92 protein-coding genes and 1 pseudogene (1 of these 93 only partly in view) are annotated in these 115343 nt (G+C 71.8%); 47 read left to right on the plus strand and 46 right to left on the minus strand.

Annotated features, from left to right (window positions below; translation table 11 throughout):
• Window positions 1-127: 127 nt before the first annotated feature.
• The 3 genes from ACFZB3_RS03510 to ACFZB3_RS03520 all read right to left on the minus strand — a co-directional run bounded on the left by ACFZB3_RS03510 (window position 128) and on the right by ACFZB3_RS03520 (window position 5578).
• Window positions 128-1840, minus strand: coding sequence for a carbohydrate binding domain-containing protein (locus ACFZB3_RS03510; RefSeq protein WP_391368933.1), 1713 nt, complete (start codon window positions 1838-1840; stop codon window positions 128-130).
• A 219-nt stretch (window positions 1841-2059) separates the two neighbouring features.
• Window positions 2060-4024 (minus strand): LamG-like jellyroll fold domain-containing protein, encoded by a 1965-nt coding sequence (locus tag ACFZB3_RS03515; RefSeq protein WP_391368936.1) that lies wholly within the window; start codon window positions 4022-4024, stop codon window positions 2060-2062.
• 318 nt (window positions 4025-4342) lie between these two features.
• Window positions 4343-5578 (minus strand): MFS transporter, encoded by a 1236-nt coding sequence (locus ACFZB3_RS03520; protein ID WP_391368939.1) that lies wholly within the window; start codon window positions 5576-5578, stop codon window positions 4343-4345.
• Between the two features lie 939 nt (window positions 5579-6517).
• Between ACFZB3_RS03520 and fusA the strand changes: the two genes are divergently transcribed.
• From fusA to ACFZB3_RS03560, 8 genes are all read left to right on the plus strand, one after another.
• Window positions 6518-8632 carry an elongation factor G gene (gene fusA / locus ACFZB3_RS03525; RefSeq protein WP_391368941.1) on the plus strand — a complete coding sequence of 705 codons (2115 nt, stop codon included), beginning with the start codon at window positions 6518-6520 and terminating at the stop codon, window positions 8630-8632.
• Between the two features lie 496 nt (window positions 8633-9128).
• A complete protein-coding gene (locus tag ACFZB3_RS03530) occupies window positions 9129-10445 on the plus strand; it encodes an extracellular solute-binding protein (RefSeq protein WP_391368944.1) in 1317 nt (438 codons plus the stop codon).
• A 5-nt stretch (window positions 10446-10450) separates the two neighbouring features.
• On the plus strand, window positions 10451-11443 hold the full coding sequence (locus ACFZB3_RS03535) for an ABC transporter permease subunit (protein ID WP_391368947.1): 993 nt from the start codon (window positions 10451-10453) through the stop codon (window positions 11441-11443).
• 7 nt (window positions 11444-11450) lie between these two features.
• Complete coding sequence (locus ACFZB3_RS03540; protein ID WP_391369742.1) at window positions 11451-12290, plus strand: ABC transporter permease subunit; 840 nt, start codon at window positions 11451-11453, stop codon at window positions 12288-12290.
• A 38-nt stretch (window positions 12291-12328) separates the two neighbouring features.
• Window positions 12329-13687 (plus strand): GH1 family beta-glucosidase, encoded by a 1359-nt coding sequence (locus ACFZB3_RS03545; RefSeq protein ID WP_391368950.1) that lies wholly within the window; start codon window positions 12329-12331, stop codon window positions 13685-13687.
• A gap of 155 nt (window positions 13688-13842) precedes the next feature.
• Window positions 13843-15717 carry a discoidin domain-containing protein gene (locus ACFZB3_RS03550; RefSeq protein ID WP_391368952.1) on the plus strand — a complete coding sequence of 625 codons (1875 nt, stop codon included), beginning with the start codon at window positions 13843-13845 and terminating at the stop codon, window positions 15715-15717.
• A gap of 135 nt (window positions 15718-15852) precedes the next feature.
• On the plus strand, window positions 15853-16515 hold the full coding sequence (locus ACFZB3_RS03555; RefSeq protein ID WP_391368955.1) for a hypothetical protein: 663 nt from the start codon (window positions 15853-15855) through the stop codon (window positions 16513-16515).
• A 60-nt stretch (window positions 16516-16575) separates the two neighbouring features.
• Window positions 16576-17319, plus strand: coding sequence for a DUF1775 domain-containing protein (locus ACFZB3_RS03560; protein ID WP_391369745.1), 744 nt, complete (start codon window positions 16576-16578; stop codon window positions 17317-17319).
• 72 nt (window positions 17320-17391) lie between these two features.
• On the opposite strand, the gene ACFZB3_RS03565 is transcribed toward ACFZB3_RS03560, so the two are convergent.
• Window positions 17392-18198: a CDP-alcohol phosphatidyltransferase family protein gene (locus ACFZB3_RS03565; RefSeq protein WP_391368958.1), complete on the minus strand. Its 807-nt coding sequence runs from the start codon at window positions 18196-18198 to the stop codon at window positions 17392-17394.
• A 121-nt stretch (window positions 18199-18319) separates the two neighbouring features.
• Here ACFZB3_RS03565 and ACFZB3_RS03570 point away from each other — a divergent pair, with 121 nt between their 5' ends.
• From ACFZB3_RS03570 to ACFZB3_RS03590, 5 genes and pseudogenes are all read left to right on the plus strand, one after another.
• On the plus strand, window positions 18320-19303 hold the full coding sequence (locus ACFZB3_RS03570) for a dehydrogenase (protein ID WP_391368960.1): 984 nt from the start codon (window positions 18320-18322) through the stop codon (window positions 19301-19303).
• Between the two features lie 160 nt (window positions 19304-19463).
• Window positions 19464-19862: a 6-carboxytetrahydropterin synthase gene (locus ACFZB3_RS03575; protein WP_391368963.1), complete on the plus strand. Its 399-nt coding sequence runs from the start codon at window positions 19464-19466 to the stop codon at window positions 19860-19862.
• Between the two features lie 5 nt (window positions 19863-19867).
• Window positions 19868-21061, plus strand: a complete 1194-nt coding sequence (locus ACFZB3_RS03580) for a glycosyltransferase (RefSeq protein WP_391369748.1) — start codon at window positions 19868-19870, stop codon at window positions 21059-21061.
• Window positions 21058-22080: a trans-aconitate methyltransferase gene (locus tag ACFZB3_RS03585; RefSeq protein ID WP_391368966.1), complete on the plus strand. Its 1023-nt coding sequence runs from the start codon at window positions 21058-21060 to the stop codon at window positions 22078-22080. Before ACFZB3_RS03580 ends, ACFZB3_RS03585 begins: the two co-directional genes overlap by 4 nt.
• Before the next feature lie 119 nt (window positions 22081-22199).
• A pseudogene (locus ACFZB3_RS03590) lies at window positions 22200-22958 on the plus strand (YbhN family protein); the annotation flags it as partial.
• Between the two features lie 98 nt (window positions 22959-23056).
• Here ACFZB3_RS03590 and ACFZB3_RS03595 read toward each other — a convergent pair.
• The gene (locus tag ACFZB3_RS03595; RefSeq protein ID WP_391368968.1) at window positions 23057-23815 is read right to left on the minus strand and encodes a creatininase family protein; all 759 of its coding nucleotides are present in this window, start codon (window positions 23813-23815) and stop codon (window positions 23057-23059) included.
• Between the two features lie 38 nt (window positions 23816-23853).
• Between ACFZB3_RS03595 and ribA the strand changes: the two genes are divergently transcribed.
• A complete protein-coding gene (gene ribA / locus ACFZB3_RS03600; protein ID WP_391368971.1) occupies window positions 23854-24513 on the plus strand; it encodes a GTP cyclohydrolase II in 660 nt (219 codons plus the stop codon).
• A 55-nt stretch (window positions 24514-24568) separates the two neighbouring features.
• On the plus strand, window positions 24569-25714 hold the full coding sequence (locus tag ACFZB3_RS03605; protein ID WP_391368974.1) for an FAD-dependent oxidoreductase: 1146 nt from the start codon (window positions 24569-24571) through the stop codon (window positions 25712-25714).
• Between the two features lie 7 nt (window positions 25715-25721).
• On the opposite strand, the gene ACFZB3_RS03610 is transcribed toward ACFZB3_RS03605, so the two are convergent.
• The 3 genes from ACFZB3_RS03610 to ACFZB3_RS03620 are packed head-to-tail and all read right to left on the minus strand — an operon-like array spanning window position 25722 to window position 28905.
• Window positions 25722-26945: a serine hydrolase gene (locus tag ACFZB3_RS03610; RefSeq protein ID WP_391368977.1), complete on the minus strand. Its 1224-nt coding sequence runs from the start codon at window positions 26943-26945 to the stop codon at window positions 25722-25724.
• A gap of 47 nt (window positions 26946-26992) precedes the next feature.
• Complete coding sequence (locus ACFZB3_RS03615) at window positions 26993-28333, minus strand: MFS transporter (protein ID WP_391368980.1); 1341 nt, start codon at window positions 28331-28333, stop codon at window positions 26993-26995.
• A complete protein-coding gene (locus ACFZB3_RS03620) occupies window positions 28330-28905 on the minus strand; it encodes a WHG domain-containing protein (RefSeq protein ID WP_391368983.1) in 576 nt (191 codons plus the stop codon). Before ACFZB3_RS03620 ends, ACFZB3_RS03615 begins: the two co-directional genes overlap by 4 nt.
• A gap of 87 nt (window positions 28906-28992) precedes the next feature.
• Here ACFZB3_RS03620 and ACFZB3_RS03625 point away from each other — a divergent pair, with 87 nt between their 5' ends.
• The 3 genes from ACFZB3_RS03625 (at window position 28993) to ACFZB3_RS03635 (ending at window position 30386) form a co-directional block, all read left to right on the plus strand.
• On the plus strand, window positions 28993-29418 hold the full coding sequence (locus ACFZB3_RS03625) for a TIGR03618 family F420-dependent PPOX class oxidoreductase (RefSeq protein ID WP_391368986.1): 426 nt from the start codon (window positions 28993-28995) through the stop codon (window positions 29416-29418).
• Window positions 29419-29550: 132 nt separating this feature from the next.
• Complete coding sequence (locus ACFZB3_RS03630; RefSeq protein ID WP_391368989.1) at window positions 29551-29961, plus strand: VOC family protein; 411 nt, start codon at window positions 29551-29553, stop codon at window positions 29959-29961.
• 83 nt (window positions 29962-30044) lie between these two features.
• Window positions 30045-30386 carry a VOC family protein gene (locus tag ACFZB3_RS03635; protein ID WP_391368992.1) on the plus strand — a complete coding sequence of 114 codons (342 nt, stop codon included), beginning with the start codon at window positions 30045-30047 and terminating at the stop codon, window positions 30384-30386.
• On the opposite strand, the gene ACFZB3_RS03640 is transcribed toward ACFZB3_RS03635, so the two are convergent.
• From ACFZB3_RS03640 to ACFZB3_RS03650, 3 genes are all read right to left on the minus strand, one after another.
• Complete coding sequence (locus tag ACFZB3_RS03640; protein ID WP_391368995.1) at window positions 30283-31497, minus strand: glycosyltransferase; 1215 nt, start codon at window positions 31495-31497, stop codon at window positions 30283-30285. The two genes, ACFZB3_RS03635 and ACFZB3_RS03640, sit on opposite strands and share 104 nt — an antisense overlap.
• 75 nt (window positions 31498-31572) lie before the next feature.
• On the minus strand, window positions 31573-32895 hold the full coding sequence (locus tag ACFZB3_RS03645; protein WP_391368998.1) for a nucleotide sugar dehydrogenase: 1323 nt from the start codon (window positions 32893-32895) through the stop codon (window positions 31573-31575).
• Window positions 32896-32984: 89 nt separating this feature from the next.
• Window positions 32985-34460 (minus strand): glycosyltransferase, encoded by a 1476-nt coding sequence (locus ACFZB3_RS03650; protein ID WP_391369001.1) that lies wholly within the window; start codon window positions 34458-34460, stop codon window positions 32985-32987.
• 38 nt (window positions 34461-34498) lie between these two features.
• Between ACFZB3_RS03650 and wecB the strand changes: the two genes are divergently transcribed.
• From wecB to ACFZB3_RS03670, 4 genes are read left to right on the plus strand one after another with little or no spacing between them, the layout of a single operon-like run.
• Window positions 34499-35608, plus strand: coding sequence for a non-hydrolyzing UDP-N-acetylglucosamine 2-epimerase (gene wecB / locus ACFZB3_RS03655; RefSeq protein ID WP_391369004.1), 1110 nt, complete (start codon window positions 34499-34501; stop codon window positions 35606-35608).
• Window positions 35605-36255, plus strand: coding sequence for a methyltransferase domain-containing protein (locus tag ACFZB3_RS03660; RefSeq protein WP_391369007.1), 651 nt, complete (start codon window positions 35605-35607; stop codon window positions 36253-36255). The genes wecB and ACFZB3_RS03660 overlap by 4 nt, the downstream gene beginning before the upstream one ends.
• Complete coding sequence (locus ACFZB3_RS03665) at window positions 36255-38072, plus strand: hypothetical protein (RefSeq protein ID WP_391369010.1); 1818 nt, start codon at window positions 36255-36257, stop codon at window positions 38070-38072. Before ACFZB3_RS03660 ends, ACFZB3_RS03665 begins: the two co-directional genes overlap by 1 nt.
• Entirely contained in the window at window positions 38069-40255 is a 2187-nt protein-coding gene (locus tag ACFZB3_RS03670; protein WP_391369013.1) for a glycosyltransferase family 1 protein, read from the plus strand. Before ACFZB3_RS03665 ends, ACFZB3_RS03670 begins: the two co-directional genes overlap by 4 nt.
• 94 nt (window positions 40256-40349) lie before the next feature.
• Here the strand turns inward: ACFZB3_RS03670 and ACFZB3_RS03675 are convergent, their stop codons facing one another.
• The 3 genes from ACFZB3_RS03675 to ACFZB3_RS03685 form a co-directional block, all read right to left on the minus strand.
• Window positions 40350-41351 carry a fatty acid desaturase gene (locus ACFZB3_RS03675; protein ID WP_391369016.1) on the minus strand — a complete coding sequence of 334 codons (1002 nt, stop codon included), beginning with the start codon at window positions 41349-41351 and terminating at the stop codon, window positions 40350-40352.
• 200 nt (window positions 41352-41551) lie between these two features.
• Entirely contained in the window at window positions 41552-42913 is a 1362-nt protein-coding gene (locus ACFZB3_RS03680) for an MFS transporter (RefSeq protein WP_391369019.1), read from the minus strand.
• Between the two features lie 231 nt (window positions 42914-43144).
• Entirely contained in the window at window positions 43145-43810 is a 666-nt protein-coding gene (locus ACFZB3_RS03685; RefSeq protein ID WP_391369022.1) for a TetR family transcriptional regulator, read from the minus strand.
• Between the two features lie 173 nt (window positions 43811-43983).
• On the opposite strand from ACFZB3_RS03685, the gene ACFZB3_RS03690 reads away from it, so the two are divergent.
• The 3 genes from ACFZB3_RS03690 to ACFZB3_RS03700 all read left to right on the plus strand — a co-directional run bounded on the left by ACFZB3_RS03690 (window position 43984) and on the right by ACFZB3_RS03700 (window position 48772).
• Window positions 43984-44865: a shikimate dehydrogenase gene (locus ACFZB3_RS03690; RefSeq protein ID WP_391369025.1), complete on the plus strand. Its 882-nt coding sequence runs from the start codon at window positions 43984-43986 to the stop codon at window positions 44863-44865.
• Between the two features lie 78 nt (window positions 44866-44943).
• Window positions 44944-46725 (plus strand): TIM barrel protein, encoded by a 1782-nt coding sequence (locus tag ACFZB3_RS03695; protein ID WP_391369028.1) that lies wholly within the window; start codon window positions 44944-44946, stop codon window positions 46723-46725.
• A 175-nt stretch (window positions 46726-46900) separates the two neighbouring features.
• Window positions 46901-48772 (plus strand): glycosyltransferase family 39 protein, encoded by a 1872-nt coding sequence (locus ACFZB3_RS03700; protein WP_391369031.1) that lies wholly within the window; start codon window positions 46901-46903, stop codon window positions 48770-48772.
• A 25-nt stretch (window positions 48773-48797) separates the two neighbouring features.
• On the opposite strand, the gene ACFZB3_RS03705 is transcribed toward ACFZB3_RS03700, so the two are convergent.
• The 13 genes from ACFZB3_RS03705 to tkt all read right to left on the minus strand — a co-directional run bounded on the left by ACFZB3_RS03705 (window position 48798) and on the right by tkt (window position 67313).
• The gene (locus ACFZB3_RS03705; RefSeq protein WP_391369034.1) at window positions 48798-51665 is read right to left on the minus strand and encodes a glycoside hydrolase family 2 TIM barrel-domain containing protein; all 2868 of its coding nucleotides are present in this window, start codon (window positions 51663-51665) and stop codon (window positions 48798-48800) included.
• A 58-nt stretch (window positions 51666-51723) separates the two neighbouring features.
• On the minus strand, window positions 51724-52590 hold the full coding sequence (locus ACFZB3_RS03710; protein WP_391369037.1) for an ABC transporter permease subunit: 867 nt from the start codon (window positions 52588-52590) through the stop codon (window positions 51724-51726).
• Window positions 52587-53555: an ABC transporter permease subunit gene (locus ACFZB3_RS03715; protein ID WP_391369040.1), complete on the minus strand. Its 969-nt coding sequence runs from the start codon at window positions 53553-53555 to the stop codon at window positions 52587-52589. Before ACFZB3_RS03715 ends, ACFZB3_RS03710 begins: the two co-directional genes overlap by 4 nt.
• Window positions 53556-53575: 20 nt before the next feature.
• A complete protein-coding gene (locus tag ACFZB3_RS03720; RefSeq protein ID WP_391369043.1) occupies window positions 53576-54841 on the minus strand; it encodes an extracellular solute-binding protein in 1266 nt (421 codons plus the stop codon).
• 249 nt (window positions 54842-55090) lie between these two features.
• Window positions 55091-56947, minus strand: coding sequence for a glycoside hydrolase (locus tag ACFZB3_RS03725; protein ID WP_391369046.1), 1857 nt, complete (start codon window positions 56945-56947; stop codon window positions 55091-55093).
• Window positions 56948-56958: 11 nt separating this feature from the next.
• A complete protein-coding gene (locus ACFZB3_RS03730; RefSeq protein ID WP_391369049.1) occupies window positions 56959-58203 on the minus strand; it encodes an ROK family protein in 1245 nt (414 codons plus the stop codon).
• Between the two features lie 217 nt (window positions 58204-58420).
• The gene (locus ACFZB3_RS03735; protein ID WP_391369052.1) at window positions 58421-59014 is read right to left on the minus strand and encodes a histidine phosphatase family protein; all 594 of its coding nucleotides are present in this window, start codon (window positions 59012-59014) and stop codon (window positions 58421-58423) included.
• 7 nt (window positions 59015-59021) lie between these two features.
• A complete protein-coding gene (gene gnd, locus ACFZB3_RS03740) occupies window positions 59022-59897 on the minus strand; it encodes a phosphogluconate dehydrogenase (NAD(+)-dependent, decarboxylating) (protein ID WP_391369750.1) in 876 nt (291 codons plus the stop codon).
• Window positions 59898-59902: 5 nt separating this feature from the next.
• Complete coding sequence (gene pgi / locus ACFZB3_RS03745) at window positions 59903-61543, minus strand: glucose-6-phosphate isomerase (RefSeq protein ID WP_391369054.1); 1641 nt, start codon at window positions 61541-61543, stop codon at window positions 59903-59905.
• Window positions 61536-62471 carry a glucose-6-phosphate dehydrogenase assembly protein OpcA gene (gene opcA / locus ACFZB3_RS03750; protein WP_391369057.1) on the minus strand — a complete coding sequence of 312 codons (936 nt, stop codon included), beginning with the start codon at window positions 62469-62471 and terminating at the stop codon, window positions 61536-61538. Before opcA ends, pgi begins: the two co-directional genes overlap by 8 nt.
• Window positions 62468-64036: a glucose-6-phosphate dehydrogenase gene (gene zwf / locus ACFZB3_RS03755; protein WP_391369060.1), complete on the minus strand. Its 1569-nt coding sequence runs from the start codon at window positions 64034-64036 to the stop codon at window positions 62468-62470. The genes opcA and zwf overlap by 4 nt, the downstream gene beginning before the upstream one ends.
• Window positions 64036-65178: a transaldolase gene (tal, locus tag ACFZB3_RS03760; protein ID WP_391369063.1), complete on the minus strand. Its 1143-nt coding sequence runs from the start codon at window positions 65176-65178 to the stop codon at window positions 64036-64038. Before tal ends, zwf begins: the two co-directional genes overlap by 1 nt.
• 32 nt (window positions 65179-65210) lie before the next feature.
• Window positions 65211-67313, minus strand: coding sequence for a transketolase (gene tkt, locus ACFZB3_RS03765; RefSeq protein ID WP_391369065.1), 2103 nt, complete (start codon window positions 67311-67313; stop codon window positions 65211-65213).
• A gap of 145 nt (window positions 67314-67458) precedes the next feature.
• Here tkt and ACFZB3_RS03770 point away from each other — a divergent pair, with 145 nt between their 5' ends.
• Window positions 67459-68355, plus strand: a complete 897-nt coding sequence (locus ACFZB3_RS03770; protein ID WP_391369068.1) for a helix-turn-helix domain-containing protein — start codon at window positions 67459-67461, stop codon at window positions 68353-68355.
• Between the two features lie 83 nt (window positions 68356-68438).
• Here ACFZB3_RS03770 and ACFZB3_RS03775 read toward each other — a convergent pair whose 3' ends face one another.
• Both ACFZB3_RS03775 and ACFZB3_RS03780 read right to left on the minus strand, forming a co-directional pair.
• Window positions 68439-69848 carry a carbohydrate-binding protein gene (locus ACFZB3_RS03775; protein WP_391369070.1) on the minus strand — a complete coding sequence of 470 codons (1410 nt, stop codon included), beginning with the start codon at window positions 69846-69848 and terminating at the stop codon, window positions 68439-68441.
• 187 nt (window positions 69849-70035) lie between these two features.
• Window positions 70036-71283 (minus strand): Ig-like domain-containing protein, encoded by a 1248-nt coding sequence (locus ACFZB3_RS03780; RefSeq protein ID WP_391369073.1) that lies wholly within the window; start codon window positions 71281-71283, stop codon window positions 70036-70038.
• 318 nt (window positions 71284-71601) lie between these two features.
• Here ACFZB3_RS03780 and ACFZB3_RS03785 point away from each other — a divergent pair, with 318 nt between their 5' ends.
• Window positions 71602-74271 (plus strand): FAD/NAD(P)-binding protein, encoded by a 2670-nt coding sequence (locus ACFZB3_RS03785; protein WP_391369075.1) that lies wholly within the window; start codon window positions 71602-71604, stop codon window positions 74269-74271.
• A gap of 107 nt (window positions 74272-74378) precedes the next feature.
• On the opposite strand, the gene ACFZB3_RS03790 is transcribed toward ACFZB3_RS03785, so the two are convergent.
• From ACFZB3_RS03790 to ACFZB3_RS03805, 4 genes are all read right to left on the minus strand, one after another.
• On the minus strand, window positions 74379-74813 hold the full coding sequence (locus tag ACFZB3_RS03790) for an SMR family transporter (protein ID WP_391369077.1): 435 nt from the start codon (window positions 74811-74813) through the stop codon (window positions 74379-74381).
• Window positions 74814-74865: 52 nt separating this feature from the next.
• The gene (locus ACFZB3_RS03795) at window positions 74866-75186 is read right to left on the minus strand and encodes an SMR family transporter (protein ID WP_351716761.1); all 321 of its coding nucleotides are present in this window, start codon (window positions 75184-75186) and stop codon (window positions 74866-74868) included.
• A gap of 133 nt (window positions 75187-75319) precedes the next feature.
• The gene (locus ACFZB3_RS03800) at window positions 75320-75976 is read right to left on the minus strand and encodes a DsbA family protein (protein ID WP_391369079.1); all 657 of its coding nucleotides are present in this window, start codon (window positions 75974-75976) and stop codon (window positions 75320-75322) included.
• A complete protein-coding gene (locus ACFZB3_RS03805) occupies window positions 75973-76461 on the minus strand; it encodes a deaminase (RefSeq protein WP_391369082.1) in 489 nt (162 codons plus the stop codon). The genes ACFZB3_RS03800 and ACFZB3_RS03805 overlap by 4 nt, the downstream gene beginning before the upstream one ends.
• Before the next feature lie 218 nt (window positions 76462-76679).
• On the opposite strand from ACFZB3_RS03805, the gene ACFZB3_RS03810 reads away from it, so the two are divergent.
• From ACFZB3_RS03810 to ACFZB3_RS03850, 9 genes are all read left to right on the plus strand, one after another.
• On the plus strand, window positions 76680-77129 hold the full coding sequence (locus tag ACFZB3_RS03810; RefSeq protein WP_391369085.1) for a MarR family transcriptional regulator: 450 nt from the start codon (window positions 76680-76682) through the stop codon (window positions 77127-77129).
• 446 nt (window positions 77130-77575) lie between these two features.
• On the plus strand, window positions 77576-79054 hold the full coding sequence (locus tag ACFZB3_RS03815; RefSeq protein ID WP_391369088.1) for an AMP-binding protein: 1479 nt from the start codon (window positions 77576-77578) through the stop codon (window positions 79052-79054).
• On the plus strand, window positions 79051-79308 hold the full coding sequence (locus ACFZB3_RS03820; protein WP_391369091.1) for an acyl carrier protein: 258 nt from the start codon (window positions 79051-79053) through the stop codon (window positions 79306-79308). The genes ACFZB3_RS03815 and ACFZB3_RS03820 overlap by 4 nt, the downstream gene beginning before the upstream one ends.
• Window positions 79309-79403: 95 nt before the next feature.
• Complete coding sequence (locus ACFZB3_RS03825; protein ID WP_391369094.1) at window positions 79404-79778, plus strand: ectoine synthase; 375 nt, start codon at window positions 79404-79406, stop codon at window positions 79776-79778.
• Between the two features lie 82 nt (window positions 79779-79860).
• On the plus strand, window positions 79861-81039 hold the full coding sequence (locus ACFZB3_RS03830; protein WP_391369097.1) for an acyl-CoA dehydrogenase family protein: 1179 nt from the start codon (window positions 79861-79863) through the stop codon (window positions 81037-81039).
• Between the two features lie 25 nt (window positions 81040-81064).
• Entirely contained in the window at window positions 81065-81751 is a 687-nt protein-coding gene (locus ACFZB3_RS03835; RefSeq protein ID WP_391369099.1) for a transglutaminase domain-containing protein, read from the plus strand.
• Window positions 81752-81806: 55 nt separating this feature from the next.
• Complete coding sequence (locus ACFZB3_RS03840) at window positions 81807-82616, plus strand: maleate cis-trans isomerase (RefSeq protein WP_391369102.1); 810 nt, start codon at window positions 81807-81809, stop codon at window positions 82614-82616.
• Window positions 82613-82849: a DUF6253 family protein gene (locus tag ACFZB3_RS03845; protein ID WP_391369105.1), complete on the plus strand. Its 237-nt coding sequence runs from the start codon at window positions 82613-82615 to the stop codon at window positions 82847-82849. The genes ACFZB3_RS03840 and ACFZB3_RS03845 overlap by 4 nt, the downstream gene beginning before the upstream one ends.
• Window positions 82850-83025: 176 nt before the next feature.
• On the plus strand, window positions 83026-84816 hold the full coding sequence (locus ACFZB3_RS03850) for a sulfatase-like hydrolase/transferase (protein ID WP_391369108.1): 1791 nt from the start codon (window positions 83026-83028) through the stop codon (window positions 84814-84816).
• On the opposite strand, the gene ACFZB3_RS03855 is transcribed toward ACFZB3_RS03850, so the two are convergent.
• Genes ACFZB3_RS03855 through ACFZB3_RS03865 form a run of 3 tightly spaced genes read right to left on the minus strand, consistent with a single transcriptional unit; the run spans window position 84809 to window position 87348 of the window.
• Complete coding sequence (locus tag ACFZB3_RS03855) at window positions 84809-86149, minus strand: lanthionine synthetase LanC family protein (protein WP_391369111.1); 1341 nt, start codon at window positions 86147-86149, stop codon at window positions 84809-84811. The two genes, ACFZB3_RS03850 and ACFZB3_RS03855, sit on opposite strands and share 8 nt — an antisense overlap.
• A 9-nt stretch (window positions 86150-86158) precedes the next feature.
• Window positions 86159-86932, minus strand: coding sequence for an IclR family transcriptional regulator C-terminal domain-containing protein (locus ACFZB3_RS03860; protein WP_391369113.1), 774 nt, complete (start codon window positions 86930-86932; stop codon window positions 86159-86161).
• Entirely contained in the window at window positions 86929-87348 is a 420-nt protein-coding gene (locus tag ACFZB3_RS03865; RefSeq protein ID WP_391369752.1) for a MarR family transcriptional regulator, read from the minus strand. The genes ACFZB3_RS03860 and ACFZB3_RS03865 overlap by 4 nt, the downstream gene beginning before the upstream one ends.
• 230 nt (window positions 87349-87578) lie before the next feature.
• On the opposite strand from ACFZB3_RS03865, the gene ACFZB3_RS03870 reads away from it, so the two are divergent.
• Genes ACFZB3_RS03870 through ACFZB3_RS03885 form a run of 4 tightly spaced genes read left to right on the plus strand, consistent with a single transcriptional unit; the run spans window position 87579 to window position 91360 of the window.
• On the plus strand, window positions 87579-88496 hold the full coding sequence (locus ACFZB3_RS03870; protein ID WP_391369116.1) for an SDR family oxidoreductase: 918 nt from the start codon (window positions 87579-87581) through the stop codon (window positions 88494-88496).
• The gene (locus tag ACFZB3_RS03875) at window positions 88496-89371 is read left to right on the plus strand and encodes an amidohydrolase family protein (protein WP_391369118.1); all 876 of its coding nucleotides are present in this window, start codon (window positions 88496-88498) and stop codon (window positions 89369-89371) included. Before ACFZB3_RS03870 ends, ACFZB3_RS03875 begins: the two co-directional genes overlap by 1 nt.
• Window positions 89372-89381: 10 nt before the next feature.
• The gene (locus ACFZB3_RS03880) at window positions 89382-90908 is read left to right on the plus strand and encodes a long-chain-fatty-acid--CoA ligase (RefSeq protein ID WP_391369121.1); all 1527 of its coding nucleotides are present in this window, start codon (window positions 89382-89384) and stop codon (window positions 90906-90908) included.
• Window positions 90905-91360, plus strand: a complete 456-nt coding sequence (locus ACFZB3_RS03885; protein ID WP_391369123.1) for a MaoC/PaaZ C-terminal domain-containing protein — start codon at window positions 90905-90907, stop codon at window positions 91358-91360. The genes ACFZB3_RS03880 and ACFZB3_RS03885 overlap by 4 nt, the downstream gene beginning before the upstream one ends.
• 76 nt (window positions 91361-91436) lie before the next feature.
• On the opposite strand, the gene ACFZB3_RS03890 is transcribed toward ACFZB3_RS03885, so the two are convergent.
• The 8 genes from ACFZB3_RS03890 to ACFZB3_RS03925 all read right to left on the minus strand — a co-directional run bounded on the left by ACFZB3_RS03890 (window position 91437) and on the right by ACFZB3_RS03925 (window position 103319).
• A complete protein-coding gene (locus ACFZB3_RS03890) occupies window positions 91437-93104 on the minus strand; it encodes a PHP domain-containing protein (protein ID WP_391369126.1) in 1668 nt (555 codons plus the stop codon).
• 23 nt (window positions 93105-93127) lie between these two features.
• On the minus strand, window positions 93128-94963 hold the full coding sequence (locus tag ACFZB3_RS03895) for a LamG-like jellyroll fold domain-containing protein (RefSeq protein WP_391369129.1): 1836 nt from the start codon (window positions 94961-94963) through the stop codon (window positions 93128-93130).
• A gap of 89 nt (window positions 94964-95052) precedes the next feature.
• The gene (locus ACFZB3_RS03900) at window positions 95053-98010 is read right to left on the minus strand and encodes a glycoside hydrolase family 2 TIM barrel-domain containing protein (RefSeq protein ID WP_391369132.1); all 2958 of its coding nucleotides are present in this window, start codon (window positions 98008-98010) and stop codon (window positions 95053-95055) included.
• 11 nt (window positions 98011-98021) lie between these two features.
• Window positions 98022-98942, minus strand: coding sequence for an alkaline phosphatase family protein (locus ACFZB3_RS03905; protein ID WP_391369135.1), 921 nt, complete (start codon window positions 98940-98942; stop codon window positions 98022-98024).
• Between the two features lie 31 nt (window positions 98943-98973).
• On the minus strand, window positions 98974-99759 hold the full coding sequence (locus tag ACFZB3_RS03910) for an ABC transporter permease subunit (RefSeq protein WP_391369755.1): 786 nt from the start codon (window positions 99757-99759) through the stop codon (window positions 98974-98976).
• Between the two features lie 107 nt (window positions 99760-99866).
• Window positions 99867-100844 (minus strand): ABC transporter permease subunit, encoded by a 978-nt coding sequence (locus ACFZB3_RS03915; RefSeq protein ID WP_391369758.1) that lies wholly within the window; start codon window positions 100842-100844, stop codon window positions 99867-99869.
• 34 nt (window positions 100845-100878) lie between these two features.
• Complete coding sequence (locus ACFZB3_RS03920; protein WP_391369138.1) at window positions 100879-102156, minus strand: extracellular solute-binding protein; 1278 nt, start codon at window positions 102154-102156, stop codon at window positions 100879-100881.
• A 143-nt stretch (window positions 102157-102299) separates the two neighbouring features.
• Complete coding sequence (locus ACFZB3_RS03925) at window positions 102300-103319, minus strand: PfkB family carbohydrate kinase (protein WP_391369141.1); 1020 nt, start codon at window positions 103317-103319, stop codon at window positions 102300-102302.
• A 146-nt stretch (window positions 103320-103465) separates the two neighbouring features.
• Between ACFZB3_RS03925 and ACFZB3_RS03930 the strand changes: the two genes are divergently transcribed.
• The 5 genes from ACFZB3_RS03930 (at window position 103466) to ACFZB3_RS03950 (ending at window position 110977) form a co-directional block, all read left to right on the plus strand.
• On the plus strand, window positions 103466-104230 hold the full coding sequence (locus ACFZB3_RS03930; RefSeq protein ID WP_391369143.1) for a DeoR family transcriptional regulator: 765 nt from the start codon (window positions 103466-103468) through the stop codon (window positions 104228-104230).
• The gene (locus ACFZB3_RS03935; protein ID WP_391369146.1) at window positions 104227-105564 is read left to right on the plus strand and encodes a 6-phospho-beta-glucosidase; all 1338 of its coding nucleotides are present in this window, start codon (window positions 104227-104229) and stop codon (window positions 105562-105564) included. The genes ACFZB3_RS03930 and ACFZB3_RS03935 overlap by 4 nt, the downstream gene beginning before the upstream one ends.
• Before the next feature lie 46 nt (window positions 105565-105610).
• Window positions 105611-108655 (plus strand): glycoside hydrolase family 38 C-terminal domain-containing protein, encoded by a 3045-nt coding sequence (locus ACFZB3_RS03940; protein WP_391369149.1) that lies wholly within the window; start codon window positions 105611-105613, stop codon window positions 108653-108655.
• 4 nt (window positions 108656-108659) lie between these two features.
• Window positions 108660-109910 (plus strand): alpha-L-fucosidase, encoded by a 1251-nt coding sequence (locus ACFZB3_RS03945; RefSeq protein ID WP_391369152.1) that lies wholly within the window; start codon window positions 108660-108662, stop codon window positions 109908-109910.
• A 191-nt stretch (window positions 109911-110101) separates the two neighbouring features.
• Window positions 110102-110977, plus strand: a complete 876-nt coding sequence (locus ACFZB3_RS03950; protein WP_391369155.1) for a sulfotransferase — start codon at window positions 110102-110104, stop codon at window positions 110975-110977.
• A gap of 40 nt (window positions 110978-111017) precedes the next feature.
• On the opposite strand, the gene ACFZB3_RS03955 is transcribed toward ACFZB3_RS03950, so the two are convergent.
• Window positions 111018-112697: a carbohydrate binding domain-containing protein gene (locus ACFZB3_RS03955; RefSeq protein WP_391369158.1), complete on the minus strand. Its 1680-nt coding sequence runs from the start codon at window positions 112695-112697 to the stop codon at window positions 111018-111020.
• Window positions 112698-112888: 191 nt separating this feature from the next.
• On the minus strand, window positions 112889-114010 hold the full coding sequence (locus ACFZB3_RS03960) for an ATP-grasp domain-containing protein (protein ID WP_391369161.1): 1122 nt from the start codon (window positions 114008-114010) through the stop codon (window positions 112889-112891).
• A gap of 322 nt (window positions 114011-114332) precedes the next feature.
• Here ACFZB3_RS03960 and ACFZB3_RS03965 point away from each other — a divergent pair, with 322 nt between their 5' ends.
• Window positions 114333-115238: a metallophosphoesterase gene (locus ACFZB3_RS03965; RefSeq protein WP_391369164.1), complete on the plus strand. Its 906-nt coding sequence runs from the start codon at window positions 114333-114335 to the stop codon at window positions 115236-115238.
• On the plus strand, window positions 115186-115343 hold the 5' portion of the coding sequence (locus ACFZB3_RS03970; protein WP_391369167.1) for a 4'-phosphopantetheinyl transferase superfamily protein. Its footprint extends 523 nt past the window's final position; 158 of the gene's 681 nt are visible here — the first part of the coding sequence; its start codon is at window positions 115186-115188; its stop codon lies beyond the right edge, outside the window. The genes ACFZB3_RS03965 and ACFZB3_RS03970 overlap by 53 nt, the downstream gene beginning before the upstream one ends.

Genomic DNA, 115343 nt, shown 5'->3' on the forward strand with positions numbered 1-115343 from the left:
CGCCGCGCCCCCCCCCCGCGGCTGCCCCCCGGGGGGCCCCTTTCGGCCGGTCCGGGGCCCGGGGGGGGGGGCCGGGCCCCCGGGGCCCCCCCGGGGCCACCCGGCCCCCTCACCGTCGTGCCTGCGCTCAGCTCAGGGTGAAGTCGTCCGCGTCGACATTGGACTGGCCGTACCAGCCGTGCACGTAGACGGTGACCGCTCCGCTGCTGCCGGTGGTGAAGCTGACCGTGAGCTGGTTCCAGCTGCTGCTGTTGGACCAGGTGCTCGCGGTGGCGCCGCCGCTCACCCCGATGTAGGCGTACGGGCCCTGCACCCAGGCGGTGAGGGTGTAGGTGTGGTTGGCGGACAGGGTCACGCTCTGGTCGCACTCGCCGGTGCTGCTGGAACTCGGCGTGACCTGGAGGCTGTGGCTGCCGCTGTGGACCGGGCCGGAGACCACCGCGCTGCCGCCCGTGCAGGTCCAGGGGCTCAGACTGCCGGTCTCGAAGCCCGCGTTGGTCAGCGAGCCGCCGCCGCCCCCGCCCCCGCCGCCGGAGGAGGTGACCGTCAGCGAGTAGGTCGCGGTGTGGCTGCCGCTCGCGGCCGTGCCGGTGACCGTGATCGGGTAGGTGCCCGCGGCCACGGACGAGCCGACCGTCGCCGTCAGCGTCGAACTGCCGCCGGACGTCACGGAGGTGGGACTGAAGGAGACGCTGACGCCGGAGGGCGCGCCGGAGGCGGAGAGGCTGACGGACTCGGCGCTGCCGGAGGTGACGGCCGTGCCGACGGTCGCGGTCGCCGAACCGCCCTGGGCGACCGAGGCGGAAGCCGGCGACAGGGACAGCGAGAAGTCCGTGGTGGTGCCTCCGCCGCCACCGCCCGTGCTGCCCTCGTAGGGCACGAACGCGTCGGTGAACGCGAGCGAGTTCTGGCTGATCTCACTGCACGTGGACAGCGAGTTGGCGCTGCCGCTGCACGGCTGGTCCCGGTTGGCAGACCAGAACGACAGCCGCCCGACGCCGTTCTGCGCGGCGAAGGACTCCACCGTCTGGGCGTCCGCGAGCGTGAAGGTGGACCCGTCGTCGTTCTTGCCGATCATCGGGGTGATGCCGAGGTTGGCGTAGGTGTAGGAGGAGTCGACGGACTGCATCTGCGCCAGCGTGGCCTTGGCCGCGGAGACCGCGGCCTGGCCCATCTCGGTGCCGGTGCCCGCGTAGTAGTCCATGGCCATGACGTTGACCACGTCGATCTTGATGCCCGCGGTCTTCGCGGCCTTGAGGATGTTGACGCCGTCGCCGGTCAGTCCGCTGGTCAGCACCGGCAGGGTCATGGAGAACTGCAGGTTCGGGTTGGACGCCTTGAGGTCCTTCATCGCCTGCATCTGGCGGGCCGCGGCCGCGGTGTCCGCGATGGCGGCGCCCTCGACGTCGAAGTCGAGCTGGGTGACGCCGTAGTCGTTGATGATGGCCTGGTACCCGGCGTCGATGCTGCTCTGGGTCGAGCAGGTCCAGGCGAGCGGCTCACCGCTCGCCCCGCCGGAGGAGATGATGACGGAGGCGCCCTCGGACTTCGCCCTGGCGATCTCGGGGTCGGTGTACGAGTCGTTGCCTATGGGGAGCGTGTCGCCCCAGATCTGGGTGCAGCCCTCGCCGAGTACGAAGGCCGCCGTGTAGGCCTTGAGCCCGTGTCCCGTGATGGCGGTGTCGAGCAGTCCTTCCTGACCGTTCGACATGTCGACGTAGGGAGCCACGGAGTAGACGCTGCTCCCCGCGGCGCTGCCGGCGGGGGCCAGCGCGACGGTGACGCCGGTGGCCGCGAGTGCGAGCGCACACGCGGAGGCCGCAAATCTTGCCAGGTGCATGACAGTGGCCCTTTCGGGATGCCCATCGAGGGCGGAGTGGTGGGGGGGTGGGCCGGGATTTGGTACATACCAAAGCGCCGACGGGGCCCCTCAGTCAAGAGGACTAGACCAACTCCATACCATTCACGAACGGTATCGCCGCCGGGCGCCCCCGCACCGCCTCCTCGCCGGGGCCGTCTCCCGTCCCCGGCGAACGCCGCCGGGGACGGGAGACCCGGCTCACCGCGCCGTCAGGAACTCGCCCGCGCCCAGCGGGCGGTTCACGATCCGGATGTCACCGACGCTGCCGTGGAACACCATGTCGACGGCGCCCGCGTACTCGTGTCCGCCCACCAGCCACGGCAGCCCGAGCGAGGTGAGGCCGGCCGACAGCCGGTTCGGGTTGTCGACGACCGGGGCGCCCTCGACGTACAGCCGGGTGCGGCGGCCGTCGTTGACCACCGCCAGGTGCCACCACCTGAGCTCCACCAGGCCGTGCCCCCAGTTGGTGGTCGGGTAGGTGTCGTTGAGCGGGTAGTGGTTGAACTGCGGCTCGCGGCCGTTGTTCGAGATGGAGAGCTGGAGCACCGGTTCGCCCGGGTCGGTGTTCCTGCCGTGCTTTCCGGCGTCCCCGGCCGAGCCGCGGCGGCTGAGTACCGACGCCCAGCCGTTGTTCCCGGCGTCCCAGTCCAGCGGCAGCATCACGAACGTCTCGATGGTGTAGCCGGACTCGAACGTCTCGCCGTTCAGCGGGGCCCGCGCCCCGGTGGTCAGGTACGAGCCGTGCAGCGGGTTGCGGCCGCCGCCGAACTTCAGGCTGGCGTGCGCGGGCTGGTCGGGGTGGTGGTCGGCGGACCAGGTGAGTGCGTCGGCCGCGGTGCCCGGCAGGGTCACCACCGTCAGGTCGTTGCCCCTGCCGGACAGGTCGCGGACGGTGTCGCCCGCGGTGAGCGCGGTGCCGGGCGCGCCCTGCCCGTCGAAGCGCCAGTACGCCAGCGTGCCCTTCACCAGCTCCCGGGCGGCCGGCCGGGCGGGCCGGGCCGGCACCGGGGCGAAGCCGGAGAAGCGCCGCTCGAAGTCGATCGGCACCGAGAAGGAGTCCACCGGACCGGTGATCCGGGCGTGTTCGGCCGCCAGCGGGGAACGGGACTCCGGCTCCTGGTCCAGGATCCACGGGTTGACCGTCTCCACGTCGATCGTGTTGCGGGCCAGGTCGAAGTGGTACAGCCGGATCATGCCGCCACCGCCGAAGTAGCGGTTCTGGTAGTTGGTGATGTGCAGGTGCACATCATTGCCCGCGGCGTTCTTCGCGGTGGTCCGCGCGGGCGGCCAGTAGTGGCCGTTGAGGGTGAGGAAGATCTGGTCGTTGCCGTCGATCAGCCGGTCCCAGACCGTCCGGCCGTAGGCCGAGAGCACGGCGTTGTCCTCGGGGTCGCCGGACTCGTACGGGAAAACGTTGTCATCGTAGTCGGAGTAGACGAGGTCGTGCGTCGTGAGGATCACCGGCAGCTCCGGGTGGGCCTTGACGACGCCCTCGGCCCACGCGAAACCCTGCTCGCTGGTCCGCCAGTCCAGGGCGAGCAGCAGCCAGGAGCGGCCGGCGGCCCGGAAGATGTGCGCGGTGTTGTAGCCGGTCGGGTCGGCCCCGGCGAACGTCTTCGCGTGCGCGAACCGCTGCGGGCCCATGGTCCGCAGGTACGCGGTGTCGCCGCGGCTGTCGTCGCCGCTCACGTCGTGGTTGCCGGCCAGCACGCTGTACGCGGCACCGTGCCTGTCCAGCAGCGCGAAGGCCTTGTCGACCTGCTGGAACGAGGACGGGTCCGCGTCCTGGGTCAGGTCGCCGAGGTGCGCCATGAACACGATGTTGTCGCCGTTGCCGCCGTCCGCGTCCCCGCTGTTCTCGACGACGTAGCGGAACGACGCCTCCTGCGGGGTCCGGTTGACGCTGTCCTGGCTGCCCCAGTACAGGAACTGGGTGTCCGGCATGACCGCGAGGGTGAACCGCAGGGCGGTCGGATCAGGTCTCCAGGTGCCGGTCCGGGCGCCGCCGGTGGCCTCCGCGGCGGCCGCGGGCGGCGCGCCGAGCACGGCCGCGCCGGCTCCGCCGGCCGCCGCGCCCGCACCGGCCAGCGCCGTGCTGCGGAGAAAACCACGACGGTTCTGCCCGCTGCTCTCCTGTGCCGGGGTGTCGTCTCGATGGGACATGGGCCCGCCTTTCCGGTGCCGATGGCTCAAACGGCGACGACGCTACCGAGCAGGGCTCCCGGCGGGGCGGCCAAGAGGTGACAGGCGAAGAGCGGCCGTCTGTCCGGGACCTGAATCACCGTCCGCCCAGGTGCGGCACACCGCCGGGAACCCCGTGACCAACGGCACCGGCACCGGCACCGGCACCGGCATCGGTACCGGTACCGGTACCGGCTTCAGGGTCGGGCTCGGGCTCGGCGGGCGCCGCGTTCCGGTGTGAAGTGGCCGGTCAGGCGCGTGCCATGGGGCGCGCTACTTTCCGACCAGCCGGTCGGTCGCTCAGGCGGAGGACTCCGTCACGGTGGATGCGCCCCGACGGACGACGACCAGGGCGGCCAGCACCATGGCGACCAGCGGGATGACACCCGAGACGATCACCTGGCCCCGGCTGGAGACCAGGCTGTTCGGGGTGCCCAGCAGATAGCCGAGGCCGATGCAGCTGCGGGAGAGCGCCTGGAAGCAGGCCCAGGCGCTGCCGTGCACCTCGGCCGGCACGTGCGAGTGCACCGCGTTGCGCAGGCCGACGTTGCACGCGCCGTTGCCGAAGCCTCCCGCGAGGAACAGCGGGAAAATCGCCCAGGCGACCGGGATCAGGCCGGCGAGGAGCAGGCCGAGGCCGATCCCGGAGACGCCGCCGAGGATCAGCAGGGTGTGCCGGTCCGACCACCCGGCGCGGCCCGCGAACAGCGCGCCCGGGATCGAGCCCAGCGCCCAGGTGGCCAGGAAGAGACCGAAGACGGTGTCGTTGCCGTCGGCCACACCGCGCAGGTAGTAGACGCCCGCGACGCTCTCGATGCTGGTCGCCAGCATCGCCGCCGCGAGCGCCGGCATCAGCGTGCCCACCACCGGCGCGTCCCGCAGCGCCCGGTAGCCGTCCGCGAGCCTGGTGGCGGGACGGCGGCCGATCGCCACGTCCACGGTGCTCGGCACCGCCAGCGTGGTGCAGCCCGCGAGGACCAGGAAGGAGACCGCGTCCGTGGCGAGCAGTGCGCGGGTTCCCCACAGGGAGCTCAGGAAGCCGGCCAGGGGCGGCCCGATCAGGCCGGCCACGGAGAGGCCCGCGGTGAGCACGCTGTTCGCCCGGCCGGTGTACTTCTCGCCCGCCACGACCGGCAGCATCTTGAAGCCGGCGGCCACCGAGGCCACTCCGGCCAGGGCCGACAGCGCGATCAGCGCCACCCGTACGTGGAACCCGCCGACCGCGGTGGCCGCACCGAGGGACAGCGCCTGGACCAGCAGGGCCCAGCGGCACACCGCACGCGCGCTGAAACGGTCCACCACCGTGCCGATCAAGGGTGCCGCGAGCACCGTGGGGATGAGCTCGGCGAGCATCACCTCGGTCACCCCGAAGCGGATGCCGCCGTCCGCGGCGTGCAGCACCAGTCCCAGGGAGGCGAGCGTGTCACCGAGACGGGAGAAGAGCGTTCCCGCGATGAGCACCTGCGCGGCGACCGGCATCGCGGTCGCGCGGCGCAGCGCGGCGAACGGTGTTCTCCGCGTCTTTTCCGTGTCCAATCGAGTCCTGTCCGTTCACTTGCCGGGCCCATTCGGTCTGCTCGCGCATCAGATTAGGCCTGCTCGTGAACTGCTGGAGCGTTCACCGGCCACCGGGAAGGGCCCCTTCCCGGCCATTGTGCGCCCCGCCCGAACCCGGGGCGGGGTTCCAATTTCTCAGCCATGAACAGCACTTCACCAAAATTCCACACATGTTCCACATCAACTCCGGCTGGGCCGGCACAGCCGGAGGGGTTCGGCGCATCACCCGGGACGATGTGCATCCGGGGCGTTCCGGACGTCCTTTCCCGGGGCGGTGGCGTCGGAGCGGGAGATGGGCGTGGCGATGTCCGGCTGGGGGCCGTAAAGCCTGCTTTTCGGCCAATCGCTGGAGTTGCGGCGGTCTCGGCCGGTGAACCGTTCCCACCCGGCCGCGCCGATCCGGAATGGGCCTCCCGGGTCCGCCGAGTTATCGATGCCGTCCGGATGAATGACCGGAAAATGCCGGGACAACGTCGCTCCCCATTCCCTGCCGACCGGAGAAAAGGGAACGAACCGGCATCTCGGGATGGTGTGGCCCCCCGCCCGGTCGAAAACCGCGTGCCCCACCCCGTACGCCCTGCCTACACTCACCCCGTATACGCACCGTAGCCGGAGAAGCCGGCTGCGGCGCTTTGCCGCGACGAGTTCGGACGAAAGAGGGGAGAGAGCCATGCGCGACCGTACGGCCGCCGCCTCTCCCCGTTCCCGCTACGAGGTGATCCTCGTGTCCCCGTCTCTCCGGTGCCCGCCGCGCGGCCGGTACCGGACTCCGTGACGCGCGACTGATCCCTCAACCACCGGCATATGCCCGCACATTGACATGCCGTCAGCCGCGCTTGGCGAACTTCGCCGCACGGGAAATTGCGCCGCCCATTCCAGGCCCCCCGTCGGGGAACCGCTTTCGAAAGGCACCGGGCCATGCGCGCCGAACTCCGCACGAACTCCGTCAATCCCCTTGCCACCGTTCGCAACCTGGGCATCCTCGCCCACGTCGACGCCGGAAAGACCACCGTCACCGAACGCATCCTCTTCGCCGCCGGCACCATTCACAAACGCGGCGAGGTCCATGACGGCACCACCGTCACCGATTTCGACCCCCAGGAACGCGACCGCGGCATCACCATCTTCGCCGCGGCCGTCAGCTGCGCCTGGGACGGCCACCGCATCAACCTCATCGACACCCCCGGCCACGTCGACTTCGCCGACGAGGTCGAACGCTCCCTGCGCGTCCTCGACGGCGCGATCGCCGTGTTCGACGCCGTCGCCGGCGTGGAGCCGCAGAGCGAGTCGGTGTGGCGGCAGGCCGACCGGCACGGCGTCCCCAGGATCGCCTTCGTCAACAAGCTGGACCGGGCGGGCGCCGACCTCGACAGCGCCGTCGAGTCGATCCGCGCCCGGCTGCACCCGGCCCCGCTCGTCGTCCAGCTGCCCATCGGCACGGAGGGCGGCTTCACGGGCGTGGTCGACCTCGTGCGCATGCGGGCGCTGGTCTGGGCGGACGACGGCGGTACGGCGACGGAGGGACCCGTTCCGCAGGAGCTGCGGGAGGCGGCGGAGCGGCGCCGGCACCTGCTGGAGGAGGCGGTGGCCGCGCTGCACCCGGGCGCGTTGGACGAGTTCTGCGCGCCGCCCGGCCGGCTGTCCACCGCCACCCTGGCCGGCGCGCTGCGCGACCTCACCCTGAGCGGCGACGGCGTCGTCGTCCTGTGCGGCTCCGCCTACCGCAACCGCGGCATCGAACCGCTCCTCGACGCGGCCGTGGCCTACCTGCCCGCGCCGCTCGACGTCCCCGCCGTGCGCGGTACCCACCGGGGCGCCGAGCAGCGGCGCGCCGCCGACCCCGAGGGGCCGTTCGCCGCGCTCGCGTTCAAGGTGACCGCGACCGCCACCGGGCGCCTCACCCACGTCCGGGTCTACTCCGGCACGATCGAGAAAGGAGACACCGTGTGGGACCCGGCGGCCCGCCGCACCGAACGCGTCGCCCGCATCGTCCGCGTCATGGCCGACCGGCACGAGCCCCTCGACCGGGCGGTGGCCGGTGACATCGTCGCCGTCGCCGGGCTGAAGTCGGCCCGCCCCGGCGCCACGCTGTGCGCTCCGGACGCCCCGCTGCTCCTGGAACCGGCGGCCGTCGCGGAACCGGTGGTCTCGGTCGCCGTCGAGGCGCGCCGCCGCACCGACACCGAACGGCTGGCCCGGGCGCTGGCCCGGCTGGCCGAGGAGGACCCCTCGCTGGTGGTGCGCACCGACGCCGAGACCGGGCAGACCGTGCTGTCCGGGATGGGGGAACTGCATCTGGAGGTCGCGGTGGAGAAGATCCGCAGGGACGGCGGCCCCGAGGTCACGGTGGGCCGGCCGCGGGTCGCCCTCCGGGAGACCGTGGCCCGCGGGGTGACCGGCTTCGTCCACCGGCACGTCCACCAGACCGGCGGGGCCGGGCAGTTCGCCCATGTCGTCCTGGACGTCGAGCCCCTCGGGTACGAGGACGGGCGCGAGAGCGGCCACGACGGCGGGCGCGAGGCCGGCCCCGGGGCCGGCTTCGAGTTCCGTTCGACGGTCGTCGGCGGCCGGGTGCCGCAGGAGTACGTCCGCGCGGTCGAGGCCGGCTGCCGGGACGCCCTCGCCGAGGGCCCCCTCGGCGGGCATCCGGTCACCGGGCTGCGGGTCACCCTGACCGACGGCTCGACGCATGTGAAGGACTCCTCCGACACGGCGTTCCGCACGGCGGGCAGGCTCGGCCTCCGGGAGGCCCTGCGGGCCTGCGCGATGACGCTCCTGGAGCCGGTCGCCGAGGTGACGGTCACCGTGCCCGAGGACGCGGTGGGCGGCGTGCTCGGCGACCTGGCCGCCCGGCGCGGCCGGGTCACCGGTTCCGCGGCGCGGGGCGGCTCGGCGGTGCTGACCGCCACCGTGCCGCTGGCCGAGCTCTTCGGCTACGCGACCCGGCTGCGCGGCCGCACCCGGGGCCGCGGCACCTTCACCACCCGCCCGTCGGGCCACGCCCCGGCGCCGGCCGGGGCCACGGCCCGGTGACACCGGTGCGGTGACGTCGGTGCGTGCGGTGGCACCGGTGCGGGGGCCAGGGGCGACTTCCCCGGCCTCCGTACCTCGCCCCCCCCTCCGTACCTCGCCCCCCCTCCGTACCTCGCCCCTCCGTACCTCGCCCCCCCCCGCACCTCGCCCCCCCTCCGTACCTCGCCCCCGCCCCCGGCAACCGCTCGTCGAAACACAACCGTTGTGGAACGGCATCCGGCCCCTCTCCGCGCAGGTCACCCGGCTTCGGCCCAGGTCATGCCGTCGGGCGTGGGCGTAGCATCGCTCCGGAACCGGCTGTTCCCCGGCCCGCCTGCACGGATACCCGTGCCGGATCCCTTGACGAGCTACCGTTCGGGGGATTAACTCACGTCCTAAATTAAGCCATGAGGGGCTTCGGAAGCCGAACGTCGGTCCAGGCGTCCGCACTCGCGGGCGCCGGCCGTCGCGAAGCCCTCTCGGGGTTCTCGACTCCCGGAAAGGCACAGCTGGAGCCATGCGCAGCATCCGAGCCGCGGCCGTAGGCGCCGTCACCATGTCTCTCGCCCTCGCGGCCACGGCCTGCGGTGGCGGTTCGTCCACCGGCGGCGGGTCCAACGACTCCCCGAAGACGCTCACCTACTGGGCCTCCAACCAGGGCGCCAGCATCGAGGTCGACAAGCAGGTGCTCCAGCCGGAGCTCGACAAGTTCCAGAAGCAGACCGGCATCAAGGTCAAGCTGGAGGTCGTGCCCTGGTCGGACCTGCTCAACCGGATCCTCACCGCGACCACCTCCGGCCAGGGCCCCGACGTGCTGAACATCGGCAACACCTGGAGCGCCTCGCTGCAGGCGACCGGCGCGCTGCTGCCCTGGGACGCCAAGAACTTCGGCAAGATCGGCGGCAAGGACCGCTTCGTCGACTCCGCGCTCGGCTCCACGGGCGCCGAGGGCAAGGACCCGGCGGCCGTACCGCTGTACTCGATGGCGTACGCGCTCTACTACAACAAGAAGATCTTCGCCGACGCCGGCATCGCCAAGCCCCCGGCCACCTGGGACGAGCTGATCGCCGACGGCAAGAAGATATCGGCTAAGGGCAAGTCGGTCCTCGGCGCCGAGGGCGGCAACGTCTCGGAGAACATCCACCACGTCTTCGTCTTCGCCAAGCAGCACGGCGCCGACTTCTTCACCGCCGACGGCAAGCCGGACTTCACCAACGACAACATCGTCGCCGCGGTGAAGCAGTACGTCGACCTGATGGCCAAGGACAAGGTCATCCCGACCGGTGACGCCGAGTACGCGCAGAACCAGTCGGTCAGCGACTTCGCCAAGGGCAAGCAGGCCATGCTGCTGTGGCAGTCGGCCTCCTCCAACCTCAAGTCGCAGGGCATGAGCGACAGCGACTACGGCATCGCCCCGGTGCCCGTGCAGTCCGGCACCCCCGGCACCGGCACCCAGGTCAACTCGATGGTCGCCGGCATCAACCTGGCGGTCTTCAAGAACACCAAGAACCTCGACGGCGCCACCAAGTTCGTGAAGTTCATGACCAGCGACGACGAGCAGAAGATCCTCAACACCGCCTACAGCTCCATCCCGCCGGTCAAGACCGCCCAGGAGGACGCGGCCTTCAACACCCCGGCCAACTCCGTCCTGAAGAACACCCTCGCCACCAGCGCCGCGGCCCTGCCGCAGGTGGCCGCGGAGTCGCAGTTCGAGACCACGGTCGGTACGGCGGTGAAGAACCTGTTCGCCGACGCCGCCGCCGGCCGCGCCATCACCACCGACTCCGTCAAGGCCGAGCTGGAGAAGGCCCAGCAGCAGATGCCGGCGGCCTGAACGAGATGACGACCACCACCACCGCTGTGCAAGAACCGGCGCGGGTGAACTCCCCCGGGGCGGCGGGCGGCTCGGGCCGCCGCCCCGGGCGGATCCGCCGGATCGGACTGCCCTACCTGCTCCTCCTGCCCGCCCTGCTGCTCGAACTCCTCGTGCACCTCATCCCGATGGTCATCGGCGTCGTGATGAGCTTCAAGGAGCTCACCCAGTTCTACATCCGCGACTGGACCACCGCGCCCTGGGCAGGGTTCGACAACTACAAGCTGTCGGTCGAGTTCAACGCCCCGATCGGCAAAGCCCTGTTGCACTCCTTCTTCGTGACCGTCAGCTTCACCCTCCTCTCGGTCGGCCTGTGCTGGCTGATCGGCACCGCGGCCGCGGTCTTCATGCAGGACAACTTCAGGGGCCGCGGCCTGCTGCGCACCCTGTTCCTGGTGCCGTACGCGCTGCCGGTCTACGCGGCCGTCATCACCTGGGTGTTCATGTTCCAGCACGACAACGGCCTGGTGAACCACGTCCTGCACGACCAGCTGCACCTCACCGACAAGCCGTCCTTCTGGCTGATCGGCGACAACAGCTTCTACGCCCTGCTGATCGTGTCGGTGTGGAAGGGCTGGCCGTTCGCCTTCCTGATCGTGATGGCCGGCCTCCAGAACATCCCGCGGGAGCTGTACGAGGCGGCCGCCCTGGACGGCGCCGGCATGTGGCAGCAGATCCGCCGGATCACCCTGCCGTCGCTGCGCCCGGTCAACCAGGTGCTGGTCCTGGTCCTGTTCCTGTGGACGTTCAACGACTTCAACACGCCCTACGTGCTGTTCGGGAAGTCCGCGCCGGAGGCCGCCGACCTCATCTCGGTCCACATCTACCAGGCCTCCTTCGTCACCTGGAACTTCGGCACCGGCTCGGCCATGTCCGTGCTCCTGCTGCTCTTCCTGCTGGTGGTGACCGGCGTGTACCTGGTGTTCACCTCGCGCGGACGGAGGACCTCGGATGTCTAGCTCGCCCATGGCCCCGCCGCGGTCCTTCCTCTGGTCCCGGCGGATCTTCCTCACGCTGCTCACCGGGTTCGTGCTGATCCCCGTGTACGTGATGGTCTCCAGCTCGCTCAAGCCCCTCGCGGACGTCACCGGCAAGTTCCGCTGGCTGCCGAGCGGGCTGACCATCCGCCCGTACATCGACATCTGGTCGACGATCCCGCTCGCCCGGTACTTCGTGAACTCGCTGATCGTGTCGGTCGCGGCGACCGTCTGCTCGGTCGTGGTCGCGGTGTTCGCCGCCTACGCGGTCAGCCGCTACGAGTTCCGCGGCAAGCGCGTCTTCACGGTCACCGTGCTGTCCACGCAGATGTTCCCGGGCATCCTCTTCCTGCTTCCGCTGTTCCTGCTGTACGTCAACATCGGCAACGCCACCGGCATCGCCCTGTTCGGCTCCCGCGGCGGCCTGATCCTCACCTACCTGACGTTCTCGCTGCCGTTCTCGATCTGGATGCTGATCGGGTACTTCGACTCGGTGCCGCGGGACCTGGACGAGGCGGCGCTGGTGGACGGCTGCGGACCGCTCGGCGCGCTGCTGCGGATCGTCGTACCCGCCGCGATCCCCGGCATCGTCGCGGTCGCCGTCTACGCCTTCATGACCGCCTGGGGCGAGGTGCTCTTCGCGTCGGTGATGACCAACGACACCACCCGCACCCTGGCCGTCGGCCTCCAGGGCTACTCCACGCTCAACAACGTGTACTGGAACCAGATCATGGCCGCCTCGCTCGTGGTCAGCGTGCCCGTCGTGGCCGGGTTCCTGCTCCTCCAGCGCTACCTCGTCGCCGGGCTGACCGCCGGCGCCGTCAAGTGAACCCCCCTCATGACAAGCCCAGTTCCGAAGGGAATTTCGTGACCATCGACCTCGCCGCCCTCCCGCACGACTTCCTGTGGGGCACCGCAACCGCGGCGTACCAGATCGAGGGGGCCGTCGCCGAGGACGGCCGTGCACCCTCCATCTGGGACACCTTCTCGCACACCCCGGGGAAGATCGACAACGACGACAACGGCGACGTCGCGTGCGACCACTACCACCGCTGGCGCGAGGACATCGGCCTGATGCGCCAACTGGGCGCGAACGCCTACCGGCTGTCGGTCGCCTGGCCGCGCGTGCGGCCCGGCGGGGACGGCCCGGTCAACGCCAAGGGCCTCGACTTCTACGACGAGCTGATCGACGCCCTGCTGGCGGCCGGCATCACCCCGTCGGTCACCCTCTACCACTGGGACCTGCCGCAGGCCCTCCAGGACCGGGGCGGCTGGCCCGAGCGGGCGACCGCCGAGCACTTCGCCGCGTACGCCTCCGTCGTCGCCGAACGCCTCGGCGACCGCGTCCACCACTGGACCACCCTCAACGAGCCCTCCTGCTCCGCCTGGATCGGCCACCTGGAGGGCAAGATGGCCCCCGGCTGGACCGACCTGACGGCCGCCGTCCGGGCCTCCTACCACCTGCTCCTCGGCCACGGCCTGGCCGCCCAGGCGATCCGCGCCGCCGCGCCCGGCGCCGAGGTCGGCATCGTCAACAACCTCTCCACCGTGTTCGCCGCCGGCGACCGCCCCGAGGACGCGGCCGCCGTCCGCCGCCACGACGGACACGTCAACCGCTGGTGGCTGGACCCGGTGCACGGCCGCGGCTTCCCGGCCGACATGGTCGAGACCTACGGCGTCGAACTCCCCGAGCGCCCGGGCGACCTGGAGACCATCGCCACCCCGCTCGACTGGCTGGGCCTGAACTACTACTTCCCGGCCTACATCGAGAACGACCCGAACGGCCCCGCGCCCTACGCCCGTTCGATCTACCGCCCCGGCGTCCCGCGCACCGGCATGGACTGGGAGATCGACGCGAGCGGCATCGAGACGCTGCTGCTGCGCCTCACCGAGGAGTACGGCGCCCGCAAGATCTACGTCACCGAGAACGGCTCCGCCTACCCGGACGTGGTCCGCCCCGACGGCACGGTCGACGACCCCGAGCGCCAGGAGTACCTGGTCGCCCACCTCGCGGCCTGCGCCTCGGCGGCCCGCAAGGGGGCCCCGCTGGCCGGCTACTTCGCCTGGTCGCTGCTGGACAACTTCGAGTGGGCGTACGGCTACGACAAGCGGTTCGGCCTGGTCCACGTCGACTACCGCACCCAGGTCCGCACGATCAAGGGCAGCGGCCACCGGTACGCGGACATCATCCGCGAACACCGGGGACAGGCCCGCCGGGCGGCCTGACACACACCGCGGTGGGCGCGGACCAGGGGAGTTCCGCGCCCACCGCACATACGACCCTCATGCGTCATCGTCCTGCGCACGAGCACCGGGCACGGAGCTTGATCTGTCATGCACACAACACAACCGAAGGAACTGCCGACGCTCAGGAGACCCACATGCCGACCCGCATCCCCCGTACCGTCCTGGCCGCCCTCGCGGCAGCCGCCCTGCTGACCCCGGGCACGATCCTGGCCGCCCCGGCATCCGCGGCCGCCACCGCCGTGACCTGGGACACCGACCGAGCGAACACCGCCTACGCCGCGAACCCCTCCGCCGTCACCGCCTCCGGCTACGAGAACGCCGGCACCACCCCCGGCATGGCCTTCGACGCGAACGGCGCGACCCGCTGGTCCAGCAACTTCGCCGACAACGCCTGGATCCAGATCGACCTCGGCACCACGATCCGCATCGACAGCGTGCAGCTCGACTGGGAGGCCGCGTACGGCAAGAGGTACGTCCTGGAGGCCTCCAGGAACGGCACGGACTGGACGCCCTTCTACACCGAGACCGCGGGCACCGGCGGCTCGGTCACCGCCCACACCTACCCGCAGGAGGTCACCGGCCGCTACGTCCGGATGCGCGGCATCGAGCGCGCCACCCCCTACGGCTACTCGCTCTGGAACTTCAAGGTCTACGGCGGCGAACCGGCCCCCGCGTCCTCGACCGTCACCAACCTCGCCCTGAACCACCCGGCGTACTCCAACTACTACCAGCACGCGGGCAACTCACCGGCGTTCGCCACCGACGGCGGCCGGCCCACCGACCTCAAGGGCGACTACACCCGCTGGTCGAGCGACTGGAACGCCGACCGCTGGATCTCGGTCGACCTCGGCGCCACCTCCACGATCTCCTCCGTGGACCTCTACTGGGAGTCGGCGTACGCCGTCGACTACCTCCTCCAGGTCTCCGACGACAACGTCAACTGGCGCACGGTGTACGAGCCGTCGGCCGCCGACATCGCCGCCCGCCGCGCGAACGTCGTGTCCCCCTCGGACGCCTCCGGCCTGCACGACACCGTCACGCTCCCCTCCCCGGCGACCGGCCGATACGTCCGCATGCTCGGCAAGGAGCGCCGCAGCTTCTACAACCCGGCGCCCTACACCGCCCAGTTCGGCTACTCCCTCTACGAGTTCCAGGTCTGGGGCACCGGCGGCAGCGCCTCCGCGGCCTACCCCGCCCTCCCCGGCGACCAGTCCGGCACCTACCAGACCACGTTCTTCGACGACTTCACCGGCTCCTCGCTCGACCGCTCCAAGTGGCGGGTCGTGCGCACCGGCACCGAGATGGGCTCGGTCAACGGCGAGGCACAGGCGTACGTCGACTCGCCGGACAACATCCAGACCCAGAACGGCGAGCTGATCCTCAAGGCGAAGTACTGCAAGGGCTGCACCCAGGCCGGCGGCGGCACCTACGACTTCACCTCGGGCCGCATCGACACCGACACCCACTTCGACTTCACCTACGGCCGCGTGAGCGCCCGCATGAAACTCCCGGTCGGCGACGGCTTCTGGCCCGCCTTCTGGCTGCTCGGCAGCAACGTCGACGACCCGTCCGTCTCCTGGCCCGCCTCCGGCGAGACCGACATCATGGAGAACATCGGCTACCCGACCTGGACCAGCACCTCCCTCCACGGCCCCGGCTACTCGGCCGACGGCAACATCGGCGCCCGCCAGACCTTCCCGAACGGCGGCACGATCGACCAGTGGCACACCTACGCGGTGGAGTGGACCCCGACGGCGATGCGCTTCTACGTCGACGACACCCTGGTCCAGGAGACGACCCGCAACGTCCTGGAGTCGACCCGCGGCCAGTGGGTCTACGACCACAACCAGTACGTCATCCTCAACCTCGCCCTCGGCGGCGCCTACCCGGCCGGCTGGAACCAGGCCACCACCCCCTACTGGGGCCTGCCGCAGTCCAGCGTGGACAAGATCGCGGGCGGGGGAGTGCGGGCGGAGGTGGACTGGGTGCGGGTGGAGCAGAAGAAGTAGCCGGGCGCGGGCCCGCCGCGCAGGCCGCGCCCGAACCTGTGAGGTCCGGACCGGACCGCACAGGAAATTCCGGGTCATGAGTGAACGGGGCGTCCCTGCCTCCCGTACCACCCCACCGTGGGAGGATCGCTCACCATGAGTGCGTCACCGGCGGTACGGAGCCTGCGTGCCGCGGTGTTCGCCGCGGTGTGCGTGCTGCTGGCTGCCGCCGGGCACGGGCTCGCCATGGGTGACATGCCGCCGCTGTGGGCCGACGCGGCCGGGTTCGTGGCCGTGTTCGCCCTCGGGCGGCCCCTCGCGGGGCGGGAGCGCGGGCTGCCGGAGATCGGCGTCGGCATGCTCCTCACCCAGGCCGGTCTGCACTTCGGCTTCGGCGCGGCCCGCGCGGTCACTCCGGCTGCGCACGCGCCCGCCATGACCATGGCCCGCATGAACATGCACGGTCACGCCATGACAGGAATGGCGAAGATGTCCGGCATGGGCGGTTCGGCGCCGTATCACCCGCCCGTCCACGTCCTCACCGCCCACGCCACCCTCGCCCACGTCCTCGCCGCGCTCGTCGCCTCCTGGTGGCTGCGGCGCGGCGAGGCCGCGCTGTGGTCGCTGCTGAGGCGGACCGCCGCGCTCGTCCCCGGTCTGGCCGCCTGGTGGCGCGACGCCCCGCTGCCCGCCCCGGCCGGCCGGCCCCGACTGGCCCCGGCCGGCCCGATACGGCCCCGCCCGCTGCTCGCGCTGCGGCACGCGGTGAGCCGGCGCGGCCCCCCGAACCCGATCCCGTACACGGTCAAACACCCGTAAAACTCCCTAACAGACTTCACTCGTACGGAGATCGACTCACTCATGTCCGCCATGTCTGCCATGTCCGCGACCCGCCACACCTTCCGTCGCGCCGCCACCGTCACCGCGCTGACCGCCGCGTCGGTCCTGGCCGCCGCCGGTGTCGCCGCCGCGCACGTCACCGTCCACCCCGAGAGCTACGCCAAGGGCGCCACCGACGGCGTGCTGACCTTCCGCGTGCCCAACGAGGAGGACACCGCCGCCACCACCAAGGTCCAGGTCTACCTGCCCACCGACCACCCGGTCCTGGGCGTCCTCGTCACCCCGCACGACGGCTGGACCGCCAAGGTGACCACCACCAAGCTCAAGACGCCCGTAAAGACCGACGACGGCACCATCACCGAGGCCGCCTCCGAGATCACCTGGACCGGCGGCAAGATCGGCGCCGGCCAGTTCGAGGACTTCGACGTCGCCTTCGGCCAACTGCCCGAGGACACCGACCAGCTGACCTTCAAGACCCTGCAGACCTACTCCGACGGCAAGGTCGTCCGCTGGATCGAGGAGGCCCAGAGCGGCGACGACGAGCCGGAGAACCCGGCGCCGACGCTCAAGCTGACGGCGGCGGGCGACGACGCCGCGGGCGACACCGCCGCGTCGTCCGCGTCGTCCGCGTCCGCCACCAAGGCCAGTGGCAAGGCGGTCACGGCTGCCGACGCCAGCGACTCCACCGCCCGCGGCCTCGGCATCGCCGGCCTGATCGTCGGCGTCCTCGGCCTGGCGGCGGCCGCGTTCGCCGTCGTACGGACCCGCGGCGCGAAGTCGTAGGGCGCGGGACCCGTCGGCAAACGGCGAAGGGCCCGGACCGGGGAACGGTCCGGGCCCTTCGCCGTGCCCGGGTCAGCGCACCGCCAGCTCCAGGATCTCCAGCTCCTCGGCGGAATCCGGCACGCGCTCCGTTGCCGCCGCCGCGGGCGCCGCCTCCAGGGAGGCCGCCCGTGCGTTGCGCCACAGCCACAGCACATCCCGCCCGAAGGACCACACCAGCGAGCCCAGCGCCAGCAGCACCACGCCCAGGTTGGCCAGGTGCGGCAGCAGGTCCGCGCCGGCCAGCAGCAGGCAGATGCCCTGCATCGCGGCGACCGTCTTGCGGGCCATGGAGTGCGGCAGCGGGGCGTTCAGCCACGGCGCGGCCTTCGCGGCCGCGACGAACGCGTAGCGCATCCCGCCGATCAGGAGGACCCACGGCCCGAGCTGCGTCGAGACGTACACGCTCAGCACCAGGATCAGGAACGCGTCGACCTCCATGTCGAAGCGGGCGCCCAGCGCGGTGGACGTACCCGTCCTGCGGGCCACCTTGCCGTCCACCCCGTCGAGGATGAGGGCCACGGCCGTCAGGCCGACCAGGAGGGTGACCGGCGGGGAACTCTCGAAGGAGTCGGCCACCAGGGCCGTGACGCCGCCGACCAGGATCGCGCGGCCGAGGGTCACCCGGTTGGCGGGGCCGAAGGAGCGCGGCCGGGTGCGGTGCAGGGCCCGGGAGAGCACCGCCCAGGTGGCTATCGCGAACGCGAGACCCGTCAGCCAGCCGGCCGGCCCCATACCGATCGCGGAGCCCAGCAGGGCCAGCAACAGGATCTGCACGCCCGCTCCCACAGCGGTCTCCTGCTGGACCAGCCTGGCTTCGTAAGTGTTGTTCAGGGCCACCGCACGTCCTCCGGCCGAGTGACAGAGTCGATCAACGCCGCGTACTGTGCGCGGCCTGTGCACTTCTCGCTGTGCACATCTCCGTACGTGAACCACTTCCCGATCGTTCAGGAGGATGCCGATGAAGTCCTCGGCCCGCGCGTTCTGGCTCCGTTCCCCGGGCCACGGAGAGCTGCGTGACGTCACCCTCGCGGAGCCCGGCGAGGGCGAGGTGCTGGTGCGCGCGCTGTACTCGGGAGTCAGCCGGGGCACCGAGACACTGGTGTTCCGGGGCGGGGTCCCGGAGAGCCAACACGCCGTGATGCGGGCACCGTTCCAGGAAGGCGACTTCCCGGGGCCGGTGAAGTACGGCTACCTCAGCGTCGGCGTGGTCGAGCAGGGGCCCGATGAGCTGATCGGGCGTACCGTCTTCTGCCTGTATCCGCATCAGACGCACTACGTCGTTCCGGTGAGCGCGGTGACGGTGGTACCGGAGCGGGTACCCCCGGCGCGTGCCGTACTCGCGGGCACGGTCGAGACCGCCGTGAACGCCCTGTGGGACGCGGCGCCGCTGGTCGGCGACCGGATCGCGGTCATCGGCGGCGGCATGGTCGGCTGCTCGGTCGCCGCCCTGCTCGCCCGCTTCCCCGGCCTGCGGCTCCAGCTGGTCGACGCCGACCCGGCCCGGGCCAAGACGGCCGAGGCCCTCGGCGTGGACTTCGCGGCCCCCGAGGACGCCCTCGGCGACTGCGACCTCGTCGTGCACGCCAGCGCCACCGAACAGGGCCTCACCCGCGCGCTGGAGCTCCTCGCGCCGGAGGGCACGGTCCTCGACCTGAGCTGGTACGGCGACCGGCGGATCGCGCTCCCGCTCGGCGAGGCCTTCCACTCCCGCCGGCTCACCGTGCGCAGCAGCCAGGTCGGCACCGTCTCCCCGGCCGCCCGCGCCGGCCGCACCTACGCCGACCGGCTGGCCCTGGCCCTGGACCTGCTGGCGGACCCGGCGCTGGACGCCCTCATCACGGGGGAAAGCACGTTCGAGGAGCTGCCGGAGGTGCTCCCGAGGCTCGCCTCCGGGGAGCTTCCGGCCCTCTGTCACCGGGTCCGCTACGGCGACAACGGCTGACGGAACGTCCAATAACGGCCGGTGCGAGCCGCCAAGAGGTCCTGACCTGAGAAAAGAGTGAGAGTGGACTGAACACGGGGAAGCCAAGAGCCGTATTAAGGGCATCCCCCGGCAGGGATCAGCCGGGGGACCAGACGCGCCGCACCTGGAGGGTCGTCCGTTGTTCAGCATCACCGTCCGCGATCACATCATGATCGCCCACAGCTTCCGCGGCGAGGTGTTCGGGCCCGCGCAGCGACTGCACGGCGCCACGTTCCTCGTGGATGCCACCTTCCGCCGTGAGCAGCTGGACGACGACAACATCGTCGTCGACATCGGTCTTGCCACCCAGGAGCTCGGGGCCGTGGTCAGCGAGCTGAACTACAGAAACCTCGACAACGAGCCCGACTTCGCCGGGATCAACACCTCCACGGAGTTCCTCGCGAAGGTCGTCGCGGACCGGCTCGCCGAGCGCATCGAGAAGGGCGCGCTGGGCGAGGGCGCCCGGGGCCTCGCCGGGCTGACCGTCACCCTCCACGAGTCGCACGTCGCCTGGGCGAGTTACGAGCGTGCCCTGTGACCGACATGGCCATCGGCCGCCCGTCGGCCCTCACCTACGTGCCCGCGCAGCGCGCGGCGACCACCGACAGCAAGGCTCCGGCGAGCATCGGGATCCTCCCCATGTCCCTGCGCAACGTGCACTTCGTCATGCCCGGCGGCGTCGACGACCCGGCCAACCCGAGCGGCGGCAACGCCTACGACCGGCGGGTCTGCCTGGACCTGCCCGGCTTCGGCTGGCAGGTCACCAGGCACGCGGTGCCCGGCTCCTGGCCGCGCCCCGACACCGCCGCCCGCGACGCCCTCGCCCGCACCCTGCGGGAACTGCCCGACGGCACGGTCGTCCTCCTTGACGGCCTGGTGGCGTGCGGGGTGCCCGAGACCGTCGTACCGGAGGCCGAACGGCTGCGGCTCGTCGTCCTGGTGCACCTGCCGCTCGGCGACGAGACCGGGCTCGACCCGGCCGTGGCCGCCGACCTCGACGCCCGCGAGCGCGCGGTGCTGCGCGCCGTACCGGCCGTGATCGCGACCAGCGACTGGGCGGTACGACGGCTGGTCTCGCACCACGGCCTGGCCCCCGAACGGGTCCATGTGGCCACCCCGGGCGCCGACATCGCCCCGCTGGCCGGCGGCACCGACGGCGTCTCGCACCTGCTGTGCGTCGCCGCCGTCACCCCGCGCAAGGGCCAGCACCGGCTCATCGAGGCGCTCGCCGCGGTCCGGGACCTGCCGTGGACCTGCACCTGCGTCGGCGGTCTCGACCAGGCGCCCGAGTACGTCGCCCACCTGCGGTCGCTGATCGCCGGGCACGGGCTGTCGGACCGGCTGCACCTCGCGGGCGCCCGCGCCGGAGCGGACCTCGACGCCAGCTACGCGGCCGCCGACCTGATGGTCCTCACCTCGTACGCCGAGACCTACGGCATGGCGGTCACCGAGGCCCTCGCCCGCGGCATCCCGGTGCTCGCGACCGACGTCGGCGGCCTGCCGGAGGCGGTCGGCCGTGCCCCCGACGGCGGGGTGCCCGGCATCCTCGTGCCGCCGGAGGACCCCGCCGCGCTCGCCGTCGAACTGCGCGGCTGGTTCGGCGAGGCGGACGTACGCCGTCGCCTCAAGGCCGCCGCGCGCGGCCGGCGGGCGGCGCTCGACGGCTGGGCGACCACCGCCCGCAGCCTGGCCGGAGTCCTGCTGCGGCTCCCTGACGAACCCCGGAGGGCGGCATGACCAGCGAGACCACGACCACTGCTCCGGTCGGCGCGATACCCGCGCAGCCCGGGCCGACGGATGCTACGGATGCACGAGTGGGACGAGAACGCGAACAGGCGCCTTCCGAGGTGATAGCCGGGGCCGGTCCCGTCGCCCGTCCGGGCGAGCGGGCCACCGTACGGCTGCGGGAGGCCGGCCCCGAGGAGCCGCCGCGGTACGCCCCCGAGTGGCTGGAGCTGCGGGAGAGCGCGGACGCGGCCGCCCGGGCGAACGACCTGCTGGACCCGCTGCGGATCCGGCTGGCCAACCTGCCCGGCAAGGCGGGCGGGATCGTCGTGCACGACCTGGGTTGCGGCACCGGCTCGATGGGCCGCTGGCTCGCGCCCCGCCTCGACGGCGCCCAGCACTGGATCCTGCACGACCGCGACCCCTACCTGCTGCACTTCGCCGCCGTCGCCTCGCCCCGCGCGGCCGCCGACGGCAGCCGGGTCACCGTGGAGACCCGGCGCGGCGACGTCGCCCGGCTCACCCCCGACGCGCTGATCGGCGCCTCCCTGGTGACCGCGTCCGCGCTCCTGGACGTCCTCACCCGGGAGGAGGTCGACACCCTCGCCGCGGCCTGCACCGGGGCCGGCTGCCCCGCGCTGCTCACCCTGTCGGTCGCCGGACGGGTCGAACTGAGCCCCGCCCACCCGCTGGACGCGGAGTTCGCCGAGGCGTTCAACGCCCACCAGCGGCGCGGCGGACTGCTCGGCCCGGACGCGGTCACGGCCGCCTGCGAGGCGTTCGCCGACCGGGGCGCCACCGTGAAGCTGCACCCCAGCGCGTGGCGGCTCGGCCCCGACGAGAAGGCGCTCACCGAGCAGTGGCTGCGCGGCTGGGTCGGCGCCGCGGTCGAGGAGCGCCCCGAACTGGCCGAGCGTGCCGAGGCCTACCTGGCCGAGCGGCTCGCCGCCAACGCGGCCGGCGAGCTGCGGGTCGTCGTGCACCACAGTGACCTGCTCGCGCTCGCCCGGCCGACCGGAGGCACCTCGTGAGCACCCCCACCCTGGTCCGGCAGTCCGCGCCCCTCACGCCGCCGGCCGTGCCCCGGCGCCTCAACCTCCGCGCCGTCCGCACCCACCTGGGCACCGTCGTCGGCGCCGCCATCATCGCCGTGCTGCTCTGGCGCCTCGGTACCGGCGTCTTTCTCGACGGACTGCGCCGGATCGACACCCCGACCCTGGTCGGCGGCCTGGTGATCGGCGCGGTCACCACCGTACTGAGCGCCTGGCGCTGGCAGTTGGTGGCCCGCAGCCTCGGCCTCCGGCTGCCGCTCGGGCCCGCCGTCGGCGACTACTACCGGGCCCTGTTCCTGAACGCGGCCCTGCCCGGCGGAGTCCTCGGCGACGTGCACCGGGCCGTCCGGCACGGGCAGAGCGAGGGCGACATCGGGCGCGGGGTCCGCGCCGTCGTCCTCGAACGCACCGCGGGGCAGATCGCGTTGACGCTGTTCGGCGCGGGCGCGCTGCTGATCCTGCCCTCGCCGGTCCGTGACGACGCGCGCAGCTTCGCCCCGCTGGCGGCGGCCGCGCTGGCCGGCGCGTGCGCGATCGTGGTCGCCGTCCGCATGAACAAGGCCCCGGGCAAGCGCGCCGGCGCCCTGCGCGCCACCCTCGGCGAGGCCCGCCGCGCACTGCTGTCGCGGCGGAACGGGCCGGGCGTCGCGCTGTCCTCGGCGGTCATCCTCGCCGGGCACGTCGGGATGTTCGTGGTGGCCGCGCGGGTCGCCGGCTCGGCCGCGTCGGTGGCGGCCCTCGTCCCGATCGCCGTCCTCGCCCTGGTCGCGATGGGCCTGCCGCTGAACGTCGGCGGCTGGGGCCCCCGGGAGGGCGTCACCGCCTGGGCGTTCGCCGCGGCCGGCCTCGGCGCGGACCACGGGCTGGCCACGGCCGTGGTCTACGGCGTCCTCAGCTTCGTGGCGGCCCTGCCGGGTCTGGTGGTCCTGGTCGTCCGCTGGTACGCGGGGCTGCGCTACTCCCGCCCGGCGGTGAGCAGTTCGAAAAGCACGCCGAAGGAATCCGCGAGGCTGGACAGGAGTTCCTTCCCCTTTTCCGCCGACCCCAGGGAAGGACGGCCGATGACGCCCGACTCGGTATAGGCGGACATTCCCAGGGTGAGGAGATGACGACGGTCGTCAGCGGTGAAATCAGCGGACTCGTAACCAGGGCGGACCAATTCGGGATGAGCGTGCAGCAGAATGGAGGTCTCGATTTCTCCGGCATGCATGTCGGTGAGCGCCGAGGTCTCCACCCCGGCCCGATCCAGGGCACCCTCCCAGTCCTCCACGGCCGGGTACAGCGCCAGCCGCTCGCCCCGCGCCGACGCCTCCTGCACGACGTTGCCCAGCACGTAGTTGCCGCCGTGGCCGTTGACCACGACCAGCGCCTCGACCCCCGAGCGGCGCAGCGAGCCGGCGATGTCGTTCACCACCGCGTGCAGCGTCACCGCGGAGATGCTGACGGTCCCCGGCCAGGCCGCGTGCTCGTGCGAGCAGGAGACCGTCACCGGAGGCAGGAGATGCACCGGGTACGCGGCGGCGATCTCCCGGGCGACGGCACAGGCGACGAGGGTGTCCGTCGCGAGCGGAAGGTAGGGGCCGTGCTGTTCGAAGCTCCCCACGGGAAGGACGGCGACCTGTGTTGAAACGCCCGCCCCCCTGGTCCGTACCTCTTCCGTAGTGTCCGCCGGCAACAAGCCGTAAGCCGCCGTACGCGCGCCCGAACCACTCATCTTTTCACGGCCTTTCGTCTCTGCTTAGGAATCAGATCATGACAGAAAACATCGGCGTACTCGGCAAGAAGTCCCCACGGCGTTCGGGCGTGGAACGCGTCGTGAATGCACCGCTGCCCACCGTGTACGGGAAATTCCAGGCGATCGGCTACCTGGACCACGACCGCGGCGACGAGCAAGTCGCGCTCGTCTACGGGGACATAGCCAGCGACCGGGTGCTGACCCGGCTGCACTCCGAGTGCCTGACCGGCGACGCGTTCGGCTCCCAGCACTGCGAGTGCGGCGACCAGCTGGCCGCCGCGCTGCGCGCGGTCGTCGCCGAAGGCAGCGGCATCGTCGTCTACCTGCGGGGGCACGAGGGCCGCGGCATCGGCCTGCTCGCCAAGCTGCGCGCGATGGCCCTGCAGGCGGAGGGCCTGGACACGGTCGAGGCCAACCTCGCGCTCGGCCTGCCCGTCGACGCCCGCGACTACGGCGTCGCCGCCGGCATCCTGAGCGACCTCGGCGTGCGTTCGGTACGCCTGATGTCCAACAACCCGCGCAAGCGCGAGTCCCTGGTACGGCACGGCATCGAGGTTGCCGAAACGGTCCCGCTGCTGATCGAGCCGTGCGAGAACAACATCACCTACCTGCGGACGAAGCGCGAGCGCCTCGACCACGTGCTGCCCCACCTGGACGCGGTGGCGCACTGGTCCTGAGGTACCGGGCGGCCTCCCGGGGAAGGATCGGGGGAGACCGACAGGAGGTACACGCGTGAATCTTCGGGCCCAGGTCGTGATCATCGGCGGCGGGGTGATGGGTACCAGCATCGCCTGCCATCTCGCGCGGGCGGGCGTCCGCGACGTCGTCCTCGTCGAACGTGACGAACTCGCCGCCGGATCCACCTCGAAGGCCGCGGGCGGGGTGCGCGCCCAGTTCTCCGACGAACTCAACATCCAGCTGGGCGCGCGCAGCCTGGAGGCCTTCGCCCGCTTCGGCGAGGAGATCGGGTACGACATCGGGCTGCACCGCGTCGGCTACCTGTTCCTCCTCTCCACCCCCGAGGAGGTCGCCTCCTTCGAGGCAGGGGTCCGGCTCCAGAACCACCTCGGCGTGCCCAGCCGGATGCTCACCCCGAAAGAGGCGGCCCGGCTCTCCCCGCTGATCGCCACCGACGGGCTGCTGGCCGCCGCGTACTCCCCGGACGACGGCCACTGCACCCCCGAGTCCGTCGTGCACGGCTACGCGGCCGCCGCCCGGGCCCATGGCGCCCGCGTGCTGCGCCACACCGAGGTCACCGGCATCGAACGGGACGGCGCGTACCTCACCGCCGTGCACACCACCCTCGGCCGGATCGCCACCGAAACGGTGATCTGCGCGGCCGGTGCCTGGTCGCGGGCGGTCGGCGCGATGGCCGGCGTCGACTTACCGGTCCAGCCCCTGCGCCGCCAGATCGCGGTGACGGAACCGGTGCCGGGGCTGCCGCCGACGCTCCCCATGACCATCGACTTCACCACCAGCCTGTACTTCCACGCCGAGGGCCCCGGTCTGCTGCTCGGCATGTCCGACCCCGACGAGCGGCCGGGCTTCGCCACCGACACCCACGACCGCTGGATCCCGCGGCTGTACGCGGCGATGGAACGCCGCGCCCCGGCCCTGCTCGACCTGCGCCGCACCGGCGGCTGGGCCGGTCTGTACGAGAACACCCCGGACCACAACGCCCTGATCGGCGAGGCGGCCTCGGTCTCCCGGTTCCTGTACGCCACCGGGTTCTCCGGCCACGGCTTCCTGCAGGCACCGGCCGTCGGCGAGGTGATCCGCGACCTGTACCTCGGCCGGGCACCCTTCCTGGACGTCCGCCCGCTCGACGCCGGCCGGTTCGCGGCCGACGCCCCGCGCCCGGAGGCCAACCTCGTGTGAGCGGCGCTCAGTCCTGGATCGTCTCGTGGACCAGCCGGCGCAGGTCCGGGAAGATCTTCAGCGTCTTCGGCCGGACCTGGGTGTGGAACTGCACGGTCAGGTCGTGGGTGGGGTCGACCCAGAACGCGGTGGTGGCCGCGCCGGTCCAGCCGTAGGCGCCGGGGCTGCTCGGGGAGAGGGTGCGGTCCGGGTCGATCACCACGGAGACGCCGAGACCGAAGCCGAGCCCGTCGTTGCCGGGTTCCTGGTGGACCGGGGCGCCGTAGGACCGCAGATCCGCCCCGCCGGGCAGGTGGTTGCTGGAGAGCAGCCCGACCGAGGCGGGGGACAGCAGCCGGACGCCGTCCAGTTCGCCGCCCCGGCGCAGCATCTCCATGAAACGGTGGTAGTCGTACGCCGTCGCCGCGAGGCCGCCGCTGCCGGACAGGAAGCGGGGGCGGCCGCGCAACGGCAGCCCGGGGATCGCCTCGATGCCGCCGCCCTCGGTCTCGCCGTACAACTCCGAGAGCCGGTCGGCCTGTTCGGGGACGATGTGCAGGCCTGCGTCCGGCATGCCCAGCGGTTGGAAGATCCGGTCCGCGAAGAACGCGTCGAGCCGCTGCCCGGAGACCACCTCGACGACGCGGCTGAGCACGTTGAAGCCGACGGAGTAGTTCCACTGGGTGCCCGGCTCGAACTGGAGCGGCATCCGGGCGTACACGGCCATCGCCTCCGCGAGGTCCGCGCCCGACGGCACCGAGAACTCCAGGCCCGCCTCGCGGTACCGGGCGTCCACCGGGTGCGTGTGGTAGAAGGCGAAGGTCAGCCCGGCGGTGTGGGTGAGCAGATGGCGGATCCGGATCGGCCCGTCGGCCGGCCGGGTCACCATGTCGTCCCCCGAACCCGAGACATGGACCCGCGGGGCGGCGAACTCCGGCAGGAAGCGGTCGACCGGGTCGTCCAGGGACAGCAGCCCGTCCTCCACCAGCAGCAGCACGGCGACCGCGGTGACCGGCTTGGTCATGGAGTAGATCCGCCAGATGGTGTCCGGCTCGACCGGCAGCCCGGCCGCGCGGTCGCGGAGGCCCTGCGTGGTGAGGTGGGCGACCCGGCCGCCGCGTGCCACGGCCACCAGGTAACCGGGCAGGCGCCCTTCGTCGACGTAGTGGGCGAAGTGCTGGTCGAGGCGGTCCAGCGCCTTCACGTCCAGCCCCACCTCACCGGGGTCGACTTCCTGTCGCAGCTGTGCCATCGCTCTCCTTGGGTCGTGTCGTCCGCGGTGCGGTCCGACCTCGGACCTCATCGTTGCGCAGGAAGAGGGGAACGGTCCCGCTCATCCACGTGTGGTGTGACGGACGCTATAGAAGAGGCGGCGGGCAGCGGACGTGCCGCCGCCACGCCGAGCACGGCCAGAAACGCCATCATGAGCAGCGGATTCACGGTCCCGGAGCCCAGCAGCGCACCCGCCACGGCCACCCCGAGCGCCGGACCGACGTTCAGCGCGGTCTGCTGCAGTCCGCCCGCCACCCCGGCCGCCCCGGCGTCGGCCCGGTGCACGACGACGTGGGTCGCCGCCACCAGCACCGTGCCGAACCCGGCGCCCAGCAGGCCGAACCCGCAGTACAGCGCGGGCGTTGCCGAGGGCAGGGCCAGCAGCAGGGCGCCGGGCGCGAGGAGTGCCGTCGCGGCCGCGGTGGTGCGGCGCGGGCCGAGGCGGCGCAGCAGGGCGGGGCAGCCGGCGGCGGACGCCACCATCAGCACCGCCAGCGGAAGGCTGCGCAGGGCGCTCGCGAACGGGTCGAGGCCCAGGGTGCGCTGGAGGACGTACACGGCGGTGAACAGCGTCCCGGACAGGGCCGCCGACGCGGCGACCAGCACGCCGAGGGCCGCACCCACCGCCGGGACGCCGACCGTTCCGGGCGGCAGCAGCGGACGCGCCGTGCGCCGCTCGTGCCGGACGAACACCACCCCGGCGACCACGGCCGCCCCGAGGCTCACCGGCGTACCGGTGACCAGGCCGTGCACCAGACCGGCCAGCGCGACCGCGAGCAGTCCCGCACCCGGCAGGTCCAGCGGGCCCCGGACCGGCCGCTCCCGCTCCCGCCCGGTCAGGGCGAACACCCCGAAGGCCGTGGTCGGCAGTACGTGCAGGAAGAACACCGCCCGCCAGCCGAGGCCCGTCACCAGCGCCCCGCCGAGCAGCGGTCCCGCCGCGGCGGCCAGCCCGACGGCCGCGGTGCGCACCGCGAGGGGCCTCGCGAGTCGGTCCGGCGGGTACGCGGCCCGCAGCATGCCGAGCGTGGCCGGTTGCAGCAGCGCCCCGAACACCCCCTGCGCCACCCGCAGTCCGATCACCCAGCCGATCCCGGGCGCGAGCCCGATGCCGGCCGAGGCGGCGCCGAAGCCCAGCATGCCGAGCCCGAACACGCGCCGCTGCCCGTAGCGGTCGCCGAGCCGCCCGGCGAACACCAGCAGGCTCGCCACCGCGATCAGGTAGGCGGTGCTGGTCCACTGCACCTGGGCGAAGGAGGCGTGCAACTCCCGTTGCAGGGTGGGCTGCGCGACGGTGAGGACGGTGCCGTCCAGCGCGACGACCACGGCGCCCACGACACTGCTCGCCAGGGCCGGCCGCCGGTTCACCTCCCGGCTCCCAGATGGGCGTCCAGCGCGGCATCCAGCAGCGGTCCGAAGTCGTCGGCGCCGGTGGCGAGCCGGAGGCTGCCCCAGGCCCACAGCTGGGCGATGCCGTGCAGGTTCGCCCACAGCGCCCCTGCCACGAGCCGCGCGTCCGCGTCGGGCCGGGCCCGGCCGACCAGGTCGGCGAGCAGCCCGAACAGCGGCAGGCTGGTCTCCCGCAGCCTCAGACGGCCGCTCTCCAGCAGGTCATGACGGAACATCAGCTCGTACATTCCCGCGTTGTCCCGCGCGAACTCCAGGTACGCCCGGGCCAGTGCGGCGACTTGCGCGCCCGGCGCGGCCGTGCCGTCGCCCAGCGCCTCCGTGCCGCGCGCGGCCAGCTCGGTGAAGCCCCGGCGTGCGATGGCCGAGAGCAGTTCGAGATGGGTGGGGAACCAGCGGCGCGGCGCCCCGTGCGAGACCCCCGCGCGCCGGGCGATCTCCCGCAGCGTCAGCGCCTGGGCGCCCTCGGCGGCCACCAGCGCCACGCCGACGTCGACCAGGCGGTCCCGCAGACTCGTGTCGGATTCAGGCATGGACACTGTCTACCAGGTGTGCGTAGACAGTGTCTACGCGGTCGGTCGGCGGGAATGCCGGAGGGGCGGGGCAGGGTTGCACCGGACATGACCCAGGACGCTCTTCTGAAGCTGCTCGCCGAAGGACACGACGGGGTGCTGGTCACCCTCAAGAGCGATGGCCGCCCCCAGCTGTCCAATGTCACCCACGCCTACTACCCCGACGAGCGGACCGTGCGGGTGTCGGTCACCGACGGCCGCGCCAAGACCCGCAACCTGCGCCGCGACCCCCGCGCCTCCTACCACGTCACCAGCCCCGACCGCTGGGCCTACACGGTCGCCGAGGGCACCGCCGAACTCTCGCCGGTCGCCGGGGACCCGTACGACGCGACCGTCGAGGAACTCGTCCGCCTCTACCGCGACGTCCGCGGCGAGCACCCCGACTGGGACGACTACCGCGCCGCGATGGTCCGCGACAGGCGGCTGGTGCTGCGGCTGCGGGTCGAGCGGGCGTACGGCGTTCCGCGTGCCTGACGGGAGGCGCGGCCCTGGGGGAAGGGGAAGCCGGGCCTAGGACCTGTGATCCAGGGCGATCGGCCGATGGCCGCGTGCGCGCCGGACACCTAGGCTGCCGAGGAGGAAACGGCAGCTCAGGAAGAGGTCACGATGCCCGTCAACGGCCGTAGTCACATCCGGATCGCCCGGCCCTCCCGGGACCTGGCGGCGGCCGAGCGCTTCTGGGTGCGGGGGCTCGGGCTGGGTGTGGTGTGGCGGGCCGAGGGCGGTCCCGAACCCGGCGAGCACGACCTGCTGATGGTCGGCTGGCCGGACGCCGGCTGGCATCTGGAGCTGGTGCACGAGCCCGCCCGGCCCGTGGCGCCCCGGCCCACCGAGGAGGACCTGCTGGTGGTCTACGTCGACGGGCCGGTGCCCGAGGAACTGGTGGCCCGGCTGGAGGAGCACGGCGGCAAGCGGGTGTCCGCGCCGAACCCGTACTGGAACCAGTGGGGGGTCACCGTCGAGGACCCGGACGGATACCGCCTGGTGCTCTGCGAGCGGGGCTGGTCCAACACGTAGCGGGTCGGACGCGTGGCGGGCGGGCGGCCGACGCGCGGCGGCGGGTGCTTGCCGCCCGGCCCGGCCCGGACTAGCCTCCGCGCGTGATCAATGGGGCACATGTGGTGATCCACACCCGCGACGCCGAGGCGGACCGGGCCTTCCTCCGGGACGTGCTGGGCTGGCCGCACGTCGACGCGGGACACGGCTGGCTGATCTTCCGGCTGCCGCCGGCCGAGGTGGCATGCCATCCGGCCGACGGCGAACCGTCGCACGAACTGATGCTGATGTGCGACGACCTGGACGCCACGGTCACCGAACTCACCACCAAGGGCGTGGAGTTCAGCCAACCCGTCCAGGTCGCGGCCTGGGGCCGGGTGACGGGCTTCCGGTTGCCGGGCGGAGGCGAGGTCGCCTTGTACGAGCCGCGTCACCCGCGCGCCTAGAACCGGCCCCCTCCCGCGCCCAGGTCTCCAGCCACTGCGTGAACTCGGCCGCCCTGTCCGGCCAGTTGAAGTGGGTGAGGGCCGCCTCACGACCCCGCTGGGCCGCGGTGTGGCGCAGGACGGCGTCGGCGCCCAGCCTGCGTATCGCCTCCGCCGCCGCACGCGGATCCTCGTAGGGGACGACGATTCCGCAGCCGTGCCGCTCCACCATGTCCGCGGCCAGCGGGGTGGGCGTGGTGATGACGGGGACGCCGTGCGCCATGTACTCGACGACCTTGGTGGGCCGGGAGTGGCGGTAGTTGGGCTGGTCGTGCAGGAGGGAGAGGCCGGCCAGGGCGCCCGGGAACAGGGCGAGGGCGCGGTCGTTGGGCAGGAAGCCGTGCCAGCGCAGGACGCCGTCCCGGTCGGCGGCCGTCAGCGCGTCCCGGACGTCGGGGTCGGCCGCGCCGGCCACCTCGATGCGCGGGCCGGGGCCGAGGTGCCGGGCGGTCTCTATCAGGTCCAGCGCGCCGCGCGCCCGGGACAGGTGGCCGACGTAGACGACCCGTTCGGTGCCCGGCGGTTCGGGTGCCTCGGCCGGGGCGGTGGTGAAGTTCGGCACCACGGGGTGGGTGCGGCGGAACCGCTCCTGGTAGGCGTCCTCGGCCAGCAGCAGCCGCAGATGGCGCTCCGCCAGCCGTTCCGCCGCGCGGACGCCGAGCCGCAGCGGTGGCCGCAGCGGCCCGGGCACCCAGCGTTTCATGGCGAGCGCGGCCGCGGTGTCCTCGTGGACGTCCCAGACGACCACCGGACCGGTTCCGGACCGCCGCCAGCGGCGCAGGGTGCCGGGCAGGGCCAGCAGCAGTTCCGGGTCGTGCAGCAGGATCACGTCCGCCTCGGGCCCGCGCCGGGCCAGCAGGGCCCGGGCCGCGCCGACGGCCGCGCGGCGGCTGCGGCCCGCGGCCCGCGGCAGGTCGATGCCTTCGAGGTCCGGGCACGGCCGTACCTCGCGGGCCGAGAACGGCGCCGCGTACACGACGTGGTGGCCGCGGTCCCGCAGCGCGGTGATCTGCCGGTGCAGGATGCGCGCGTCCTCGGGGTGGTGGACGACGGTGACGACGAGTATCCGCATCTGAGCGCCTTTCGGCTCCGCGGCCCGGAGCCCTTCGACTCCGGTCCGCGGAAGGGGAGTTGCTACGCAGGTCGGCTACAGCACCTCGACGCCGGGCCGGAAGATCCGCCCCCGGGTGTCGAAGAGCAGCCGGGCCTCGTCGCCGAGGGCCGGCAGGTCGTACGCGGAGTGGTCCTGGAGCAGGATCGTCAGGTCGTGCGAGCGCACGGCGGCCATGACGTCGGTGACGCGCGGCACGGCCTGCCCGTCCACGAACCAGGCCGGTACGAGCGGGTCGTGGAAGGCGATCTCGGCCTCCCGCTCCCGCAGCAGCCGGGCCACCGGCACCGCCGGCGCCTCCCGCTGGTCGGCGACGTCCGGCTTGTAGGTGACGCCGAGGAGCAGCACCCGGGAGCCGTGCAGCGCGCGGCCCTCGTGGTTGAGCAGGTCCTGGGCGCGCCGGACGACGTACTCCGGCATGTGCGCGTTGATCTCCCGGGCGAGTTCCACGAACCGGAACTCGTAGCCGATCGAACGCACCTTGTAGGAGAGGTAGTTGGGGTCGATCGGGATGCAGTGGCCGCCCACCCCGGCGCTCGGCCGGAAGGGCTGGAAACCGAACGGCTTGGTGCCCGCGCAGCGGATCGCGTCCCATACGTCGACGTGCAACTCGCGGCAGAGAATGGCCAGTTCGTTGACCAGCGCGATGTTGACGTGCCGGTAGGTGTTCTCCAGGAGCTTGGCCATCTCGGCCTCGCGGGTGCCCTTCGCCTGCACCACCGTGTCGACGAGCTTGCCGTAGAAGGCGGCGGCCTTCGCCGCGCACGCCGGGGTGCAGCCGCCGACCACCTTGGGTGTCTGGCGCAGCCCGTGGGTGGTGTTGCCGGGGTCGATGCGCTCCGGTGAGAAGGCCAGCGCGAAGTCCTCGCCGGCCCGCAGCCCGGACTCCTCCAGGAGCGGTCTGACGATCTCCTCGGTGGTGCCCGGATAGGTGGTCGACTCCAGGACGACCAGCCGTCCGCGGCGCAGCCGGCCCGCCACCGCCCGCGCGGCGGAGGTCACCGCGCTCAGATCGGGGCCGCCGTCCTCGCTGAGCGGGGTCGGCACGCAGATCACCACGGTCTGCGCCCGGGCCAGGCACTTGTCGTCGGTGTACGCGGTGAACCCGGCCGCCCGCATCCGCGCGACGTCCTCGTCGGAGACGTCGTCGACATGGGAGTGACCGGCGTTGAGGCCCTCCACGACCCGTGGGTCGAGGTCGAGCCCGGCCACTCTCAGTCCGACCAGCGACGCCTCCCGCGCGAGCGGGAGTCCGACGTAGCCGAGCCCGATGACGGCCAGTTCGTAACTGTCGGGCTGTTCCTCATCCCCGAGCGATGCGCTCGATTCCCCGAGCGGTACGGCCTTTTCGACCTGCATAGGGATTCACTCCGCCCTCGACGGCAGTAACGGCAGATGCCGTACGGATCCGAAGAGCCCGGACGGTGAGCGGTTCCGGGCGCGGGGTCTCAGACACATCCAAGAGCGCGATACGCCTCTCGGGTCGTGGCAGCGACCCTTTTCCAGGTGCGTTCACGCGCCACCAGCGCGCGGGCGGATGCTCCCCATTCATGCCGCCTTTTTCGACTGTAGAGCAATACTTCGAGAGCTTCTGCCCAAGCCTGCGGAGATTCAGGCTGGATTAGCCGCCCGTTCACTCCGTCTTTCACCAGCTCTCGCAGGGCTGTGACATCACTGGCCGCCACGGGGATACCGCTCGCCATCGCTTCGACCGGCTTGAGTGGGGTGACCAGATGGCAGACCCGTTCGTCGGTGCGCGGCACCGCGAAGACATCGAGAACCGCGTGGTAGGCGCGCACTTGGCGGTGCGGCACGCGGCCGGTGAACAGGGCCGCGCCGGCCCCGAGCCCGAGCCGTTCGGCGAGCGCCTGGAGCCTGCCGAGCTCCGGTCCGTCGCCGACGATCAGCAGCCGCAGCGGGACGCCCCGGCGGCGCAGCTCGGCACCCGCATGGAGCAATGTGCCGATTCCCTCGTGTGGAGTAAGGGTGCTCACGGTGCCCACCACGTAGTCGTCCGCCGCGATGCCGAGCCGGGCGCGCAGTTCCGCCCCGTCCGGAGGCGGCGCGAGGAAGGCGTCGTCCACCGCGTTGGGCACGATCAGGACCCGCTCCCCGGGCACCCCGCGGGCCACGATCTCGGCCTTCATCGCCGTGCCCAGCGTCAGCACCAGGTCGGCCCCGCGCATGCAGTACGTCTCCAGGGCACGCCGGGCCCGGTACGTCGGGTCGTCCGCACTGCGGCCGGGCGCCTGGGTCAGCCAGGTCTCCTCCAGGAACCCGCGCACCTCGTACACCACCGGCAGCCCGTAGGTCTCCCGCAGGGCCAGCGCCACCCGCCCGTTGCCGTGGTCGGTGGCCGCGTGCAGCACGGCCGGCCGCAGCCGCTCCACCAGGCGCCCGGCCAGCTCGGCGTTGCGGGCGAGGACCGCGCCCTGGCCGTAGGGCAGCCCGTACGGCAGCAGCCGGTGCTGCGGCACCCCGTTCACGATCTGCAGCGGGCGGGCGTCCAGGACGCCCTGCGCCACCGGGAACCCGATGCGGGTCACCACGTGCGGGTCGAGCCCGGCGGCCCGCTGGGCCTCCGCGAGGGCCTGGGTGCGCACGGTGTAGCCGGCGTGCCTGAACGGCAGCCCGTTGGTGACCAGGTGGAGCACCCGGCCGGGCTCGGGCCGCACCGCCCGCCCGGTGGGCGCCGGTACCCGGGCGGGGGACGGGCCGGCGGCGGGCCCGGCCGCACGGGCCCGGGCGGCGAGCCGTTTCTCGACGGGCTCCAGCCCGCTCCGCGCCCGCCCCGGCAGCAGCCGGACGCCGAGCAGCGCGGCCCGGGCGGGGTCGTGCCGCAACTCGCCCCAGGCGACGGATGCGGCCAAGCTGAGTGCACGGGGGATACGACGCGGCTGGTGCCGGGACGGACGTCGGGCCATGTCGCCAAGGTAGGCCGACAGAGCGGAGAACGTACGACATGAACGGCCGCGTACTCCATGTCGTAGGGACCAGGCCGAACTTCGTGAAGGCCGCGCCCGTCGTGGCCGCCCTGCGCGCGACCGGGCACGACCAGGTCCTGGTGCACACCGGTCAGCACTACGACGAACGGATGTCGCACATCTTCTTCCGGGAGCTGGGCCTGCCCGAGCCGGACACCGACCTCGGCGTCGGCTCCGGCAGCCACGCCCGGCAGACCGCCGACCTGCTGGTGGCCCTGGAGGGCGAGCTGCTCGCCCGCGCCCCGGCCCTGGTCGTCGTCTACGGCGACGTGAACTCCACCCTGGCCGCGGCCCTGGCCGCCGCCAAGCTCGGCATCCCGGTCGCCCATGTCGAGGCGGGCCTGCGCAGCTTCGACATGGCGATGCCGGAGGAGGTCAACCGGCGCCTGGTCGACCAGCTCGCCGAGCTGCTCTTCGTCACCAGCCCGGAAGCCGTCGGCCACCTCGCCCGCGAGGGCGCCGACCCGGCCCGGGTGCACTTCGTCGGCAACCCCATGATCGACACCCTGCTCACCCATCTGGACCATTTCGACCCGGCCGCCGCCCGCGCCGCCCACGCCCTGCCCGAGCGGTACGGCGTGGTCACCCTGCACCGCCCGGCCAACGTCGACGATCCCGAGGCCGCCGCGGCCGCCGCCCGCGCCCTCACCGAGGCCGCCGGCCACCTCGACCTGGCCGTCCCGCTGCACCCGCGCGGCCGGGAGGCCCTGCGCAGGGCCGGCCTCGCCGACGCGCCCGGCATCCACCTCCTCGAACCGCTCGGCTACGTCGAGTTCATGGGCCTGGTCCGCGGGGCCGCCGCCGTGATCACCGACTCCGGCGGCGTCCAGGAGGAGACCACCGTGCTCGGCGTGCCCTGCCTGACGCTGCGCACCACGACCGAACGCCCCGTCACCGTCACCCACGGCACCAACCGCCTGGTCCGGCACGGCGAACTGGTGCCCGCCCTGCGCAAGGTCCTCGACGGGCAGACGGCGGCCGACCCCGAGGGACCACCGCTGTGGGACGGCAAGGCCGGCCCCCGGATCGCCCGCGTGCTCACCGAGTGGCTGGAGCGCCACGACCCCCGAGTGGCTGGAGCGCCATGACCGACGCCACCCGCGCCTACCCCGAAGCCCCTCTCACCTACTGGGACACCCGGCACCGCGAACGCGACGACCTCGCCTCCGGCGGCCACATCGGCCTGGACCGGCCCGGCAACGAGATCTTCTACGCGATCCGGCTCGGCCAGCTCCTCACCCTGATCGGCGACCTGTCCAGCCCCGCCTCCCCGCTCTTCGTCCTCGACGCGGGCTGCGGCAAGGGGCACTTCGCCCGCTCGCTCGCCCGCTGCGGCCACCACGTCGACGCCTTCGACGCCAGCGAGGCGGCGGTCACCCACGCCCGGACCGAGGGCGGCGGCCCCCGCTACGCCGTCGCCGGCCTCGACGAGTGGCGCAGCCCCTGGCTCTACGACGTGGTGCTCTGCGTCGACGTCCTCTTCCACCTCCTGGACGACGCGCAGTGGGCGGCGAGCCTGCGCAACCTCGCCTCGCTCGTCCGGATCACCGGCCGGCTGATCGTCACCGACGAGAACACCGACGAACCCGTACCGCGCGGCGACTACATCCTGCACCGGCCGCTCGCCGCCTACCGCGAGGAGCTCGAACCCCTGGGCCTGAGCCACACCCTCTTCCGGCCCTACGGCTTCCGCGAGAACCGGGTCGGCTTCCATGTCTTCACAAGGACCCGCTGATGCGCCTGACCGATCTGCTCCACCCGCACCTGGACGACGTCACCTCGGTCGTGGACGCGACGAGCGGCGGCCTGCGTCTGGACCCCTATCTGCACCTGCCGCCAGGCGTCGGGCTGCGACGGCACGACGAACCCGTCGGCGAAGGGGAGCTGATGCTCCTCTGCTACGGCCCCGACCTCGCCCTGCACGGCGCCGAGGCGGACTGCCTGGCCGCGCTGGAACGGATGCGGCCCGGCGGCCGCGGCCTGATCGTCTTCGGCCACCCCGGCACCGACCTGCCCTACCACCGGCTCCTGGACGCCCTGGTGGCGCACCGCTGCCAGGTGCTGCACGCGGCCTCGCTCGGCTACACCCACCTGCACGCCGGCGCGGTGTTCGCCTGCACCGAGGAACTCCTCCCGCCGCACGACTGGTTCGGCCACCCGCTGCCGGCCGACGGCTTCGCCACCGCCCTCAGGATCGCCGACGAGTACGTCCTCGCCGACTTCGTCTCCCGCTCCCAGCGGGCCCGCCTGATCGACCTGGAGCGGGCCGCCGAGGAAAGCGCCCGCGCCCTGGAGACGGCCCGCGAGGACGGCCTCGCCGAACGGCTCGCCGCCGCCGTGCGGGACAAGGAGCAGCTCTCCTCCGCGCTGCGCCGGGCCCGCGAGCGGACCGGCGTGCTGGAGTCTCGGGTGGCCATGCTGGAGGGCTCCACCTCGCTGCGGGTCGGCAGGGCGCTGGTGTCGGCGGCCCGGTCGCCGAAGCGCCGCGCGGCCCGGCTGCCGGGGGAGCTGTACGGGCTGTGGCGCCGGCGGAAGGCCAAGGGCGGCCGCCCGGCCGGCTCCCAGGCCGGCGCCGCCGCCCCCGCACCGGAGCCGCACGCCGACGACCGCTTCCACCTCTCCCACCGCGCCCTGTCCGTGGCCCCCCGGGACCGGCTGGTGATCACCGGCGTGCTCACCGACGGCACCGCCCGGGACTTCGCGGCGGACGCCGTGGTCAGCCGGGTGCTGCCGCACGACGGGCGGCTGCTGGTCGAGCGCACCGACCCGGACGTCCTCCTGGTCCAGCTGAGCGCCTGTGCGGCCGAGACCGGGCCCTGGTCGCTCACCGGCACCGGACTCGCCCCCGACCTGGACCGGCTGCTGTCCGAACTGGTCTCCCAGGCAAGGGGTTCGGGCCGCACCGCGGTGCTGTGGCGGGACGGCCCGGCGTCGTCCGCACCGGGCCTGTCCCTGCTGCCCTGGGACGCCGTCCTCGACGGCGACACCGGGACGGCGCTCTGCCGCCTCGACCCGGTCACCGACGGCCGGGACCGGCTCCGGGACGTCTTCCTGCAGGACAGCACCCGGGTCCGGCTGGCCCGGCTCGCCGCCCTCACCGGCGGCCCCGACCCGCTCGCCGAACGCCGGATCGCCGTCCTCGCCGCGCCCCGGGACGCCACCGACGTGGCCCGGCTCGTCGCCCAGGCGCTCGGCCAGCTGCACCGGCCGGCCGAGGTGGTCGTCGCCGACCCGGCCGGCCTCGCCCTCGACGAACTCACCGCCGCCTCGGTCGCCGTGCACACCGGACCGCCCACCGCACCCTGGGTCGCCGACTGGACGGACCTGACCGAGGACCGCCCGGACACCCTCCTGCTCGACCTGCTCTGCGCCCAGGAGTTCTCGGGCGCCGACGCGGTGGGCCACACCCCCGCCGCCGACGACTACGCCTTCGTACCCGCCCTGCACCCGCTGCTCGTGCGCCGCTCGCTCCTGGACTCCGGCACCCCGCCGGACAGCTGGTCGCGCGCCGGGCACCGCCTGTTCGCCGTGCGTGGAAAGGAACCGTCATGACCCGCACCCTCAGGGCGCTCGTCTACGGCGACGTGGACCTCAACCTCATCGACGGCTCCGCCGTCTGGGCCCAGTCGACGGTCCAGGCACTGTCCCGCGCGGGCTGCCGCACCCGCCTCGTCCTCAAGGCCCCGGTCGAGACCGGCAGGCTCACCGACCCCCTCGCGGGCCTGCCCGGCGTCACCGTGATCCGCCCGTACGAGGAACACCTCGTCCCCGGCCAGGGCGCGCACCCCCTCTCGCCCTTCCAGGCCTCGCAGCTGCTCGCCCGGCTCGACGCGGAGGAGCCCTGCGACCTGCTGGTGCTGCGCGGCCGCCGGCTGGTCAAGCAGATCGTCGGCGACGGCGCCTTCGACGGCCGGATCTGGGCCTACCTCACCGACATCCCGCAGTCCCCGGCCGAGATGACCGAGGAGGCCCGCGCCGACCTCGCCCGCATCGCCACCGCCTCCCGGCAACTCCTCTGCCAGACCGAGGAGTTGCGCTGCTTCCTGGAGGCCTGGGTGCCGGAGGCCTGCGGCCGGTCCGTGCTCTGCCCGCCCGCGGTCCCCGAGCCCGGCTTCCCGGTGCCGGTCCGCAACGGCCTGCACGATCCCGTACGCCTCGTCTACACCGGCAAGTTCGCGCCCCGCTGGAACACCCTGCCCATGACCCGGCTGCCCGCGATGCTCGCCGAGCGCGGCGTCCGGACCGAACTGCACGCCGTCGGCGACAAGATCCACAAGGATGCGGCCCACCCCGGCTTCGACACCGCCATGGCCGAGGCGCTGCGCACCACCCCCGAGGTCGTCCACCACGGCGGCGTGCCGCGCGAGGAGGCCATGCGCCTGGCCGCCGACTGCGACCTCGGCCTCGGCTGGCGGGACGCCTCCCTCGACGCCAGCCTCGAACTCTCCACCAAGGTCCTGGAGTTCGGCTCCCTCGGCCTGCCCGTCGTGCTCAACCGCACCCCCGCCCACGAGGCCCTGCTCGGCGCCGACTACCCGCTGTTCGTACCGGGCACCGCCGGCCTCGCGGACGCGGCGGACGCCGTCGCTCTCGCCGTACACGACACGGCCGCCCGGCACCTCGCCGCCGACCGGTGCGCGGCGGCCGCCCGGGAGTACACCATGGAGGCCGCGGCGGCCCGCTGGCGCGGCCACCTCGACCGAGCCTTCCCGGCCGCGCCCGCCGCCGTCGCCGGCCGGGCCCGCCCGCTGCGGGTCGGCGTCGCCGGCCACGACCTGAAGTTCCTCACCCGCCTCCTCGACCACCTGCGCGCGCTGCCCGGCCTGGACGTCCGGATCGACGCCTGGCCCGCGCTCGCCCGGCACGACGCGGCCGGCAGCCGCGAACTCGCCGACTGGGCCGACGTGGTGGTCGTCGAGTGGTGCGGCCCGGCGGCCATCTGGTACAGCCGCCACAAGCGGCGCGGCAGCCGGCTGATCGTGCGCCTGCACCGCTTCGAACTCGACGCCGGATACCCGCGCCAGGTCGACATCGACAACGTCGACCGGGTGGTGTGCGTCAGCCCGTACTACGCCCGCGCCACCCGGGACCGCACCGGCTGGCCCGCCGCGAAGATCACCACGATCGGCAACTGGGTCGACGTCGACCAGCTCGACCGTCCCAAGGCGCCCGGTGCCCGCCACCGCCTCGGCATGATCGGCATCGCGCCCAGCCGCAAACGCCTCGACCTCGGCCTCGACGTCCTCGAAGCACTGCGCGCCCGCGACCGGCGCTGGCACCTCTCGGTCAAGTCCAAGCCGCCGTGGGAGTACTGGTGGATCTGGAACAAGCCCGAGGAGCGGGCCCACTACGAGGCGATCCTGCGCCGCATGCAGACCTCCCCGCTGCTCGAAGGCGCCGTCGTCTTCGACCGGTTCGGCCCCGACGTGCCCAACTGGCTGCGCCGCGTCGGCCATGTGCTCTCCACCAGCGACGACGAGAGCTTCCACCTCGCCCCGGCCGAGGGCATGGCCTCCGGCGCCGTACCCGCGCTGCTGCCGTGGCCGGGCGCGGACGAGATCTACGACCGGCGCTGGATCCACGACACCCCGCAGGCGATGGCCGACGCGATCGCCGCCCTCGCCGAACAGGAGGACTGGCAGTCCGCGGGGGCGGCGGCCCGCGCACAGGTGCGGGAGGGGTTCTCGCTGGAGCGGGTGGCGGAGGACTGGACGGAGCTGCTGGTGTCCGGGTGAGCCACCCGGGGCCCGAAGACCCGCGCTCGGCGGTTCCGCCGAGCGCGGGTCTTCGTCGTCCTTCCTCGCGGGCGACGCGCTGTCCGGGGGGACGTCAGGCCGCCGACTCCTGCCCGCCGGCCGGGTCGGGCAGCAGGCGGGCGCTGAGGCGGTCCGGGCTGGGCCAGCGGACGTCGTGGGCCCAGCCGAGCTTCTCGAAGATCCGGATCAGGCGGGCCGACGGGTCGAGCTGGCCCGGCAGCACCCCGTGGCGCGCGCCCGTGGGGTCGGCGTGGTGCGAGTTGTGCCAGCTCTCGCCGAAGGAGAGCAGGGCCAGCGGCCAGAAGTTGGTGGCCTTGTCCCGGGCGGCGAACGGGCGCTTCCCCGCGACGTGGCAGACCGAGTTCACCGACCAGGTGACGTGGTGCAGCAGGGCCATCCGCATCACGCCGGCCCAGAAGAACCCGGTCAGCGCACCGGCCCAGGAGCCGGTGACGAGCCCGCCGACCAGTGCGGGGGCCAGGAGGGAGACGACGGTCAGCGGTCCGAAGAGCCGGCCGACGATCCGCAGGTCACGGTCGGCGTCGATGTCGGGCGCGAACCTCGCCCGGTTGCTCAGCTCGCGCTTGAGCATCCAGCCGATGTGCGCGTGCAGCAGCCCCTTGAGCAGCGCACGGGTGTCGGTGCCGAAGCGCCAGGGCGAGTGCGGGTCGCCCTCGCGGTCGGCGAAGGCGTGGTGGCGGCGGTGGTTGGCCACCCACTGCACCGGCGAGCCCTCCACCCCCAGCGAACCCGCTACGGCCAGCGCGATGCGCAGACCTCGCTTCGCCTTGAACGAGCGGTGCGTGAAGAGGCGGTGGTAGCCGACCGTGAGGCCGAAGCCGGAGACGAGGTAGGCGACCACGGCCATGGTGACGTCCAGTGCCGACAGGCCCCGTCCCCACAGCAGCGGCACCGCGACGACCAGGCAGACCAGCGGGCCGACCACGAAGATCCACATCGCGACGCCCGCCGCGGCGTTCTGCGGGGCGTCCAGGAGCGGCCTGACTCCGGCCGCGGTGTCGGCGTCGCCTTCGGCGACGGTCAGTCCAGAACGGTCAGCTGTGCTCGGGCTCATCGGTTCCCCGCCGTTGCTCAAGGTGGTCGGACACGGTGCCGCCTACGGCACACGATCGCACCCAACGGCATCCCCGCAGGTCATCGTGCATGTCCAGGGTGTGAACGGCGTGGGACCAAATCTCCTTCAGGGGACGGCGGCAGTCCGCCCGGGCGCCGGCCCGGGCGGACGTGTGCCTGCTTCCCGGATCTGACAGCGGCTCAGGCCGTCACGGTCTCCGGCCGGGACGCCTCGCGGGGGGTACGGGACCCGAGGTCCTCCGTGGCCACCGTGTGGGTCGCGCGGGCGGACAGCGCGGCGATCACCGGCGGCACGCACAGCGCCGCCGTGAACAGGGCCACCGCCGACCAGTCGTCGCCGCCCGGACCCGCGATCTGCGCAGCGAAGGTCACCGCGAACCCGGCCACCGCGAACCCGATCTGGGTACCGATCGCCATGCCCGACAGCCGTACCCGGGTCGAGAACATCTCTCCGTAGAAGGACGGCCAGACACCGTTCGCCGCGCTGTAGACGACACCGAAGGCGACGATCCCGAGGAGCATGATCAGCGGGTAGGAGCCGGTGGAGATCGCCCACAGGTAGCCGAACATCGCCACCGCGCTGCCCACCGCGCCGATCAGGTACACCGGCCGCCGGCCGATCCGGTCCGACAGCGTCGCCCACGCCGGGATCGCGCCCAGCGCCACCAGGTTCGCCAGCGCGCCGACCCACAGCATCGACGTCTTGGACATCCCGACCGAGTCGCTCGTCGCGTACGCCAGCGCCCACACCGTGAAGATCGTGCTCACCGAGGCGATCAGCGCGCCCCCGATCACCCGCAGCACGTCCGCCCAGTGGTGCCGCAGCAGCGTCACCAGCGGCAGCCGTACGACACCCTCGCCCGCCGCCTGCTCGGCGAAGGCCGGGGTCTCCTGGAGTCTGCGCCGGATGAACCAGCCGGCCACGGCCACCGCGACACTCAGCCAGAACGGCACCCGCCAGCCCCACGACATCAGCTGGTCCTCGGGCAGCTGGGAGACCGCGATGAAGACCAGGGTGGCGATCAGCTGGCCGCCCTGGGTGCCGCTGAGCGTGAAGCTGGTGAAGAAGCCGCGCCGGTTCGGCGGCGCGTGCTCCAGGCTCATGGAGCTTGCGCTGGCCTGCTCACCGGCGGCCGAGATGCCCTGCAGCACCCGGCACAGCACCAGCAGCACCGGGGCGAGGCCGCCCACCTGGGCGCGGGTCGGCAGGCAGCCGATCAGGAACGTCGACAGGCCCATCAGCAGCAGCGTGAAGACCATGATCTTCTTGCGGCCGACCCGGTCCCCGAAGTGTCCGAGGAACAGCGCGCCGACCGGGCGGGCCGCGTACGCCACACCGAACGTGGCGAGCGAGAGCAGGGTCGCGGTGGCCGGGTCCGAGTCGTCGAAGAAGACCTTCGGGAAGACCAGCGCGGCCGCGCTGCCGTAGATGAAGAAGTCGTAGTACTCCAGGGCGCTGCCGATCCAGGCGGCCAGGGCGGCCTTCTTCGGCTGGCCACCGGGTGGTACGGCGGTGGCGGCGGACTGGGCGGGGACGGACACGGCGGTGCTCCTTCGGGGAACTCCAACGTAAGCGGAGTGAGCGGCGGGGGAGAAGGCCGGATCCCAGGGATGACGGGGTCGGCGGGCCAGGGGGCCGGGTGCTAATTAACCCACTGGATAGTTAGTCGCGATGGGTACGGATGTTGCGCTCGCGTTTCCCCGGTGTCAAGAGGTCGTGCCGGTGCCGTTCGGTGCCGTTCGGTCCCGTCGGGCGTCCGCCGCCCCGCGCGGTCAGCCGGCCGCGCGCTCCGCGGTGAGGTAGGCGATCACCATGTCGCCGAGCATGGCCCGGTAGTGCGCGCGCTGCGCCGGGTCCACCAGGTCGCGGCCGAAGAGGGCGCCGAAGGTCGCCCGGTTCGCCACCCGGAAGAAGCAGAACGAGCTGATCATCGCGTGCAGGTCGACGGCGTCGACGTCGGCCGTGAACAGGCCGGACTCCTGCCCGGCGGCCAGGATCCGGCGGATCACCTCAAGCGCGGGCGAGCCGATCCGGCCCAGCTTCTCGGAGGCCGCGATGTGCTCGGCGCCGTGGATGTTCTCGATGCTGACCAGGCGGATGAAGTCCGGGTGCTGCTCGTGGTGGTCGAAGGTCAGCTCGGCGAGCCTGCGGATCGCCGCCACCGGGTCCAGGTGCTCGACGTCCAGCTGCTGCTCGGCCTCCCGGATCACGCCGTACGCGCGCTCCAGGACCGCCGTGAACAGCTGCTCCTTGCCGCCGAAGTAGTAGTAGATCATCCGCTTCGTGGTGCGGGTGCGGGCCGCGATCTCGTCGACGCGGGCCCCGTCGTAGCCGGCCCGCGCGAACTCCCGGGTGGCCACGTCGAGGATCTCGGCCTGGGTGCGGGCGGCGTCACGGAGCCGCCCGTTGGTCTGTGCCGGTTCGTCGACGCTGGTCATCGGGTTCCTTCGGATTCCTGTCGGGTTCCTTCGCGGGGGAGGCCGGTGCGGAGATTGTAGAAGCCCGGGCCGGAGGCGTTGCGGGCGAGGTCTTCCCCTGCCACGGCCTTCGGTGTTATAGCTAACGTACTAGTTCGTACATTAGCGTTTGCGATGCCGCTCTGGAGGGCCCCGTGGCCAAGGACTCGTATCTCGTCGGGCTGATCGGTTCCGGCATCGGCCCGTCGCTCAGCCCCGCCCTGCACGAACGCGAGGCGGACCGGCAGGGACTGCGGTACCTGTACCGGCTGATCGACATCGACGTGGTCGGCGTCCCGCCGGAGGCCGTGGGCGAGCTGGTGCGGGCCGCGCGCGACCTCGGCTTCGACGGCCTGAACATCACCCACCCCTGCAAGCAGCTGGTCATCGACCACCTCGACGCGCTCGCCCCGCAGGCGGAGGCGCTCGGCGCGGTCAACACGGTGGTCTTCGAGGCCGACGGGAGGGCCGTCGGCCACAACACGGACGTGACCGGGTTCGCGGCGTCGTTCGCACGGGGCCTGCCGGATGCCTCACTGGAGCGGGTGGTGCAGCTCGGCGCCGGGGGCGCGGGGGCCGCGGTCGCGCACGCGACGCTCACGCTGGGGGCCGAGCGGGTCACTGTCGTGGACGCGGTGGCCGACCGGGCCGTCGATCTTGCGACCTCGCTGAACCGGCATTTCGGTGACGGGCGGGCGGTCGCTGCGACGCCGGACCGGCTGGCGGGGCTGCTGGCCGATGCCGACGGGCTCGTGCATGCGACGCCGACGGGGATGGCCGCGCATCCGGGGCTGCCGTTGCCCGCGGAGTTGCTGCATCCCGGGCTGTGGGTGGCCGAGGTGGTGTACCGGCCGCTGGAGACAGAGCTGTTGCGGGTCGCCCGGGCGGCGGGGTGCGCTGTGCTGGACGGGGGTGGGATGGCTGTGTTCCAGGCCGTGGATGCGTTTCGGTTGTTCACGGGGAGGGAGCCCGACAGCGGACGGATGCTTGCCGACATCGGGGAGTTGGCCGGGTTCGTGGGGCGGAATGTCGTGTGACCTGTGCGGGTCCGCTGTGGCTGGTCGCGCAGTTCCCCGCGCCCCTGGGTAAGTGCAGTGCACGTGAGGAAAAGGGTCATGCGTACTTCCATTGCCACCGTTTCGCTCAGCGGGTCGCTCACCGAAAAGCTCACCGCCGCCTCCCGGGCCGGGTTCGACGGGGTCGAGATCTTCGAGAACGACCTGCTCGCCAGTCCGCTGTCGCCCCGTGAGATACGGGCCCGGTGCGCCGATCTCGGGCTGACCGTCGATCTCTACCAACCCATGCGGGACATCGAGGCCGTCCCCGGCGACGAGTTCGCCCGTAACCTGCGGCGCGCGCGGCACAAGTTCGAGCTGATGCGGGAGTTGGGGGCCGACACCGTGCTCGTCTGTTCGTCCGTCTCCCCGCTCGCGGTGGACGACGACGATCTCGCCGCTGCCCAGTTGGCTCAACTGGCCGATTCGGCAGCTGACTTCGGCATCCGTGTCGCCTACGAGGCACTCGCCTGGGGGCGGCACGTGAGTACGTACGACCACGCCTGGCAGATCGTCGCGGCCGCCGACCACCCCGCCCTCGGCACCTGCCTCGACAGCTTCCACATCCTCTCCCGGGCGTCCGACCCCAAGGGCATCGAGGACATCCCCGGCGAGAAGATCTTCTTCCTGCAGCTGGCCGACGCCCCGCTGCTCGCCATGGACGTGCTCCAGTGGAGCCGGCACTACCGGTGCTTCCCGGGGCAGGGCGGCTTCGACGTCGCCGGCCTCGTGCGGCATGTGCTGCGCACGGGGTACGACGGGCCGCTCTCCCTCGAAGTCTTCAACGACGTCTTCCGGCAGGCGGAGGCCGGGCCGACCGCCGTCGACGCGCACCGTTCCCTGCTGGTGCTCCAGGAGGCCGTCGGAGTGGGGGAGTTGCCCCCGCCGGTGGTGCCGACGGGGGTCGCCTTCGCCGAACTCGTCACGCCGGACGCCGAACCGGTCTCGGCGCTGCTCGGTGCCCTCGGCTTCGCCCGGACCGCCAGGCACCGCAGCAAGCCCGTCGACCTGTGGGAACAGGGCGAGGCCCGGATCCTGGTCAACACCGGCCCCGCCGCCCGCCGCGACGGCACCGGCCTCGCCGCGATCGGCCTGGAATCACCGGACCCGCGGGCCGCCGCCCGCCGCGCCGAGGCCCTGCTCGCCCCCGTACTGCCCCGCCGCCGCGCCCCCGAGGACGCCCCGCTCGACGCGGTCGCCGCCCCCGACGGCACCGAACTGTTCTTCTGCGCCACCGGCGGCGGACCCGAACTCCCGGACTGGCGGGCCGACTTCACGGAGGTACCGGACACCCCACCGACCGCCCCGGCGCACATCGACCACCTCGCGCTCACCCAGCCCTGGCACCAGTACGACGAGGCAGTCCTCTTCCACCGCGGCGTCCTCGGTCTGCACCCCCAGGAGAGCGTCGACGTCGCCGACCCCTACGGGCTGCTGCGCTCCCGCGCCGTCACCGACGCCGACGGCGGCGTCCGGATCGTGCTCGGGGTCGGCGCCGCCCCGGCCGACGACACCCTGCACGCCCAGCACATCGCCCTGGCCGTCGCGGACGTGGTGGCCGCCGCCCGCGCCTTCCGCACCGCCGGCGGCGACCTGCTGCCCATCCCCGCCAACTATCACGACGACCTCGCGGCCCGGTACGAGTTCGCCGACGGCGAGCTGGAGACGTACCGCGACCTCGGCATCCTCTACGACCGGGACGCGGGCGGGGTCTTCCGGCACTGCTACACCCGGACGGTCGGACGCGTGTTCTTCGAACTGGTCGAGCGCGATCCCGGGTACCGCGGTTACGGCGCCCAGAACGCCCCGGTGCGCCTCGCGGCCCAGCACGCCGGACGGTGAGGCACAGCCGGGGTTCAGGATTCTTACAGCTTTCATGGGTGATACTCACGAACATCCTGAATGTTCCTTGACAACCCGGACGTGACGTTCGCCGGAATCCAGTCGTCCTACAGGCCGTAGTACTCCGGGGCGCTCTGGAAGCCCTGGACACCGGGAGTCCTGGAGGCCGTCCGCGATGCCGAGCCCTGTCAGCGCCGAGCCGCTCGTCCGTGTCGAGGGGCCGCCGCCCCCGCCCACCCGGGCGCGGAGCCGTACCCAGCGCTACGAGCGCCCGATCCTCGCCGGCATCGCCACCGTCGCCGCGCTGCTCTTCTTCTGGGGCATCTGGCACAGCGCGTACCACGCCTTCTACGCGAGCGCGGTCCGCAGCATGACCGACAACCCGGTGGCCTTCCTCTACGGCTCCTTCGACCCGGGCAACTCCATCACCCTGGACAAGCTGCCCGGCTTCCTGTGGCCGCAGGCCCTGTCGGCGCTGGTCCTCGGCTTCCACCCCTGGTCCCTGGTGGTCCCGCAGGCCCTGGAGGGCGTGGCCTCGGTGGTCCTGCTGCACGTGGTGGTACGGCGCTGGGCCGGCGTACCGGCCGGGCTGCTGGCCGCCGCCTTCCTCACGCTCACCCCGGTGACCGTGGGCCTCGGCCGTTCGGTCACCGAGGACGCGCCGTTCGTCCTGCTGTTGCTGCTGGCCGCCGAGGCCACCCAGCGGGCCACCGCCCGTGCCCGGCTGCGCACCCTCGTCCTGGCGGGCGTCTGGGTCGGGGTCGCCTTCCAGTGCAAGATGCTGGAGGCCTGGGCGGTGCTGCCCGCACTGGCCGTGACCTACCTGGTGGCCGCGCCGACCGCGCTGCGCCGCCGGATCCGGGACCTCGCCGTCTCCGGGGCGGTCATGCTGGTGGTCTCCCTGTCCTGGATGCTGACCGCCGGCCTCACCCCGGCCGCCGCCCGCCCCTACCTCGACGGCACCACCGACAACTCGCCGGTCGCCCTGGTCGTCGGCTACAACTTCCTGACCCGCTTCCAGGCGCTGGGCGTCGACGCGGCCGGCACCGGGAGCATCGTCGCCGACCGGACGCACAGCCGGGCGTCGGTGGGGATGGGGGACAGCGTCTGGAAGATGTTCAGCCCCGGCCTGGCCAGTCAGACGGGCTGGCTGTACCCGCTGGCGGCGCTGGGCCTGGCCGCCGGGCTGTACGGCCTGTGGCGCCGCCGCCCGTCGCGCACCGACCCCTTCCTGGCCGGGTATCTGCTGTGGGGCGTCTGGCTGGTGACGTTCTTCCTGGTCTTCAGCTTCGGCAGCGTGACCGGACACACCTACTACATGGGTGTGGTGGCGGTCGGCCTGTCGGCCCTGGCCGCGACGGCCGTGACCCGGGTACGGCGCCGGACCGTGCTGTGCGCGGTGCTCGCCGTCAACGTCGGCTGGTGCGCGGCCCTCACCCTGTACTACCCGCGCTTCTTCACCTGGTCGGTCGGTGTCGCCGCGGTCCTCGCCCTGCCGGCGCTGGTCCTCTTCGCCGTCGGCGGGTCACGTCCGCGCCGGGCCGCGCTGGCCGTCGCCCTCGCGGCGGTGCTGGTCGTGCCCGCCGTCTGGTCCGCGTCCGCGACCTCCCTGCGCTACAACCAGCCCGGCGGGTTCGGGCGGATCGGCCCGGGCAGCATCGCCACCCGCAACGGCGCCTCCGCCCTGACCCCGGGCCAGCAGCGCGTCCTCGCCTACCTCACCGCCCACCGCGACGGCGCCCGCTACCTGGCCGCCGTGCCCCGCTGGCAGATGGCGGCGCCGTACATCCTGTCGGACAACGCCGCCATCCTCCCGCTCGGCGGCTTCACCGCCCATGTGCCGTACCCCGCGCCCGGTACCTTCCACCACCTGATCGACACCGGCAGGCTCCGCTACGTCCTGCTCTCCGCGGCCGACCTCACCCACCGGGCCCGGGGCGCGAAGACCCCGGGCCGGGCCCTGGTCCGCTGGGCCATCGGCCATTGCGCACCGGTGCACGTCTCCCGCTACACGCTGTACCGCTGCGGGCCGGGCCACGGAGGGTGACCGCGCCGAAGGGGCAGCCGCAGGGTCAGCCGACGGCCGTGAACACGAAGGAGAACTCGGCCGGTCCGGCGTGGAGCTGGTACTGCGGCAGCACGCCCGGGCCGCAGGACTGCGAGCCGATGCCGTGCTGGCCGTGGTCGAGGTTGACCCACACGGTCCCGCCCGGGGTGAGATCGGTGCGGTGAGCGGCCGCGTCCAGCTGCTCGGTGGTCCAGCGGCGGGCCGTGAACCAGAACTCCGGGTCGCCCTCGATCCGCAGCCCGCCGAGCTCGGCCCAACGGACGTCCGCCCGGGCGCCGTTCTCCTGCGGACGGAGGTACGGCGTCTGCATCTCGTCCACCGTCGACTGCCAACGGCCCAGCACCGAGGCCGCCCTGGTGTCCGGGTACGCCTCGCCCGGCCCGCCGCCGAACCACCGCACACGGTCGGCCGCCGGCAGCCCGAAGCGGATGCCGAGCCGGGGCAGCGGCACCGTCCAGTCACCGTCGGGCGTCACGGACACGGTGAGCCGGAGTCGGCCGCCGTCCGTGGTCCAGCGGTAGACCGTCACAAGACCGAACTCCCAGGCGGCGGGCGCCACCCGGGTCCGCACGGTCAGGGCGTCACCGGACGGCTCCACCGCGTCCAGGCGGTGCCGCATGCGGTGCAGCCCGAACTTCCGCCACAGCGATCCGTAGCGGATGTCGCTCTGCCAGGCGGCACCGTCGTCGTTGTCGGTCGTCGCCCGCCACACGTCCAGCCGCAGCCCGGTCACCGGCACCGGGCCGATGCTCCGCAGCGCACCGCTGCGGGCGTCGAAGGCGGCCGGGCCGAGGGTGATCGTCCCGTCGCCGGACACCACCGGTCCGGCGGCGGCCGCGAAGGACGGCGACTGCCGCCCCGAGACGGGGAGCTGACCCCAGGCGACCACATGCCCCCGCGGTGCCCAGCCGGTGTCGGCCGCCAGCACCGCCCGTACCGTCCACTGCGTCTCGGCGCTGCCGGTGGCGACCGGCGGCTCCGGCAGCTTCACCTCCGCCGACTCACCGGCCGCCAGAGCCGGGACGGCCAACGCGCCCGACTCGACGGTCTCGCCGCCGACCTGGTACGACCACTCGAAGTCCAGCGCGGACAGATCGGCGAAGTCGTGCCTGTTGACCACGCGTACGGTCCCGCCCGCGCCGTCGCCCTCGATCCGGACCGGTTCGATCACCTTCTTGTACTCCACCAGCCCCGGGGACGGCCGGCGGTCGGGGAAGACCAGCCCGTCGCAGACGAAGTTCCCGTCGTGCAACTCCTCGCCGAAGTCGCCGCCGTACGCGTAGCCGTACCGCTCGTCCTCGATGCCGTGGTCGATCCACTCCCAGATGAAGCCGCCCTGGAGCCGGTCGTAGGACTCGAAGATCCGCTGGTAGTCGGCGAGGCCACCGGGGCCGTTGCCCATCGCGTGCCCGTACTCGCACAGGATGAAGGGGAGCTGACGGCGTTTGTGGGTGCCGCCGTCCAGACCCTGGCCGATCCGCTCGACCTCGGCGTGGTCGGCGTACATCCGCGAGTACACGTCCGTGTCACGGCAGTCGATGTCACCCTCGTAGTGCACGAGCCGTGACGCGTCCCGGCCGTGGATCCACTCGGCCATCGCGGTCAGGCCCCGGCCGGTGCCGGCCTCGTTGCCCAGGGACCAGACGACCACCGACGGGTGGTTCTTGTCGCGCTCGACCATCCGGGCGGCCCGGTCCAGCAGCGCCGGGGTCCAGCGGTCGTCGTCGACCGGGTTGTCCCGCCAGGCCTGCTCGGTGAAGCCGTGGGTCTCCAGGTCGCACTCGTCGATCACCCACAGGCCGTACTCGTCGCACAGGTCGAGGAAGGCCGGGTGCGGCGGGTAGTGGGAGGTGCGGACCGCGTTGATGTTGTGCCGCTTCATCAGCAGCACGTCCGCGCGCATGGTCTCCAGGTCGAGGGCCCGGCCCTGCTCCGGGTGCCACTCGTGCCGGTTGACGCCCTTGAAGAGGACGGGCCGCCCGTTGACCCTGATCAGCCCGTCTTCGAGGACGACGGTCCGGAAGCCGATCCGCAGCGGCACCCGCTCGCCCCCGGTGGCCAGCACCCCGTCGTACAGCCGCGGCGTCTCCGCCGTCCAGGCCTGGACCGGGACGGTGACCGGCTCGCCGGTGGCGACGTCGACGCCCAGCTCCGGCACGGTGACCCTGCCGTCCACGTCGGAGTCGACGCGCAGCGTGCCCGCGCCGGTGACATGGTCGTAGGAGGCGTGCACGAAGAAGTCGAGGACGCTGCCGGCCGGGCGGTGCAGCAGGGTCACGTCCCGGAAGATGCCGGGCAGCCACCACTGGTCCTGGTCCTCCAGGTACGAGCCCGCCGACCACTGGTGCACGCGGACGGCCAGCACGTTGCCGGCCGGCTTCAGCAGCTGCCCGACCGCGAACTCGTGCGGCAGCCGGGAGCCCTTGAACTCGCCGATGTCCGTGCCGTTCAGCCACACCCGGGCACAGGACTCGACGCCGTCGAAGCGCAGGAGCGTCCCGCCGTCCGCCGGGTCCCAGCCCTCGGGCAGGTCGAAGAAGCGCAGGTGGTCACCGGTGGGGTTCTCGGTCGGGACCCGCGGCGGGTCGACCGGGAACGGGTAGAGGTGGTTCGTGTAGATCGGCGCGCCGTGCCCCTGGAGCACCCAGTGCCCCGGGACGGTGACCTCCGCCCAGCCGCCGGCGTCGTACCCCGGCTCGGCGAACGAGTCGTCCTCGGCGTCCGCCGTCGGCGACAGCCGGAAGCGCCAGCTGCCGTTCAGGGAGAGGGACTCGGCGTCGGAGACGGGATACCAGGCGCGGGGCGGCAGGGCCCCGGAGCCCGGTGAGACGTCCTCGACGTAGCCGACGGCCGTGGCAGAGCGGAAAGACATCGGTCTCCAGGTCTTTCGAGGTGTGTTCGAGTCGTGTTCGAGGTGTGCTCGGGCCGGGTCAGCCCTTGATGCCGGTCTGCGCGATCCCCTGGACCAGCCAGCGCTGGAGGAAGAGGAAGACGAAGACCAGGGGGAGGATGGAGATGGCGGTGGCCATGAAGATCAGGTGGAAGTTGACGGTCTGGTTGGTCATGAAGGAGGAGAGCGCGATCTGCACGGTCCAGGAGCTCGGGTCCTGGCCGATGACCAGCGGCCACAGGAAGGAGTTCCACGCGCTGATGAACGTGATCGTCGCGATCGCCGCGAAGAAGTTCAGCGAGTTGGGTACGACGATCCGCCAGTACGCGCCCCAGTAGCCGAGCCCGTCCACGCGTGCCGCCTCCTCCAGCTCCTTCGGGAATCCGAGGAAGTACTGCCGGAAAAGGAAGCAGGTGAAACCACTGAACAGGCCGGGGATGATGAGTCCGCGGTAGGTGTCCACCCAGCCGAGGGACGAGACCAGCACGAAGCTGGGCACGAAGGTGACGGCGGTGGGGACCATCAGGGTCGCCAGGACCGCGTAGAAGACCTTGTTGGCGTGCCGGTACGGGATGCGGGCCAGACCGTAGCCGGCCAGCGAGCACACCAGGAGCGTGCCGCACGTGGTCAGGACGGCGACGACCAGCGAGTTCACCATGGACGTGCCGAAGTCGACCGTGGGGTCGCTGAACAGCTCGCTGATGTTGCCCCACTGGAAGGAGGGCAGCACCTTCCAGTTCTCGCCGGTGATCTCCAGGTCCGTGGAGAGGGCGTTGCGGACGATCAGGTAGAAGGGGACCAGGAAGAGCAGGGCGGCGATGCCGACGGCGACGTACAGCCCCGTGTTGCCGAGGACGCCCCCGCCCTTCCTGCGCCGCTTGCCGACCTGGGGCGTGGTGGTGGTCACTTGGACTCCTCCCCCCTTCCGAATCCCATGAACTTGCCCTGGACCAGGGTGACCAGGCAGATGAGCAGCGACAGGATGACCGCGCCGGCGCTGCCCGCGCCGTAGTCCTGGCTGGTGCCGAGGGCCGTCTTGTAGAGCTCCATGAGCGGTGTCTGCGCCCAGGTCGCCTTCTGCCCCACGATGTTGAAGAACTCGTCGAACGCCTGGTACGCGGCGATGAGCAGCAGCAGGATCACCGCGGTGGACGTGGCGCGCAGCTGGGGCAGCGTGATGTACCGGAAGGTCTGCCAGCCCCGCTTGGCGCCGTCGATGGCGGCGGCCTCGTACAGCTCGCCGGGGATGTTCTGGAGCGCCGCCAGGAACAGGATCATGTAGAAGCCCGACTGGATCCACAGCCGCAGGGTCACGATGACCAGCCAGTACCAGGGCGGAGTGGGGTCGGACATCCAGGCGACGGTGTCGGCGCCGAACCAGCCGATGACCGTGTTGGCGAGTCCGAAGCGGACGCCGCTGAAGATGGACATCTTCCAGATCAGGGCCGCCGCCACGTAGGAGACGGCGGTCGGCAGGAAGAACACCGACCGGAAGAACGCCCGCATGAACCGCAGCTGGTTCACGAGCAGCGCGAGCCCGAGCGACAGCGCCCAGGTGGTCGGCACGATGAACGCGGCGAACACGGTGAACGTCACCAGCGAGTCGGGGAACTCACTGTTGGTCAGGATCTGCTTGTAGTTGTCGAAGCCGATGAAATGGCTCGGCGTGACGGTGTAGCGGGCGTCGAAGAAGCTGAGCCAGACGCTCCAGCCGATCGGCACGAAGACGAAGATCGCCAGGCCGATGAGGAAAGGCCCGGTGAAGAGCCAGAAGTTCACGGTCGGGTTGCCCCGCAGGCCCCGCCGCGGCCGGGCCGGGGAGGCCTTGGCCGGGGCGGGCTGGGCGACCCCGCGTGTGGTGGTGGTCGACATGTCGTGGTCTTCCCGGGGGCCTATCCGAACAGCTTCTTGAGCTCGACGTTGACCTTCTTGTCGCAGGTGTCGAGCGCCGCCTCCGGGTCGCCGTTCTTGCGGACGGAGGAGGCGATCACCTCGGCGAACGCGGTCTGCATGGTCTGGTCGTAGGCGATGTTGTCGAAGTGGCCGTAGTCGGTGAAGAGCTTCACGCCCTCGGCGGCCAGGCCGGACTTGAGCTTCGTGGCCCCGCTGGCGATCGAGGTGCGCGGCGGGATGTGGAAGCCGTACGAGGTGGCCCAGTCCTCCTGGTACTGCTTCTGGTCGATCCAGAGCCACTTGACGTATTCCTTGGCCGCGTCGACGTTGTTGCCCTTGGCGTTGACGAAGATCGACCAGCCGCCGTTGTAGACGGACAGCTTGCCCGCGCTGCCGATCTTCGGGAACGGGAAGATGCCGAGGTCGTCGCCGAGGGCCTTCTGCATGGCCGGCATGGACCACATGCCACCCCACTGGATCGCGCACAGGCCCTGGTTGAGCGAGGACGGGTCCCAGAAGTCGGTCGGCGCGTCCAGGAGCACGTTGCCGCTGGTGAACAGCTTGCGAAGCTGCTTGAGGCCGCCCACGACACCGTCCGTGTGGTAGGCGATCTCGTTCTTGTCGTTGATGGTGTCGGCGCCGGCGGACCAGATGATGGGGTTCTGGATCGCGCTGAAGTCGTTGCCGAGGAAGACGCCCTTGACCTTGCTGGTGGTGAGCTTGGCGGCGGCCTCGATCAGCTCGTCGAGGGTGGTCGGGACCTCGACCTTCGCCTTCTCCAGCATCGACTTGCGGTAGTAGAAGAACTGTGGGTCGTCGATCATCCGGATCCCGTAGATCTTCCCGTCGACCGTGTGGGAGTTGATGTCGTTCGGGTTGAAGTCGTCCTTGACCGGGTCGATGATGTCGCTCAGGTCCGCCACCTGGCCGCTCTTGACGAGCTGGAGCTGCGGGTGGAACTCGAAGACGTCGGGCGCCTTCTTGGTGAGCAGGGCCGCGAAGAGCGCCGACTCGAAGTTGTTGCCCGTGATCCAGTTGGTGCTGACGTCGGCCTTCTTGTACGCCGCCGCGTACCGCTTGAGGGCCTGCTCGGTCCCCGCCTCGCCGTAGGCGTGGAAGTACTGGGTGAGCTGCGTGCCCGACCCGCTCCCGCCGCCTCTGCCGTTGTTGCTGCCGCACGCGGCCAGCGTGCCGGCGGCGGCCATGCCCGCCGCCGCCCGGAAGAGGGACCGGCGGGACCAGTTGTTGTTGCTCAGTGCCGACATGCTGACGTCCTTGTCTGTCGAGTGCGGCTGTGCCTCTACGGCCCGTGGGACCTCGGAACCAGATGGCTGAAAATGCGTCGCGGAGCGGGACGTTAACCTTCGGCTAATGCTTCGGCAAGAGGTTGGACGAAGTCTGCGTGAAACGTTGCACCCGGTTCGGGATGACGAACAGGAGGGAAGGCAGGGTGAGTTGAGGACCGCCGGCGCAGGGGGTGGCCGGCGGCCCTCGATCGGGGCGGTGAGGTGCGGTTACTGCTTGGTCCAGACCTCGTTGCTGCCGCTGTTGCAGCTGTAGAGGATCACCTTGCTGCCGTCGGCGGTGGCCTGCCCGCTGACGTCGAGGCACTTGCCGGACGCCTCGCCGAGGATCTGCCCGTTGGCGTTCAGCAGCCAGCGCTGGCTCGCGTCACCGGTGGGGTCGGCGGTGGCGGTCAGGCCGGAACCGGAGGCCGTCAGGTAGCCGTTCGGGCCCTTGAGGGTGCCCTTCGCGTCGTACGACCAGGACTGGTCCGCCGCGCCCGTGCAGGTGGCGATCGCGGCCCCGGAGGCGTCCGCCGTCAGGCACTTGCCGGACTGCCTGCCCGCGAGTGCGCCGGTCACGGCCGAACTGCCGTCGCCCTTCTGGTCGAAGACGTACGTCGTGATCGAGCGGGCGGCGAGGGTGGCGGACACCGTCCCCGCACTCACCGACGGTTTCGCCACGTCGGCCCAGTCCTCGGTGGCCGAGGTGCGCACCGCCTGCCTGGCCCGTCCCGGTGCCGCGCTGTTGAAGTGCAGGCTCAGCGGGGTGTCGGTGGCGTTCTGGTTGTTGACCACGACCACCCACTTTCCGCCGCTGTCGTACGCCGACACCTCGACCCCGGCCGGCGCCCCGGTCACGTTGTGCGCGACCGAGCCGGGTTTCACGAACTTGCTGTACTGGCCGAGCGCGTAGTACCGCTTGGTGAAGTACAGCGTCTGGTTGCCGTTCGTCGCGTAGTCCGGGTCGTAGTAGATCAGGCCGTCGTTCCAGCCGACGTCGTTCTTCGCGTACGGGTCGGTGCCGTAGCCACTGGCCAGCGCCACCCACCACTGGAAGGCCGAGTCGTGGGCGCTCGCGAAGTCCTTGTAGATGATCCGGGACATCAGCAGGGCGTTGTCGATGGACGGGTCGTACTCCTGGTTCCAGCCCGTGGAGCCCTTGCCGAAGCAGCAGATCTCCGAGGCCCAGGACTTCTGGCCGACGGTCCGCGACGTCTCGTAGACGTTGCCGAGCTGGCCGTCGCTGGGGTTGTTGTAGGTGTGGTGGGCCAGCGCGGACACGTACTGGGCGGTGTCCGGCTGCGAGATCCACTGCGGGAGTTCGGAGACGAACTGGGTCGTCTGGCTCGACTCGTCCGCGATGACCGACGTCTTCTGGTGCCGGGCCCGCTGCTCGGCGCCGAGCGCCCGCACGATGTCGTCGCGCTGGTCGACGGTGACCTGCATGCCCTCCTGGCCGCACGAACCGAAGTCGTTGTCCGGCTCGTTGAAGGGGCTGATGTAGTCCAGCTTCACACCCTGGCGGGCGAAGTGGTCGGTGACGTCGGCGACGTACTTGGCGTAGGCGGTCTCGTCCGCCGGCTTCAACTGACCGCCGCAGCTCTGCCCGTTGGTGGTCCACTGCGCGGGCGCGCTGTTCACGAAGCCGATCAGGTCCTCGACGCCGTACTTCGCGGCGTACGTCAGGAAGGTCTGCCCGCCCTTGTCCCTGCTCCAGTCGTACGAGCCGTCGGCGTTCAGGAAGTCCTCGGCGGCGCGCGCCGGGGTGGTGACCGCGACCCCGCCGCCGCCGATGTTGTAGCGGTACGAGCTGAGGTCCAGGCCCTTCTTGGAGAAGAGCAGCTTCGCCACCCGGGCCTGGACCTTGGGGGAGAAGTGCTGCAGGTCGTTGACCCACCAGGCGCCCGAGGCGCCGATGTCGTCGATGGTCTGGGCGGCGTGCGGGGAGACCTCGGCAACCGGTGCCGTGGCGGTGGCGGTGGCGGCCGAGGTGGGCGGGGCGGATATCAGGGGTCCGGCGACGGCCAGCGCGGCCGCGGCCGTCAGGAGGACCGATCTCCTGCGATGGGGGTGTGACACGTGCATCCCTTCCGTCGTCATGAAGGCGGTGCGGTACGGCTCCTTGCGGGGATGGTGCGTTTCGGTGACCTCTGTCCCACGGCCTGCAGGGCCCCCTCCAGCGCGAACGTGGCCGCGCCCAGGCACACCGGGTCGGTGGGGACGGGAGAGAGGACGATCTCGGTGGCGGCGAACGGCCGCCGCAGCGCGTGCCGGCGGACGGCCTCGCGCACCTCGTCGAGCAGCGGTGCGCCCAGCTTCCTGGCGACCCAGCTGCTGAGCACGACCACTTCGGGGTTGTACAGGTTCACCAGGTCCGCGATGCCCGCGCCCAGGTAACGGGCCGTGTCGCGGACCACCTTGACGGCCACCGGGTCGCCCGCGGCGACCCCCCGGCCCAGGGCGTCGATGGTGGCCGTCTGGTCCTCAGGGTGCAACAGCGTGGAGCGGGGGCTGAGTTCACGCAGGTTGAGCATGATGCCGGGGGCCCCGACGTAGGTCTCGACGCAGCCGTGGTTGCCGCAGTGGCAGAGCCGCCCGTCGAGCACGAGCGTCGTGTGCCCCCACTCGCCGGCGCTGTTGCTCACGCCGCGGTACAGCCCGCCGCCGAGGACCAGCCCGGCGCCGACCCCGGTCCCGAGGTTCACCACCACGGCGTCCTCGCGCCCGCGCGCGGCCCCGAACCACAGCTCGGCCACCGCGCTCGCCCGCAACGGGTTGTCCAGGTGCAGGGGGTAGGCGATGTACTCGGAGAGCAGGTCGAGGAGGGGTACGTCGTGCCAGTCCCAGTTGGGCGCGTACTCGGCGATACCGGTGGCCCGGTCCACCTGCCCCGGCACGCTCACCCCGGCGCCCAGCACCCGTGCACCCTCGACGCCGGCCTGGGCGACCACCGAGCCGACGGCGCTGGCCACATGGGCGACGGCCTGCTCGGGCCGGCTCTCCCCGGGGCGCATGTCCTCCACCGCTCGGGCCAGCACGTTCAGCCCCAGGTCGAACAGCTCCACCCGGACGTATGTCTCCGCCATGTCGACGCCGATCAGTGCCCCGCCCGCCGAGTTGACGGCGACGAGCCCCCGGGGGCGGCCGCCCGCGGAGTCCTCGAAACCGACCTCGATGATCATCCGGAGGTCGAGCAGTTCGCCGACGAGGGTGGCGACCGTGGCGACGCTCAGCCCGGTGGCGGCCGCCAGCGTCTGCCGGGAGGTGGGGGACCGGGCGATGATCTGGCGCAGCACCTCGTAGCGGTTCGCGGTGCGGATGTCACGCGATGTGCGCTTCACGCGGCTGCCCCTCCCATCCCGTCACGGCCGGGCCGGGACGTACGACGGCACCGGCGCGGCGTCAGGCTATGGGCTTCGCGGGACTTTCGACAAGGGGTTAGGAAAGGGGCCGTAGAAACATGCGCGACGACCGCCCGGGGGCCACCCGTCGAGCCGTCTTAGGCCAACACGGCAAAACGGCCCGCCAGTTGTCACTGGCGGGCCGTCGCGAAAGGCGTTACGGCTGCTTGTTCCACTCGGCGATCACGGGCCACCCGTGCTCGGTGGACAGCCGGCTGACCGTCCCGGTCGCCAGCTGGAACAGCCGGCCCTCGGCGGGCGGCAGCCCCAGCCGGCGGGCGGTCAGCACGCGCAGGAAGTGGGCGTGGGCCACCAGGATCACGTCACCCGTGCCGGTGTTGAGCGCCGTCTCGACCTTCCTGAGCACGCGGTCGGCGCGTGCGCCGATCTGCTCCGGCGACTCGCCGGGGTGGCCTGCCGGGCCCGGCGGGACGCCGTCGGTCCACAGGTACCAGTCGGGGCGGGCGCGGTGGATCTCCACCGTGGTGACGCCCTCGTAGCCGCCGTAGTCCCATTCGTGCAGGTCGGGGTCTGCTACGACCCCGGTCAGACCGGCCAGTTCGGCCGTGCGTATCGCGCGGTCCAGCGGGCTGGCCAGCGCCAGTGCGTAGGTTCGCCCGGTGAGGAGCGGGGCGAGGGACTTGGCCTGTTCCTCGCCGTGCTGGGTGAGGGGCAGGTCGGTCCAGCTGGTGTGCTGGCCCGACACGCTCCACTCCGTCTCACCGTGGCGGACCAGGAGGAGGTCCCCCACGGCACACCTACTTCGACTCGACGGCGTGGCCGCCGAACTGGTTGCGCAGCGCCGCGATCATCTTCATCTGCGGGGAGTCGTCCTGGCGGGACGCGAACCGGGCGAAGAGGGAGGCCGTGATGGCCGGCAGCGGCACCGCGTTGTCGATGGCCGCCTCGACGGTCCAGCGGCCCTCGCCGGAGTCCTGCGCGAAGCCCTTCAGCTTGTCCAGGTGCTCGTCGTCGTCCAGGGCGTTGACCGCGAGGTCGAGCAGCCAGGAACGGATGACGGTGCCGTCCTGCCAGGAGCGGAAGACCTCGCGGACGTTGTCCACGGACTTGACCTTCTCCAGCAGCTCCCAGCCCTCGGCGTAGGCCTGCATCATGGCGTACTCGATGCCGTTGTGGACCATCTTGGAGAAGTGCCCGGCGCCGACCTTGCCCGCGTGGACGTAGCCGTACGGGCCCTCCGGCTTGAGCGCCTCGAAGATCGGGTGCAGCCGCTCGACGTGCTGCTTGTCGCCGCCGACCATCAGGGCGTAGCCGTTCTCCAGGCCCCACACGCCGCCGGAGACGCCGGCGTCGACGAAGCCGATGCCCTTGATGCCGAGTTCGGCCGCGTGCTTCTCGTCGTCCGTCCAGCGGGAGTTGCCGCCGTCGACGACGGTGTCGCCCTCGGACAGCAGGTCCTTGAGCTCGTCGACGACGGACTGGGTGGCGTGGCCGGCCGGGACCATCACCCACACCACGCGCGGGGCGTCGAGCTTCTCGACCAGTTCTTCGAGGGACTTGACGTCGGAGACGTCCGGGTTGCGGTCGTAGCCGATGACGGTGTGGCCGGCGCGGCGGATCCGCTCGCGCATGTTGCCGCCCATCTTGCCGAGACCGATCAGTCCGAGCTGCATGTCGTTCACTTCCTAAGCGTTCGGTACGTCGAGACGAGGGCGGTGGTGGACGGGTCGAGGCCGGGCACGTCGGCGCCCTCCGTCAGCGCGGGCTCGATGCGCTTGGCGAGGACCTTGCCCAGCTCCACGCCCCACTGGTCGAAGGAGTCGATGTTCCAGACCGCGCCCTGCACGAAGACCTTGTGCTCGTAGAGGGCGACGAGCTGGCCGAGGACCGACGGGGTCAGCTCGCGGGCCAGGATCGTGGTGGTGGGGTGGTTGCCCTTGAAGGTGCGGTGCGCCACCTGCTCCTCGGCCGCGCCCTCCGCGCGGACCTCCTCCGCCGTCTTGCCGAAGGCCAGCGCCTGGGTCTGCGCGAAGAAGTTCGCCATCAGCAGGTCGTGCTGCGTCCTGAGTTCACCGCTCAGCTCGGCGACCGGCTCGGCGAAGCCGATGAAGTCCGCCGGGATCAGCTTGGTGCCCTGGTGGATCAACTGGTAGTACGCGTGCTGCCCGTTGGTGCCCGGCGTGCCCCACACCACCGGACCGGTCTGCCACCGCACCGGCCGGCCCTCCCGGTCCACCGACTTGCCGTTGGACTCCATGTCCAGCTGCTGGAGGTAGGCGGTGAACTTGGAGAGGTAGTGCGAGTACGGCAGGACCGCGTGCGACTGGGCGTCGAAGAAGTTCCCGTACCAGACGCCCAGCAGGCCCAGCAGCAGCGGCGCGTTGGCCTCGGCGGGGGCGGTGCGGAAGTGCTCGTCGACCAGGTGGAAGCCGTCCAGCATCTCGCGGAACCGGTCCGGGCCGATCGCGATCATCAGCGAGAGGCCGATCGCCGAGTCGTACGAGTAACGGCCGCCGACCCAGTCCCAGAACTCGAACATGTTGTCCGGGTCGATGCCGAACTCCGTCACCTTGCCGGCGTTCGTCGAAAGCGCCACGAAGTGCTTCGCCACCGCCTTCTCGTCGCCGCCCAGGCCGTCCAACAGCCAGGTGCGCGCCGAGGTCGCGTTGGTGATCGTCTCGATCGTGGTGAACGTCTTCGACGCGACGATGAACAGCGTCTCCGCCGGGTCCAGGCCGCGGGTCGCCTCGTGCAGGTCGGCGCCGTCCACGTTGGACACGAACCGGAGCGTCAACTCCCGTGCGGTGAAGGCCCGCAGGGCCTCGTAGGCCATCGCGGGACCCAGGTCCGAGCCGCCGATGCCGATGTTGACGACGTTCCTGATGCGCTTGCCGGTGTGGCCGGTCCACTCGCCGGAGCGGACCCGGTCGGCGAAGGCGCCCATCTTGTCGAGGACGGCGTGCACGCCGGGGACGACGTTCACCCCGTCGACCTCGACCACCGCGTCGCGCGGGGCGCGCAGCGCGGTGTGCAGGACGGCCCGCCGCTCGGTGATGTTGATCTTCTCGCCGCGGAACATGGCGTCCCGCAGTCCGAACACGTCGGTGGCGGTGGCCAGTTCCTGGAGCAGGGCGAGGGTCTCGTCCGTGATCAGGTGCTTGCTGTAGTCGATGTACAGGTCGCCGACCCGTACCACGTACCGCTCGGCGCGCGCCGGGTCGGCCGCGAACAGCTCACGCAGGACGGGCTGTCCTTCGGCCCGGTGGTCCTCCAGGGCGGCCCACTCGGGCCGCCGGGTGAGCTCGGGGGTGTCAGGCATGGGAGACGGTCTCCTTGGTGCCCTCGCCCCGCAGGGCGACGGCGTACATCTCGTCGGCGTCGAGGCGGCGCAGTTCCTCGGCGATCAGTTCGGAGGTGGGGCGGACCTTCAGGGCGAGGGTGCGCGGCGGCTGGCCCGGCAGGGTCAGGCTGGCCAGCGGGCCCTCGGGGCGGTCGATGCGGATCTCGCCGCCCGCGGTGCCGAGCCGTACGGCCGTGACGACCGGGCCGGGCGAGACCACGCGGTCCACCTTGACCTTCAGCCGCGCCTCCAGCCAGCGGGCGAGGAGTTCGGCGCTGGGGTTGTCCGCCTCGGCCTCGACGGCCGCCGAGGTCACGTCGACCCGGGCCTGGTCGAGGGCGGCGGCCAGCATGGACCGCCACAGGGTGAGCCGGGTCCAGGCGAGGTCGGTGTCGCCGGGCGCGTAGTTGCGGGCGCGGGTCTCCAGGACCTGCATCGGCCGGTCGACCGCGTACAGGTCGGTGATCCGGCGCTGGGCGAGCGCGCCGAGCGGGTCCTTGGACGGCGTCTCCGGGGCCTCCACCGGCCACCACACGACCACCGGGGCGTCCGGCAGCAGCAGCGGCAGCACCACCGAGTCGGCGTGGTCGGAGACCTCGCCGTAGGTGCGCAGCACGACCGTCTCGCCGGTGCCGGCCTCGCTGCCGACCCGGACCTCGGCGTCGAGGCGGGAGGTGGTGCGGTCGCGCAGGGTGCGGGCGTGCCGCTTGATGACGACCAGGGTGCGCGAGGGGTGCTCGTGCGAGGCCTCCTCGGCCGCCTTGATCGAGTCGTAGGCGTTCTCCTCGTCCGTGACGATCACCATCGTCAGGACCATGCCCACGGCAGGGGTTCCGATGGCGCGGCGACCCTGCACCAGCGCCTTGTTGATCTTGCTTGCCGTGGTGTCGGTCAGGTCGATCTTCATGGCCTGCGCCAGCTCCGTCCGTCTCGTGCGAGCATCTCGTCGGCTTCCTGCGGTCCCCAGCTGCCCGACTCGTACTGTGCGGGCTTACCATGCTTTGCCCAGTACGTCTCGATCGGGTCGAGGATCTTCCAGGACTCTTCCACTTCCTGGTGACGAGGGAACAAATTGGCGTCGCCGAGCAGCACGTCCAGGATGAGTCGCTCGTACGCCTCCGGGCTGGACTCCGTGAACGACTCGCCGTACGCGAAGTCCATCGTCACGTCCCGGATCTCCATCGACGTGCCCGGCACCTTGGAGCCGAACCGGACGGTCATGCCCTCGTCGGGCTGGACGCGGATGACGATCGCGTTCGCGCCGAGCTCCTCGGTGGCCGTGGAGTCGAAGGGGGAGTGCGGGGCCCGCTTGAAGACCACCGCGATCTCGGTGACCCGGCGGCCCAGCCGCTTGCCGGTGCGCAGGTAGAAGGGGACGCCCGCCCAGCGGCGGTTGTCGATGCCGAGCTTGACGGCCGCGAAGGTGTCGGTCTTCGACTTGGGGTCGATACCGTCCTCCTGGAGGTAGCCGATCACCTTCTCGCCGCCCTGCCAGCCCTCGGCGTACTGCCCGCGCACGGTGTGCCGGCCCAGGTCCTCCGGCAGCCGCACCGACTTCAGGACCTTCAGCTTCTCGGTGAGCAGCGCGTCCGCGTCGAACGCGATCGGCTCCTCCATCGCGGTGAGGGCCATCAGCTGGAGCAGGTGGTTCTGGATGACGTCCCGGGCCGAGCCGATGCCGTCGTAGTACCCGGCGCGGCCGCCGATGCCGATGTCCTCGGCCATCGTGATCTGCACGTGGTCCACGTACGACCGGTTCCAGATCGGCTCGTACATCTGGTTGGCGAAGCGCAGCGCCAGGATGTTCTGGACGGTCTCCTTGCCCAGGTAGTGGTCGATGCGGAACACCTGGTCCGGGTCGAACACGTCGTGCACGACCGCGTTCAGGTCCTGCGCGGAGGCCAGGTCGTGGCCGAACGGCTTCTCGATGACCGCCCGTCGCCAGGAGCCCTCGGGCGGGGTCGCCAGGCCGACCTTCTTCAGCTGCTGGACGACCTTCGGGAAGAACTTCGGCGGCACGGAGAGGTAGAAGGCGAAGTTGCCGCCGGTGCCCCGGGACGAGTCCAGCTCGTCCACGGCCGACTTGAGCTGCTTGAACGCCGTGTCGTCGTCGAAGTCGCCCGGGATGAACCGCATGCCCTCGGCGAGCTGCTGCCAGACCTCCTCCTGGAACGGGGTCCGGGAGTGCTCGCGCACCGCGTCATGCACGACCTGCGCGAAGTCCTGGTCCGCCCAGTCCCGGCGGGCGAAGCCGACGAGCGAGAAGCCCGGCGGCAGCAGGCCGCGGTTGGCCAGGTCGTAGATCGCCGGCATCAGCTTCTTGCGGGACAGGTCGCCGGTCACACCGAAGATGACCAGGCCCGACGGGCCCGCGACCCTCGGCAGTCGCCGGTCGCGCGCGTCGCGCAACGGGTTGTCCCAGTCGGCGGCGGGCACCACCGGCGCCCCCACCTCCTTGGCGGTCTCGCTCATTACGCCTCAACTCCCTTGCTGTCCAGGGACTTCGCGACGGCGTCCAGCAGGTCCTGCCAGGCCACCTCGAACTTGGCGACGCCCTCGTCCTCCAGCTTGCCCACCACCTCGTCGTAGGAGATGCCGAGCCGCTCCACCGCCGCCAGGTCCGCACGGGCCCGGTCGTAGCCGCCGGTCACCGTGTCGCCGTGGATGTCGCCGTGGTCGGCGGTCGCGTTCAGCGTCGCCTCCGGCATGGTGTTGACGGTGCCGGGGGCCACCAGCTCGTCGACGTAGAGGGTGTCCTTGTACGCCGGGTCCTTCACGCCGGTGGAGGCCCACAGGGGGCGCTGCCGGTGGGCGCCCGCGGACTCCAGGGCGGTCCAGCGGTCACCGGCGAAGACCTGCTCGTACGCCTCGTAGGCGAGCCGGGCGTTGGCCAGCGCGGCCTTCCCCTTCAGGGCGAGCGCCTCGTCGGTGCCGAGGACGGTCAGCCGCTTGTCGATCTCGGCGTCCACCCGGGAGACGAAGAAGGAGGCCACGGAGTGGATCGTCGAGAGGTCCAGGCCCTTGGCGGCGGCCTGCTCCAGGCCGGCCAGGTAGGCGGCCATGACCTCGCGGTAGCGCTCCAGGGAGAAGATCAGCGTGACGTTGACGCTGATGCCGAGGCCGATGACCTCGGTGATCGCCGGCAGGCCCGCCTTCGTGGCCGGGATCTTGATCATCACGTTGGGGCGGTCGACCAGCCAGAAGAGCTGCTTGGCCTCGGCGACGGTGGCGGCGGTGTCGTGGGCGAGGCGGGGGTCGACCTCGATGGACACCCGGCCGTCGGTGCCATGTGATACATCGTATACAGAATGCAGGATATCGGCCGCGGCCCGCACGTCCTGCGTCGTCATCATCCGCACGGCCTCCTCGACCGTGACCCCGCGCACGGCCAGGTCGGCCAGCTGCTCCTCGTACCCCTCGCCGGAGCCGATGGCGGCCTGGAAGATCGACGGGTTGGTGGTCACGCCCACGACATTGCGGTCCGCGACCAGCTCGGCGAGGTTGCCGGTGCTGATCCGCTTGCGCGACAGGTCGTCCAGCCAGATCGAGACGCCCTCGTCGGAGAGGCGCTTCAGTGCTCCCGCGGTGGCGGTTGCTTCGGTCACAGTGATCATCTTCCTCTACTGAACTGTTTCTGGCTGGCGGATCAGGCGGTACGGGCGGCGGCGAGCGACTCGCGGGCCGCGGCCGCCACGTTCTCGGGGGTGAAGCCGAACTCGGCGAACAGGGTCTCGGCGTCGGCGGAGGCGCCGAAGTGCTCCAGGGAGACGATCCGGCCGGCGTCGCCGACGAAGCGGTACCAGGTCAGGCCGATCCCGGCCTCGACGGCGACCCGCGCCTTCACGGCCGGCGGCAGGACGCTCTCGCGGTACTCGCGGGGCTGCTCCTCGAACCACTCCACGGACGGCATCGACACCACCCGGGTGCCGATCCCCTCGGCCTCCAGGAGGTCGCGCGCCCCGACGGCGAGGTGCACCTCGGAACCGGTGGCGATCAGGACCACCTCCGGGGTCTCGGTCGACGACTCGCGCAGCACATAGCCGCCCTTGGCCGCGTCCGGGTTCGGCGCGTACGTCGGCACGCCCTGGCGGGTCAGCGCGAGCCCGTGCGGGGCGGGGTGCGTGGCGTGCCTCTTCAGGATCTCGGCCCAGGCCGCCGCGGTCTCGTTGGCGTCGGCCGGGCGGACGACGTTCAGGCCCGGGATGGCGCGCAGCGCGGCCAGGTGCTCGACCGGCTGGTGGGTCGGGCCGTCCTCGCCGAGGCCGATGGAGTCGTGCGTCCAGACGTACGTCACCGGGAGCTGCATGAGCGCCGACATGCGGACGGCGTTGCGCATGTAGTCGGAGAACACCAGGAAGGTGCCGCCGTAGATGCGGGTGTTGCCGTGCAGGGCGATGCCGTTCATCTCGGCGGCCATCGAGAACTCGCGGATGCCGAAGTGGACGGTACGGCCGTACGGGTTGGCCTCGGGCAGCGGGTTGCCCTTCGGCAGGAAGGAGGAGGTCTTGTCGATGGTGGTGTTGTTCGAGCCCGCGAGGTCGGCGGAGCCGCCCCACAGCTCGGGCAGCACCGGGCCGAGCGCCTGGAGGACCTTGCCGGAGGCGGCGCGGGTGGCGACCGCCTTGCCCTCCTCGAAGACGGGGATCTCGGACTCCCAGCCCTCGGGGAGCTGGCCGGCCACGACCCGGTCGAAGAGCCGTGCGTGCTCCTCGTTCCCGGTGCGCCACTCGGCGATGTGCTTGTCCCAGGCGGCGTGGGCCTCGGCACCCCGGTCCAGGGCACGGTGGGTGTGGGCCAGCACGTCGGCGTCGACCTGGAAGGTCTGCTCCGGGTCGAAGCCGAGGAGGCGCTTGGTGGCGGCGACCTCGTCGGCGCCGAGCGCGGAGCCGTGCGAGGCCTCGGTGTTCCGCGCGTTCGGGGCGGGCCAGGCGATGATCGTGCGCATCGCGATGATCGACGGCCGCCCGGTCTCCTCCTTGGCCGCCCGCAGGGCCGCGTACAGGGCGTGCACGTCGACGTCGCCCTCGGCGGTGGGCTCGATGCGCTGGGTGTGCCAGCCGTAGGCCTCGTACCGCTTGAGGACGTCCTCGGAGAACGCGGTCGCGGTGTCGCCCTCGATGGAGATGTGGTTGTCGTCGTAGACGAAGACCAGGTTGCCGAGCTTCTGGTGGCCGGCCATCGAGGAGGCCTCGGCGGAGACGCCCTCCTCCAGGTCGCCGTCGGAGACGATCGCCCAGACGGTGTGGTCGAAGGGGGAGGTGCCCTCGGCGGCCTCGGGGTCGAACAGGCCGCGCTCGTAGCGGGCGGCCATGGCCATGCCGACGGCGTTGGCGACGCCCTGGCCGAGCGGGCCCGTGGTGGTCTCGACGCCTGCCGTGTGCCCGTACTCCGGGTGACCCGGCGTCTTCGACCCGTGTGTGCGGAAGGCCTTCAGGTCGTCAAGCTCCAGCTCGTACCCGGCGAGGAACAGCTGGGTGTAGAGGGTGAGCGAGGTGTGCCCGGGGGAGAGCACGAAACGGTCCCGGCCGGTCCACTCGGGGTCGGCCGGGTCGTGCCGCATCACCTTCTGAAAGATCGTGTACGCGGCCGGGGCCAGGCTCATCGCGGTGCCGGGGTGCCCGTTGCCGACCTGCTGTACGGCGTCGGCCGCGAGAAGGCGCGCGGTGTCCACGGCACGCCGGTCGAGGTCGGTCCACTCGAAGCCGTCGTCGGAGCCGTCGTCGAAGCCCACTGCTGTCTGCGTGCTCATCTTCAAGAAGTCCTCGTTCGAAGCGTTCCGGCTGGCCTGACGCGTTCAAAAGTAAAAGTCTGACTTTTTGGAGGGAAGGTCGGAGTGTGTCAGCCTGTGGTGAAAGTGGGACACGGATCTTCGACAGGGACGGCACGAGAAGGACATGGCGGACAGAACGCCCAATGGGGCAGGTGGCGGTGACGGAATCAGGACCTTCCCCTTCCCGGTGGATCTGAGCGTCGGCGGCGTCGGCATCCAGGTCGGCCCGATGGGGACCGAACGCCTGTGGCACGCCGACGCACCGCTGGAGCGCGTCCACCGCATCGACTTCCACGTGGTCATGCTCTTCACCGAGGGCCCGGTCCGTCACATGATCGACTTCGCCGAGTACGAGGCCCGGGCCGGCGACCTGCTCTGGATCCGCCCCGGCCAGGTGCACCGCTTCTCGCGGACCTGCGAGTACCGCGGAACCGTCCTGACCATGCAGCCCGGCTTCCTGCCGCGCGCCACCGTCGAGGCGACCGGCCTCTACCGCTACGACCTGCCGCCCCTGCTCCGCCCCGACGCTCCGCAGCTCGCCGCGCTCCGGGCGTCGCTCGCCCACCTGCAACGCGAGTACGAGGACACCGAAACCCTCCCCCTGAGCCTGCACACGTCGGTGCTGCGGCACTCCCTGACCGCGTTCCTCCTGCGCCTCGCCCATCTCGCGGCCAGTTCGGCGGAGGCGGCCCGCCGCCAGGCCGATACGACCTTCACCCTTTTCAGGGACGCGGTGGAGAAGGACTTCGCCGCCAACCACAGTGTCAGCGCCTACGCCGACGCCCTCGGCTACTCCCGCCGCACCCTGGTCCGCGCGGTCCGCGCCGCCACGGGGGAGACCCCCAAGGGCTTCATCGACAAGCGGGTGGTGCTGGAGGCCAAACGCCTCCTGGCCCACACGGACCTCCCGATCGGCCGGGTCGGTGCGGCCGTCGGCTTCCCGGACGCGGCGAACTTCTCCAAGTTCTTCCACCTGCACACCGGGCAGACACCGGTGGGGTTCCGGGCGGAGCTGCGCTGAGGCGGGCGGGCCGGGCAGCGCGACGGCGCCGGAGGGGATCCATCCCTCCGGCGCCGCGTGCCCGGCTCCTGCGTACTGCCCTGTCAGTGACCGAAGTCGAACCAGTTCACGTTCACGAAGTCCGCCGACTGGCCGCTGCTGAAGGTCAGGTAGACGTCGTGGGTGCCCGTCACCGAGCTGATGTTGGCCGGGATCGTCGTCCAGGTCTGCCAGCCGCCCGTGTTGGCGACGGAGAAGCTGCCGATGGGGGAGTTGGAGGCGCTGTCGAGCCGGACCTGGACCGTGCCGCTCACCCCGGAGGCCGCGCCGCTCGCCACCCTCGCGTAGAACTGGGTGGCTGCCGTGGAGCCGAAGTCGACGCCCTTGTAGAGCGCCCAGTCACCGTTGGCGATGTACCCGATGTCCTGGCCGCCGCCGGTGTCGGTGGTGGTCTCGGCGGTCACGCCGGACTGGCTGTCGTACGACTCCGCCTGGATGGCGCTGTACGCGTCCCTGCTGCCGGTCGGCGGGGTGGTGGTACCGCTCCCACTGGCCGACAGCACCTGGACGTAGTCGACGACCATCGGGTGGCCGGACTCGGTGGCGCTGGTCGGGCCGCCGCCGAACGCGTCCGGGAAGCCACCGCCCATCGCCACGTTCAGGATGACGAAGAAGCCGTGGTTGGTGGCGTTCGCCCAGGTGGTGGCGTCGACCTGACTGGACGTCACGGTCTGGTAGTCGACGCCGTCGACGTAGAAGCGGATCGCCTCGGGGCTCACCGAGCGATCCCACTCCATCGTGTAGGTGTGGAAGCCGGACTGGCAGGTGGTGTTGGGGCAGGCGGTCGAATTGCCCAGGCCCGTCGTCTCGTTGCAGGGGCCGCCCGGGTTGGTGCCGCAGTGCATGGTCGCCCAGACCTTGTTCAGGCCCTGCACGTTCTCCATGATGTCCAGCTCGCCGACGCTCGGCCAGTTCTGGTAGTTGCCCCGGTAGGGCGCGCCCAGCATCCAGAACGCGGGCCAGTAGCCGTAGGCGGCGGTGCCGGTGACGTTCGGCATCTGGATGCGGGCCTCGACGCGCAGCTTGCCGCCGGCCGGGGGCTGGAAGTCGGTACGGGTGGTCTCGATGCGGCCCGAGGTCCAGTTGCCGGCCGAGTCACGGACGGGCGTGATCTTCAGGTTGCCGCTGCCGTCCAGAGCGACGTTGGTGGTGGACGACGTCATCGTCTCGACCTCGCCGGTGCCCCAGTTGGCGGCCCCTCCGGGATACGAAGTCCCGGTGTCGTACTGCCAGTTGGAGGTGTTGACGCCCGTTCCGGCGGTGCCGTTGAAGTCGTCGAGGAAGACCTGGCTCCAGCCGGACGGCACGGAGGGGGCCGAGGCGTTGGCGGGCAGGGTGGCGGTCGCGGCGGCCGCGACCGCCAGGCCCATGGTGGCGAGCCCGGCGAGCAGGGCGCGACGGAACGAGCGCCGCCGTCTGTGGTCCGCGGGGGGTATACCGGAGGTTTCACTCATGGGGGTGCCTCTCGGGTACGGAGGGGGTGCGCGGGTGGGTCTCCGAGAGCGCCGGGAGTGGCTGATTCAGATTGAGAGCGCTCTCAAAGTGGGCCCAATGTGCTCTCCGTGCCTGCGGCCGTCAAGAGTTAAAACAAAGAATCTCCTTGTTTCTCAGGGGAGTTCACGCCCTGAAGCCGGACGCTCGCTAGACCGCGCTGCCGGCCTTCCAGTCCGCCCAGGACAGGTTCCAGCCGTTGAGGCCGTTGGAGGCCTCGACGGTCTTCTCCCCGGAGTTCCTGACGATCACCACGTCGCCGAGGATCGAGCTGTCGTAGAACTTGTAGCCGTCCACCGAGGAGTCGCTCGCGCCCTTGGCGTCGTGCAGGCCGACACAGCCGTGGCTGGTGTTCTCGTGGCCGAACACCGAGGTGGACGCCCAGTAGTTGCCGTGCACGAAGGTGCCGGAGGTGGTCAGCCGCTGGGCGTGCGGGACGTCGGAGATGTCGTACTCGTCGCCGAGGCCGACCGTGGAGGACTCCATCCGGGTCTGCTTGAACCGCTCGCTGATCACCATGATCCCGGACCAGGTGGTGTGCTGGGCGTTGCCGCCCGAGACGGGGTAGGTGGCCAGGGTGGCGCCGTCCCGCTTCACGACCATCTCCTTGGTCGACAGGTCGACGGTGGAGATCTGCTCGCGGCCGATGTGGAAGGTGACGTCCTTCGACTGCACGCCGTAGACGCCGTCGGAGCCCTCGACGTCCTTCAGCTTCAGGCTCAGCGTGATCTTGGTGCCCTTCGCCCAGTACGTCTCCGGGCGGAAGTCCAGCCGGGTGTCGCTGAACCAGTGCCCGACGACCTCCACCTCCGGCTCGGCGGTCACGGTGATCGCCTTCTGCACCGCCGCCCGGTCCGTGACCGCGTGCGTGAAGTTGATCGACACCGGCATGCCGACGCCGGACGTGGAGTCCGCCTCGGGCGTGAAGTAGCCGATGAACGTCTCGCCGGGGGACTTCGTGGTGAAGGTGGCCACCGTCTCGTCGGAAGCGCCCTGCGCCTTCGCCGTCACCGTGTACTTCGTGCCGGAGTACGGGTTCTGCGCCGACGTCCATTTCGTCTTCGCGTCGTTGAAGGACCCCGACAGGGTCGACCCGTCGTTGCCCGCGACGGTCACGGAGGCCAGCGTGCCGTCGGCCACCGTGACCTCGACCGGGGTGCCGAAGTCGGCCTTCCTGGTGCCGGAGACGGGCGTGACCGTGATCGTCGCCTTCTTGGTCGCGGACTTCACGGAGGCCGTGGCGCCCTTGCCGCCGGTGGGCGCCGAGGCGTCCGCGGAGGAACTGCATCCGGCCAGCGCGGCCCCCGCGGGCACCGCGCCGAGAGCGGCGAGGATCCCGCGCCGGGACCACTTCCCCGGCTGCAGTCCGGACCCGTTCGATATGTGCTGGACGCCCACGACACGCCTTCCTGACTTGTACACCTGTGTCAGGGCATCCTGCGCCGGTTGTATGGGTGGTTCCTTTGAATCGCGGGGGTGCCCGCTGAGATTCCGATGAGGAGCGGGAACGTCACGCTGCGCAGTCGCGGCCGATCCGCCGCGGACCGGGGCGAGTCGGCCGGAACCCGGGTTGTCCCGCCCGCCGATCGTGAACAGAGTATGAACGCCCGACCGGCGGCCTGAGTTTCCGGTGAGATCACCTGCCCGGCCTGGCTTCCCCACCTATCCGATCGGAATAGTGAAGAAACAGTAAGCCGACCCCGCCGGAGGTATTCCGTGACCGACGTCCGCAAGCGGCACAACGTGGCCATCGTGGGAGCAGGCGCGGCGGGCACCCTCACCGCCGTCCAGCTCTGCGAGACGGCGCACCGCCGCCGGACTCCGCTCGACCTCGTCCTGATCGACCCGGCCCCGGAGGCGGGCCGGGGCACCGCCTACGCCACCCGCGACCCCCGGCACCGGCTCAACGTGCCCGCCGGCAACATGAGCGCCTACCCGGACGACCCCGGGCACTTCGTCCGCTGGCTCTGCCGGCACGGCGAACCCACCGTCACCGGCGCCGACTTCGCCACCCGCTACCGCTACGGCGCCTACCTCGCCGACACCCTCGGCCAGGCCCTCGTCCGCGCCCACGGCACGGTCGCCGTACGCCGGCTGCGCACCCTCGCGGAGAGCTGTACCGGCACCCCCGACGGCTGGGTGGAACTCCACCTCGCCGACGGGGGACTCCTGCCGGTGGACAGCGCGGTCCTGGCCACCGGCCCCGCCGGGGCGAGCGCCGGCTGGGCCCCGCCCGCCCTGCGCACCTCGCCCCGCTTCGTCGGCACCCCGTGGGCGCCGGAAGCCCTGGACCCCGTACGGGACAGCCCCGACGACGTCCTCCTGGTGGGCACCGGCCTGACCGCCGTCGACCTCGCCCTCACCCTCGACCGCCCCGGCCGCACCGTGCACGCGCTCTCCCGCAGCGGGCTGCTGCCCCAGCCGCACGCCCTCGGCCCGGCCGGCACCATGCCCGCCCCGGACGGCCTCGACGACACCTCGCTCGGCCGGCTCCGGCGCGCGGTCTACCGCCATGTCAGCCGCTCGGTACGCACCCACGGCGACTGGCGCCCCGGCCTGGACAGCCTCCGCCCGCACACCGCCCGGCTGTGGCGCAGCCTCACCCCCGGGGAGCGGGAGGAGTTCCTGGCCCGCGAGGGCGCGCTGTGGAACACCCACCGCCACCGCATGGCCCCCGCCACCGCCGAACACGTCTCCCGCGCCCGCACCGCACGGCGGCTGCACGTCCACACCGGCACGGTACTGCGCGCCACGGCCGCCGAAGACGGCCCCCTCGCGGTCGAGTTGTCCAACGGACAGGTGCTGCACGTCGGTTGGGTGGTCGACTGCACCGGTCCCGGCCGCCGCCCCGACACCCCGCTGTGGCAGGCCCTGTTCACCTCCGGACTCGCCGAACCCGGCCCGCTGGGCATGGGCGTGGCCACCCGCGACGGACAGCTCGCCGACGCCCGGGGCCGCACCACGGGACCCCTGTTCACGCTCGGTGCCCCGCGCCGGGGCGAGTTGTGGGAGACCACGGCGATCCCCGAGATCCGGGTCCAGGCGGCCGAACTGGCCCAGCGGCTGCTGCCGCTCCCGGAACGCCGGCGGGGCGCCCGGCGGCCGGTCGACGGCCAGGGGCTGGCGCTGTCCACGCACGCCGAGGCGGCCGCCGCCTACCGCGGCGGCCTCGACCGGGTCCTCAAGGTGCGCTCCGGCGCCGAGGACGCCTTCGCTCGCGCGGTCGCCCTCGACCCCGGCTTCGCCCTCGGCCACGCGGCCCTCGCCCTGCTCGGCCACGAGTGCGCCGCCGCCGTCGACGTGCCGCGCGCCCTCGCCGACGCCCAGCGCAGCGCCCGCGAGCGCGCGGACGAACGCGAGCGGTCCTTCGTGGACGTGATCACCCGCCGGGTGACCGGCGACGACGGCGACGAGGCGCTCGTACGGCATCTGCGCGAGCACCGGGGCGACGCGCTGGCGCTCGCGGCCGCCGTGCCGACCATCGCGTTCTCCGGCGTCAGCGACCTGCAGGACGACGACGCCCTCAGGCTGCTCGACCTGACCTCGCCCGCCTACGACGGGCACTGGTTCCATACCTCGCTGCTGGCCTTCCTGCGCCAGGAGCAGGGGCGGCTGCACGAGGCGGGCGAGCTGGCCCACCGGGCGCTGGCCGCCGAACCGGCCTCCGGGCACGCGGTGCACGCCCTGGCGCACGTCCACTACGAGTCCGGGGCGCACGAGGCCGGCCGGGACTGGCTCGACGGCTGGGTGTCCGGACGCGGCCGGGGGGCGGTGCACCGGGCGCACTTCTCCTGGCACATCGCCCTGCACGAACTCGCCCTCGACGACCCGGCCGCCGTCCGCAGGCGGTGGTTCGCGCAGCTCGCGCCGGGCCGCGTGGTGAGCGGGGTACGGGCCCTGGTCGACTCGGGGTCGCTGCTGTGGCGGGCCCGGGTGAGCGACAGCTGGCAGGGGGACTTCCCGGTCGCGGGGGTGCTGGAGGCGGTGGAACGCGACGTACTGGAGCGGCCGCAGACCGCCTTCACCGCCCTGCACGCGGCCGTCGCCCTCACCGCGGCCGGGGACCTGGCCGCGCTGCGCCGGCTGCGCGATCACGCAGCCGGCGCCGACGAGGTGCAGCGCGAGGTGGTCGCCCCGCTGTGCGAGGCGTTCGCCGCGCTCGTGGAGGAGCGCTTCCAGGAGGCGGCCCGGGGACTCGACGCGCTGCTGCCGGTGCTGCGCCGGGTCGGCGGCAGCGCGGCCCAGCGGGAGGTGGTGGAGGAGACCCTGCTGTACGCCCTGGTGTCGGACGGCCGTTGCGAGGCGGCCCGGCAACTGCTCGACGCCCGCCTCGACCGCACCCACGCCCCGCGCGACCGACGGCTGCGTGCGGGGCTGGCCTCCTGAGCGGCCGGGGGCTCCGGGCGGCGGCCGCTGCGGGTGCGGGCCGCTCGGGCCGTGACCGCCCACCGGCCGTCACGGCCCGAGCGGCCCACACCCCGCTCAGTGCCCCCTCAGCGCTCCGCGCCCTGCGTTTCCTGCAGCCGGGCGTCGGTCGTCCGGGTGCCCTGGGCGGCGTCGGGGGACTCCGCCGGGGCGCTCCGCGGCCGGTCGGCGAGCTTGAGCCACACCACGCCGACGATGATGACGCCCAGCCACAGGGCCTGGACCGGCGTGAGCGACTCGTCGAAGAAGACGGGGCTCAGCAGCGCCGCACCGGCCGACCCGATTCCGGCCCAGACGGCATAGCCGATACCGACGTCGATGGTGCGCAGCGAGACGCTCAGTGCCCAGAGCGTCAGCAGGAAGAACACGACGGCGACCAGCGACCACGTCAGGCGGGTGAAGCCGTGGCTGCCGCCGACGGAGAGCGCGTAGCCGACCTCGAACCCTCCGGCGAGGAGGAGTACGAGCCAGGCGTTGGCCGAGGAGTGGCCGGTGTTGGTCATGGGAGTGCGTCCTTTCACGGAAAAGAAGGGGGGTGGGCGGCGGCGGGACGCGTCAGGCGGCGCCGCTGAGCTGCAGGCCGACGACCCCGGTGATGATCACGGCGATGCCGAGGGCCTTGCGCCAGTCCAGGCGCTGGCCGAAGACCGCCGCGCCGAGCAGGGTGATGCCGACGCCGGCGACGGACGTCCAGATGGCGTAGCCGACACCGACGTTGAAGGTCAGCAGGGCCTTGCTCAGGAAGTAGGTCCCGATCGCACCGCTGAGCAGGGTCACGACGGTCCACTTGCGGTTCTTGAAGCCTTCGGCCTTGCCGGCCGCGATGGCCACGGTGATCTCGAAGATGTCCGCGATGGCGAGGTACAGCCACTGCATGGGCTTTCCTTTCGTTCGATGGGCGCGACCGAGCGGTGGTCCGCCGGGACGTGAGGTGGTGGTGCGGCCGGGTGCCGGGAACCGGCTGTCGTGTCGGCAGCGGTCGGCGACCGCCGCTTCGGCAGCCGTCGGTTCAGCAGCCGTCGACGCCGCAGGCGGCGCCGCGGGCGACGGCCTGTTCGGCCTGGGTGTCGAGCACGGCCTTGCGGATCAGGGCCGCCGTGGGGACACCCTCGATGCGGTGGCTCTCGCCGATGACGAGCGTGGGAACGACGGAGACGCGGTACGCCGCGGCGGCGCGCAGCGCCTCCTGGTGGGCCGCGGTGTAGGTGCCGTCCGTCAGCGCCGCGGTGAAAGCGGTTTCGTCCAGGCCCAGTTCGGCGGCGATGGCGGCGAGCACGTCCAGTCGGCCGATGTCCTGGTTCTCCTGGAAGAACGCCCGCAGCATCCGCGGGGTGTACTCCGCGCCCCTGCCGTGCTCGGCCGCGTACCGGTAGCCCTCGAACGCCAGCCGGGTGTAGGGCTGCGGTGAGACGGTGGGCAGGGTGATGTCCACGTTCATCCGGCGGGCCATCGGATAGACCGAACGCGCCCAGACCGCGGGCAGGTACTCGTCCTCCGGCCGCAGCGTCGGGGTGGGGTGGGGCCGCAGTTCGAACGGCATCCACTCGATCTCGACGTCGAGGTCGTGGGTGGCCTCGTGCAGCGGGCCCTCGGCCAGCATGCAGAACGGACAGACGTAGTCCGACCAGACCTTGATGCCGACCCTGCTGGTTTCCGTGCCGGTCACGGCCGCCTCCGGTTGCGGGCGAGGAATTCTTCGAACGGCTGCGTCCCCTCCGGGAGTTGCAGCGAGGTCACCTTGATCTGCCAGGCCGTCGGGTCCTCGGCGAAGATCGAGTACGACCCCGAGTAGTCGAAGCCGTACCTGGCGGCCGTCCTGCGGTCGGCCACGTGGACGATGTGGCCGACCCTGAAGTGCAGCGAGGCCATGTAGCACAGGGCGCAGGGCTCACCGGAGGCGATCAGGGTGGCCCCGGCGGTGGCGGGCAGCCCGTGCTTCGCGGCGGCCGCCCGCAGGGCGACCACCTCGGCGTGGGCGGTGGGGTCGTTGTCCTCGTACACCCGGTTGAACCCGGTGCCGAGGACCTGGCCGTCGTTGACCACCACACCGGAGAACGGGATGCCGCCCTCGGCGACGTGTTCTCGGCTGATCCGGACCGCCTCACGGGCGTAAGCGGTCAGCTCGCTCTCCGGGATCTCGGATGGGGACATGGTCGCTCCTCGACTCGGACCGTGGACATGCGGAGCCGGAGCACAACGGGCGGGCTGAGCCCTTGGACGCGTTGGTACCGGGCATAAGACCCTCGATAGTTGTTTGTACGTGCATGTTCTTCGGGTGCGCAAGATCCACTGGAGGAATCAAGCGGACGGCTAAAGCTTGCATGAACATGTATCTTGTTGTCAACGCGCCGCCTGAGAGGGAGCTGCCCATGACGACCACGATCACCTATGCGTCGGCCGCCTCGTCCGACCAGGCCATGTGGGGGAGGGTCCTCGCCCTGCACGCGCACGTGGAGCGCCAGCTCACCCAGGCCCTGCAGCGCCGGCACGGCATAGGCCTCTCCGAGTTCCGGGCCCTGGAGTGTCTCGTGCAGGCCAAGGACGGCGAGCTGCGCATGCAGGAGCTCGCCGACAAGGTCGGGCTCGGGCAGAGCTCGGTGACGCGGCTGGTGGGACGGCTCTTCGCGGCCGGCTTCGCCTTCCGTGACCTGTGTCCCGACGACAAACGCGGTGTCTACGCCGTCATCACCGACGACGGCAGGCGGCGCTACACGGACGCGCGCGGCACGTATTCCGAGGTCCTCAGCGCGGCCCTGAACACCGCCGGTGTCGCCCCCGAGCTCGCCGGCACGGTCCAGGCGCTGCGCAGCGCCCGCTGAGCGGCGCCGTCGCCCCGGCGGCTCCGCCCGGACAGAAAGCCCTTGTCGAAAGCCGTCCTCCGGGATGGCTTTCGGCGTTTCCGCACTCGGCGGGGGTGTGCCCCGGTGAACGCCGGGCCCCGCGCGGAGCACCCTTCCTCAACCACGGTGACGCCTTGGTGAAAGCCGTTTCGGCGGCCCGAAACGCATAGTTCATCAAGCAAAATTGACGGCCTCATATGCCTGGTGGCCGGTGATGTGCATCACTGATTGCAGGCACATGTACATGCTTGACTCTGCATGCATCGCATGTACGGTTAGTCGCGGATCGATCACGGGGGAGTGATGCGGAGCCGGCCGAGCTGATGGCTGCCGGGCTCCGCGGGTTCCAGGGCGCGGCTTGAGCGCCGTCACCCCCCTTGGCATGTCCGCTTTCACATGGACAGGTGCACGAACTGGGGGAGACTGTGCCATCACCACGCCTTTTTGACGCGCTCGCCGCTCACGCCCGCCGCCGGCCCGGCCAGGTGGCCCTGATCCGGGGCGAGCGGCAGGTGACCTACCGCGAGCTGGTCGGCCTCGCCGGGGAACTGGCCGGCACTCTCGACGGACTCGGGCTCGACCGGCGGCAGCCGCTGTGCGTGCCCGCACACAAGACGCCCGAGACGATCGCCCTGTTCGTCGCCGCCTTCCGGGCCGGTTACGCGGTCCTGGCGCCGTCACCCGAACTCGGCTCCGCCGCCCGTGCGACGCTCGCCGCGCAGGCCCGGTGCTCCCGGACCCTGACCGTCGACGCCCAGGGGGTGCTCGACACCGCCCCGGTGGAGCCGGACGAGGCGGCCGCCCGGGACTTCGACACCGTGGACCCGGCCGCCGCGCCCCTGCTGCTCACCACCTCCGGCTCCACCGGTACGCCGAAGATCGTGCCGATCCCCAGTGACGGCTTCGACCGGTTCGCCGACTGGGCGACCGGCCGGTTCGGCCTCACCGAGCAGGACACGCTGCTCAGTTACGCACCGCTGAACTTCGACCTCTCGCTGCTCGACGTGTGGACCGCGCTGCGGCTGGGCGCCCGGGCCGTTCTCGTCGAGCAGGAGTACAGCGCGGACGCGCGTCACCTGCAGGACCTGGTCGCCCGGCACGAGGTCACCTTCGTCCAGGGCGTCCCGATGCTGCACCGGCTGCTCGTCCAGGACGGTGCCGTGCATCCTGCGGTCCGCACGGTCGTCTTCACCGGCGACGCGCTGCCGGAGGCACTGCTGCGGCAGCTGGGCACGGCCTTCCCCGGCGCCTCCTTCCACAACGTCTTCGGGTGCACCGAGACCAACGACAGTTTCATCCACGACGCGGATCCCGCGGCCCCCGGCGAGCAGACCCCCATCGGCCGGCCGCTGCCCGGGGTGCGGGCCCTGCTGCTGGACGGCGAGGGACGGGTCCTCGACGGTCCCGGCACCGGTGAACTCCTCGTGACCACACCGTTCCAGACCGCCGGCTACCTGCAACGCTCCCGCAACGAGGGGGTGTTCGTGCCCGCGCCCGACGGCGGCGGCGAGGTCTTCTACCGCACCGGCGACCTCGTCACCCGGGACGCCGACGGCCTCCACCGGCTGCAGGGGCGCACCGACTTCCAGGTCAAGGTCCGCGGGGTGCGGACCAACGTCCAGGAGGTCGAGAACGTCCTGGCGGCCCACCCCGAGGTCGCCGAGGCCGCCGTCGTGGCGATCCCCGACCCGGAGGCCGGCTACCGGCTGCACGCCCAGGTGACCCGGCGGCCCGGCACCTCGCTCACCTCGCTGGGGCTGCGCTCGCACAGCGCCGAGCGCCTGCCCCGCCACGCCATCCCGTCCTCCGTGCACGTGGGCGACACCCCGCTGCCGCGCACGTCCACCGGAAAACCCGACCGCAACCTCATCAAGGCAGCACGACAGAAGGGAAATCCCGCATGACCTCCCTGGCGGACGAGATTCGCGGCTATGTGGTCGCCGAGTTCCTCGACGGAGAGGACACGGCCGACCTGACCGCCGAGTTCGACCTCATCGACAACGGAGTGGTCGACAGCCTGGGCGTGGTCCGGATCGTCTCGCACCTCTCCCGGACCTATTCGATCCCGATCGACGACATTCCGCTGACCCCGGACAACTTCCGCAGCATCGGCGCCATTTCGGCATTCGTCGAGACCGCGGCGAAGACCGCCGCCTGAGCTGTCCTCCGGATCTCTGCGGAGAACCCGGCACGAACTCCGGAGCGCTTTCAGGAAATCCTCCGGACGAACCCCTCACACACCAGGAGACACGAATGATCGTCCGCAGCACCAGCGAGCTCGCCGCCATCGAGTGGGGCAACGGCACCAGCCACCGCCTGCTCACCGAGTCCGACGGCATGGGTTTCACCGTGTGCGAGACGCTGGTCCGCAAGGGCACCACGAGCGCCCTGCAGTACCGCCGTCACCTTGAGGCCTGCTACTGCACGGGCGGTTCCGGCGAGGTCGTCACCGCGTCCGGCGAACGCTACAAGATCACCGAGGGCACCATCTACGCCCTCGACGAGAACGACGCGCACTATCTCGTCGCCTCCGACTACGAGGATCTGAGACTCATATCCGTGTTCAGTCCGGCCCTGCGCGGCGACGAGAAGCACACGCTGTCTCCCGACGGCTTCTCCCAGTACTGAGTTCCGCGACCCGGGGCCCGCCCCGCCGGCAGCGGCGCGGGCCCCGGCCCCGACCAGCGACGTACCGGAAGGCAGCACACGCATGACACCCGCACCGTCCGCACCGCGGACCACCGGCGCCGGAACCAGCACCGACAGGGACACCGGACCGGACCCGTACGACCTCGTCGCCCCCTGGGCGGACGAACTCAACCACGACGTCGAGGAGTGGGACGCCCGGGCGGAGTTCCCCCGGGAGAAGTGGAAGACGATCCAGCGCTCCGGACTGCTCACCGTACCGTTCGAGACACGGTACGGCGGCCGTGGCGGCACCCTGACCGACACGATGCGCGCCCTCGAAGGGTTCGGGCACACCTGCCGCGACGCCGGCCTCGGCTTCTCCGCCTCCACACAGATCGTCAGCATCGGCGTCCCGCTGCAGGCGTTCGGCTCCGAGGAGCTCAAGGACCGCTTCCTGCCCGGGATCGTCACGGGCGACCTGATCACCGCGCACGCCATCACCGAGCCGGGCAACGGCTCCGACGCCCTGAACATCTCCACCACCGCGACCAGGGACGGTGACGACTACGTCGTCGACGGCGGCAAGATGTTCATCACCAACGCCCCGATCGCCGACCTCTTCCTGCTGTACGTGCGCACCGGGAAGCCCGGCCCGTTCGGTCTGAGCGTCTTCCTCGTCGAGCGGGACACCCCCGGCCTCAGGGTCGGCGAGCCGCTCGGCAAGATGGGGCTGCGCACCTCCCCGCTGAGCGAGGTGACCTTCGAGCGGCTCCGGGTGCCGGCCGCCCGGCGCATCGGCAAGGAGGGCGCCGGGTTCCTGGTCCTTGACCACGTGATGAAACGGGAGATCCTCTTCTCCTTCTCCCTCACGCTCGGCGAGATGGAACACCGGCTGGAGCGCGTGCTCAAGTACGCCAGGTCCCGCCGCCAGTTCGGCGAACCGATCGGCGCGTTCCAGGGCGTCTCCCACAAGGTCGCGGACATGAAGATCGAGGTGGAGACCGCCCGCAAGTGGCTCACCGACACCGGCGCCAAGGTGGCGTCCGGCCAGGACGCCGCGATCGACGTCGCCGCCACCAAGACCGTCGTCAGCGAGGCCAACAAGCGCACCGCGCTCGACGCCGTCCAGATCTTCGGCGGCCAGGGCTACCTCACCGCCACCGGTATCGAGCGGGACGTGCGCAACGCGGTCGGCGGAACCATCTACTCCGGCACCAGCGAGATCCAGCGCAACCGCATCGCCTCCCTTCTGGGCCTGTGAGCCGGGAGCTGACGAAAGGGCCACCATGAACGCACTCACCCCCGACGACCTGCGCCGGCTCACCGCGCCCACCGACTTCCTCGACTACGAGAGCGACCCCGTCCAGGCCTTCGTCGACGAGGCGGTCACCGACCGCGGCGCCGACAAGCGCCGGCTGGCCGTCGAGCTCTACCACGCCGTCCGGGACGACGTCTTCTACGAGGTGTACGGCGCCGACCTGTCCGAGCAGGGCCTGCGGGCCAGCCACACCGCGGCCACCCGCAAGGGCTTCTGCCTGCACAAGTCGGCGCTGTACGCGGCGGCCTGCCGGGCCGTGGGCATCCCCGCCCGCGTCCACTACGGCGACGTGCGCAACCACCTCGCCTCCGACCGGCTGCGCGCCCACATCGGCGGCGACGTCTTCTTCCACGGCCTCAACTCGGTCCACCTGGACGGCAGGTGGGTCAAGGCCACCCCGGTCTTCAACAAGATCCTGTGCCGCCTGTACGGCATGCAGCCGCTGGAGTTCGACGGCACCGCCGACAGCCTGCACCACCCCTTCGACGACCAGGGCCGCCAGAGCATGGAGTTCCTCACCGACCACGGCGGCTTCGACGACGTTCCCTACGCGTTCGTGATGGCGAACATGCGCCGCAAGCACCCCGGCTTCCTGAACGCCGACGGCACCGGCACGGTCCGCGGCGGCTCGCTGGCCGCCGAGGCGTCCGCCTGATGCGGCGCGGCGCCCCCGACACCCCCGACGTACCGGATCACGAGGAGACACGGCGATGAGCACCATCCGAGCCCAGCAGGACGGCTGGGAGGCGCGGGCCCGCATCGGCCTGGTCGTACCGCACGCGGACGTCGGCCCGGAGTCGGAGTTCCAGGCGATCGCGCCCGAGGACGTCTTCGTGCACGGCTCGCGCGTCCACTTCGGCGCGATGCGGGCCGGCGGCGAGATGGACCCGAAGATCCCGCACGACCCGGTGCGTGCCTTCGTGGAGCCGCCGCACATCGACGACGCGGTGGAACTGCTGGCCGCCTCCCCGCTCGACGCGATCGCGCTCGGCTTCACCAGCTCCGCCTACGTCCTCGGCGCGGCCGGCGAGAAGGACCTGTTCGCCCGGCTCGCGCGGGTCACCCGCGGGCTGCCGCTCACCGGCACCACCACGGCGGCCGTGGCCGGGTTCACCGCGCTCGGCACCGGCCGGATCGCCCTCGTGAACCCGCCGTGGTTCGACGACCGGCTGTCCGGGCTCGGAGCCGGCTACTTCACCGAACAGGGTTTCGACGTGGTCCACCACGGCCCGTGCGGGCTGCCCAGCAACCAGAAGCTGATCACGCCCGGGGCGCTGTCCGAGTGGATCCGCACCACGGTCGCCGGGCACCGGCCCGACGCCGTCCTCGTGGCCGGCAACGGGATCCGCGCGGTGGGCGTGATCGACGCGCTGGAGCAGGAACTGGGCTTCGCGGTCCTGACCGCCAACCAGGTCCTGTTCTGGCACGCCCTGCACCTGGCCGGAGCGGCCGGGGCGGCCCGCGGGATCACCGGGTACGGCAGGCTCTTCGCCGCCGAGCCGCCGGGCGGCACGGCATGAGCCTGCTGGCGGCCGACGGGCACGTCGCCCTGTTCGTCACCGACGAGGGGGACGCCCGCCGGGTCCCCCTCGTCTGCTGGCGCGACGACGGCACCTCCGTGCACGGCATGGTCCTCTACCGGGGCGCGCTGCGCCGGGCCGAGCACGTCCCCGGTTTCCGCCGCTACGCCCACCCCCTGGAGGACGACACCCCCGTGCCCCGCACAGGGGCGCCCGAACCGGCACCCGTGTGACCGTGCCCCGCGCCCGTCTGTGATCATTCTGACGTGGGGGAGCGGGAACCTCCGGGCCCGGAAATCCCTCTCACGAGTCGAAACAGAGCGTTCACAGCGTGTGCATGGTCCTGGACGGACGGCAGCGATCACCATCGGTCCAGGACCAAGTGCCGCCGTCACACCGGGGGATCCGCATGCCCAGCCGCCGCCGCTTCCTCACCGGGGCCGCCGCCGCGCCCGTCGCGCTCGCGGCGGTCGCCGGGTGCGAGGACGGGGACGCGGCCCAGCCGGCCGCCGGGCAGCCCCGGCCCACCGTCAAGCCCGCCGTGGCGGCACCGGCCGCGCAGCACCCGTCCGGCCGGCTCAACTTCGTCGTGATCCTCGCCGACGACCTCGGCTACGGCGAACTCGGGTCCTACGGCCAGCAGTTGATGCATACCCCGCGCCTGGACGCCCTCGCCGCCGAGGGCCTGCGCTTCACCCAGGCCTACGCGCCCGCCCCGGTGTGCGCGCCCTCGCGCTGCTCCATGCTCACCGGCCTGCACGGCGGACACGCGACCGTGCGCACCAACCCCTGGGGCCCCGGCGGCCAAGGCGCCCTCACCGACCGGGACTTCACGTTCGCGGAGGCGCTCCGGGCGCTCGGCTACCGCACCGGCCTGATCGGCAAGTGGGGCTTCGGCCCCAACACCCCGGGCATCACGCCGAGCCACCCCAACGCCCGTGGTTTCGAGGAGTTCTACGGCTACCTCACCCACCACCACGCCCACGACTACTTCCCCGAGTACCTGTGGCACAACGGGACCCGCGAGGAGATCCCCGCCAACAAGGGCGGCGCCCAGCAGGTCTACGCCCCCGACCTCATCTCCGAACGCGCCCTCGGCTTCCTGAACACGCACCGCGACGAGCCGTTCCTGCTCTGCCTCGCGCCGACCGTGCCGCACGCCCCCAGCAAGGACCCGCACGTCGGCGCGTACGCCGACCGCCCCTGGACCGGGCCCAACAAGCGGCACGCGGCGCAGGTCACCACCTTCGACACCCTGGTCGGCGACGTCACCGACAAGCTCACCGCGCTCGGTATCGCCGACAACACCGTCGTCCTGGTCACCAGTGACAACGGCCCGCACGAGGAGGCGGGCACCGACCCCGACCTCTTCGACGGCAACGGCCCGCTGCGCGGCTACAAGCGGAACCTGTACGAGGGCGGCATCCGCGTCCCGTTCATCGCCTGGTCCCCGCGGCACGTCAAGGCCGGCACCACCGACCGGCCCACCCCGCTCACCGACCTGCTGCCCACCCTCGCCGACCTCGCGGGCGCCCCCGCCCCGGCGGACGTCGACGGGCTCTCCATCGCCCCGCTGCTGCGCGGGTCCGCCGCTGCCGCCCGTCACGACAGCCTCTACTTCTACCGCAACCACGACGGCGTCACCGCCCGCCAGAACGCCGCCGACCGGGGCCGCGGCGACCGGCTCGCCGAGGCCCTGCGGCACGGCGACCTCAAGGCCGTCCGCTTCGCGCCCGGCCAGAACCGCCGGGTCCCGGACGACCAGTGGGACGTGGAGCTGTACGACCTCGCCCGGGACCCCGGCGAGGAGCACGACCTGGCCGCCGCCCGGCCGGCCCGGGCGGACGCGCTGGTCAAGCTGATGCACGCGTCGTGGGCGCCGGTGTACCCGCGCAAGCCGTACGGGGTGACCCTCGAAGTCGGCGGCGGGGCAACGGAGTTCACGGTCACCGCCACGCTGGCCAACGGATCGGCGCGCCCCTGGAACGCCGCCCGGCTGGCCCTCGACACCCCGAGCGGCTGGACCGTCCACGCCCGGGACGCGGCCACCGCGCCCCGCCTGGACCCCGGCGAACGCCTCACGGTCCACTGGCGCGTCAGCCGCCCCCAGGTCTCCACCGCCACGACGCTCACCTGCCGGGGCACGGCCCACCACGGGGACGACGAGGTGACCTACACGGCGACGGCGGCGGTCAGCTGACCAGGCCCGGCCGCTCGCCGCGCAGCCGTGCCGGCACCGCCCACCACTGGTCCGGGCGGTCCACGACCGGGGCGTCCGGGCCGGTGTCCAGGTAGCGGGCGAGGCGCAGCAGGTAGGCCGCGATACCGGCCGCCCCCTGCATCCACGACGTGCCCGGCGGCAGCAGCGGGGACTCGATGCGGTACTCCACGAACCGCCAGCGGGCGCCCGCCGCGTCCCGCACCGCCCGTTCCACGAGCGCGTCGCCCATCCGCACCGCACCACTGGCCAGCGTGTCCGCCCGCGGTGTCCCCGCGCAGTCCTGCGCCGCGTCGAGGAGGACGTCCCCGACGCCCGCCGTCCCGCAGCAGCGGCCGTCGTTGTCCCAGAACCCGGGGCGCAGCCGCGCCGGCAGCCCCGAGGTGAGGATCGAGGTCAGGCAGCGCTGCCGCAGCTCCCCGACGCCGTGCCCCGCCACCTCGGTGACGCCCGCGTGGGCGAGCGCCGTGAACAGGTGCGAGGTGCCCGCCGGGCCGTGGCACCAGGTGTACGTCACCGGCTCCACCTCCCGCCTCGACGGCGGGATCGTGTGCGGGACGACGAGACCGCCGTCGGCGAGGGAGCCCACGGAGAGCACATGGCGGGCCGCGTCCACGGCGGCCGCGACGAAGTCCTCGCGGTGCGCCGCCGCGCCCGCCACCGCCAGGGCGGCGCCCACCCCGGCGGCGCCGTGCGAGTAGTTCGGGGACCGCGACTCGGCGCCCGGCGAGATCCCCCAGTCCAGGCCCGCCGCCGTGCGGTCCGCCATCCGCAGCAGGGCCTCGCCGCCGGTCGTCGCGATCGGTTCCGCGTACTCGCCGCCCGCCCAGACGGCCGTCATGACCACGCCCGCGACCCCCATGATGATGTCGCTGAGGGGCGCGTCGGAATCCGGCACGAACGCGGTCGTGGTCCGCCAGCCGTCGGGGGTCGCGAGCTCGGCCAGCCGCCGCAGCACGACCGCCTCGCTGCCCGGCGCGAGGAGGCGCAGGGCCGTGGCGTGGCCCGCCAGACCGAGGTAGAGCGAGGGTTCGGTCACGAGGGGTGCCTGTGCCGACAGCCGACTCACGATCCCGTCCGCCAGGGCCTGTTCCGGCCCGCTCAGGGGCCGGTACCGGGCGATCTCCGCCAGCACCGGGGCCAGGCCCGCGATCCCCGCGTACAGGGAGTCCCGGTCCTCGTCGGGTGCGGGCTCCCCGGGATCGTCCTCCGGCACCGACTCCGGCAGCCACGGACCCTCGTCCTGCCGTACCTGCCCCAGCACCCACGCCCAGGCGGCCTCGCCCAGCTCCCGGTACACCTCGCTCGCCGTCACCCGGACACGCTACACGGACCGGCCCGTCGCCCGGTCCGGCTGCCAGCCCAGCGCCCGGGAGATCCCGCGGGCCGCCAGCCGCACCGCCGGGACCAGCACCGGCACCTGGGCGTCGGCCTCGGGCACCACCACCGAGACGGCCGCCACCACCTGTCCCGTCGCCCCGCGCACCGGAGCCGCCACCGACAGCGCGTCGTCGGTGACCTGACGGCTGCTCACCGCGGCACCGGTGCGCCGTACTTCGGCCAGCGAGCGGCGCAACCGGGCCGGATCGGTGACGGTGTACGGAGTGAAGGACGTCAACGGAGCCGCGCAGTAGTCCTGCTGGAAGCCGGGCGTCTCGTGCGCGAGCAGGGCGAGCCCCACCCCGGTCGCGTGCAGCGGCCAGCGGGCCCCCACCCGGATGTGCACGCCCACCGCCGACCGCCCCGACAGCCACTCGATGTAGACGACGTCCGACCCGTCCCGCACCGCCAGCTGCACGTTCTCGTGCGTCGCCTCGTACAGGTCCTCCAGGTAGGGCAGCGCGACCTGGCGCAGCGCGAGACCGCGCGGGGCCAGCGCGGCCAGCTCCCAGAGCCGCAGCCCCACGTGGTAGTAACCGTCCGCGTCCCGCTCCAGCGCGCCCCACGCGGTGAGCGCGCCGACCAGGCGGTGCGCGGTGGTGAGGGTGAGCCCGGCCCGGCGGCCGATGTCCGTCAGGCTCAGCGCCGGATGCCCGTGGTCGAAGGCGGCCAGGACCGCGAGCAGCCGGTCGGGCGCGGAACGGGCGGCGGTGGTCACGGCCGGTCGGCGACGCGCAGCAGCAGGGCGTGGAGCGCGGTCCGCTCGGCGGGGTCGAGCGGACCCAGCAGGTCGTTCGTCACGCGCTGGCCGGCCTCGTCGGTGTCCCGCAGGAACGCCCGGCCGGTCTCGGTGAGCACCACGATCCGGCTGCGGCGGTCGTCGGGGGAGGGGCGCCGCTCGGCGAAGCCGAGCTTCTCCAGGTCGTCGACCAGGCCGACGATCGCGCTCGGGTCGTAGCCGAGCCGGGCGCTCAGCTCCCGCTGGAGCGAGCCCTCCGAGCCAGCGAGGAAACGCAGCACCGCGTAGTGGCGCAGCCGCAGCCCCGACTCCTGCAGGAACGTGTTGAAGAGCTGCCCCGACCGCAGACCCAGCCGGTACAGCAGGTAGCCCGTGTCCGCGTGCAGCCCGCGCATCCACGGCTCGTCCGCGTCGATCGAGGTCGGGTTCTCGGTGTGCTGACGGGTGATGGCGGGCTCCCTGGTACGGGCCCCGGCGACGGGGCGGGCGGTCGGACAGATTCCAGCATGAGGCACCCGTAGGTCGGCAACAACTATTGACGACAACAATTATTGCTCTTAGCTTCGATCTCGAAAGCCGCAGGTGGCCCCCGGGGCCGCCGTCGTCGTCTGTGAAGGGACCGACCGTGCCCACCATCGATCTCACCGGCAAGGCCGCCGTCGTCACCGGCAGCGGCCGGGGCCTCGGCCTCGCCTATGCCCACGCCCTCGCCGCCCACGGCGCCTCGGTGGTCGTCAACGACGTGGACGAGACCGTCGCCGAGCAGGCCGTGAAGTCCATCGCCGAGGCCGGCGGCACCGCCGTCGCCGAGGTGGTCCCGGTCGGCACCGCCGAGGCCGCCGACCGGCTCGTGAACCGGGCGGTCCAGGAGTTCGGCCGCCTCGACGTCCTGGTCACCAACGCGGGCATCCTGCGCGACAAGGTGCTGTGGAAGATGACCGACGACGACTTCGACGCGGTCCTCACCACCCACCTCAAGGGCACCTTCACCTGCGCCCGCGCCGCCGCCGTCCGGATGCGCGAGCAGGGCGAGGGCGGCACCCTGATCCTGGTCGGCTCCCCGGCCGGGCAGCGCGGCAACTTCGGCCAGACCAACTACTCCGCCGCCAAGGCCGGCATCGCCGCCATGGCCCGCACCTGGTCGATGGAGCTGGGCCGGGCGGGCATCACCGTCAACGCGATCGTCCCGGTGGCCGCCACCGCGATGACCGAGACCATCCCCGCCTTCGCCCCGTACGTCGAGGCCATGCGGCACGGCGAGCCGCTCCCGGGCTTCCTGCGCAAGGGCGAGGGCTTCGGCACCCCCGAGGACTGCGCGGCCCTCGTCCCCTTCCTGGCCTCCGAGGCCGCCCGCTCGATCACCGGCCAGGCCATCGGCATCGGCGGCGACAAGGTGGCACTCTGGTCGCATCCGCAGGAGATCAGGGCGGCCTACGCCGACGGCGGCTGGACCCCGGAAACCCTGGCCGACGCCTTCCCCACCTCGGTCGGCGCGGAACTGCAGACGGTCGGCATCCCGGCGCCCGAGCTCCCGGAGGCGTGATGGACATCGAGGCCCTCACCGCGATCGACGTCCACACGCACGCCGAGGTCTCCTCCCAGGGCCACTCCTCCCTCGACGACGACCTGCACGACGCCTCCTCCGCCTACTTCAAGGTCGAGGGCAAGCGGAAGCCGACCATCGAGGAGACGGCCGCGTACTACCGCGAGCGGAACATGGCCGCCGTGATCTTCACGGTGGACGCCGAGTCCGCCACCGGCACCGCGCCGGTACCGAACGAGGAGGTCGCGGAGGCCGCCGCGGCCAACGCGGACGTGCTGATCCCGTTCGCCTCCGTCGACCCCTTCCGGGGGAAGGCGGGCATCCGGCAGGCCCGCCGCCTGGTCGAGGAGTACGGGGTGAAGGGCTTCAAGTTCCACCCCGGCATCCAGGGCTTCTTCCCGAACGACCGCGCGGTGGCGTACGGCCTTTACGAGGTGATCGAGGAGACCGGCACCATCGCCCTCTTCCACACCGGCCAGACCGGCATCGGCGCCGGCGTCCCGGGCGGCGGCGGGATCCGGCTGAAGTACAGCAACCCGCTGCACGTGGACGACGTGGCGGCCGACTTCCCGCACCTGAAGATCATCCTGGCGCACCCGTCCTTCCCCTGGCAGGACGAGGCGCTCGCCGTCGCCACCCACAAGCCGGGCGTGCACATCGACCTGTCCGGCTGGTCGCCGAAGTACTTCCCGCCGCAGCTGGTGCAGTACGCCAACACGCTGCTCAGGGACAAGGTGCTGTTCGGCTCCGACTTCCCCGTCCTCACCCCCGACCGGTGGCTCGCCGACTTCGCGAAGCTGCCGGTCAAGGACGAGGTCCGGCCGAAGATCCTCAAGGAGAACGCCGCCCGCCTGCTCGGGCTGACCACGTCGTAAGGGGCCGTAGATGCGCAACGAGGGACTGGGGTCGTGGCCCGCACGCCGGGCCCGCAAGACCCCGCACCGCACGGCGCTGGTGTTCGGCGGGCAGCCGACCGACTACCGCACACTGCACGCACGCACCACCCGCCTGGCCCGTGCCCTGCGCGCCCGGGGCATCCGCCGCGGCGACCGCATCGCCTACCTCGGCCCCAACCACCCCGCCTACCTGGAGACCCTGTTCGCGGCCGGCGTGCTCGGCGCGGTCTTCGTCCCCCTCAACACCCGCCTGGTCGGCCCGGAGATCGCCCACCAGCTCGGCGACTCCGGCGCCAAGGCCCTCCTCTACGGCCCCTCGCACGCCGGTCTCGTCGCGGGCCTGCCCGGCACCACCGACGTCCGTACGTACGTCGAAGTCGGCCCGGAGTACGAGGAACTGCTGGCAGCCGCCGCCGACGACCCGATCGACGAACCGGTCGCCCCCGACGACACCTGCATCATCATGTACACCTCGGGGACGACCGGCCGCCCCAAGGGCGCGATGCTCACGCACTCCAACCTGACCTGGAACGCGTTGAACGTCCTCGTCGACACCGACCTGATCGCCGACGAACGCGCCCTGGTCTCCGCCCCGTTGTTCCACACCGCGGGCCTCAACATGCTCACCCTCCCGGTCCTCCTGAAGGGCGGCACCTGCGTCCTGGTGGAGTCCTTCGACCCGGACGCCACCTTCGACCTGATCGAACAGCACCGGATCACCTTCATGTTCGGCGTCCCCACCATGTTCGACCAGGTGGCCCGCCACCCCCGCTGGCCGGACGCCGACCTCTCCTCGCTGCGCATCCTCACCTGCGGCGGCTCCCCGGTCCCGACCCCGCTCATCGCTCTCTACCAGCAACGGGGCCTGACCTTCCTGCAGGGCTACGGCATGACCGAGGCCGCACCCGGCGCCCTCTTCCTCGACGCCGAGCACGCGACCAGTAAGGCGGGCTCGGCCGGCGTACCGCACTTCTTCACCGACGTACGGGTGGTGCGGCCCGACCTGACCCCGGTCGACGTCGGCGAGCCCGGCGAGATCATGGTCCGCGGCCCCCATGTCATGCCCGGCTACTGGGGGTTGCCGGAGGAGACCGCCGCCTCCTTCGCGGACGGCTGGTTCCGCAGCGGGGACGCTGCCACGGTCGACGAGGACGGCTACGTCTTCGTCGTCGACCGCCTCAAGGACATGATCATCTCCGGGGGCGAGAACATCTACCCCGCCGAGATCGAGGACCTGCTCCTCGCCCACCCCGGCATCGCCGAGTGCGCGGTCATCGGCGTACCGGACGACAAGTGGGGCGAGGTGCCGCGCGCGGTGGTCGTGCCCCGCGAGGGCACCGCCCTCGACCCCGACGAGGTGCTCGCCTCGCTGGCCGGGCGGCTCGCCAAGTACAAGCTCCCCAAATCCGTGGTGCTCGCCGACGAACTCCCGCGCACCGCCTCCGGAAAGCTCCTCAAGGCCCGCGTGCGCAAGCGCTACGGCTCGACCGACTCCCAGCCAAGGAACGCCACATGACCGTCACCGTCAACGGCCTCGCCGAACTGAAGAAGCTCGCGGGCAGCGACCTGGGCAGCAGCGACTGGATCGAGGTCACCCAGGACCGTATCGACACCTTCGCCGACGCGACCGGCGACCACCAGTGGATCCACGTCGACCCGGAGCGGGCGGCCGCGGGCCCCTTCGGCGCCCCGATCGCCCACGGCTACCTCACCCTGTCGCTGTTCATCCCCCTGTTCACCGAGCTGCTGGACGTCCAGGGCGTCACCACGAAGGTCAACTACGGCCTGAACAAGGTGCGTTTCCCCGCGCCGGTGAAGGTGGGCGCGCGGATCCGGCTGGCCGCGAGGCTGGCGGAGGTCGAGGACGTGCCGGGCGGTGTGCAGATCGCCGTGGACGGGACGATCGAGATCGAGGGCGGGGCGAAGCCCGCCGCGGTGCTGCAGAGTCTGTCGCGCTTCTACGCGTAGGGCTGTGCCCCGCGCCCCGTAGGGGCGCGGGGCACAGCGCGACCAGCCCCCACCGGCCTGCAGCCGGACGGGGTGCTCAGCCCACCACGTCCACGAAGATCGGGTTCGAGTAGAACCACGTGTCCGCCCACGGGTCGCCGTTGCCCGGCTCGTGGGTGATCGGGCCGTGCGGGTCGACGGACGCGCCCAGGTAGCCCGTGCCGCCCCGCTTGCCGTCGCTGCCGCGCAGCCGGACGTAGAACGACTCGTCGCCCGCGGTGACCGGGAAGCGGAGCGTGTACGTGCCCTTGCGGCCGGAGACGTCCTTCGTCTGGACGACCTTGGTGTCGGGCGCCTGCCAGGTGTCGCGGTCGGCGACCGGGCCGCGCACCGCGCCCCGGATGACGTCGACGTGTGCCAACTGGGGCAGGATGCCGTGCGGGTTGACGCGGGACGCGGTCGTCACCGTGACGTTCAGGGTGATCCGCTCGCCCTTGCGTACGCGCAGCCGGCCGCCGAGGGTGACGCCCCGGCCGTGGTCGCAGTCCCGGGTCAGCCGGACGTCGAGGCCGTCGAGCAGGTGGCCGTGGTCCAGCCAGACCCGGCCCGCGCGCAGGCCCGCCATCACCGCGCGGTAGCCGTACCGGGTGACGCCGACGTGGGTCCGGCTGAACTCGCCGGGCCAGAAGTCGCTGCCGGGCTGCGTGGTGTCGGTGTTCACCGGGTCGGGCAGCTTGCCGGTGTTGTCGAAGTTCTGCCCCGCCGGCCAGTCGCCGTTCTTCCAGGTGTCGAAGACCGTGCGGTGGTTGTCGGAGTTGGTGGTGATCGTGAAGAGCCTGCCTTCCGACAGCATCGCGTCCCACAGGCCGCCGACCGTCGCCGTCGCCCAGTCGAAGCCGCCGTACGTCACGTACGCGCCCGCCGGGAAGCCCGCCCAGGACTGGGCCGACGGGCTGTTCTGGTACTCGCCGCGGATCGCGTTTGTGCCGCCCCAGCCCGGGATCGCGGCACCCTGGGCGCCGGGCGCGCCCTCCATGCCGATCATGATCTCGGCCGCCGCGTCCCGCCAGTTGCGCATCTCGTGCGGGGAGTCGATGCCGAGCCGCAGCGGGTGGTTGGCGAGGACCAGGACGTCGTCGACGTAGCCGGTGCGGCGCTGCTCGGCGAGCCACTGGATGGCCTTGACCGCATGGGCCTCGTTGCGGGCGGTGTCGGCCGCGCCCGCCGAGCCCTCGGTGTAGCCGAGGAGCTTGCCGTCGTAGGCCAGCTCGAACTGCGTGAGCAGGTCGGTCTCGTGCGGTCCCGGCGCGGCGAACACCGTGCAGTGCTCGGCGGCCGGGATGTACCACTCCAGGCCCTGGAAGATCAGCTGGCGCGGGTTCGCGGCACGGGCCTTGAGGATCTCCGCGTGCTCCAGCTTCGCGCCGTAGTAGGCGTGCCCGAAGTTGGAGTGCTCGTTGAACACCATCCAGTCCAGGCCGTACTTGGCGGCGGCCTGGGCCTGCTGGGAGAACGTGTACTTGGCGTCGTGGCTGTACACGGAGTGCACGTGGTGGTCGCCGACCAGGTAGGCGAGGCGCGGGTCCTCGCCGCCCAGGCCCCGGCCGGACGCGGCGACCGCGGGGGTCGCCGCCGAGCCGAGCGCGAACGCGGCGCCGAACAGGCCCGCGCGGCGCAGGAGTCCACGCCTCGACATGCCCTGGGGGTCGAGGTCGGCGGCGGAGACGGAGGGATCGGCCCAGGTGGGCAGCTGCTGCTCGGTCATGAAGATGATCCTCGTAACGGGGGTCAGTGGGTCATGAAGGAGGAGACGGGCAGGGCCCGGGAGACGATCCGGACGTCGCCGAGGCGGCCGTGCAGGATCTGGTCGATCTTGTCGGCGTACTCGTAGCCGCCGAGCAGCCAGGGCTTCCCGGACGAGGCGATGCCGACCGCGGCGGCGTGCGGGTTGCGGGCCACCGGGCAGCCCTGCACGTACATCGTGGTGTGCTTGCCGTCGTTGACGACGGCGACGTGCCACCAGATCTCCGGGTCGGTCTCGTCGCCCCAGTTGGTGGCCAGCTGCTGCTGGTTGAGCGGGTGCACGGCCCACTGCGGGCCCGGACCGTCGGAGAGGGAGAGCGTGGCGAGCGGCTCGTCCGGGTCGTCGGTGACCGTGCCCACCGAGCCGTTGCGGCCCGTGCGGCTCACCAGCCCGGACCAGGCGTTGTGCGAGGCGTCCCAGTCGGCCGGCAGCCGGTAGAACGCCTCGATGGTGTAACCGTCCTTGAACGCCTGCGAGTTGAGCGGGGCGCCGTCGACCGTCCGCAGGTAGGCGCCCTTCAGCGGCGACTTGTAACCGGTGAACTCCAGGCTGCCGTGGCCCGGCTGGTCCGGGTGGTGGTCCGCCGACCAGCCGAGGGTGCCGCCGCCCACCGAGACCACGGTGAGGTCGTTGCCGTTGCCGGACAGGTCGCGGACCGTGCCGGAGACCGCCGAGTCGAACCGCCAGTAGGCGGCGGTGCCCCGGACCAGCATCTGCGAAGCGGGCCGCGCCGGGCGGACCGGCGCCGGGTCGAAGCCCTCGAAGCGGTTCGCGAAGTCGATGTCGACGGAGAAGCGGTCCCCGTCGCCGCTCAGCTCCATCTCCTGCCGCTCCAGCTCGTTCAGGCCCTTCTTGGCCCGGCCGAGGATCCACGGCGAGACCGTCTCCACGTCGATGACGTTCCGGTCCAGGTCGAAGTGGTAGAGCCGGATCATCGCCGCGCCGCCGAAGTACCGGTTCTGGTAGTTCGTCAGGTGCAGGTGCACGTCGTTGCCGGCCGCGTTCTTGCGGGTCGCGCGGCGGGCCGGCCAGAAGTGGCCGTTCAGGGTGAGGAAGATCTGGTCGTGCTCGTTGATCAGCTGGTCCCACAGCTGCTGCCCGTACGACGACAACGTGTCGTCGTCCACGACCAGTTCGTGGGTGGTGAGGATGACCGGCGTCTTCGGGTGCGCGGCGATGACGTCCTTCGCCCAGGCGTACCCCTTGGCCGACAGCCGCCAGTCCAGCGCCAGCACGAGCCACTCGCGCCCGCCCGCCCGGAACAGGTGGTAGGTGTTGTAGCCGTCCGAGGAGGCCCCGCCGAAGGTCGGCCTGCCCTTGAAGCGCTGCGGCCCGAAGGTGTCCAGGTACGGCGTGGCACCGCGCTGGTCGTCCGTGGACGACCTGATGTCGTGGTTGCCGGCCAGCACGCTGTAGCCGACCCCGCGCCGGTCGAGGATCTCGAACGCCTTGCCGATCGCGGCGAACTCCTCCGTCGCCCCGTTCTGCGTGAGGTCGCCGAGGTGGGACAGGAAGACGATGTTGTCGTCGGACTCGCCGCCGTGCTCCAGCAGGTAGCGCAGCGACGCCTCGATGGGCGCCGGGTTGATGCTCGGCCCGTCGAAGAGGTACTGGGTGTCGGGCATCACCGCGAGGGTGAAGCGCCGGCTCTCCGGGTCGGGCCGCCGGCCGGAACCGGAGGAGGACGCCTCGGCGACGGTGGGCAGCGCGACCCCGGCGGTGGCGGCGGCGCCGAGGAGCGCGGTGGCTCTGAGGAAGTTGCGTCGGCCGGCTCCGGCCTGCGCGGCCTCGCCCTGGGTGTGGTCATGCGAAGTACACACGAGTGCTCCGTGAGTAAGCAGAAGTGACGGCGGAGGGCGTGGGGGGTCTCGGAGGACGGATCCGGAACGGCGGATCCCGGCGGACGGATCTACAGGACGCGCAGGGTCCAGCTCCAGCGGTGCAGGCCCGGTGCGACGAGGTAGGAGGGGAAGGTGTCGGGACCGCACGACGCCGTGCCGAGGCCCCGGTGCGCGGCGTCGATGTGGACCACGCAGCCGGCCCGCGCCACGAGTTCGTCGTGGTGCGTGACGGCGGTGAGGTCCTCGGCGCGGTAGCGGCTGACGGAGACCTGGCGGGGCCCGTCCAGCTCGACCGCGAGCCCGGTGGCGTCCGGCGCGGACAGCGTGAACCGCCGTACGCCGTGCCGGCCGCCGCTCTCCTGGGGCCGCAGGTAGGGCGTGAACAGCTGGTCCACGGGCAGCGAGTGGTGGCCGACCGGGGCTCCGGCGGCGCGGTCCGGGTACGACTCCCAGGGACCCTGACCGAACCACTCCAGCAGATCGAGCCCGGCCACCGTCTCGAAGACCGAGCCGACCCGGGCCACGTCGTCGAACTCCTCGGGGAGCTCGGCGGACTCGTCGACCCGGACACCGCCCTCGACCGGCGTGAACTCCTGCCGGTGCCGCACGACCCCGACGGTGCCGGCGTACTCCGCGAGCACGCTGACCCGGTCGCCGTCCCTGCGCACGGAGACCACCTTGCGCACCAGCCGGTCCAGGCCCCAGGCGCGCCAGCGCAGTGCCATCCCGCCCAGCTCGTCGTTGTCGGTGGGCGCCCGCCACAGCGACAGCGCCGGCGCGGCGGCCAGCAGCGGGTGCAGCAGCAGTCCCTCGCCGTCCACCTCGACGGGCGGGCCGGCCGGCACCGGCGGCCCGAGCGGGTCCGCCGCCCGGAGCCTGATCTGCGGCGCGCAGATCTCCGTACCGGCCGGCGCCCACGCCTGGTCCTCGGCGACCGTCACCCGCAGTGTCAGCCACGCCTCGCCGCCGTCCGCCGGCACCTCGAACGGCAGCGGTACGGCCGCCGTCTCGCCGGGGCACAGCTCGGGCAGCTCGGCCGGGCCGGTCAGGGTACGGCCGTCGGCCAGCGCCAGCTCCCAGGTGCCGGTCAGCCAGTCGAAGCCCCGGAAGTGCTGGTGGTTGGCGAGCACGATGCCCTCGTGCCGGAAGCACCGGATGCGGACCGGCGCCGCGATCTCCCGGTGCTCGTACATCGCGGGCTTGGGGGTGCGGTCGGGGAAGACGATGCCGTCCGCGACGAACGCCCCGTCGTGCAGGGCTTCGCCGAAGTCGCCGCCGTACGCCCAGCGGTGGCCGGGCGCGGCGACACCGTTGTCGTACAGTCCGGCGCCCGCGCGCCCGACCGGTCTTCCGTCGCTCACGCGTTGGAGAATTCCGTGGTCCCAGAACTCCCAGATGAACCCGCCCTGAAGCCCCGGAGTGGACTCGATGGCGGCCCAGTGGTCGGCAAGGGTGCCGTTGCTGTTGCCCATGGCGTGCGAGTACTCGCACTGGATCAGCGGTTTGGTCTGCTCCCCGGACAGGGCGTGCGCGACGCAGTCCTCCAGCGGTGCGTACATCGGGCAGGCGATGTCGGAGGCCACGTCCGGGTCGGCCCAGCCGCGCTTGGCCGCCCCCTCGTACTGGAGCGGGCGGGTCGGGTCGTGCCGCCGCAGCCAGCCCGCCGCCGCGTCGTGGTTCGCCCCGTAGTCGGACTCGTTGCCGAGCGACCAGATGATGACGCAGGGGTGGTTCTTGTCGCGCAGCACCATCCTCGACACCCGGTCCACGAAGGCGTTCAGGTAGCGCGGGTCGTCGGCGATCTCGTGGGCGTGGTCGTGGGACTCGATGTCCGCCTCGTCGACGACGTAGAAACCGAGTTCGTCGGCGAGGTCGTACAGGGCCGGGTCGTTCGGGTAGTGGGAGGTGCGGATCGCGTTGAACCCGAACCGCTTCAGCACCACCAGGTCGGCGCGCATGTCGTCGTACGACACCGTCCGCCCGGTGAGCGGGTGGAAGTCGTGCCGGTTGACGCCCCGGACGAACACCCGTTCGCCGTTGACGAGCAGGTCCCGGCCGACGATCTCGACGTCCCGGAAGCCGATGCGGTGGTACGACGTGTCGGCGACCGTGCCGTCGGCGTGGTGCAGCCGGACGGTCAGGCCGTACAGCTCGGGCTGCTCCGCGTTCCAGGTGCGCACGTCGGGCACGACGGCGTGGATGCGGGCCTCGCCGAGGAAGTCGGAGACCCGGTCGTCCTCGGTGTTGAGGCGGTCGAACTCGGCGTCCTGGGCGAGGGGTTCGCCGTCGAGGTCGCCGGTGACGTACCAGCCGGCGGGCAGCGCCCGGTCGCCCGCGGCGTTGCGCACCTGGCAGTCCACGCGCAGCTCGCCGTCCCGCCGCGCCCGCACGGTCACGTCCGCGAGCCGGAACGGGTCGGTCGCGTACAGCAGCACCGGGCGGGTGATCCCGCCGTGCCACCAGTGGTCCTGGTCCTCGACGTGGGTGGCATCCGACCACTTGACGACGGTGAGCCGCAGCACCGACCGCTCGCCGGGGCGGACGGCGTCGGTGAGGTCGAACTCGGCGGCCAGGTGCGAGTCCTTCGAGATGCCCACCGGCCGCCCGTCGACGTGCACGAGGAGCACGCTCTCGGCGGCGCCCACCTGGAGCACGATCCGCCGCCCGGCCCACGCGGCGGGGACGTCCAGCTCGCGCTCGTACACCCCGGTCGGGTTGGCGGCGGGGGAGTGCGGTGGGAACTCACGGAACGGCATGGTGACGTTCGTGTACTGCGGCAGGTCGTCGGTGTCCTGCACCGTCCAGGCGCCGGGGACGTGCGCCGTGGACCAGGAGCCGCCGACCGGCGCGTCCGGGGCTGGCAGCAACTGGAAGCGCCAGTCGCCGTCCAGGGGGAGTGCTCCGGAGCGCCGGTCGACGGCGTTCATGGGGAGCCGTCCCCAGGAGGTCACCTCGGGGGCCTCCCAGGGGCGGAGGGCGATCAGGGGATCGGCGGGCCGGGGCCCGGGGATCGACGGACCGTTCATCGGAGGATGGCTCACTTTTCTGGTGGCGTGGCTGACGTGGGTGACGTGGCGGGTCCGGGCAGGACGCGTCCCGCCCAGCCCCAGGCGGGGTCGACGGGGATGCCGAGGCGGTCCAGGACGGTGGGCGCGATGTCGACGAGGCGGGGTGCGTCGAGCAGGGTGCCGCCGGGCGCGCCGGGTTCGGCGAGGATCACGAAGACCTCCCGTTCGGCACGCGTGTCGCCGCCGTGACCGCCGCTGTCGAGGTGCCCGTGATCGGTGGTGACCAGGACGGTCCACCGCTCGCCGGAGCCGCGGGCGTCGACCGCCGCGAGCAGCCGTCCGAGGTGGGTGTCCTGGGCGAGCAGGGCGTCGTCGTAGGCGGCGGAGAGCGGGCCGGTGGCGTGGCCGGCCTCGTCGGTGGCGCCGAAGTACACGAACAGCAGGTCCGGGTCGTGCTCGGTGAGCCAGCGGACGGCGGTGCGGGCGACCAGGTCGTCCGCGGTCGCGTAGCCGTCGGTCTCGCCGTCGTGGTGCACCCGGCGGCCGATGGCGGGGCCGAGGGTGCCGCGGTGCACCAGCTCCGGCCAGGACACCGCGGCGGCGGTGCGCAGGCCGGGGCGGGCGGTGGCCGCGCGGCTGAGGAAGTCGGGGTGGCGGGTGTAGTCGGCGCCGGCGAAGTCGTTGCCGGTCACCCCGTGCCGGTCCGGCCACACCCCGGTCAGCACGCTCGACCAGCCGGGGCCGGAGTCGGTGTAGGCCATGCTGGTCGACGGCCCGTCCTCGGCCTGGCCGTCCGCCTCGCCGTAGGGCAGCAGGCTGGTGCCGTGGGCGCCCGCCGCCAGCAGGCCGTGCAGGACGGGGGCGCGGGCTCCGGGCCGGGTCAGCCGGTCGTGACGCAGTCCGTCCATGCCCACCACGAGCACCCTGCCGTCCCGGCCGCTGTCCCTCACCGGATCCCTCCCGTCCTCTGTCCCGCGCGGGTCAGGTGCCCTGGACCGCGCCCTCGGTGGCGCCCGCGATGAAGCCGCGGGCGAAGATGGCGAAGACCAGCACCAGCGGGAGCGACGCCATCAGCACCCCGGCCATGACCATGCTGTAGTCGGTGGTGTGGCCGACGTTGAGCTGGGCGAGCTCCACCTGGAGGGTCACGTGGTCGGGGTTGGTGAGCACGATGAGCGGCCAGACGTAGTCGTTCCAGGCACCGACGAAGGCGTAGATGGCGAGGAAGGACAGCGCGGGCCTGATCATCGGCAGCGCGATGTTCCAGTACTGGCGGAAGAACCCGGCGCCGTCGATGCGCGCGGCGTCGAGGAGCTCGTCGGGCACGCCGTTCTCGATGTACTGGCGCAGCCAGAAGATGCCGAAGGCGTTGGCCAGCGCGGGCGGGACCAGCGCCTTCAGCATGCCGACCCAGCCGATGTTCGACATGAGGATGAACTGCGGCAGGATCGCCAGCTGCAGCGGCAGCATCATGAACAGCAGCAGCGTGCCGAAGAGCACCTTGCGGCCCGGGAAGTCGAACTTGGCGAAGGTGAAGGCCGCCAGCGAGTCGATGAAGAGCACCAGGACGGTGGTGACGGTCGCGACGATGACCGTGTTGAGCATCGACCCGAAGAAGTCGATGGTGTTCAGCACGTGCCGGATGTTCTCCAGCAGGTGCGAGCCGAAGGTGAACTTCGGCGGGCTCTTGTAGATGTCCTGGGTGGTGTTGGTCGCCATCACGATCGTCCACAGGAACGGGAAGACCGAGAGCAGGACGGCCGCCATCAGGACGATGTGCGCGGTCAGGCCCCTGGGGCGGCGCAACCGCCGCGCGCGCGGGGCCGGCCGCGTCGGGTCGGCGGTCGTCGGGCCGGCTGTCGGGTCGGCTGTGGTCACGGCTTCCTCCCTCGTTGGGTGATGCGCCAGTTGACGGCGACGAGGACGATGATCAGCAGGAAGAAGGCCCACACGATGGCCGCGCCGTAGCCGTAGTCGTTGTTGAGGAAGGCCGACTGGTAGAAGTACAGGAGCGTGGTCAGACCGGCCTGTCCCGGGCCGCCGAGGTTCGCGTTGGCGGCGTTGCTGGCGAACAGGACCTGGGGCTCGCTGAAGCTCTGCAGGCCGTTGATCGTCGAGATGATGACGGTGAACAGGATGATCGGCCGCATGATCGGGACGGTGATCTGGAAGAAGGTGCGGACCGGGCCGGCGCCGTCCATCTTCGCCGCCTCGTAGATCGAGGTGGGGATCGCCTGGAGACCGGCCAGGTAGATGATCATGTTGTAGCCGGTCCACATCCAGGTCATCAGCAGCGAGATGACCACCTTGATCAGCCACGGGTTGCTCAGCCACGGCACCGGCGAGATGCCGACCGTGCCCAGGATCGCGTTGACCAGGCCGAAGTTGTTGCTGAACACCGCGCCGAAGAAGATCGCCACGGCGACGATCGAGGTGACGTTCGGTACGTAGAGGGCGATCCGGTAGAAGCCCTTGAAGCGGCGCACCGAGTGCAGGAGCGTCGCCAGCACCAGCGCGCCCAGCAGGGTGGGCACGGTGGACAGCACCCAGATCACCAGGGTGTTGCGGATCGACAGCCAGAAGACCGGGTCCGACCACAGGAACCTGAACTGCTGCAGGCCCACGAACTGCATGTCGCCGAGGCCGTCCCAGCGCTGGAAGGCCAGGTACAGCGAGTAGAAGACCGGGAAGAACGAGAACGCGGCGAAGATCAGGTAGAAGGGCGAGATCGCCAGGTACTGCCGCCAGTACGACAGCGGCCCGCGCCGCCTGGGCCGGACGGTGGTACCCGCGGGCGTGGCGCGCCGCGGGCGGAACCGGGCCGGGCCCGGCCCGCCGCGGTGCTCGGGCACCGCGGCGGGACCGGTGACCGGAGGTGACGTCACCTCAGTTCACCCCCTGGCGCCGGGCGATCTGCTTGGCCTGGCTGACCGCGTCGTTCCAGGCGTCGTCGGGCTTCTTGCCCTTGGCCTCGATGTTGGTCAGCTCCGTCAGGTACGGGGCCATGACGGCCGCGTCGGCTGGCGCCTCGTAGCTGTTCGGGACGGCCTTGGCGGCCGGGCCGAAGACCTCGATGACCTTCTGTCCGCCGAAGAAGGCGTCCGGGCCCGTCATGGCCGGCATGGCGTACGCGGCCGGCGCGGCCGGGAAGATGGCGGCGTCGGTGAAGCCGCGGGCGTCGTTGGCGGGGCTGAGGATCCAGCTGATGATCTTGAAGGCTTCCTCGGGGTTCCGGCACTGCTTGGGCAGCGCCAGGTAGGAGCCGCCCTGGTTGGACGGTCCGGCGGGGTTCGCGCACACGCGCCACTTGCCCTTGGTCTGCGGGGCGGCCTGCTCGATGTCCAGCGCGTGCCAGGCCGCGCCCAGCTCGGTGAGCAGGTTCTTGCCGATGGCGGCGTTCCAGCTGTTGTCGTTGATCTTGGCGTCGATGCCCAGCGTGTAGGGCCGGACCGCCGTGGTCCACGCGGCGCGGATGTGGTCCTGGTCGCCGATGAAGTGGTTGTTCTTGTCGATGAACCGCTGGGTGCCCTGGCCGACCACGACCGTGAAGACGGAGCTGATGTTGTTGACCAGGTAGCTGCCGGGGTTCTTCTTCTGCAGCTCGGTGCCGAGCGTGAAGTAGTCCTCCCAGGTCGTGACCAGGGCGGCGACCTTGTCCGGGTCGGTGGCCACGCCCGCCTTGGCGAACAGGTCCTCGCGGTAGAAGAGCGCGGTGGGGCCGATGTCGATCGGGAAGCCGATCTGCTTGCCGTCGGAGGTCTGGGCGAGCTTGGTCTTCCAGCCCAGGTACTGCGAGGAGATCTTCTTGAAGCCCAGGTCGTTCAGGTCGAGGAAGCGGGAGGCGTTGGGCAGGAAGGAGGCTATGTCCTCGCCCTTGATGCCGGTGATGTCGGGCACGGAGGAGCCGCCCGCGGCGAGGGTGGTGGTGAGCTTCTGCTTGAAGTCGCCGCCGATGGACGAGGCGGTCAGCTTGACCGTGCTGCTGAAGTGGGTCTTCGCCTCCGCGACCACCTTGTCGCTGAGCGCACCGCCCCAGTACCACAGGGTGAGGTTCTTGCCGTTCTTGGTACCGCCCGATCCGGAGCCGCCGCATGCGACGGTCAGGCCGGACGCGGCCGCGGTGAGGGCGGCGGCCTGGAGGAAGCCTCTACGTGAAAGGTCCACGGGTCACTCCTGTTGTTCCTGTTCGTGGTACTGAGGGGCGTTGGTGCTGTGGATCGTGGGGGCTGTGGGGCTGTGGGGCTGTCGGGCTGCGAGCGGGTGCGGATCGGTGGTGGTGCGGATCGGTGGTGCCGGGAGGGTGCGGGTCAGTGGTGTCGGGCGGGCGGGGTGACGGGGGCGTGGTGCACCGGGGGGCCCACGTCCGCCGGCAGGCGGTCGGCGAGGAAGCCGTAGGTCTTCTTCAGTCCGGGATCGGTCAGCGAGCGCCACCAGCGGTCGACGCCGTACCAGCCGGGCGCCGCGAGGGCGCCGCCGTGGTGCTGCACCGACAGCCCGGCCGCGAGGACCGCGAACCGCAGCCGCTCGGCCAGCGGCCAGCCGCCCAGGGAGGCGGTGACGAAGCTCGCCCCGAAGACGTCCCCGGCGCCCGTGGCGTCCAGGACGTCGACGTCGAGCGCGGGGACCTCGGCGTACTCGCCGGTGGTCTGGTCGACGGCGACCGCGCCGTCCCCGCCCCGGGTGACGACCGCCACCGGCACCAGCTCCGCGAGCGTGCCGAGGGCCGCGACCGCGCTGTCGGTGCGGGTGTAGGCCATCGCCTCGGTCTCGTTCGGGAGGAAGGCGTGGCACAGGGCCAGCTGGTCGAGGAGGTCGCGGGACCACTCCTGGGTGGGGTCCCAGCCGACGTCGGCGTAGACGTGGGTGCCGTTGGCGGCGGCCTTCGCGATCCACTCGCGCGGCTCGGCCTCGATGTGCACGAGCGCGGTGCGCGCCTCGGGCGGGTCGCCCATCAGCGCGTCCTGCGAGTACGGGGGTTCCTGGCCGTGGGTGACGAGGGCCCGGTCGTGGTCGGCGGCGAGCGAGACGGTGACGGGGGTGGGCCAGCCGTCCGCGGTGCGGGAGAGCGAGAGGTCGATGTCCTCCTGGTCGCAGAGGACGTCCCGGCAGTACTCGCCGTAGAAGTCGTCCCCGAAGACCGTGGCCAGCGAGGTGCGCAGGCCGAAGCGGGCCGTGGCCACCGCGAGGTTCGCGATGCCGCCGGGGCCGCAGCCCATGCCGGCCGTCCAGATCTCCTCGCCCGGCGTCGGCGGCTTGCCGAGCCCCGTGAGGACGAGGTCGTAGAAGAGCAGCCCGGTCAGCAGCACATCTGGCCTGTCGTCGTCCACGTGCGCAGCCTCTCGTCAAAACTCGTCATTTTCGATGACCTGAAAATTTTCGATGACCGGAATCGTGCGCTGATCCGGGAGATTGGTCAATACCCGAGCAGAACTGAGCATGGATTTGATTGAAGATGACGAGTAGTGTTCGCCGCGTGCTGGCAGAACGACGACACCAACTCATCCTGCGGGCCCTGCGCGCCGGTGGTCCCGCCTCTGTGACCGACCTCTCCGAGCAGCTGAGCGTGAGTCCGGCCACCATCCGGCGCGACCTGGTCAAGCTGGAGGAGGACGGGCTGCTCACACGTGTCCACGGCGGCGCCGTCGCCGACGAGGGCGACCAGCCCTTCGCCGAGGTCGCCGAGGTGCGGGTGGCCGAGAAGGACGCGATAGCCGCGTGCGCGGCGGCGCTGGTCAAGGACGGCCAGTCGGTGCTGCTCGACATCGGCACCACCGCCTTCCGGCTGGCCCGGCAGCTGCACGGCCGCCGCCTCACCGTGATCACCAGCAACCTGGTGGTCTACGAGGAGCTCGCCGACGACGAGGGCATCGAACTGGTGCTGCTCGGCGGCATGCTCCGGCGTGAGTACCGCTCGCTGGTCGGGTTCCTCACCGAGGACAACCTGCGCCAGCTGCACGCCGACTGGCTGTTCCTCGGCACCAGCGGGGTACGCCCCGGCGGGCAGGTGATGGACACGACGGTCGTGGAGGTGCCGGTCAAGCGCGCCATGATCGGGGCGAGCGACAAGGTCGTGCTGCTCGCCGATGCCGCCAAGTTCCCGGGCACGGGCATGGCGAAGGTCTGCGGTCCCGGGGACCTGGACATGGTGGTGACCAACGCGCCGGTGGACCCGGCGACCCGAGCCGCCCTGGAGGAGGCCGGTGTCGAGGTGGTCCTGGCAGGAAAGGCTCAAACGTGAAACTGACGATTCTGGGCGGCGGCGGGTTCCGCGTGCCGCTCGTGTACGGCGCACTGCTGACGGACCGGGCCGAGGGGCGGGTCACCGAGGTCGTGCTGCACGATCTCGACGCCGGCCGGCTGTCCGCGGTCGCCCGGGTCCTGGCCGAACAGGCGGCGGGCGTCCCGGACGCCCCCGCCGTGACCGCCACGACCGACCTGGACGAGGCCCTCACCGGCGCCGACTTCGTCTTCTCGGCGATCCGGGTCGGCGGCCTCGAAGGCAGGGCGAACGACGAACGGGTGGCCCTCGCCGAGGGCGTCCTCGGCCAGGAGACGGTCGGCGCGGGCGGCATCGCCTACGGCCTGCGGACCGTGCCCGTCGCCGTGGACATCGCCCGGCGGGTGGCCCGGCTCGCCCCCGACGCCTGGGTCATCAACTTCACCAACCCGGCCGGCCTGGTCACCGAGGCCATGTCCCGGCACCTCGGCGACCGCGTCATCGGCATCTGCGACTCCCCGGTGGGGCTCGGCCGCCGGATCGCCCGGGTGCTCGGCGGGAACCCGAAGGAAGCCTGGATCGACTACGTCGGCCTCAACCACCTCGGCTGGGTCCGCGGCCTGCACATCGAGGGCCGCGACGAGCTGCCGCGCCTGCTCGCCGACCCCGACCTGCTCGGCTCCTTCGAGGAGGGCAAGCTCTTCGGCGTCGACTGGCTCCAGTCCCTGGGCGCCATCCCGAACGAGTACCTGCACTACTACTACTTCAACCGCGAGGCCGTCCGCGCCTACCAGCAGGCCGAGAAGACCCGCGGCGCCTTCCTGCGCGACCAGCAGGCGCACTTCTACGAGGCGGTCGCCGAGCCGGGCGCGCGGGCCCTGGACGTCTGGGACCGCACCCGCGCCGAGCGCGAGGCCACCTACATGTCGGAGAACCGGGAGAGCGCGGGCGCCGGCGAACGCGACGCCGACGACCTGTCCGGCGGCTACGAGAAGGTCGCCCTCGCCCTGATGCGGGCCATCGCCCGCGACGAGCGCACCACCCTGATCCTCAACGTCCGCAACCGCTCGACCCTCTCGGTGCTCGACGGCGAGGCGGTCATCGAGGTGCCCTGCCTCGTCGACGCGAACGGCGCCCACCCGGTCGCCGTCGCCCCGCTGCCCGACCACGCCTCCGGCCTCGTCTGCGCGGTCAAGGCGGTCGAGCGCGAGGTGCTCGCCGCGGCCGAGTCCGGCTCCCGCACGACGGCCGTGAAGGCGTTCGCGCTGCACCCGCTGGTCGACTCGGTGAACGTCGCCCGACGGCTGGTGGAGGGGTACACCGGGGTCCACCCGGGCCTCGCGTATCTTAAGTGACCAGCCGCCCGGAAAGCGCTTTCCAAACCTCTTCTGGAGACTTCCCATGCACGACGAACGCCGCCGGATCGAGGAGCGCGTAGAGCGCCTCCACAACCAGCGCATCAAGCCCGCGGTCTACGCAGCCACCGTCCCCTTCGAGGTGTCCGCCTGGCAGGCCCCCGGCGAGCCGGTGCCCTTCGAGGAGGCCGCGGCCGCCGCCTACCAGCCGTTCGCGATGGACACCCCGTGGGGCCCGCCCTGGGGCACCACCTGGTTCCGGATGCACGGCAGGGTCCCCGAGGAGTTCGCGGGCCGCCGGGTCGAGGCCGTCATCGACCTCGGTTTCGTCGGCGACTGGCCCGGCAACCAGGCCGAGGCCCTGGTCCACCTCACCGACGGGACCCCGCTGAAGGCGGTCAACCCGCTCAACCAGTACGTGCGGATCGCGAACCCGGCGACCGGCGGCGAGGTGATCGACTACCTGGTCGAGGCCGCCTCCAACCCCGACATCCTCGCCAACGACTTCGCCGAGCCGACGTATCTGGGCGACGTCCTGACCGCTGGCGACAAGCCGCTCTACACCTTCAAGCGCGCCGACATCGCCGTCCTCGACGAGGACGTCTGGCACCTCGACCTGGACGTCCAGGTGCTGAAGGAGCTGATGCTGGAACTCGGCGAGCACGACCCGCGCCGCCACGAGATCGCGCACGCCCTCGACCACGCGATGGACCTGCTCGACCTGGACGACATCTCCGGCTCGGCCGCCGCCGTCCGCGAGGCCCTCAAGCCGGCCCTCTCCAAGCCCGCGCACGCCAGCGCCCACCGCATCTCCGGCGTCGGCCACGCCCACATCGACTCGGCCTGGCTCTGGCCGATCCGTGAGACCAAGCGCAAGACCTCCCGGACCTTCTCCAACGTGACATCGTTGGCGGACGAGTACGAGGAGTTCGTCTTCGCCTGCTCGCAGGCCCAGCAGTACGAGTGGGTGCGCGACAACTACCCGCAGGTCTGGGCCCGGATCCAGGAGTCGGTGAAGCGGGGCCAGTGGGCGCCGGTCGGCGGCATGTGGGTCGAGTCCGACGGCAACCTCCCCGGCGGCGAGGCGATCGCCCGCCAGCTGGTGCACGGCAAGCGGTTCTTCATCGAGCACTTCGGGATCGAGACCAAGGGCGTCTGGCTGCCCGACTCCTTCGGCTACAACGCGGCCTACCCGCAGCTCGCCAAGCTGGCCGGCAACGAGTGGTTCCTCACCCAGAAGATCTCCTGGAACCAGACCAACACCTTCCCCCACCACACCTTCTGGTGGGAGGGCATCGACGGCACCCGCATCTTCACGCACTTCCCGCCGGTCGACACCTACAACGCCCGCTTCAGCGGCGAGGAGATGTCCCGCGCGGTCCGCCAGTACGCCGAGAAGGGCGCCGCCACCCGCTCGCTGGCCCCCTTCGGCTGGGGCGACGGCGGTGGCGGCCCCACCCGCGAGATCATGGAGCGGGCCCGCCGCCTGAAGGACCTGGAGGGCTCCGCGAAGGTCGAGGTCGAGCACCCGGACGCCTTCTTCGCCAAGGCCCGCGCCGAGTACGAGGACGCCCCGGTCTGGGTCGGCGAGCTCTACCTGGAGCTGCACCGCGCCACCTACACCTCGCAGGCCCGCACCAAGCAGGGCAACCGGCGCAGCGAGCACAAGCTCCGCGAGGCCGAGCTGTGGGCCACGACGGCCGCGCTGCACGCGCCCGGCTACGCCTACCCGCACGAGAAGCTCGACCGGCTCTGGAAGACGGTCCTGCTCCACCAGTTCCACGACATCCTGCCCGGCTCCTCGATCGCCTGGGTGCACCGCGAGGCCGAGGCCGAGTACGCCCGCGTCGCCGAAGAGCTGGAGGCGCTGACCGCCGAGGCGGTCACCGCGCTGGGCGGCGGCACCGCCCGCGTCTTCAACACCAGCCCCTACGACCGCGCCGAGGTCGTCCGGGACGCCGCGGGCACCCCGGTCTACGTCGAGGTCCCCGCGAGCGGCAGCGCGCCCCTGACGGCCGCCGCCGAGGCCCCGCAGCCGGTGACGGTCGAGGGCCGGGTCATCGACAACGGACTCGTCCGGGTGGAGATCGCCGAGGACGGCACCCTGTCGTCCGTGTACGACCACCGGGCACACCGCGAGGTCCTGGCCGGCCAGGGCAACCTGCTCCGCCTGCACACCGACCTCCCCAACTACTGGGACGCCTGGGACGTCGACAAGCACTACAAGAACCGCTACACGGACCTGCTGGACCCCTCGGAGATCACGGCCGTCGACACGGACCCGCTGCTCGGCTCGATCCGGATCACGCGCCCGTTCGGCAACGGCTCGACGATCACCCAGACGGTCACCGTCCGGGCCGGCAGCCCCCGGATCGACTTCGAGACGGACATCGACTGGCACGAGGCCGAGAAGTTCCTCAAGGCCGGCTTCCCGGTGGACATCCGCGCCGCGCACTCCTCCGCGGAGATCCAGTTCGGCCACGTCCAGCGGCCCACGCACACCAACACCAGCTGGGAGGCGGCTCGCTTCGAGGTCTCAGGCCACCGCTGGGTGCACGTCGCGGAGCCCGGCTACGGCGTCGCCGTCGTCAACGACTCGACGTACGGCCACGACGTCTCCCGCACGGTCCGCGAGGACGGCGGTACGACCACCACGGTCCGCCTCTCCCTGGTGCGCGCCCCGCGCGTCCCGGACCCGGGCGCCGACCAGGGCCGCCACCGCATCACCTACTCGCTGCTGCCCGGCGCGAGCATCGAGGACGCGGTCGCGGCGGGCTACGCCCTCAACCTCCCGCTCCGGGTGGCCGACGCGGCGGGCGAGCCGCGGCCGGTCGTCTCGGTGGACGGGGCAGGCGTGACCGTCGAGGCGGTCAAGCTCGCCGACGACGCCTCCGGCGATGTCGTGGTCCGCCTCTACGAGTCCCGCGGCGGCCGCGCCGAGGGCGTCCTGCGCACCGGCTTCCCGCTGGCCGGCGCCCAGGTGACCGACCTCCTGGAGCGCCCCCTGGAGGACGCCGCCACCGACGGCGACAGCGTCCCCGTCACGCTGCGCCCCTTCCAGATCCTCACCCTCCGCCTGCGCAGGAGCTGACCGGATGGCCATGCAACCCTGGTTCACCGACGCCAAGCTGGGGATCTTCGTGCACTGGGGCATCTACGCCGTGGACGGGGTCCAGGAGTCCTGGTCCTTCTACGACGACATCGTGCCGCACGAGCAGTACATGTCCCAGCTGGACCGCTTCACCGGCGCCCGCTACGACCCGAAGGCGTGGGCGGACCTGTTCGCCCGCGCCGGCGCGAAGTACGCCGTGCTGACGAGCCGTCACCACGACGGTGTGGCCCTGTGGGACACGGCGTACGGCGACCTCAACCTCGGCCGGGACTACCTCGGCCCCTACGCCGAGGCCCTGCGCGCGAACGGCCTCAAGGTCGGCCTCTACTACTCGCACTCCGACTGGAACCACCCCGACTACGCCTCCACGCGCAAGCCGGGCCGCCCGCCGGAGCTGGAGGACAACCGGTACTCGGAGGTCGCGGCCGAGCACGAGGACCTGGCCGCCTGGGAACGCTTCCTCGCCTACCGGGACGGCCAGATCACGGAGCTGGCCTCCCGCTTCCGGCCGGACCTGATGTGGTTCGACGGGGAGTGGGACCGCAGCGAGGAGCAGTGGCGGATCCCCGAACTCGCCGCCCTGATCCGGTCGTACGTCCCGCACGTCGTCTTCAACGCACGCATGCTCAGTGAGGGCGACTACGCGACGCCCGAGCAGGGCGCCCCCATCGTGCCGCCGGACGGCCCCTGGGAGCTGTGCCTGACGATCAACGACTCGTGGGGGTACCAGCACCACGACCACAACCACAAGTCCCTCGCCCAGCTGATCCGCTACTTCACCGAGACCATCGGGGGCGGCGGCAACCTGCTGCTCGACGTCGGCCCCATGGAGGACGGGACCATCCCGCAGCCGCAGGTGGAGCGCCTCGAAGGGCTGGGGGAGTGGATCCGCAGGCACGCGGAGGCGGTGTACGGGACCGGGCGCGGCCTGCCGGCCGGGCACCACTACGGCCCGAGCACCCTCTCCGCCGACCGGCGCACCCTGTACCTCACGCTGTTCGACGCCCCGCGCGCCGAGATCGGCGTCCGGGGCCTGGCGACCGGGGTGAAGCGGGTCACCGTCCTCGGCACCGGCACCGAACTCGGCCACCGGGTGATCGGCGGGCTGCACGACGCGGTCGGCGTGCTGTGGATCGACCCGCCGGCCGCGGCCGACCTCGACCCGTACGCCACCGTCCTCGCCGTCGAACTGGACGGCGAGCTGGAGCTGTACCGCGGATCCGGCCGGTTCTGACCGGATTCGAACCATAAGTCTGGATTTCTCATATGAAGAATTAAGAGAAGGGTAAGTAGGCAGGTCACGGCGGCTTTTCGGGCCGCCGTGACCCTGTTGGTTTCCCTCCCGGACACCTTGAGTTCGCCTGGCACGCCTGGGATGCGGGACGGCAGGGACGACAGAAAGGCATCACCGTGCGAGACCCGCGAATGTCTGCGATCGCCAAGGGGCTGAGGCGCCGGGGCCGGCTGATGGCGCAGGCGGTGAGCCCGCCCCGCAAGACCCTGGACGCCATCCCGACCCAGCGCCCGGCCGAGCGGCCGCAGCAGGCCCCCGTCGACTACACGGCCCCGCTCGCCCCGCGCCTGGTGGAGTCCCCCGCCTTCGTGCTCTCCTCGGTGCGCTCCGGCTCCACGCTGCTGCGGGTCCTGCTGAACAGCCACAGCCGCATCCGGGCCCCGCACGAGATGCACCTGCGCACGGTCCACGTCCGCATGTCCCGGGAGTTCACCGCGGACGCCATGAAGGAGCTCGCCCTCGACCGCGAGGAGCTGGAGCACGTGCTGTGGGACCGGGTGCTGCACCTGGAGCTCAGCCGCAGCGGCAAGGACGTCATCGTCGACAAGACCCCGCCGAACACCCTCATCTGGCCGCGGCTGCACCGATGTTGGCCCGAGGCCCGGTTCGTCCTGCTGCTGCGCCACCCCGGCGCCGTCATCCAGTCCCTGACCAGCCGCCGCGCCGAACCGAACCACGAGGCGATCCGCGCCGAGGTCCTGAACTACGCGGAGAAGCTCGAAGAGGCCCGCCAGAGCCTCACCGGCGCCCACGTCATCACGTACGAGGACCTCACCGCCGACCCGGAGAGCGTCACCCGCGGCCTGTGCGCGTACCTCGGCGTCCCGTGGGAGAGCGGCATGCTCGACTACGGCAAGCAGGACCACGGCACGTTCCGGCCGAAGCTCGGCGACTGGAGCAAGGAGATCAAGTCCGGGAAGATCCAGGCCGCCCGCCAGGCGGACCCGGCCGCCGAACTCCCGCCCCGGCTCGCCGAGATAGCGAAGGCGTGGGGGTACCCGGTCTAGGCACCCCCACGCCGACGGTCTCCGTCCGCTCAGCGCTCGCTCAGCCGGTGAAGCCGGCCGTGATCGAGGTGAACTGCCAGTCGCTCTGGCTGATCCCGGAGCAGTTGCTCACCACTCCGCCGCCCGCGCAGCCGCGGTCCCGGTTCGCCGCCCAGAACGCGAGCCGGGCGATGTGGTGCGAGTTCCCCCAGTCACGGATCTGCGTCCAGATCGCCGGAGTGGTGTTCTCCTGCTGGTCGGACAGGCCGTTCATGCCGGAGATCCCGATGTGCGCGTAGGCCGTCGCGTCGTCCCAGCCGAACGTGGACTTCAGCTTGGTCTTCAGCCCCTCGGCCGCGGCGACGGTGTTGCCGTACATGTCGGAGCCGCCGCCGAAGTCGAACGGCATGATGGTGAAGACGTCGATGTCCGCGCCGATCGACTGAGCCTGTTCGATCAGCCGGTTGCCGTAGTACGTCGGCCCGGTGGTGGACGTGCCGAAGGTGACGATCGTCTTCAGGCCGGAGTTGTTGGCCTTGACCGTCTTGAGGGCGGTCAGGATCTTCGCCTGCACGGCTTCGTTCTCGAACTCGTCCGTGTTCTCGATGTCCATGTCGACGGACTTGAGGCCGTAGGCGTCGATCACCTTCTGGATCGCCGCGGCCAGCGCGCTCGCCGAGGAGCAGTTGGCGCCGAGCTTGCTGCCCTGCCAGCCGCCGAACGACGGGGTGACGTCACCGCCGGCCGCCCGGATCTGGTTGATCGCGGTCTGGTCGGCGCCACCGGTCAGCGCCCGGCTGCCGTCCCAGGCCGGCGTGCAGCCGCCCGAGTCCAGCACGAAGGCCATGGTGAAGTTCTTGATGCCGGTCGCGTTCATCACCGTGGTCGGGTTCGGCGGGTCGCCCCAGCCCTCGTAGAGGTAGGGCGCGGCCTGCTTGAAGCCGTTCCCGCCGCCGCTGCCCGCGCTCGTCGTCACGGACACGGAGTTGGAGGCGGCCGACACGTTCCCGGCCGCGTCCCGCGCCTTCACCGTGAACGAGTACGCCGTACTGGCCGACAGGCCGCTCACCGTGGCGGAGGTCCCGGAGACGCTCGTCGCCAGGGTCGACCCGCGGTAGACGTCGTACGCCGCCACCCCGACGTTGTCCGTCGAGGCCGACCACGACAGCGACACGCTCGACGAGGTCTTCCCGGTCGAGGTCAGGTTCGTCGGCGCGGTGGGCGCCTGGGTGTCCGAGCTGCCGCCGGGCCCGTCGAGGCTGATGTCGTCGGCGTAGTACGTCCCCTGGGCGTACCACCCGTGGACGTAGATCTGGGCGCTGGTCTGCGAGGCCCCGGTGGTGAAGGAGACGGTCAGCTGGCTGTACGCGGACGCCGAGGTCGTCCAGGTGGAGGCGCCGCCGGTCACCCCGAGGTAGACGTACGAGCCGCGGACCCAGCCGCTGAGCGAGTACGTCGTGTTGGGCTGCACGGCGACGGTCTGCGTGCACTGGGCGTTGTCACTGGCGCTCGCGGCCCCCGCGAGCGCCTTGGAGCCGCCGTGCACCGGGGAGGACACGACCGAGCCGAGGTTCCCGGAGCAGGACCACGGCGAGAGACTCCCCGACTCGAAGCCGGGATTGGACAGGATGTTGGCCGCCTGCGCGGTACCGGGCAGCGCGATGGCCCCGGCGAGCGCGAGAGCGGCGGACCCGAGCAGGGCGAATATCCGACGTCTGGAACGTCTGAGCGAGTTACGCACACGATCTCCCTGAAGGAATGGGGGTGTTCGGGAGTGCACGAACGTGCAGGGGAGTGCGCAACCAAGCTGGTATGGACCAATCCACCTGTCAAGAAGACAGACGTGAATTGGTCCATACCGGTGAGATGACTTACGCAGGGGCGCGGGGAACTGCGCGAGAAACCACGACGGCGCCGCACCCGGCCGGCAACCTAGAGCGGCAGCACCGCAGCCGCAGCGTCAACCGACTCCACTTCCACGGCCAACGCCGGCGCCAGCACCACGTCGGCCTCCTCCCGCTGCACGGGAACCGACGGGAGGACAGGCTTCGGCCCCGACACCACCGCGTAGTCCTGCCCCAGGAACGGCGGCTCGATCACCCCGGGGTCCTCGCCCAGCGCCAACTGCACTGCCGCCCAAGGTGCGTTGACCCCGCAGAGCGACAGCTGGTGCAACCCGCCGGCCGGCCGCGTGTTGACATCGAGCAGCACCGGCTGGTCGCCGTACATCCGGAACTGGATGTTGGACAGGTAGTGCAGCCCGAAGCCCTCGGCGATGATCCGCGCCGGCTTCAGCCACTGCTCGTCGAGGGTGAACCCGCGCCGGCGCCCCTTCTTGGTGCGGCCCACGGCCATCCGGATCCGGTTGTCGGGCCCGGTGAGGCAGTCGACGGACACCTCCGGCTCCTCGAGACGCGGCATCACCAGCCAGTCCACCGGCTCGTCGGCGCGGCGCAGCGCGTCCACGACCAGGTCGAGCTGGACATACGGCCCCGGGAACCCGCTGAGGTGAAAGAGCGAGAAGGGGGCGCGCGTGATCACCCGGAAACCCACGCCACCCGCACCGGCGGCCGGCTTGAAGCAGGCCTTGTGCCCGCCGGCCTCCAGCTCCTCGACCGCGGCGACCAGCTCGTCCGCCGTGCGGACCCGCGACCACGGCGGCACCGGGACGCCCACCGAGCTCACCGCCTCGTACGCGGTCGCCTTGTCCTCGAAGACGGCGGTCGCCTCCGGCGTCGGCGCCAGCAGGGCCGTGCCGACCGCCTCGAAGTCGGCCCGGTGGGCCACGATCGCCGACTGGTGCAGCCGGGGCACGAAGACATCGATGCCGCGGCGCTGGCACTGGTCGAGGGCGTACTCGACGTACGCGGCCGGGGACAGGCCCTCCGGCTCCAGGTCGGCGGTGTCGGCGGCGGCCAGCACGGGGGAGTCGGCGTCACCGTGCGTCGCATGGATGTCGACCGCCCGGTCGCTGGGATTTCTCCGCAGCTGATCCATGAAGAACACGTTCTCCGCGTACGTGCGGTTGAGCCAGACGCGTACGCGAGAGCGCATTAAAGCCGCCTTTCGGGGTTTTCGGGCAGGGCTCAGCGAGCCCGTGCCCGGGCAGGGTGGTTGGAGGGTCACCAAACCGCCCTGGACGAAGGGAAGTTCGTGGCGGAGGTGTTAGGGGGGATCATACGGCTTTCAAGGGGCCCCGCGTGCAACGCCAGTGTTACGGATTTCCCCGTACTGTCCACGCGCGTTTTCCTGCACCGTCCGCGCCGGTTTCCTTGACGGCCCGCAACCCGCCCCCGCGCCCGGCCAGGTGCTCTTGTTCCCGGCCCCCGAAGTGTGTTGTGGTGGGGACCGACGACATGATCGGAAGGGGTACGGGGTGGAGTCCACGGCCGGTGCCGGGCAGTTGCTGGCCATCAGCGACCTGCACATCTCGTACCCGGAGAACCGCGAGCTCGTCGAGAAGATGCGTCCGGAGACCGACGAGGACTGGCTGATCGTCGCCGGTGACGTCGCGGAGACCGTCGCGGACATCCGCTGGGTCCTCGAGACCTTCGCCGGCCGCTTCCGCAAGGTGCTGTGGGCGCCCGGCAACCACGACCTGTGGACCCACCCCAAGGACCCGGTCACGCTGCGCGGAGTCGCCCGCTACGAGCACCTCGTCGCCCTCTGCCGGGACCTCGGCGTGGTCACCCCCGAGGACCCGTACCCGGTCTGGGAGGGCCCGGGCGGCCCGGCCGTCGTGGTACCGCTCTTCCTGCTGTACGACTACTCCTTCCTGCCGGCCGGCTGCGCCACCAAGGAGGAGGGCCTCGCCTACGCGCACGGCACCGGCATCGTCTGCAACGACGAGTACCTGCTGCACCCCGACCCCTACCCGACCCGCGAGGACTGGTGCCGGGCCCGGGTCGAGGAGACCGAGCGCCGGCTCGCCGAACTGCCCGCGGACCTGCCCACCGTGCTGGCGGGGCACTACCCGCTGGACCGGCACCCCACGGACGTGCTCTGGTACCCGGAGTTCGCCATGTGGTGCGGCACCACCCGCACCGCGGACTGGCACCGCCGGTTCCGCGTCGCCACCATGGTCTACGGTCATCTGCACATCCCCCGGACCACCTGGCTCGACGGGGTCCGCTTCGAAGAGGTCTCCGTGGGATATCCCCGCGAGTGGCGCAAGCGGTCCGGGGAACCGGGCCGGCTGCGCCGCATTCTGCCGATGGAGGTCGGAACCGGTGATCGAGGAGCTGCTCCCGGAGTCGGTGGTGGCCGTGGAGATGCTCGGTGACGAGGCGATCCGCGAGGCCCCGCTCTACCCCGAGGAGGCGGCGCTGGTCGCCCGGGCCGTGCCCAAGCGCCGCCGTGAGTTCGCCGCCGTGCGCGCCTGCGCCCG

This window comes from Streptomyces sp. NPDC008092, assembly GCF_042957285.1.
Classification (GTDB): Bacteria; Actinomycetota; Actinomycetes; order Streptomycetales; family Streptomycetaceae; genus Streptomyces.

Coding starts and splice junctions, on each gene's coding strand:
- ACFZB3_RS03845 (WP_391369105.1), top strand. CDS start 82,613: ATGAGCCTGCTGGCGGCCGACGGGCACGTCGCCCTGTTCGTCACCGAC.
- ACFZB3_RS03960 (WP_391369161.1), bottom strand. CDS start 114,010: ATGCGCTCTCGCGTACGCGTCTGGCTCAACCGCACGTACGCGGAGAAC.
- ACFZB3_RS03830 (WP_391369097.1), top strand. CDS start 79,861: ATGACACCCGCACCGTCCGCACCGCGGACCACCGGCGCCGGAACCAGC.
- ACFZB3_RS03700 (WP_391369031.1), top strand. CDS start 46,901: ATGCCGAGCCCTGTCAGCGCCGAGCCGCTCGTCCGTGTCGAGGGGCCG.
- ACFZB3_RS03540 (WP_391369742.1), top strand. CDS start 11,451: ATGGCCCCGCCGCGGTCCTTCCTCTGGTCCCGGCGGATCTTCCTCACG.
- ACFZB3_RS03665 (WP_391369010.1), top strand. CDS start 36,255: ATGCGCCTGACCGATCTGCTCCACCCGCACCTGGACGACGTCACCTCG.
- ACFZB3_RS03720 (WP_391369043.1), bottom strand. CDS start 54,841: ATGTCGGCACTGAGCAACAACAACTGGTCCCGCCGGTCCCTCTTCCGG.
- ACFZB3_RS03770 (WP_391369068.1), top strand. CDS start 67,459: ATGGCGGACAGAACGCCCAATGGGGCAGGTGGCGGTGACGGAATCAGG.
- ACFZB3_RS03515 (WP_391368936.1), bottom strand. CDS start 4,024: ATGTCCCATCGAGACGACACCCCGGCACAGGAGAGCAGCGGGCAGAAC.
- ACFZB3_RS03630 (WP_391368989.1), top strand. CDS start 29,551: ATGCCCGTCAACGGCCGTAGTCACATCCGGATCGCCCGGCCCTCCCGG.
- ACFZB3_RS03695 (WP_391369028.1), top strand. CDS start 44,944: ATGCGTACTTCCATTGCCACCGTTTCGCTCAGCGGGTCGCTCACCGAA.
- ACFZB3_RS03645 (WP_391368998.1), bottom strand. CDS start 32,895: ATGCAGGTCGAAAAGGCCGTACCGCTCGGGGAATCGAGCGCATCGCTC.
- ACFZB3_RS03840 (WP_391369102.1), top strand. CDS start 81,807: ATGAGCACCATCCGAGCCCAGCAGGACGGCTGGGAGGCGCGGGCCCGC.
- ACFZB3_RS03610 (WP_391368977.1), bottom strand. CDS start 26,945: ATGGCACAGCTGCGACAGGAAGTCGACCCCGGTGAGGTGGGGCTGGAC.
- ACFZB3_RS03835 (WP_391369099.1), top strand. CDS start 81,065: ATGAACGCACTCACCCCCGACGACCTGCGCCGGCTCACCGCGCCCACC.
- ACFZB3_RS03570 (WP_391368960.1), top strand. CDS start 18,320: ATGAAGTCCTCGGCCCGCGCGTTCTGGCTCCGTTCCCCGGGCCACGGA.
- ACFZB3_RS03945 (WP_391369152.1), top strand. CDS start 108,660: ATGGCCATGCAACCCTGGTTCACCGACGCCAAGCTGGGGATCTTCGTG.
- ACFZB3_RS03685 (WP_391369022.1), bottom strand. CDS start 43,810: ATGACCAGCGTCGACGAACCGGCACAGACCAACGGGCGGCTCCGTGAC.
- ACFZB3_RS03660 (WP_391369007.1), top strand. CDS start 35,605: ATGACCGACGCCACCCGCGCCTACCCCGAAGCCCCTCTCACCTACTGG.
- ACFZB3_RS03820 (WP_391369091.1), top strand. CDS start 79,051: ATGACCTCCCTGGCGGACGAGATTCGCGGCTATGTGGTCGCCGAGTTC.
- ACFZB3_RS03910 (WP_391369755.1), bottom strand. CDS start 99,759: ATGGCGGCCGTCCTGCTCTCGGTCTTCCCGTTCCTGTGGACGATCGTG.
- ACFZB3_RS03790 (WP_391369077.1), bottom strand. CDS start 74,813: ATGACCAACACCGGCCACTCCTCGGCCAACGCCTGGCTCGTACTCCTC.
- ACFZB3_RS03625 (WP_391368986.1), top strand. CDS start 28,993: ATGACCCAGGACGCTCTTCTGAAGCTGCTCGCCGAAGGACACGACGGG.
- tkt (WP_391369065.1), bottom strand. CDS start 67,313: ATGAGCACGCAGACAGCAGTGGGCTTCGACGACGGCTCCGACGACGGC.
- ACFZB3_RS03885 (WP_391369123.1), top strand. CDS start 90,905: ATGACCGTCACCGTCAACGGCCTCGCCGAACTGAAGAAGCTCGCGGGC.
- ACFZB3_RS03850 (WP_391369108.1), top strand. CDS start 83,026: ATGCCCAGCCGCCGCCGCTTCCTCACCGGGGCCGCCGCCGCGCCCGTC.
- tal (WP_391369063.1), bottom strand. CDS start 65,178: ATGATCACTGTGACCGAAGCAACCGCCACCGCGGGAGCACTGAAGCGC.
- ACFZB3_RS03530 (WP_391368944.1), top strand. CDS start 9,129: ATGCGCAGCATCCGAGCCGCGGCCGTAGGCGCCGTCACCATGTCTCTC.
- ACFZB3_RS03560 (WP_391369745.1), top strand. CDS start 16,576: ATGTCCGCGACCCGCCACACCTTCCGTCGCGCCGCCACCGTCACCGCG.
- wecB (WP_391369004.1), top strand. CDS start 34,499: ATGAACGGCCGCGTACTCCATGTCGTAGGGACCAGGCCGAACTTCGTG.
- ACFZB3_RS03585 (WP_391368966.1), top strand. CDS start 21,058: ATGACCAGCGAGACCACGACCACTGCTCCGGTCGGCGCGATACCCGCG.
- ACFZB3_RS03640 (WP_391368995.1), bottom strand. CDS start 31,497: ATGCGGATACTCGTCGTCACCGTCGTCCACCACCCCGAGGACGCGCGC.
- ACFZB3_RS03550 (WP_391368952.1), top strand. CDS start 13,843: ATGCCGACCCGCATCCCCCGTACCGTCCTGGCCGCCCTCGCGGCAGCC.
- ribA (WP_391368971.1), top strand. CDS start 23,854: ATGACAGAAAACATCGGCGTACTCGGCAAGAAGTCCCCACGGCGTTCG.
- ACFZB3_RS03705 (WP_391369034.1), bottom strand. CDS start 51,665: ATGTCTTTCCGCTCTGCCACGGCCGTCGGCTACGTCGAGGACGTCTCA.
- ACFZB3_RS03580 (WP_391369748.1), top strand. CDS start 19,868: ATGGCCATCGGCCGCCCGTCGGCCCTCACCTACGTGCCCGCGCAGCGC.
- ACFZB3_RS03805 (WP_391369082.1), bottom strand. CDS start 76,461: ATGTCCCCATCCGAGATCCCGGAGAGCGAGCTGACCGCTTACGCCCGT.
- ACFZB3_RS03880 (WP_391369121.1), top strand. CDS start 89,382: ATGCGCAACGAGGGACTGGGGTCGTGGCCCGCACGCCGGGCCCGCAAG.
- ACFZB3_RS03900 (WP_391369132.1), bottom strand. CDS start 98,010: ATGAACGGTCCGTCGATCCCCGGGCCCCGGCCCGCCGATCCCCTGATC.
- ACFZB3_RS03795 (WP_351716761.1), bottom strand. CDS start 75,186: ATGCAGTGGCTGTACCTCGCCATCGCGGACATCTTCGAGATCACCGTG.
- ACFZB3_RS03535 (WP_391368947.1), top strand. CDS start 10,451: ATGACGACCACCACCACCGCTGTGCAAGAACCGGCGCGGGTGAACTCC.
- fusA (WP_391368941.1), top strand. CDS start 6,518: ATGCGCGCCGAACTCCGCACGAACTCCGTCAATCCCCTTGCCACCGTT.
- ACFZB3_RS03675 (WP_391369016.1), bottom strand. CDS start 41,351: ATGAGCCCGAGCACAGCTGACCGTTCTGGACTGACCGTCGCCGAAGGC.
- ACFZB3_RS03775 (WP_391369070.1), bottom strand. CDS start 69,848: ATGAGTGAAACCTCCGGTATACCCCCCGCGGACCACAGACGGCGGCGC.
- ACFZB3_RS03555 (WP_391368955.1), top strand. CDS start 15,853: ATGAGTGCGTCACCGGCGGTACGGAGCCTGCGTGCCGCGGTGTTCGCC.
- ACFZB3_RS03510 (WP_391368933.1), bottom strand. CDS start 1,840: ATGCACCTGGCAAGATTTGCGGCCTCCGCGTGTGCGCTCGCACTCGCG.
- gnd (WP_391369750.1), bottom strand. CDS start 59,897: ATGCAGCTCGGACTGATCGGTCTCGGCAAGATGGGCGGCAACATGCGC.
- ACFZB3_RS03725 (WP_391369046.1), bottom strand. CDS start 56,947: ATGCACGTGTCACACCCCCATCGCAGGAGATCGGTCCTCCTGACGGCC.
- zwf (WP_391369060.1), bottom strand. CDS start 64,036: ATGAGCGAGACCGCCAAGGAGGTGGGGGCGCCGGTGGTGCCCGCCGCC.
- ACFZB3_RS03950 (WP_391369155.1), top strand. CDS start 110,102: ATGTCTGCGATCGCCAAGGGGCTGAGGCGCCGGGGCCGGCTGATGGCG.
- ACFZB3_RS03670 (WP_391369013.1), top strand. CDS start 38,069: ATGACCCGCACCCTCAGGGCGCTCGTCTACGGCGACGTGGACCTCAAC.
- ACFZB3_RS03650 (WP_391369001.1), bottom strand. CDS start 34,460: ATGGCCCGACGTCCGTCCCGGCACCAGCCGCGTCGTATCCCCCGTGCA.
- ACFZB3_RS03940 (WP_391369149.1), top strand. CDS start 105,611: ATGCACGACGAACGCCGCCGGATCGAGGAGCGCGTAGAGCGCCTCCAC.
- pgi (WP_391369054.1), bottom strand. CDS start 61,543: ATGCCTGACACCCCCGAGCTCACCCGGCGGCCCGAGTGGGCCGCCCTG.
- ACFZB3_RS03890 (WP_391369126.1), bottom strand. CDS start 93,104: ATGACCGAGCAGCAGCTGCCCACCTGGGCCGATCCCTCCGTCTCCGCC.
- ACFZB3_RS03810 (WP_391369085.1), top strand. CDS start 76,680: ATGACGACCACGATCACCTATGCGTCGGCCGCCTCGTCCGACCAGGCC.
- ACFZB3_RS03620 (WP_391368983.1), bottom strand. CDS start 28,905: ATGCCTGAATCCGACACGAGTCTGCGGGACCGCCTGGTCGACGTCGGC.
- ACFZB3_RS03825 (WP_391369094.1), top strand. CDS start 79,404: ATGATCGTCCGCAGCACCAGCGAGCTCGCCGCCATCGAGTGGGGCAAC.
- ACFZB3_RS03595 (WP_391368968.1), bottom strand. CDS start 23,815: ATGAGTGGTTCGGGCGCGCGTACGGCGGCTTACGGCTTGTTGCCGGCG.
- ACFZB3_RS03865 (WP_391369752.1), bottom strand. CDS start 87,348: ATGCGCGGGCTGCACGCGGACACGGGCTACCTGCTGTACCGGCTGGGT.
- opcA (WP_391369057.1), bottom strand. CDS start 62,471: ATGAAGATCGACCTGACCGACACCACGGCAAGCAAGATCAACAAGGCG.
- ACFZB3_RS03875 (WP_391369118.1), top strand. CDS start 88,496: ATGGACATCGAGGCCCTCACCGCGATCGACGTCCACACGCACGCCGAG.
- ACFZB3_RS03715 (WP_391369040.1), bottom strand. CDS start 53,555: ATGTCGACCACCACCACACGCGGGGTCGCCCAGCCCGCCCCGGCCAAG.